Below are 93,015 nucleotides of genomic sequence, written 5' to 3' on the forward strand. Positions count from 1 at the left end.
AACAACAAAAAATACCGTATTTATGCGGTGTTTGGCGTTTCGCAAACGCCTATAGAGTTGAGGTTAAAGGAAAGGAGATGTTTTACATAGAAGCTGTAGTAAAGGATATGGATGTTGTAGAAGATAGAACAGCAATGGAAACATTATTTTCTTATCTCGATAAAGGAATTGATGATATGGAAGCAGGGCGGCTTCATACCGTTGATGATGCATTTCAGATTATCAGAGATAGGATGAAAAATGAATTATAGAGTACTAATCACAGATGAAGCAACGGATGATGTATTCAATTTGGTTAAGTATATTCAGGTTGATTTATGTAATCCAGATGCTGCAAATAAGTTATATACGAATTTAAATAGGGAAGTCAATAACATGGGTGACTTCCCTTTAAAATTTGCTGATTCAGGGATAAAGTATAGAGGATATATAATACATAAAAAGATATATCAGTCATATTTATTGTTTTATATCATAAGCGACGAGAATCAGACAGTATATGTTCTTCGTATTTTGAAGGATATTATGAATTGGCGCAATATATTGCAAAAAAAAATATCTATCATTTTTCAAATTATAGATGATAAAAGTAAGTGGTCGGAATCAAGCCTCCAAGTCTTCCAAAGATTTGGAGGTTTTCTTCTGCCCATTTTCAGAGGAGAATAATTTTCGAAACAAACAATCTGTGATACAATGTCCTTGAAGGTATTCAGAATAGAATTGGAGCGACCGTTGATACAACGGACCAGGAATCCTCACGCTTGTCATCAAATACAGCAGAAGCATTGTCGAGGAATTCTTTTTTCCAGTTGCGGAGCAGATTCGGCCGATTTGGAAGAAAGGCGGCGGATGTACTCAGTTCTTTACAGCTTATGGTGCAGATAATGCAAAAAATTGATTGTATAAAAGAAATGGGTAAGTTATAATATAGGCGTGGTCAGATGCCTTTTTGGGGATGACGATATCTGTTACAAAAAGGAGAAAGACCAGTGAATACAGAATTGAAAAATGAAGTGAAAGCGATTATTGCAGGAAAAGAACCTGCACTTGCATAAAGTTATGTAAGAAAAAGAGCCTTTGAGTTAAAATGACTTGGAGGCTCCTGTTATTTTTCAGTAAGGAGTTAGGAGTAGTAAATGGATATTAATAGACAGCAGAAAGCTCCAATTTATGAGGCACTTGAGGAATTTAAAAAAAGAAGAGTGGTTCCATTTGACGTGCCTGGGCACAAAAGAGGCAGGGGAAACCCGGAACTGGTACAGCTGCTTGGACAAAAGTGCGTGGAACTGGACGTAAATTCCATGAAACCACTGGATAATTTGTGCCATCCGGTTTCTGTTATCCGCGAAGCAGAAGAACTGACGGCAGATGCATTTGGCGCAGAAAATGCATTCCTCATGGTTGGGGGAACGACATCGGCAGTGCAGGCAATGATATTGTCAATCTGTAAGGCGGGCGATAAAATTATATTACCGAGAAATGTCCATAAAAGTGCACTTAATGCACTGGTGCTCTGTGGGGCAGTTCCGGTTTATGTGAATCCGGAGATGAATGCGAAACTTGGGATTTCTCTCGGAATGGAAATAGACCAGGTTGCCAGGGCGATTGAGGACAACCCGGATGCAAAAGCGGTTCTGGTAAACAATCCGACGTATTACGGGATATGTTCAGACCTCCGGGCAATCGTAAAACTTGCTCATTCCAGAGGAATCAAGGTGCTTACAGATGAAGCACATGGGACGCATCTGTATTTTGGGGAAAACCTTCCGGTATGTGGTATGGCAGCAGGCGCAGACATGTCTGCCATCTCCATGCACAAATCCGGGGGAAGCCTTACACAAAGCTCCATCCTTCTTACCGGGAAAGCGGTAAAAGCAGATCATGTCAGGCAGATTATCAATCTGACACAGACAACCAGTGCATCGTATCTCCTTTTATCGAGTCTTGATATTTCAAGAAGAAATCTTGCGTTGCGGGGAAGAGAATCTTTTGCCAGAGTTGCAAAAATGGCAGAATATGCCAGAAATGAAATCAATTCTATTGGCGGGTACTATGCCTATGGGCGTGATCTGGTAAATGGAACCAGCATTTACGATTACGATGTCACCAAGCTGTCCGTTTATACACTGGATATCGGGCTTGCCGGAATAGAAGTATATGACCTGCTCCGGGATGAATATGACATACAGATCGAATTCGGTGATATCTGTAATATCCTTGCGTATATTTCCATTGGTGACAGAATTCAGGATATTGAGAGACTCGTAGGGGCATTGCAGGATATCAAGAGGTTATACAGCAGGGACAGGACAGGGCTTTTGTCCGGGGAATATATCAATCCGGAGGTGGCGGTATCTCCGCAGAAAGCTTTTTATGCAGAAAAAAAATCGCTAAGCATAAAAGATTCCGTGGGATGCATCAGTGGAGAGTTTGTCATGTGCTACCCACCGGGGATTCCGATTCTTGCCCCGGGGGAACGGATTACAAAAGAGATTGCGGAATATATTCTGTATGCAAAAGAAAAAGGATGCTCCATGCAGGGAACCGAAGATCCGGCAGTGGAATATCTTCAGGTACTGGCATGAGTGGCAACAGGAGGTAAAGATATGCAAATGTGGTTTTCGGAATATCATACAGTTAATGTAAAACTGGATGTCCGGATAGAGGAGCAGCTTTTTTCGGGGAAAAGTGAATATCAGAAGATAGATGTATTTAAATCCTATGAATTTGGAAAAATGGCAGCATTGGATGGTGAAATTGTTTTTTCCGATGCAGATGAATTTATATATGATGAAATGGTGACCCATGTGCCGATGGCAGTCCATCCCAATGCAAAAAAAATTCTGATTATCGGTGGCGGGGATGGGGGTGTGGCGAAAGAACTCATAAAATACCCGTTTGTTGAAAAGATTGACGTGGTAGAAACCGATAAAATGTTTGTGGATGTATGCAGAAAATTTTTCCCGGAGGTGGCATGTGGGTTAGAGGATCCCAGAATTTCAATGTACTATGATGATGGGCTTAGATTCCTGCGTGGGAAAAATGATGAATACGATCTGATCATCAACGATTCAACAGATCCATTGGGGCATACGGAAGGTCTTTTTACAAAAGAATTTTACGGAAGCTGTTATAAAGCTCTCCGGGAGGACGGAATCATGGTGTATCAGCATGGAAGCCCGTTTTATGACGAGGATGAGGCTGAATGCCGGAAAATGCACAGAAAAGTCTACAAGTCATTCCCGATCAGCCGGGTATACCAGGCACATATCCCGACCTGTCCTTCCGGATACTGGTTATTCGGATTCGCTTCTAAAAAGTATCATCCGCTGAATGATCTTGATGCAGAAAGATGGGATGCACTTGGAATGAAAACATGGTACTATACTACAAATTTACACCGGGGGGCATTTATGCTTCCAAAATATGTAGAGGACTTACTCGAAGAGGAAGAAACCCGGTAAAATAAATGATACAGGAGGAATAAAAATGAGCAGATTACTTATTATTGGATGTGGCGGTGTTGCACAGGTGGCAATCAGAAAATGCTGTCAGAACAGTGAAGTTTTCACGGACATCATGATTGCAAGCCGTACCCTGTCAAAATGTGACGATTTAAAGGCAAAACTTGAAGGGAAAACAGCTTCCAGAATTGAGACGGCAAGGGTTGACGCGGACAACGTGGAAGAATTAAAAACACTGATCCGTTCGTACCGGCCGGATGCAGTGCTCAATGTGGCACTCCCTTATCAGGATCTTACGATTATGGATGCATGTCTTGCTTGTGGAGTTGACTATATTGATACCGCAAACTACGAGTGCGAGGATACGCAAGATCCACAGTGGAGGGAAATTTATGAGAAGCGGTGCAAAAAACTGGGATTTACCGCTTACTTTGATTATTCCTGGCAGTGGGCTTATCAGGAAAAATTCAAGGAGGCAGGACTTACCGCAATTCTTGGAAGCGGGTTTGACCCTGGTGTCACATCGGTATTTACGGCATATGCGCAGAAACATTATTTTGATGAAATCCACACCATTGATATACTTGACTGTAATGGCGGAGATCATGGATATCCGTTTGCCACAAACTTTAATCCGGAGATAAATCTTCGGGAGGTATCCGCTAACGGTTCCTACTGGACGGATGGGCACTGGGTAGAAACCGAGCCAATGGAGTGGCGGGCACAGTATAATTTTGACCAGGTCGGAGAAAAAGATATGTATCTTCTCCACCATGAGGAAATAGAATCCCTTGCCAAAAATATTCCGGGTGTGAAAAGAATCCGGTTTTTCATGACGTTTGGACAGAGTTATCTTACACACATGAAATGCCTTGAGGATGTGGGAATGCTCCGGACAGATCCGATTATGGTAGACGGAAAAGAAGTGGTGCCGTTACAGGTGTTAAAAGAACTGCTTCCGGATCCGGCATCACTTGGACCACGGACAGTAGGGAAGACAAATATCGGATGTATTTTTAATGGGATAAAGGACGGAAAAAAGAAATCTATTTATATTTATAATGTATGTGACCATCAGGAATGCTACAAAGAAGTGGAATCACAGGCAGTTTCCTACACAACAGGAGTACCGGCAATGATAGGTTCCATGATGGTTGTGACAGGACTCTGGAAAAAGCCCGGGGTATTCAATCTTGAGGAGATGGATCCGGATCCGTATATGGAGGCACTGAATAAATTTGGTCTTCCATGGAAGGTAGTTGAAAATCCGGTATCCGTGGATTGTTACAAGACAGCAGACCCTTCTGTTCATATGGATTGAGCCGGAGGGAAGGATGAAGATTAGTGAACTGAAAACTCCCTGCTACGTGATAGATGAGGGAAAACTGACAGAAAACCTGAAGATTTTGCATCATGTAATGCAGAGAACGGGCGCAAAGATCCTTCTTGCACAGAAAGCATTCAGCGCATTTTGTGAATATCCCCTGATTGGAAAATATTTAAGCGGGACGACGGCAAGCGGGCTGTATGAAGCACGGCTGGCACAGGAAGAGATGGGAAAAGAAAACCATGTCTTCTGTCCGGCATATCTGCCGGAAGAAATGGACGAACTGGTAAAAATATGTGACCATATTGTTTTTAATTCCGTTTCCCAGTTTCTGGTTCATAAGGAAAAAATCAAAGAAGCAGCCGCAGAGGTAAGTACAGGACTTAGAATTAACCCGGAGTGTTCTACACAGGAAGGGCATGAGATTTATGATCCGTGCGGTACAGGTTCAAGGCTTGGTATAACGAGGGCAGAGCTTGACAAAGCCATACAAAACGATTTTGACCTGTCGCAGATAGATGGGTTTCACTTCCATACGCTCTGTGAACAGAATTCGGATGCCCTGGAAACGACACTTGATGCCGTGGAAAAAAAGTTCGGAGATCTGCTGTACGGACGGAAATGGCTTAATATGGGTGGCGGACATCATATCACAAAAGCCGGTTACGACATGGAAAAACTGGAGGACTGCATCCGGCGCATGCAGGAAACATATGACCTTGAAATTTATCTTGAGCCGGGGGAGGCAGTAGCCCTGAATGCAGGCTATCTTGAGACAACCGTACTCGATATTGTCGAAAACAATGGGATAAAGATACTGGTTCTGGACACTTCGGCGGCATGCCATATGCCGGATGTACTCGAAATGCCGTACCGTCCGCCGCTTAAGGACAGTGGAAAAGCAGGGGAGAAAGCATATACATACCGGCTTTCTTCCTGTACCTGTCTGGCAGGTGATGTGATCGGTGATTACTCATTTGATAAAGCGATAAAAGTGGGTGACAGGCTTACATTCTGTGACATGGCAATTTATTCCATGGTCAAAAATAATACGTTTAACGGTATGCCGCTTCCGGATATCGCGGTTATGGGGGCGGATAAAGAATGCAGGGTAATCAGGAGATTTGGATATGAAGATTTTAAAGGAAGGCTGTCCTAGCCAGGATGGATTTCATATGCCAGCGGAGTATGAACCGCATAAAGGGACAATACTTATATGGCCGAAACGGCCGGGTTCCTGGATATATGGTGCAAAAAAGGCAAGAGAGGCTTTTGCGGATGTCATATGTGCCACTGCGGAATCCGAGACGGTATATCTGCTGGTGGAAGCAGGGGAGCTGGATCATGCACAAATGATCATTGAAGCTGTCCGGAAAGAAAAAAACTATCAGAAAAATTATCCGGTCCATTATATGGAAATTGCATCGGATGATGCATGGGCGAGGGATGTCGGACCGACCTTTGTTGTCAATGGGCAGGGGCAGGTACGGGGAATTGACTGGTGTTTTAATGCATGGGGTGGAATCTGTGACGGATTGTATGCAGACTGGGAAAAGGATGATAAAGTAGCGTCCTCTTTTTGCCGGAAGACAGAATATGATCTGTATGATGCGCATCCGTTTGTGTTAGAAGGCGGGGCAATCCATACCGATGGAGAGGGAACCATCCTTGTGACAGAAAGCTGTCTGCTCAGCAAAGGCAGGAATCCGGAACTTTCAAAAGAAAAGATCGGACAGAAGTTAAAGGATTATCTTGGGGCAGAAAAAATCATCTGGATTCCATATGGAATCTACAACGATGAGACAAACGGACACATAGACAATGTCTGTGCATTTACCGCTCCCGGACATGTGGTGCTTGCGTGGACGGAGGATCCCAAAGATCCGCAGTATCCCTTGTCATCTGCAGATCTTGCAATATTGGAAAAAGAGACAGATGCCAGGGGGCGGAAGCTCATAGTCCACAAAGTCCCGGTTCCGGGGAAGCCGGTTTGTATAACGGAATATGAACTTGCTGGTTTTTCCTTTGAAGAGGGGGAGGAGCAGCGAAAAGCAGGGGAGCGGCTTGCCGCAAGCTATGTTAATTTTTATATTACAAATGGAGGAGTCCTGATTCCCCAGTTTGGTGATGAGATGGATGCAGAGGCTGTGAACATCATAGGGGGGCTTTTTCCCGGAAGGAAGGTATACCCGGTTTACGCACGTGATATTATTGTCGGTGGTGGGAACATTCATTGTATTACACAGCAGATACCGGCTGATTCCGGGAGGATGGGAGGAGCATGATATGAGAAAAACCACAGTGGCTGCCATACAGATGGGCTGCGGCAGCGATGTAAAAGAAAATATAGAAAAAGCATCGGAACTGATCAGGGAGGCCGCTGCACAGGGGGCGCAGGTCATTCTTCCTCCTGAACTTTTCGAAAGACCGTATTTCTGTCAGGAGAGAAGGTATGAATATTATGGATATGCAAGAACGCTGGAGGAAGATGATGCTGTCATCCATATGAAAAAACTGGCAAAAGAGCTGGAAACGGTGATTCCGGTGAGCTTTTATGAAGCCGGGGATCACAGACAGATGTTCAATTCCGTGGCAGTCATTGATGCCGATGGAAGTGTGCGCGGCATTTACAGGAAAACACATATTCCGGACGACCATTATTATCAGGAAAAATTTTATTTTACGCCCGGTGATACAGGGTTTCGGGCATTTAAAACCAGATATGGGACGATTGGGGTTGGAATCTGCTGGGATCAGTGGTTTCCGGAGACGGCAAGAGGCATGGCACTAAAAGGGGCGGAACTCCTTTTTTATCCAACTGCAATCGGAAGCGAGCCGATACTTGGCTGCGACAGCATGCCGCACTGGAGACGGTGCATGATGGGGCATGCGGCATGTAATCTTATGCCGGTCATTGCTGCAAACAGGATCGGGACAGAAACCGTGGAACCGTGCGCGGAAAATGGACAGCAGAGCTCAGCCCTCACGTTTTACGGTTCCTCTTTTATCACAGACGCAACAGGGGAAGTGACAGAAGAGATGGACAGGGTATCAGAAGGCTTTATCCTGCATACGTTTGATCTGGATGAAATAGAAGAAGAAAGAAGAAGCTGGGGGCTGTTCCGGGACAGAAGACCGGAAATATATTTGAAAGAATAATGACGGCGCGGCTGCACATATGGAAAATTTTTGTCATATGATAAAGCATACCTGAATAAAATGAAAGGATGCAAAAAAATGGCAATATTTACCATCAGGCACAGCTCCGCTATGGAAACGCTGTAGCCAATTCCAACGTTGCAGTGGGAGAAATCCTTGAGGTACTTGCCGCAACCAAAACTGCGGTACGCAAAACATACGGGCAGAATGACCGTGTCACCTATGTTGTGAGCATAGTGAATTCCGGAAATACAGCCATGACAGGACTGACGGTTGCAGATGATCTGGGGGCATATGCATTTGGCACAGACACACTGGTGCCACTGACGTATGTGGCAGATACCGTGCGTTATTACAGCAATGGAATCTTACAGACCACACCGGCAGTCACGGCAGGACCACCCCTTTCCGTTTCCGGGATCAGTGTACCGGCGGGGGGAAACGTGACCATTGTATATGAGGCAGAAACCAATGCGTTTGCACCTCTTTTGGCGGAATCGGAGATTACCAACACGGTGACCGTTTCCGGAGGGGGAATTACACCGGTTACCGCAAAGGAAACCGTTATCGCGGAAAGTGGCCCGAAGCTGACAATCACCAAATCCGTCAGTCCGGTTCCGGTTACGGAAAATGGAACACTGACCTATACGTTCCTTATCCAGAATACCGGAAATACTGCGGCACTGGCGGCAACCGGCGCAGTGGTGACAGACACATTCGATCCGGTACTTTCGAATCTTGCGGTATCGTATAATGGAACGGCATGGTCGGATCCGGCAAATTATTCCTACAATGCCACGACCGGTACGTTTGCGACGCAGGAAGGGCAGATTACCGTACCGGCAGCAACCTTTACGCAGGATGCCACAACCGGCGAGTGGACAGTGACACCGGGCGCAGGCACACTTACCGTAACCGGAACAATCTGAGTTTTCTTTTCAGGGGATTACCACGAAATGGGTGGTAATCCCTTTTTTGCGTGACATGGCGCAGTGCTGAGTGAACAGGAACGTGGTGCTTGCATTTCCGGTATAGTTATGGAATAATTAAAAAAACATATGAATGCAAAATATAAAGTATAAAGGACAGGGTGAGAAACTGAAAGATGAAAAAGTATATGGGGAATAAAAAGGAAGTACTTTTATTTTATCTTCTGATGATTGCGGTGATTGGCTGGTTTGTGGTAGCGGAGACGGTGTATCCGTCAGAACGGATCAAAGTATCCAGACCGGAGAATCTTACATACAGGGGGACATTTACCTGGGAAAGAGATCAATGATGACCATTATGGACAGAAGCGTATTATATCAGATTAACAGTCTGGAGAAACCACAGAAAATCAGTGGATTCTTAAAAGAAAAAGGGTATTCCCGGCAGAATCTTGTGGATCTGCGCAAAGATGAACAGGCAATTTGCCTGAACGGGACGTATGTACATATGAACCACATGCTTGCAGAAGGAGATGTTCTGACCGTATGGATTCGGGAAACGGATAATTCCGGACAGATCCGTCCGGTAAAACTGCCGTTTGTCATCGTTTATGAGGATGAGGATCTGCTTGTGATCAACAAACCGGCAGGAATGCCGGTTCATCCATCCCGTGGAAATCCGGAGAATTCTCTCGGCAATGCACTGGCATGGTATTTCAAAGAGCAGGGGGTTCCCTTTGTGTTCCGCTGTATCAACCGGCTGGACCGGGATACCTCCGGGCTTACTATTGTGGCAAAACATGCGGTTTCTGCGGCGATCCTCGGGCAGATGGTGCGGGCAAAAGCCGAGCAGGGACTAAAAGCACCCGGGATTCACCGGACGTATTTTGCGATTGTGGAGGGAAAGGTTATGCCGGTTTCCGGTGTCATTGATGCACCGATTGCCAGACAGGAGGACCGCTGCCTGCGCCGTGTGGTTGATTTTAAGCGGGGAGACCGGGCGGTGACGCATTACCAGATTTTGACCGGATGGCAGACCGGAAATGCACAGAAGTTCCGAAGTCTGGTGAAACTTCAGCTGGAGACCGGGAGAACCCACCAGATCCGCGTGCATATGGCATATCTGGGACATCCGCTGGTGGGGGATTTCCTGTACAATCCGGCATACGGGGAAAATCAGATTGACCGTCGGGACGATGAAAATTCCGGGGAGAAACAGATTTTTCAGGGAAAGACTTTTTCCTGTGGAAAAGAGCAATATGATATTGGCCGTCAGGCACTGCATGCATGGAAACTTTCATTTCCCCATCCCATGACAGGGGAGCCGATGGAGTTTACGGCTCCGCTGCCACCGGATATGCAAAAGCTGATACCAGAAGAAGCATTGCCTTCTGTGTAATCATAACAGGGAAACATGCACAGATGTGGATTATATACGCTGTGCGCAGATATCATGTAGGCAGCAGTGCTCACAGTGCGGAGTCGTGCGTGCGCTGCAGATGTCACGCCCGTGCAGCACAAAGCGGTGGCATAAATCATTCCCTTCTTCCGGCGGAATGATTTTCCACAATTCCATTTCTACTTTCTTTGGATCTTTGATGTGATCCACCAATCCGATCCGGTTACAAAGGCGGATGCAGTGCGTGTCCGTCACGATCGCCGGTTTTCCAAATACATCTCCCATAATCAGGTTGGCACTTTTACGCCCGACACCCGGCAGCTTTAACAGGGCATTAAAATCGTTTGGAACATTTCCACCATACACATCCCGCAGCATCCGCATGCAGGCACTGATATCCCTTGCCTTGCTTTTTCCCAGTCCACAGGGACGCACAATTTCTTCGATTTCTTCCACAGGAGCATCTGCTAAAGCATTGACATCCGGGAATTTTTCATATAGTTTGGGTACGATCATATTCACGCGGGCATCCGTACACTGTGCCGCCAGCCGCACACTGACGAGCAACTTCCAAGCCTCATTGTAATCTAAGCTGCAGGCCGCATCCGGGTATGCCTGCTTCAGTCGCGCAATTACTTCCAGTGCCAGTTTCTTTTTTTCATCTATATTCATCATCCTATATTCTCCGTAACTTTCTGTTATGTGTAAGCAAATTTATTATACCACGTGCCAAAACAGAAGCAAATGGATTTGTGATCCTTATCCTGGTACTTATCTTTTTTCCAACACACAGGAAGAAGGGAATCATTTCTTTTGAAAGAACAAATTTGCAACTGCTCCGGAGTTCCATCAAATAACGCAAATAGCGTAATCCTGCAAACCCGCAAATACGTACGTGAAATCAGGACCGGAGCTGACTTGCAAATTTTTCTGGAAAAAGAGAATGACTCCCTTCTTCCGTCGTTTTGAAAAAAACTTATGTTTAAACCAATTCCCCTCCCGAAAAAAATATGCTATATTGAAGTAAATTTCTGGAAAACACAATGGAGGAAAACATGGAGAGAATCAATGCAGTCACCTTTGCACCATTTTGCGCAAGAGGTACATTTGAAAAAGAAGAAACCAGACAGAGCTTAAAGCTCATGAAAGAAAAGACGGGGGCAAATTATGTCATTTTTGCACCGAACGGTATGCAAAAGACCGCATTTTCCGAGGAGATTGATTATCGGACAGACCGGAATGTGACCGATGAAGAACTGATCGCCATGATCGGCTATGCCAAAGAACTGGGGCTTAACGTTGCCTTGAAACCGACCGCAAACTGCGCGGATGGAACCTGGCGGGCACATATCAATTTTTTTGATGAAGATGTCGTGTGTGAACCGAAGTGGAGCAATTGGTTCGCCTCTTACCGGGCATTTCAGGAACACTATGCCGGACTTGCGCAGCAGTGCGGAGTGGATCTGTTTATTGCAGGCTGCGAGATGGTGCAGACCGAGCGCCGCGAAGCGGAATGGCGGGAAGTGATTGCGGCAATCCGCCGGAAGTATGATGGACTGGTTTCCTACAATACGGATAAGTACCAGGAACACAATGTGAAATGGTGGGATGCGGTAGATGTGATTTCGTCCAGCGGGTATTATCCGATCAACGACTGGGACAATCAGCTGGATCGTATTGAACAGGTCGTAAAGAAGTTTGACAAGCCGTTTTTCTTTGCCGAGGCAGGCTGCATGTCTGTGGAAGGCTCGAATCAGGTGCCAAACGACTGGGGCGTGCAGGGCGCGTATGACGAAAAAGGACAGGCAGACTGGTTCCGGACAATGTTTGCCGCCTGCCAAAAGAGAGAATGGGTAGGCGGATTTGGAATCTGGGAGTGGGCGGCCTGGCATGGAAACGGCACAAAACCAGTCAAAAGAAACGATTATGAAGTGTATGGAAAAGAAGCACTCGAAGTGATTTGTCGGAAATATTCACAAGTTTTGGAATGAAAATTTAGCTTAATTCCGATTAAAAATATATTTACACAAACTTAAATTATGGTATACTAAAATAAAAAAGCCGAATAGAAGGGGGACCTGAAATGAGTTATATGGATACATACAAAAAATGGTGCACAGACAGTTATTTTGATGAAGAAACCAGAAAAGAACTGCTGGCACTACAAGGAAATGATGCAGAGATCGAGGATCGTTTTTACCGTCAGCTGGAGTTTGGTACTGGTGGTCTGCGCGGGGTAATCGGCGCAGGAACAAACCGTATGAATATTTATACGGTTCGTCAGGCAACCCAGGGACTGGCAAACTACATCATTTCCCAGAACGGACAGGACAAGGGAGTTGCGATCGCATACGATTCCCGTATCATGTCCCCGGAGTTTTCCGATGAGGCAGCGCTCTGCCTGAATGCAAATGGTATCAAAACCTACCGTTTTGAATCCCTGCGTCCGACACCGGAGCTGTCCTTTTCTGTTCGGGAACTTGGATGTATTGCAGGTATTGTAATTACGGCAAGCCATAATCCACGCGAGTATAACGGATACAAAGTATACTGGGAGGATGGCGCACAGATCACACCTCCACACGATAAAAATATTCTTGCAGAAGTGGCAAAAGTCACTGATTTTTCACAGGTAAAGACTATAATGAAATCTGAGGCCGAAGCTGCAGGACTTTATCATACCATCGGAAAAGAAATGGATGACCGCTATATGGAAGAACTCAAAAAACAGTCGATCCACCCGGAAATCATCAAAGCGATGGCAAAAGATATCAAGATCGTTTACACTCCGTTACATGGAACAGGAAATCTCCCGGTACGCCGTGTATTAAAAGAACTAGGATTTGAAAATGTCTATGTAGTAAAAGAGCAGGAACTTCCGGATGGAAATTTCCCGACCGTTTCCTATCCGAATCCAGAGTCGCCAAAGGCATTTGAGCTTGCGCTGAAACTGGCAAAAGAAGTAGATGCGGATATCGTTCTGGCAACCGATCCGGATGCCGATCGTCTGGGTGTTTATGCAAAGGATACCAAGACAGGAGAGTATGTAAGTTTTACTGGAAATATGTCCGGTATGCTGATTGCAGAGTACATTCTGCGTGAGAAAAAAGCAAACGGAACACTCCCGGCAAACGGTGCACTGGTAGAGACCATCGTAACCACCGACATGGCAAAGGCAATCGCAAAAGCTTACGGAGTAAAACTGATCGAGGTACTGACCGGATTTAAGTATATCGGTGAGCAGATCAAATTTTTTGAGCAGCAGAACAGTTATGAGTACGTCTTTGGCCTGGAAGAAAGCTACGGATGTCTGGCAGGTACTTATGCAAGAGATAAGGATGCCTGTGTGGCAGTCATGATGCTCTGCGAAGTGGCAGCATGGTGCAAATCCAACGGAATCACCCTCTGGGATGCCATGGTTTCCCTGTATGAGACTTACGGTTATTACAAAGAAGGTCTTGAGACTATGACCTTAAAGGGTATGGACGGAGCAGAAAAGATTCAGAGCATGATGAACGAGATGCGCAGCAACCCGCCGAAAAAGATCGGTGCATGGGATGTTTTAGCACTTCGTGATTACAAGAAAGATACAAGAACAGATATGACAAGCGGAGAAGTTACACCAACCGGACTTCCGGAAAGTAACGTTCTTTACTATGAACTGAGCAACAATGCATGGTGTTGTGTACGTCCATCCGGAACAGAGCCAAAGATCAAATTCTATTTTGGTGTTGTCGGAACGGATATCAAAGATTCCGAAAAGAAATTGGATGAGCTGCGCACCGCGATGCTTACATACGCAGGAGAATAAACTTTATGGATGATCAGAAGAATATAAAACCGGATTTTTCCAAAGCAGGAGAAGACAGCATCCTCTATAAAAAAGAGGAGCCGAAGACAGAAAGAGAAAAGTTAAAGGAGCTGCATGGAAAAGATAAAATATGGTATCTGGTTCATTACTATGGATTGCAGACCATTGTCGCACTTGCCATTATAGGAATCATCAGCTTTCTGATCATCCATTATGTTACGCAAAAAGATACCGCACTGGAAATTATGGCGGTAAATGCCATGCAGTCTGAGGACAATCCGGCTGGGAATTCCGGTTATTATAATGATTTCCTAAAAGAAAACGGACTGGATCCGGATAAAAGCGAAGTGCTTGTCAGCAGTAATCTGGGAGCCTCGGCAAATGAAAACGACGGGGCATCTGCAGAGAGCATTCAGATGATTCAGAGCCGTTTTATGACACAGTCGGTAGATGTCTTTTTTGCGGATTATGATTTCTTTTATTCACTGGGAGAGTTTGACTATCTGGCAGACATCCGGGAATATTTGCCAGAAGAATTGCTGGAAAAATATAAGGACGATCTGGTGTATGTAAAAAGTACCGAAACAGGGAAAAAATATCCGATTGGCATAAAGTTAGAAAAAAATGCCTGGGTGAAGGAAACCGGCTGGTATCCGGATACCTGTGTGGTAGGCCTGGCAGATGGCTTAAAAAACAAAGACCTGGCCGTGAAGTTTATAGAAGAAAAAATACTGGAGGAGTAACATGAGTATTGTATTTGATGAAAATCTGGATCTGTTCCGTCTGGAGACGGCCAATACCAGCTATATCATAGGTCTTGCAGACCACCGGACCTTTGTAGGTCATGTATATTATGGCAGGCGTGTGCGCGGGCAGGATCTGCGCTACCTGCTTCGTACCGGAGAGGCACCGTTTGTTCCATCGGAGAATGAAAGAGAGCGCTGCTCTTTTTATGATACATTTCCATCGGAGTATTCTGGAAACGGAGTGGGAGATTATCGGGAAAGCAGCATTGCTGTGCGCACACAGGCTGGACAGCATGCGGTTATGCCGACCTATGTCTCTTATGAAATTACAGATCAGAAACCAGAACTTCCGGGACTGCCGTCTGCTTTTGACCGGGAGAATACCGCACAGACACTGATTCTTCACTGCAGGGATGAAGTGTTACAGCTGGATGTGGATCTGTATTATACCGTGTTTGAAGAAAATGATATGATTACAAGAAGCGTGCGTATCTGTAATCACAGCAAAGAGGCTGTTTATCTTACGAAAGCATACTCCGCATGCCTTGATATGGATGACGATGGATACGAGATGCTGACACTTCACGGTTCCTGGGGGAGAGAGCGCCAGATGGACCGCCGTCCGATCGGTTATGGAAAGACCAGCGTGGGAAGTATCCGCGGGGAGTCTTCCCATCAGGAGCACCCGTTTATGGCATGGATGAAATCATCCAGTACACAGACCGCCGGCGAAGTATATGCCATGCATTTTATTTATTCCGGCAATTTTATTGCGCAGCTGGAAAAGAGCCAGTTTGACAGCATCCGTGCAGTCATGGGGATTCATCCGGCAGATTTTTCCTGGAAACTGGAAAGCGAAGAAGTCTTTTATACACCGGAAGTGGCACTTACCTTCTCCGCAGAGGGACTTGGAAAAATGACGAGAAATTTCCATGATTTCTATCGCCAGCATCTGATCCGCAGCAAATACCGCAACCAGAAGCGCCCGATTCTGATTAACAACTGGGAAGCAACCTACTTTGATTTCAATACTGAAAAACTTTTGGATATTGCAAAACTTGCCTCTCAGTACGGAATTGAAATGCTGGTTATGGATGATGGCTGGTTTGGACACCGCAACGATGACAGTACAAGTCTTGGAGACTGGTTTGTGAATGAAAAGAAACTGCCGGGCGGATTGAACTATCTGGTAGATGAAGTGAATAAACTTGGCATGAAATTCGGTATCTGGATGGAGCCGGAAATGATTTCCCCGGATTCGGAATTGTACAAAGAGCATCCGGACTGGGCAATTGCTGTGAAAGGACGCACCGGAACGCTTTCGAGAAATCAGTATGTCCTTGATTTCAGCAGAAAAGATGTGAGGGACTGCATCTATGAAAAGATCCGTGCAATTTTAAGCAGTGCCAATATCGAATATGTGAAGTGGGATATGAACCGTCAGCTTACCGATCTGGGAAGCCTTGCGCTTCCGGCAGACCGTCAGGGGGAGTTAAGCCACCGTTATGTGCTTGGTGTGTATGAGATGCAGGAACGCCTGACCCATGATTTCCCGGATCTTCTTCTGGAGAACTGTTCCGGTGGTGGAGCACGTTTTGATCCGGGTATGCTTTATTACAGCCCACAGATCTGGTGCTCGGATGATACGGATGCAATCGAAAGACTTGGCATTCAGGAAGGTACGGCACTGATTTATCCACTGTCCGCAATGGGAGCACACGTTTCGGACTGCCCGAACCATACCGTGGGCAGAAATACCCCGTTTAAGACAAGAGGGGAAGTTGCCCTGGCAGGAACCTTTGGTTATGAGCTGGATATCACAAAGATTGCAAAGGAAGAGCAGGAACAGATTCCACAGCAGACAGCTATGTATCACAAGTATAACGATCTGGTAAGGGAGGGGGATTATTATCGTATCGCGTCGTACCGTGAAAATCATTTCTATGATTGCTATATGGTAGTATCCAAAGATAAAAAAGAGGCATTGGTTACTTTCGTGACTGTACACGCACGCCCGAATTACCACAGTTTAAAAGTACGTCTGCAGGGACTGAATCCGAATCTGGATTATCGTCTGGAAGGTGAGATGGAGAACGAATGCGTATATGGTGGAGATCTGCTTATGAATGCCGGTATGCTGGTTCCTTCTGAGCAGGGGGATTACCGAAGTTATCTGTACCATTTTGTGGCAGATTAATTGACAGAAGAAAAAAAAGAATGTAAAATTAACTTAAATTAGCCGGTTTATGTGGCTGCATAAATGAATGAGTATGAAAATATCGAGGGAATTATGGCAAAAGCAGTAAAACTTGCAGATATTGCGGAACAGGTTGGTGTCAGCACGGTAACTGTTTCAAAAGCTTTGTCCGGACAAAAAGGTGTCAGCGAGGAAATGCGGGAGAAAATAAAGAATCTTGCAGAAGAACTTGGATACCGCAGTCCTTCAGAGACGAAACGGCAGTCTGCGGAAAAACAATATAATATCGGAGTCCTGATACAGGAAGTATATCTGGACAAATACGATTCCTTTTACTGGAAAATGTATCAGGAAGTAAACAAGAGGGCAGTTTCCCGTGGGTGTTTTACGCTGCTCGAAAGTATTTCAAGGGAGAGTGTGCTGGAAAACCAGATGCCGCTTCTGCTTCAGGAAAAAAAGGTGGATGGTCTGATTATTCTCGGAGATATGACAAAGCCGTACATTGAACAGATTGAAAAAGAGGGCGGCGTGCCAGTGGTCTGTCTGGATTTTTATAACGATGCCGTTGGTCTTGACACCGTGATTTCCAACAGTTTTTATGGAACCTATGCGCTGACCAATTATCTGTTTTCCATGGGGCATAAAAAAATTGCCTATGTGGGAACCGTTGGTATGACGAACAGTATTACAGACCGTTACCTTGGTTATCTGAAATCAATGATGGAACACGGCATGGATGTGCCAAAAGATTATGTAATGGATGACCGGGATACCAAAACCGGGCGGATGGATCTGGAAAAATATTATAAATTTCCGAAAGATATGCCGACGGCATTTGTCTGTAACTGCGATCTTGCAGCTTCGTATCTGATCCGGAAACTTGAAAATGAAGGCTACCGGATTCCGGAAGATGTTTCCGTCGTGGGATTTGATAATTTTCTTTATCCGGGGCTGTGCGATATCGGAATTACAACATATGAGGTGGATATATCGGAGATGGCACGCAGAGCCATTCATAAGATTGTCCGCAAAATTGCAAATGAAAACTATACAGCCGGTGTGTTCATTGTAGATGGACATGTGGTATTTAAAGATAGTGTAGCTCGGATATAGAAACCGGGGCATCCTGCTTAAATGCAAGTGGGGTTGCCCCGGTTTCCCGTTTAAACAGATTGATAAAATGATTGGTATTATGAATTCCTACCTTGCTTCCGATTTCGTGGATGGTGTCGTTGGTAGTCAGAAGCAGTTTTTTAGCCTCTTCAATCCGCTTATGGTTTAAGTACTGGACAGGAGAAGCCCCATAGTATTTAGAAAACTCGCGGCAGATCCGGTATTTGCTGACGGAATACGTATTTTCCAGTTCGTCCAGTGAATAATTTTCTCCGTATTGTGTGTCAAATAAATGATGAATTTCCCGCAGATAATCCGGGATCGTATCCCGGTGTGTGGCAGGATGGCAGGAATAGACTGCCATTTCCGTAAGAATATTGGTAATCCACATGGAGATCCGGCAGACGGACAGAGGATCATTAAAAGTGTCTTTCTGCAGATTCTGTAAATGCTCCATCGTATGGAACAGCGTAAACATAGAAGAACTCTCTGCCGGATAGGCAAGAGGTGATGGGAGCAGTGTGTGAAACTGCAAGAGGGCAAGACCGGAAATATACATATGGAAATAGTGGCAGCGGCCTTTTAAAATTTCGATCGTGAGGGCACCGGAAATCGGAAGAAGTGCTGCGTGCCGGTCTGCCAGCCGACACGTATGATGTTCATCCGTTACAGAAAGAGTGCCTTCATATACATAAAAAAAATGATAAGGCGCGTTGATACGGAATGTCATGGAACAATTGTTCGGAAAGGAACAGATGCCTTTTCCGAGCAGATGAATAAAGCCGTCATCCGCTGGTGCGGACAGCGGAAAAGCCGTAAAGTTTTTCATGTTGTCAGATAATACATGCTTTGGCACCGTTCCTGTAATCCCATGATGCTGTAATTGTTCCATAAAATCATCCTCTTTCAATCATAACCAGTTTTTAATTAAGTATAATTGGATGAAAGGTAAAAAGCAATAATTTAAAATAAAATATAACTTAAAATTACTTTTTGAACAAAAATATATAGGCATAATACACAAAAGTACAAGTATAAAATTGTGCATTATAGGGAATGTGTTTGAAAACACAATATGGTATGATTAAAAGCAATAAAGAGTGATGATTAAATTAACAAAAAATGTATACTTAAATTAACTTAATAATTCACATGTTTAAGGAGGAGAACAACATGAAATTTAAAAAGTTTATGGCACTTGGTCTTGTAGCTGCAATGACCGCAACATTATTCGCAGGATGTGGTTCTAAGGGAAATGATTCTGCTGATGCCACACAGAAATCAGACAGCGCTTCTGCAGATGGTCTTGTAAGCTATTCAGACATTGTATTGGGAGAAACAGGAAAAGATTTAAGCACAACAATTACAATGTTCAACCACAGAACAGATATGGACACCGATGATTACGGCGGAAAGAACTGGAAATCTTATCTGGAAGACTTCAACAAAGAGTATCCAAACATCAAGGTTGAAATCACAACAGATACGAACTATGCCGATGATGCACTGACACATTTACAGTCAGGACAGTATGAGACAATCACAATGATCCCGGCAGTAGATAAGGCAGACCTCAGTACATATTATATGTCATACGGTACACTTGATGAGATGAGCCAGCAGATCAACTACGCAAACACATGGCTCTATGGAGATGATGTATACGGTGTTCCTTCCACAGCAACGACACAGGGTATCGTTTACAACAAGAAAGTGTTTGAGGATGCCGGTGTGACCGATATTCCAAAGACTCCGGACGAGTTCATTGATGCATTAAAGAAGATCAAGGACAAGACGGATGCAATTCCGCTTTACACAAACTATGCAGCAGGCTGGACAATGGGTGCATGGGATGCTTATATCGGAAACAATGCAACTGGTGACAATACATATTTCAACCAGAAACTCCTTCATACAAAGGATCCATTCAAGGATTATGGCGATGGCACACATCCATATGCAGTATACAAGATCCTTTACGATGCAGTTGCTGGCGGACTTACCGAGGATGACTATTCTACAACTGACTGGGAAGGCTCTAAGAGCATGTTAAACAACGGACAGATCGGATGTATGGTACTTGGATCATGGGCTTACCCACAGATGGAAGCAGCCGGTGAGAACGCAGATGACATCGGATATATGCCATTCCCAATTTCTGTAAACGGTGAGCAGTATGCATCAGCCGGAGCAGATTACTCTTATGGTATCAACGTAAACGCTTCTGATGATGAGAAGCAGGCAGCTTTAATCTTTGTTAAGTGGATGACTGAAAAGTCTGGATTTTCTTACAACGAGGATGGACTTCCGGTTGCAAAGTCATCTTCTGATACAAAGCTTGATTTCTCTGGTGTAACATTCCTTGAGGATGAACCGGCTGTAGAAGGCGAAGAGGATCTTTTAAATGCATTAAATGCTGATTCAGAGTTAAATGTTAACAATGGCGGTAATGATAAGATTCAGGCAATCATTGAGCATGCCGCAAATGGCGATGAGAGCTTTGATGATATTATGAACGAGTGGAACCAGAAATGGACAGATGCTCAGGAATCTGAGGGCGTAGAAATTACAGAGTAGTTCCACGCTGCATAAAGGTATATCATCTAGTTGTCTGGGCCGGAAAGTTTATTTTCGGCCCAGCGGCATGATTGCCTGTTTCATATGGGAGGAACGTAGTATGAAATCAAAATCATTTAGTTTTAAGAAATGGGCAAGGAGCAGAGCCGGCCAGCAGGTATTTATCTGTATCGGTTTTATGATTATCCCGTTGCTCTTACTCTTTTTATTTACTTACTTTCCGTTTGCGGAAATGATCAAATTCAGTTTTTATAAGATGAAATATACAACGCCGATAGACAGGCGCGAATTTGTCGGATGGGACAACTATCTTGATGTATTCAGAAGAAACGATTGTTTCGGGGCGTTGAAACTTAGTTTATTCTATATGGTCGGTGCATTGATCCAGCTTGTGCTTGCACTGTATCTTGCAACAATTTTAAGTTTTAAGGTAAAGGGTGGAAATCTTTTCAAAGGGCTGATGTTTTTCCCTTACCTCATCAGTGGTATTGCCATTGGTTTTATCTTTAAATTCTTCTTCACCAGAGGATTCGTATTTGATACAATCCTGCAGTGGTGTGGGTTTCAATTAGAAAATCTTCCATACTGGTTAAAGGATCAGAGTGTAAACAACTGGTCCCTGACGGCGACTTCCGTATGGCGGTATACCGGACAGAATATGGTACTGTTTATTGGTGCCATGATGTCTGTGGATAGCGAACTCTACGAAGCAGCGTCCCTGGATGGTGCAAATAAATGGGAGCAGTTTAAACACATTATTCTCCCGAGTATCAAGACAATTATTACATTAAATGTTATCCTTTCCATCACCGGTTCCTTAAGTGCGTTTGAGGCGCCTTTCGTAATCACCACCGGTGCAAACGGAACAGGAACGTATTTCGTAATTATGAACAAGATCGCACATACCAGCCAGAAAGTAGGTCTGGCATCGGCAATGTCTGTTGTTCTGCTGATGATCATCTTTATCTGTACGATCTTACAGAATGTGTTCTTTAAATATGTGTTCAGGGATGCCGCGTCGGAGGATGAATCCTATAAGGCAAAGAAAGCCCGGCTGAAGGCAGAAAAACAGGTGATTAAGCAGATCAAAAAACAGGAGAAAATGAAGAAGGGGGCGGCGAAATAATGAGTAATACAGCAGTAGTAAAACGTAAAAAAATGAAACATTATTCCGTAGGAAGCATTATCTGGACGATAGTGGAATATGCATCGCTGATCTTTTTCGGATTCTGTGCAATCATTCCGATTGTTTCCTGTATCACAACGGCATTTAAGACAGATGCCGAGTACCAGAATACCAATGTTATGGCATTTCCGGGAAGCTGGCTGAATTTTGACAACTTTGTAAATGCATTTAAGACGGCAAATATGGGACGTGCATTTTTAAACTCCGTAATCGTCATGGTGGTTGTGCTTACCGTATCCGTTATTGTAGGTTCCCAGCTTGCTTATGTATTGAACCGTTTCAAGTTCCCGGGCAATGGGTTTATCCGTAACCTTTATACAATTGCAGCACTGCTTCCGGCAGTAGCAATGCAGGTTACCGTATACCAGATCATGTCAGATTTACACCTTGTAAACAGTCTGGCTGGATACATCATCATGAGCTGTGGTACAGATGTTATCTCTATGTACATCTTCATTCAGTTTATGGAGAATATTCCGATCTCTCTGGATGAGTCAGCTATCATTGATGGCGCAAATTACTGGCAGATTTACTGGAAGATTATGCTTCCACTGTTGAAACCGGCAATTGTTACATCCTGTATTTTAAAGGGTGTTGGTGTGTACAACGAATACTACGCAGCAAACCTTTACTTGATGAGAAAAGAGATCCGTACCATGGCACTTTCCCTCTACACGTTCGTAGGACCAATGGGAAGCAAGTACAATCTGATCTGTGCAGGTGTTATTATCTCCCTGCTTCCGGCGCTGATCGTATTTGTCTGCTGCCAGAAACAGATTTACAGTGGAATTACAGCAGGTGCGGTAAAGGGTTAATGATTTTGGAAAATAAGAGGTATCGGGATGAATAAGAGCATGATGAAAGAAGAAGTCACAAAGCATTTGACGGAAAATATCATTCCTTTCTGGAAAGCATTAAGGGACGATACTTACGGTGGATATTATGGATATATGGACTACGATTTAAACGTAGATAAGAAAGCAGAAAAGGGCTGTATCTTAAACAGCAGAATCACCTGGTTTTTTGCGAATGCCTACATACTGCTGAAAGATGAAACCTTGCTGGACGAGGCAAGACACGGTTATGAGTTCCTGCGTGATCACTGCATCGACAAAGAAAATGGTGGAATCTTCTGGTCCATGACTTATGACGGAAAGCCACTTGACACAACAAAGCATACCTACAATCAGGCATTCTGCATCTATGCTCTTTCTTCCTATTACGATGCATCCGGGGATGAAGAAGCATTAAAGCTTGCCAAAGAACTGCAGCTTCTTATTGAAAGCAAATGTACGGATGAGGTTGGATATCTGGAAGCATTTACCAAAGACTTCCAGCCGGAATCCAATGAGAAGCTATCGGAAAATGGTGTGCTTGCTGAAAAAACCATGAACACACTGCTTCATGTGTTTGAGGCTTACACGGAGTTTTACCGGGTTTCCCATGATGAAGAGGTGGGAGAGCGGTTAAAGTGGATTATGGATGTATTTGCGGATAAGGTATACAATCCGAAACTTAAGAGACAGGAAGTATTCTTTGATAAGAATTACAACACCATCATTGATCTGTATTCTTATGGTCATGACATTGAGACAGCATGGCTGATGGATCGTGGAGTAGAGGTACTTGGGGATGCACATTACAAAGAAAAGATGTCCCCGATTACCGAAACACTTGCGGAAAATGTATATAAGGTTGCTTTTGACGGTCATTCTCTGGCAAATGAATGCTGTAAAGGAGAAGTGAATGACCACCGGGTCTGGTGGGTACAGGCAGAGACGGTCATTGGATTTTTGAATGAATACCAGAAGCATCCGCAGAAAGAGAATTTCCTGGAAGCATCTGAGGCAGAATGGGAATTCATCAAAGAACATGTAATTGACAAGAGAACCGGTTCTGAATGGTTCTGGGAAGTAAATCCGGATGGAAGTCCGATTGCTGACCGTCCAATCGTAGAACCCTGGAAATGTCCGTATCATAACGGAAGAATGTGTATGGAAGTAATAAGGAGACTTTAAATAATGCATGAAAGATATTATGTAGAACTGGCAAAGCAGGAGAAGCTGCTTTCCCGAAAAAATGAAAAAAGCGATTTTTATAACGGTGTATTTGACCGCTATGTAAATCCCGTTCTTACAAGAGATATGATTCCGCTCACCTGGAGATATGACTTAAACGAAGAAACCAATCCATTCTTTATGGAGCGTCTTGGAATCAATGCAGTCATGAATTCCGGAGCAATTTATTTAAACGGAAAGTATTATCTGGTTGCCCGTATCGAGGGAAATGACAGAAAATCTTTCTTTGGCGTAGCAGAGAGTGACAACGGAATTGATAATTTCCGTTTCTGGGATTACCCGATCCTTCTGGATGATGTATGTCCGGAAGAAACAAATGTTTATGATATGCGTCTGACACAGCATGAGGATGGATACATTTACGGCGTATTCTGTTCCGAGAGCAAAGACACCAGCGTGAACGATTTGTCTGCAGCCGTTGCAGCAGCGGGAATTGTCCGCACAAAAGATTTAAAGCACTGGGAGCGTCTGGAAAACTTAAAGACCCTTCGTTCCCCGCAACAGAGAAATGTCGTGCTGCATCCGGAATTTGTGGATGGAAAGTATGCATTCTATACCCGTCCGATGGATGACTTCATTGATACCGGAAGCGGAAGCGGTATTGGATTCGGTCTTTGCGAGGACATCACACATGCAGTCATTGACGAAGAGAAGATGACCAGCATCCGTAAGTACCATACCATTACCGAGGCAAAGAACGGTGCAGGTGCGACTCCAATCAAAACAGACCGTGGCTGGATTCACATTGCACACGGTGTAAGAAATACTGCAGCAGGTCTGCGCTATGTTATTTACGCATTTGCAACAGACTTAAATGATCCGTCCAAGGTAATTGCAGAGCCATCCGGACTGTTAATCGGACCAAGAGGTGAGGAGCGTGTCGGAGATGTATCCAATGTTGTATTTACCAACGGTGCAATCGTAAACAATAAGAACGAAGTATTTATTTACTATGCTTCTTCTGATACAAGAATGCATGTGGCGACTACAACGATTGACCGTCTGATTGATTATGTATTTAATACACCACAGGATCCGGGAAGAAGTGTACTGTGTGTACAGCAGAGATGCGACCTGATTAAGAAGAACTTAGAGTATTTAAAAAATCATAAATAAGAGGAGAGTTGATTATGAGTGAAGTAAAGATGCTGACAGCTCCGGTACCAAATGTACCATGGCAGGAGAGACCACAAGGACCTCAGAACGGAGCCCCGATCTGGAGATACAGTGAAAACCCGATTATCGGAAGAAATCCGTTAAAGGGTGTTGCAAGAATTTTTAACAGTGCGGTTATGCCATATGGTGATGCATTCATCGGTGTGTTCCGTGGAGAGCAGACCAATGGTATTCCATATATTTATCTTGGACACAGCAAAGATGCCATCCACTGGGATTTTGAAGAAAACAAGATTCCATTCGTAGATGAAAACGGCGAGCCGTTTATGCCAATCTATGCATACGATCCAAGACTTGTAAAAGTAGAAGACACCTATTATATCATCTGGTGTCAGGATTTCTACGGAGCAGCAATCGGCATGGCAAAAACAACAGATTTCAAGACGTTTACACGGATTGAGAATCCGTTCCTCCCATTCAACCGTAATGCCGTGCTGTTCCCTAGAAAGATCAATGGAAACTTCATGATGCTTTCCCGTCCGTCAGACAGTGGTCATACACCGTTTGGAGACATCTTCTTAAGTGAGAGCCCGGATCTGGTATACTGGGGCAGACACAGACATGTCATGGGCAAAGGAAGCGAATGGTGGGAGTCCTTAAAGATTGGCGGCGGAGCTGCTCCGATCGAGACTTCCGAAGGATGGCTCTTATTCTATCATGGGGTATCCGGTACATGTAACGGATATGTTTACTCCATCGGTGGGGCAATCCTTGACATTGATAATCCTTCCATCGTGAAGTACCGCTGTGAGAATTTCCTTCTGACTCCGGAAGAGTGGTATGAGGAGAGAGGTTTCGTTCCGAACGTATGCTTCCCATGTGCAACCATTCATGACAGTGCATCCGGAAAGATCGCGATCTATTATGGTGCGGCAGACAGCTACGTTGGCCTGGCATTTACAAAACTGGATGAGATTGTAGATTACATAAAAACAAACAGTGTTGTAACACCTGCAGACACTGAAATCGGAAGGAGATAACTATGCATATTTCACCGGACGACAAGAGATTACAATATTGTGGAAGAATTGATTTTGATGATCCGAAAGCACCGGTGCTTGTCTATGCGGCAAGTTTTGTACAGATTCGTTTTACCGGAACAGAAATTTCCGTGACACTGGCAAACAAGCGTGCTTACTGGTCGAGCCGGATGGGATATATATTAGACGGAAAGCAGGGACAGTTCTTACTCACCTCAGATTCCGATGCAAAAACGTATGTGATTGCAGAAGGTCTTGAGCCTACAGAGCATACCCTCACTCTTTTTAAAAGAATGGATTCCTGCCATATCGTCACATTACTGGGATTTGAATTGGGAAGCGATGCCGAGGTACTTACTCCGGCACCGCTTCCGTCCCGTAAAATCGAAGTTTTCGGGGACAGCGTTTCCTGCGGTGAGGTATCAGAAGCTGTGGATTATGTAGGAAAACCGGATCCGGAGCACGATGGGGAATATTCAAACAGCTGGTATTCTTATGCGTGGATGACCGCGCGAAATCTGCATGCACAGCTGCATGACAGTTCACAGGGTGGTATCGCCCTTCTTGACAAAACCGGCTGGTTTATGGCGCCGGATTATCTGGGAATAGAATCCTGTTATGATAAAATTGAATATCAACCGGAACTCAGTGAAGTAAAACCATGGGATTTTTCCCGCTATACACCGAATGTTGTCATTTTGGCATTTGGACAAAACGACAATCACCCGGACGATTATATGGCGGAGGATTATAACAGTGCACGTTCTGAGAATTGGCGGCAGCATTACCGCAGATTTTTGGAGCATCTCATGGAAGTATATCCGAAGGCAACCTTTATATTAACTACTACAATATTGGAACATAACGAAAACTGGGACATTTCCATTGAGGAAGTGTGCAAAACAATAAATAGTCCACGGGTACACCATTTCCTGTATTCACAAAATGGAAAAGGTACACCGGGACATATCCGGATTCCAGAGGCAGAGCAGATGAGTAAGGAACTTACCGCATTCATCGAAAGCCTCGGAGAGGAGATTTGGGATATGTAATCAATTTTTAAAAAAATTGATTACATGATATAAGGAGTATAACAATGCAGATTGAATATGAAAGAGGTATTTCCAATCCGGGCAATCTGTACCGGATGAAAAAATTAATGGCAAGGGCAGAGGCCGGGGAAACATTAAACATTGGTTTCCTTGGTGGTTCGATCACGCAGGGATGTCTTGCATCCGCACCGGAGCTGTGTTATGCTTACCGCGTATTTCAGTGGTGGGAAAAAACATTTCCGCAGGCAGAGTTTCATTATATCAATGCCGGAATCGGTGGAACGACATCGCATTTTGGAACCGCCCGTGCAGAGTCCGATCTGCTTTCTCATGAGCCGGATTTTGTCATTATAGAATTTTCTGTCAATGATGATTCTACAGAATTTTTCCGCGAGACCTATGAGGGACTGGTGCGCCGCGTATGGCAGGATAAAAAAGAGCCGGCCGTGATGCTGGTGCACAATGTCTATTATAACAACGGTGGTAATGCACAGATTATGCATGCACAGATAGCCAGACACTACAATCTTCCGGCGGTCAGCATGCAGAGCAGTATTTATCCGGAAGTCGTTGCGGGAAGAATTCCAAACCGCAAGATAACAGAGGATGATCTGCATCCAAATGACAAAGGACATGAACTGGTGGCATCCGTGATCACTTATGCCTTAGAGAAAATCCATATAACACAGACAAAGGATGCAAAACCAGAATTCCCAGAACCACTGACAGACAATTGCTATGAAAAAGCAGTGCGTCTGGATAATCGTAATTATGAACCTGAAAACCAGGGATTTGTCAAAGATACCAGAGTACAGGAAGAAGTCAAAGATTGCTTCAAAAATGGATGGTCCGCAAAAGAAAAAGGAGCATCGTTAACGTTTGCTGTAAATGGAAGTGAGATTGCAGCACAGTATAAGCGTTGTGTAACGAAACCGGCACCGGTGGCACTGGCCATTGTGGATGGGGATGAAGCACATGCGGTGACACTGGATGCAAACTTTGATGAGGATTGGGGGGATTCCCTGACGCTGACTCCGGTTCTGGTGCATGGAAAAGAAGGGGCACATACGGTGGAAATACGGCTGATTTCCGGAGATTCTACCATGCCGAGTGCATTTGAACTGATCTCTGTAATTGTTTCTGAAAAATAGAGAGAGGAAGAAAAATATGTTTCCAAAAGATTTTGTCTGGGGAGTGGCAAGCAGTGCTTATCAGGTGGAAGGAACCGATCCTGACGATGGCCGTGGAAAGAATGTGTGGGATGAGTTTGTGCGTTCCGGCAGGGTGTATGAACAACAGACTGCAGATGTTTCCTGCGATCATATGCACCGTTATAAAGAAGATTTTGCTTTGATGCGGTTACTTGGAATCAAAAATTATCGTTTTTCACTCAGCTGGTCAAGAATCCTTCCGGCGGGAACCGGGAAGGTGAATGGGAAAGCTGTACAGATGTATCGCGATATGATTCTTTGCATGAAAGAAAACGGAATTCGTCCGTTTATCACCATGTTTCATTGGGAGTTTCCATATGAGCTGTTTAAAAAAGGCGGCTGGCTGAACGATGAGGTGGTACAGTGGTTTGGTGAATATGCAAAAGTTGTTGCTGAAAATTTCTCCGATCTGTGCAGTGATTTTATCACGATCAATGAGCCGCAGTGTGCGATTGGACTGGGACACTTAAATGGGGTACATGCACCGGGAATGAAATATTCCATTCCGGAGACTTTTCAGATGGCACACAATCTGATGAAAGCACATGGTCAGGCAGTGATCAATCTGCGTAAATATGCAAAGCAGAAGATACGTGTCGGCTATGCACCGACCTGTGGTGTGGCATATCCGGCATCGGAGGGTACAAAGGATATAGAGGCTGCAAAAAAGGTATATTTTGGTTTTGACAACCCAATGGATAACTGGACCTGGAATGTGGCATGGTTTTCCGATCCTGTCTTTTTAGGAGAGTATCCAAAAGAAGGACTGGAAAAATTTGCACCATATCTTCCGGAGATTACGAAAGAAGATATGGAACTCATTCATCAGCCGCTCGATTTTATGGGACAAAATATATATAACGGTTATATGATCCGTTGTGGAAAAGATGGAAAACCGGAATATGTAGACCGCGCCCCTGGGGCAGCTAAGACAGGCACAGGCTGGCCAGTGACACCGGAGGCATTGTATTACGGAATCCGTTTCTTGACGGAGCGTTACCATCTGCCGCTTTATATTACAGAAAACGGAATGTCCGATCTTGACAATATTTCCGCGGACGGACAGGTGCATGACAGCGAAAGAATCACATTTTTGGATGCATATCTGGGTGCTGTGCAGCGTGCGGCCAATGAGGGAATGCCGGTGATCGGATATTTCCTCTGGACATTTCTGGATAACTTTGAGTGGGCAGAAGGTTACAAAGAGCGTTTTGGACTTGTTTATGTAGACTACACAACCCAACGTAGAATTGCAAAAGATTCTGCCTACTGGTACAGAGAGGTAATGAAAATGAATGGAGAAAATTTAAGCTGTAACCAGCCATGTAAAGAAATTTTGTTTATGAATCCGGTATTTACCCACAACATCTGGGGCGGCACCAAGCTGCGTGAGGAGTTTGGCTATGCGATCGAGGGCGATGACATTGGAGAATGCTGGGGTATCGCAGCACATCCAAACGGAACCTGTACGATTGCAGACGGTGCGTATAAGGGAAAGAAATTATCCGATCTGTGGGAGGAACACAGAGAACTCTTTGGAAATACACAGGGGAAGGTATTCCCGCTGCTGATCAAGATTATTGATGCAAAGGCGGATTTAAGTATTCAGGTACATCCGGATGATACCTATGCTGCAGAGCATGAAAACGGTTCTCTTGGCAAGATGGAGTGCTGGTATATCCTTGACTGTGAGCCGGATTCCAAGCTTGTTATCGGACACAATGCAAAGACACACAAAGAACTTGAGGATATGGTGCATAACGGAAGATGGAGTGAGCTGATCCGTGAAGTCCCGGTAAAGAAAGGTGATTTCATCCAGATTGATCCGGGTACCGTGCATGCAATCAAGGGTGGAATTACAATTCTTGAGACACAGCAGAACAGTGATATTACCTATCGTGTCTATGATTATGACCGTCTTTCCAACGGCAAACCGCGTCAGCTTCATGTACAGCAGAGTCTCGATGTCATCAAAGTTCCGGCAGCACCGATGTCCGAGTGCATGATCGAGACTGGGGAAGCGGAGACCAACAAACTGCAGAAACTTATCGAGTGTAAGTATTATCAGGTATTCCACATGAAAGTGGTTGGGAAGGCAGAGTTTGAGCAGTCTTATCCGTTCCTGATCGTCAGCGTAGTCGAGGGCAATGGTCTTTTGAATCATACCAGTGTCAAGAAGGGAGATCATTTTATTCTTCCTTGTGGATACGGTAATGTCGAGATAGAAGGAAATCTGGAGCTGGTAGCTTCTACGGTTTCTACGAAATAAGACTGGGTAACGGTTTGTAAAGGCATACATGATCCTTTGAGGAATGTATGCCTTTTTTATGTGCAAAACTTTGTTTGACAAAGTAAAATATTTATGTAAAATAATTATAACAGAATTTATCAATAAAGAAATCCATGAAAACATTGGAGGAATCGTATGGCAACAATTAAAGAAATTGCAGAAATCGTAGGGGTTTCGAACTCAGCAGTTTCACGGGTACTCAATTATGATGAGGGAATCTCTGTTAGTGATGAGACAAGAGAGGCGATCTTTGCCACAGCAGAGAAAATCGGATACAAAAAGAGAGTAATCTATCCCAAGATCGAAAATGTGGCATTGCTGTATTTTGTTGACCACGAGGATGAACTCGAAGATGTCTTTTACCACGGGGTAAAGGATGAGATAATAAAGCAGGCGAAAAAGATGAATATTCAGCTCAGCATCTATGACCGAAAAGACGGCATGGATCATGTTCCGAAAGATTTAAGTGCCTTTATTGCGATTGGATGGCTCACCAGAAAAGAAATCAATGCTTTGTATAAACGGTGCAAAAGGGGCGTGTTTATCGGCACATCCCCGGATGAAAAACTTTTTGATGCCGTGAAGCCCAATATGGATTCGTTTGTGACACAGATGGTTGATTACTTTGTGGAAAAAGGACATAAACGGATTGGATTTATCGGGGGCAGTGATAGAAATATTGACACCGGAAAACCTTCCATGGATATCCGGGAGTGGTCATTTCGACAGAGCGCTGCATACTATGGGTATCTCAATGAGGAGTACATTTTCATTTCCGAGAGATTTACGGTGGATGATGGCTACCGCATGGGAAAAGAACTGCTTAAAAAAGAGATACTGCCAACAGCACTTTGTGTGGCAAGTGACACACTGGCGGTGGGTGTGCTACAGGCTTTAAATGAAGGCAATATACAGATTCCGGAGCAGGTGGCGGTTTTTAGCATCAACGATGTGAATATTGCAAAGTATTTATCACCACCCCTTACTACTATTCATATTGATATTCCATGTATCTGTGAAACCGCGCTTGATCTGTTGCGAAACAGGGTACTATATGGCGGACGCGTAACCAAGCTGGTGTTTGTAAATGGAATTCCAGTTTTCCGGAAGAGTTGTTGAAAAAAGATGTTCGATTGCGAACATCTTTTTTTGTGCCTTTTTTGTATATATTGCATAAAATACAAAAATAAAAATTGGCAATATAGTGAAAAGTGTATTTGTGAGTATTGACATTATTAGGCTTAGATGATACATTCTTAATAAGTAAATAATTTACTTGAATATTAGTAAAGATTTAATTTTGGAAAAGGGGGAACATTTATGAAAAGGAAGTTATTACATGCAGTCCTTGTAGCGAGCATGGCAGTAGCATTGTCAGGATGTGGAAACACATCTGGTATTAATGCTGATGCGGAGAAAACACAAAAAGCTACAGAAACAGAGAACATTGAAGAGGAGAGAGGCACAGAAGTTGCTGCCGCAGAACAGAAGGAAAATACAACAGGTACGCCAGATGAAAACGGAAATTATCTGATCAACGGAAGTTTTGAAGAACCAGATTTTTCCGGATGGACGGTGACAAACAACAATGATGTTACAGAGGAGTTAGATGTTTATGATCGTGAGACAGACTGTTTTGCAGGTGCACAGTCACTGCATTTTTATTCAGGAAACAATCCGGTGGATTTTTCCATGAAACAGACAGTGAGTGGACTTGAGGATGGCACCTACAAACTAACCGCTCATATTCAGGGTGATGCAGCCGGGGATGAAAATCCGACCGTATATTTTTATGCGCTCGTGGATGGCGAAGAGGTAAAAGCAGATGGCAAATTGCAGGGGTATGTTAACTGGTATACGGTGGAAATCCCGGGCATTACACCAACGGACGGAGCAATCACAGTAGGAGCACACGTGGCAACAGCACCGGGCGGCTGGGGAACCATTGATGATATTACACTTGTGAAGGAGTAGTTATGAAATTTATTAAGGGTATGGATATTTCCATGGTGAAAGAACTGGAACAATATGGTGCGTCCTATCGGCTGAACGGGAAAAAAGAAGATCTGTTTGCAATTTTAAAGACATGCGGAACCAATAACGTAAGGATTCGGATTTGGCCGGATCCCTACGATGAAAACGGAAATTCTTACGGGGGAGGTGGAAATGATCTGGAGACCACCATTGAGATCGCAGAAAGAACTGTACAAAGCGGTATGGATTTTATGCTTGATTTCCATTATAGTGATTTCTGGGCAGACCCGGCCAAACAGGTAAAACCGAAAGCCTGGAAAGAATTAAGCGGAGAGGCACTGGAAACGGCGGTGTATCTGCATACTGTAGATACGTTAAAGGCATTGAAAAACCACAAGCTTGTGCCGACTATGGTGCAGGTTGGAAATGAGATTACAAAAGGGCTGTTGTGGCCGGATGGTTACATCGAACAGACCGAAAATATGGCACATCTTCTGAAGGCAGGGATTAAGGGGGTGCGCGAGGAGTGTCCGGATGCAAGGATCGTATTGCATCTGGATTTCGGAACGGATAATAAAATGTATCGACAGTGGTTTGATCAGGTTTCATCGTATGCGCTGGATTTTGATATTATTGGAATGTCGTATTATCCGCACTGGAACGGAAGTCTTTCACTTCTTCTGGATAATATGAATGATATCAGCAGCCGGTATGACAAAGATGTGCTTGTTGCAGAGACTTCAATTGGTTATACCACGGAAACATTTGGCTGTAACGGAATCGTTTATTCGAAGGAGCATGAAAAAATCACTGGATACCCGGCAACACAGCAGGGACAGGAAGCATTCTTGCGGGATTTGTTTGCAACGGTAAGAAGTGTAAACAATAAAAGAGGCATCGGTGTGTTTTACTGGGAACCGGCATGGCTGCCAATACCGGACTGTACGTGGGCAAGTAAGAGTGGCAGCAAGTACATGAAAGACAAGATGACAGCAGGAAATGCCATGGCAAATATGGCATTGTTTGACGAAAATGGAAACGCAAACAGCGCGCTGATAAACATGAAAACAATGTAAAAGGAGGATAATCATATGAAAAAAATAATAACAGCTGTGCTGGCTGTAACAATGGCAGTGGGAATGTTGACTGGCTGTGGAAGTGGAAGTGGAACCGGAAAAAAGGAAGCTTCCGGGGAAAAACTCGTGATTTGGACGAACATGAACGTGGAAGTGGATACCATTCAGAAATATGCAGATGAATGGGGAGAAAAGAACGGACGAAAGGTAGAAGTCATTCACCAGTCTCCATCTGTCCAGCAGTTTGCACAGGCAGTAAAAAGTGCTTCCGGACCGGATGCTGTGGTGGGTATTCCCAATGACCAGCTTGCAGATTATGTAAACGCAGATCTTACTGCAGAAGTGCCACAGGATCTGTATGCGGATCAGGATTTTTCCGATGCAGCCATCCAGGCATGTTATGTAGATGGAAAACGATATGCAGCACCACTTTCCGTAGAGACTACTGCACTGTTTTACAACACAGATCTTGTATCGGAAGTCCCAAAAACATGGGAAGAACTGGTCGATCAGGCAGCCGCAGACGGAGGTGTACAGTTTGATGCAACAAGCATATACTACGATCTTGGTTTTGTGAGAGCCTGCGGAGGTTATATTTTTAAATATCAGGATGGGGCATATGACACGGCAGACATCGGTCTTGATAATGAGGGCAGTGTGGATGCCTATGCCTTTATCAATGACCTGTGCAATAAATATAAACTGATCACGGCAGATGTGACAGCCGATATCGCAAGAAGTAATTTCCAAAACGGAAAATGTGCTTATTATATTGGTGGACCATGGGACATTGACGGTTTTACCTCTGCAGGAACTAAATTTGCTGTAGCAAAAATGCCAACTTTCCACGGACAGCCGTTTGTGACCCCGGTGGGTACACAGGTAAGTTTTGTGAGCAACAGCAGTAAAAATCAGGATGCAGCATGGGATTTTATTTCCTATCTGCTGGAAAACGGTGCACTTGGCATGTATGAGGCGGGTGACCGTATACCAGCAAAATTGGCAGATCAGGAACTTGATGAGATCCAGAGTAATGCATACACACAGGCATTTGTCGAGCAGATCAATGATGGAGAGCCGATGCCGACCGTATCAGAAATGGGACAGCTCTGGAGTATCCACACAAACAATATCCGTTCGATGTGGTCTGGGGAGCAAACACCAGAGGAAGCTGCCAAAAATATGGTTACGCAGTTGAAAGAAGCGATTGAATTGATGAATTCAGGAAAGTAGTGATGGCATGAGAAAGAAAAAGAATGCGCTTGGGTATACTTATCTGGCACCGGCACTGATCTCGATTCTGTTGGTGACATGTCTGCCAATTATTTATACGGTGATTTTATCTTTTACTAATTACAACATGTATCATCTGACAGATTACACGTTTGTGGGTCTGGAAAATTATCTGACCGTATTTTCCGGAAGCATTAAAAATGTGTTTTTCCCGGTACTTGGGTGGACGATTTGTTTTGCGCTGTTAAGTACGGCAGGTTCCTATGCAATGGGACTGATTCTTGCCATTTTGTTAAACAATCCGCATATGAAAGAATCAAAAATTTACCGTGCAGTGCTAATTGTTCCGTGGGCATTGCCATCTACGATTGCAATCCTCGCATGGCAGGGACTGCTAAATGAGCAGTATGGTGGAATCAATAATTTACTGCATACAATCGGTATTGCCTGGAATGTACCGTGGCTGACCAATCCATTCTGGGCAAGGGTTGGGTTGATTATCGTGAATGTGTGGCTGGGATTTCCCTATATGATGAATGTCTGTCTTGGTGGACTACAGGCGATTTCTGGTGAATACTATGAGGCGGCTAAAATGGATGGGGCATCAAAATTTCAGTGCTTTAAGAGCATTACATTGCCGATGGTGACAAAACTTTCCATTCCTCTTGTAATTTCCTCGTTTGCGGCTAATTTTAACAATTTTGGAAATATATATATGATTACACAAGGTGGACCAGCGAGAGTGGATAACCAGTTTGCGGGTTATACGGATATCCTTGCCAGTACCACCTATAAGATGACCACATGGTCGAACCGGTATGAACTGTCTGCAACGTTCAGTGTGCTGATCTTTATCATTGTCGGAACATTTACGCTGATTAATATGCGGCTGTCCGGCTCATTTAAGGAGGTTGATTAAATGAAAAATAAAAAGAAAATATCCGCCTCAGAACAACGGACACTGTGGGGAAGCAGAGTGGTCATATGGATCACAATGATCGTGGTGCTGTTTCCGGTCATATGGATTGTTATGTCCTCTTTTTCCGCGGGTGACAGCTTTTTCCTGTCTTCATTGTTCCCTGAAAAATTCAGCATTGAACATTATGTGGAACTGTTTCGGGAAACGGATTTTGGAATCTGGGTTTTTAATTCCCTAAAGTTTTGCTTTATTGTAGCAATCATACAACTTGTGCTTACTTCACTTGCAGCGTATGCGTTTGCAAGACTGCGGTTTGTGGGAAGAAAATATGGACTGATGGCACTTTTGATATTACAGGTGTTTCCAAACAGCATGGCAGTTGCCGGATACTATATTTTAATTTATAAGTTCGGGTTGGTGGACAACAGCTTTGCGCTCATTCTTGTGCTTGCAGGTGGAAGTGCTTACAATATCTGGTTACTTAAATCTTATATCGATGGACTTCCGGTGGAATTGGATGAAGCTGCAATGGTGGATGGAGCAAATGAATTCCAGGTTTTTTATAAGATCATCATCCCGCTTGCAATGCCACAGCTTGCCGTGATCTTCCTGTTTTCGTTTATTGCAACATACAGTGAATATGTGATTACCTCAATCTTTTTGCAGACACCGGGAAAAATGACGCTTGCACTCGGACTGCAGTCTTTTATCAGCGATCAGTTTGCTGCGCACTGGACTTTGTTTGCTGCAGCAGCAGTGATTTCATCCCTGCCGATCATGATCATCTTTATGTGCTTACAGCGATTTATTCAGAATGGATTGGTTGCCGGAGGGGTAAAAGGATAAAATGTAGCTAATTATTTATATAAAAAGGAGAATGTATTATGGTAAAAAAGAAAATTCTATCAGCAATGGCTGCAGCATTTGTAGCGGTACAGCTTTTGGGGACGACTGTAATCACAGCACAGGCATCCACCATCACAGGTGCGGTCAGCACAGATAATTTTATCAGGGGTGTTGACGTGTCGACATTGGATATGCTGGAAGATTTGGGAGCACATTATTATGAGAAAAATCAGGAGAGTGATGCAATGACTATTTTACATAATAATGGTGCAAATTATGTGAGATTAAAGTTATGGGTTGATCCATATGACGAAAACGGAAACCCATATGGTGGTGGAAACAACGATTATGATACGACATTAAAACTTGCTAAAAGAGCCAAAAAACTTGGCATGAAAATTTTGATTGATTTTCATTTGAGTGATTTTTGGGCTGATCCGGCAAATCAGATTAAACCCAAAGCATGGAAAAATTTATCTTATTCAGAATTAAAGCAAACACTGTATTCATATATGAAAACATCTTTAAATGATTTTGCAGCCGAAGGTATTGTTCCAGATATGGTTCAGGTTGGAAATGAAATATCATCGGGGATTCTTCATGAAGATGGCAAAATAGGGACGAATGAGGATTTTTCCGGATTAGCGGGCCTTTTAGAATCTGCAATTTCTGGAGTACGTGCTTCTGCTGCATCAAGTACCAAAATTATGCTTCATCTGGATCAGGGTGGAAAAAATCAGTTGTATACCTGGTATTTTGGTGGATTATTGAAAGAGTCACCAAACTTGGATTTTGATGTATTTGGATTATCTTATTATCCAATGTGGCATGGAACCATGGAGGGGCTTCAGTATAATTTGAATTACTTGGCGACCACCTATAATAAAGAAGTGTGTGTTGTAGAAACTGCGTATGCATGGACAACGGAAGATGGTGATGGTGAAGGAAATGTATTCATTAGTGGAGATGAAGAAGTTGGAGGATATCCTGCAACAGTAGAAGGACAATTTGAATTTATGAATGATCTGGAATCAATCATTTTAAATGTACCAGATGACAAAGGTATTGGATATTTTTATTGGGAACCAGAATGGATACCTGTAGAAGGCGGAACATATGCTACATCTGCAGGGGTTGCGTATAAAAATGATACCGTAACGCCAAGTAATACATGGGATAACATGACGTTGTTTAATTTTCAGGGAAATGCATTAGATTCTATTAAGGTGCTTAATAAACCGTGTGAAAATTTATTGACAAATATCAGTTTTGAACAGAATGGGATAACTACTTCACCGAGTGGATGGAATGTATGGACAAGTGATTCGTCAGATGAAAATACTGTAAGAACAGAATATGGTGATGCATATGATGGAGATTACAAATTAACATTTTGGGATGATAAAGAGTATTCGTGTTCTGTATATAAAACGTATACAAATATTCCGAATGGAACATATAAATTCTCAATTTGGGCAAAGACAAATGGGAAACAGGATGTTTTACAACTTTATGCAAAAAATTATGGAGGAAGTGAGCTTGATACCACGATTGAAACAAGTGACATTAATTGGAATATTTTTAGTATAGACAAGATTGTTGTTACAAATCATACGTTGGAGATCGGGGTTTATTCTGTAGCAGGAGCAAATGACTGGTGTAACCTTGACTTGGCAATGTTAAGAAAAATTGATTAATTATATTTAAAATTTTTAAGGGGATGGTTTTGATCGTCCCCTTAATTTTTGAATTGTTCTTTGACTGGTGGAATCTTATGAAAAAGAAAATATGGAATAGGTGCAGAAAAAATGGTAGACTATAAAAAAGAGTTTTTGTAGGGGTGTAATAAATGTTAACGGATATGATGAAAGACGAATTGGTAAAAGGGTTACTTAATCTGTTTCATGAAAATTTATCAATGATTATTTTGTATGGATCTGTTGCAAGAAATGAAGCTACATCAGAAAGTGATATAGATATAGCAATCATCACTAAAAATGATATGAATGAAGAAATAAGAAATAAATTTATTTGCTGGTCAGCAGAGATGGATATACGTTATGATAAGATTTTTTCTATCATTGATATTAAAGAAGAAAATATGAAAAAGTGGGGGGAAGTGCTTCCATTTTATAAGAATGTACAAAAAGAGGGGGTTATTCTTTGGAAGGCAGCTTAAAAGAACTAGCACGATATTAGCACCTGTAGAGCAGAACATAATCTGTTTTACAGGTGCTTTTTTCAATTAATAAGGAACTGGTACTTTCGCCTCTTGTGAAAATGTCTAATTAAAAGACTAAAAAAAGACTAAAAAACTTTAAATTAAGTAATACTTTACAAATGTTTAATTTTCTATTAACTAAATATTGACTTAAAATTACTTTATGATATACTGAATTTATCAAATAAATAAAGCAATTGCACACTGGTTCCCATATTTTTACTGCACTCCCCAAGTATGCAGTACCCTCTCCCTGAAATATGGGAAGCAGCGTGCAATTGCTTTTTTATTAAGTGAAACCGGATAGATGGAGGGCACTGGAAGGTTTTTACAAGAAATGGAGAAGAAAGGAAAGGTAGAGCAAAAACATGAGAAGGGTAGGAAAACAGATTGTTGCCATCACGCTGGCAGCGGCAATGATGGGGTCACTGACACCGGAGGCATGCACATTTTTACAAAATGAGGTGGTGTATGCGGCGGAAACAAATGAAGCGTCAGCACCAACAGTAACACGTACAGAACTGTACAAAAATGAGGGCGCAAAAACAACAAAAACCATTGATTTTTCAGAATTGAAAGAAGATGACTGGAATGGTGAAGGAAAAATTACTTTTGTATATGATGAATCCATCAATGGCTCGTCGGGAAATGTGAATGAAGAGTATGAATTAACTGCAAAGGTAACACTGGATGAAACATCCTATCAGTCGCTGGATGCAGATAAAGCGCATCTGAATATCCAGGGTGTAACAAAACTGGGATCAAAATGGGGATGGAACAACAGTACGGATTGCCAGTGGCTGCAGAAGGATTCTTTTATGAAAGTTGGGGAGAATTATTCAGCTGATCTGAAAGTAAAGTTTTCAGGAATAACACCGGATACATTGATGGATGTTGAATTCGTTCTTGTGGGAACCGGATTTAAGGGAACTGTGACATTTTCAAATGTAGTTCTCACAAATTTATCAAGCGATAAACAGGAACTGACCAAACAGGAGCCAACCGTTCTTTCTGATTTAAATGATGAATCCCAGGTAAATCTGTGGGCAGGCGAAACCGGATATCAGTATTTCCACGGTGGAGAAGAAAATGCTGCTCCGAAATGTTCCTATGATGCAAATGGCGGAGACGGAAGATTAAAAGTAAGCCTGGATTATACAGCCAACTCCGGCGAATCATGGAGTGAGGCAAAAGTGAAATTCACACCGGAGACACCGGCTGATATCAGCAATTATAATCAGGTGAGTGTGGATTTGATTTATCCGGAAAACAGTAATATTTCCAAGATAAAATTTTTCTCCAATAGCGGAATCAATAAAGATACCAGCATAGATTCGTCCGAGGCAGCAGATGCAGGAAACGGATATAAGAAAGTTACAGTTACTTTAGGATTTTCTCCATCTGCCACACCAATGGATGATCTGACAATCGGACTTATCGGAGCCAACAGTTCCTTTGCAGGGGATGTTTATCTGGATAATCTGATACTTTCCCAGAAGGATGCCAGTGGTGATTTTGTGACAATTACCGCAACACCGAATACAGACGGAACACAGGCAAAAACAGAAGCAACAGATAAAACCCTGACCATGACAGATCCGGATGCCAGCAATAGCGCAAAGGCATTGTATGCATATCTGCAGGGACTGACCGAAAGTGATCAGGTACTGTTTGGACATCAGAATGATGTGAGCCGTTCGGTTGGAACAAAGGATGAGTTAGGAGATGTCCATGATGTGACCGGTTCTGTCAGCGGTATTTTTGGAATCGATTCCCTTGCACTGTTTGGAAGCGAGGCTGGTGGTACGGATGCGGCATCTGCACTGCAGAATTCCATTGACTACAGCAAAAAGGCGGCCCAAAACGGTGCAATCGTTACCTTATCCACCCATATGCCGAATTTCACCAACGCAAAGATTAAAAAGAATGCAGATGGAACCTACGATTTCTATAACTGTGATTTTAATGAAGCAAAAGATTTATCCGGTGATTCGTTAAAGAAGATTTTGCCTGGTGGAGAGAAGAATGAGGTATTTAAGGCATATCTTGATACGATTGCATTCTATGCCAATGCATTGGAACAAGAGAATATCCCGGTCATCTTCCGTCCACTGCATGAGAATACCGGCGGATGGTTCTGGTGGGGAACTGGAAACACGGCGGAAAGTTATAAGAGTCTGTATGCATATACCAGAGAGTATCTGGAATCCAAAGGGGTACATAATATGCTTTATGTGTATTCACCAAACGGACCGCTGGAGACCGAGGCAGAGTATATGTCGCGTTATCCGGGAGATGCCTATGTAGATATTCTGGCATTTGACTATTACAACGATTTTAATACCTATCCGGCTGAAGCAGATACGTCGTTCTTTGATCATCTGGATCAGACCTGTCAGGTTGTATCATCACTTGCAAAACAGCATAACAAGCTGGCTGCAATTTCGGAGACCGGTGTACGTGTGATGAAGAAGGATGGAAGTGATAACGAAGGGCTTCTTGTAAAAAATAATCCGGTCAGTGAGGCAAAGTCGGGTGTGAACTGGTATCAGAAAGTGAATGATATCGCAAAGAAAAACGACATGCCATATTATATGGTATGGGCAAATTTCAGCGATACCAATTTCTATGTGCCGTATAAATACAGTGATACCATGGGTCAGGAAATGATCAATGAGTTTATTGATTACTACAACAATGAGGATTCAGTATTTGGAAACGGTACGAATTTCTATGGAAATATCGATAAGTACGCAGGAGTAAAGACGGATAATTACAAAGATGTCAGCGGATACATGGTAGCACCGTTTGATATGGATACGATTTTAAAGCCAACTGCATTAAAAGCAAGTGTTTCCAATGCCGGTGAGGTATCGTTTGTTGTAAAGGATACGGCAAAGGGCAAACAGTTGACATTGCCGGCTGCGAAAGGCTCCGATGGATGCTATACGGCACAGCTGACACAAGAGGAAATGGATCAGATCGGAAAAACAGATGTTGCATCCATTACGCTCGTTGCAGATGGAAAAGAACTGTCCACGATCACAAATCTGAGTATCGGAAAAGAAAAGGACAAAGCTCCGGCAGGTGTGCTGGAAAATTTTGACTATTATGTCGGGAGTAATGGACTTCTGGATGCAGCTTACGGTGGAAATTCTGCCGCTGGATGCAGTTCGTCCTTTACGCTGGATCAGGAGCATAAGGCAGATGGTACATATGGTGCTGCATTTAATTACAAATTAAAAACAACTGGTTCGGAAGTCTGGACGGGTCTGGTAAATGCAACTCTGAGCAATACAGATTTTTCAGCCTATAATGCATTGAAATTCTGGACAAAACTTGATGGAAAAGGGCAGAAGGTTGTTGTACAGATCAAGGCAGGAGGAGAAGAGTATGAAGTATATCTGACCAATCTTGCGAAGACAGAAGATGCCTATGAAGTAACCGTTCCATTCTCCGCTTTTAAAGGGAAGATGGGTGGAAAACTTAGTGGGGATGCTTTAAAAGATGTGCAGGCATTCGGACTCTGGTGTAATTCCAACCCGGCAGGTTCCGCGGTAGATGTGGAATCGGTACTTTACTTTGATGCATTCAAAGGAACAACGATCAGTGACGCGGAAGCTGCAAAAGCAGATGCCGATGGCCTGATTGCAGTAAAACAGACCAGCCAGAGTGGAAATAATGGCGGAAATTCTTCCTCCGGCAGCAGCACCTCTGGTGGAAATTCCGGCAGCACAACAACACCGGATACAAAACCATCGGAAACCCAGAAAACGGACAAAACATTTGAGAATATTGCAAAAGATACAAATGCGACACTTACCGTTGAAAAGAACGATAAGGGAGAAGTGACAGATGCCCGGGCACAGCTGGAAAAAACAGTAAAGAACGCTTCCGAGACAAAGAAGACTACAATTTCAGCAGATGTGGTTGCAAAATTAGTCAAAGAGGCAGGAACCAGCGACATCACGATTACCCAGACAACGAAGAACGCTTCCGGCAAAGTGATGAACAGCGTATCTGTCAATGCGAAGGATCTGCAGGCAGGCAAAAAGCTGACACTTGTAAAAGTTGATAAAAAGACAGGAGAAAAAGTCCTGATCAGCAGCAGGACTTATAAGGTTTCCAAAGACGGAACGGTGACAGTGGATACCAAAGATGCCGGTGATTATGTACTGCTGAATGAGAAGGATGCAAAGGCTCTGAGCAGTAAAATCTTAAAGAGTGTTGCATTAAAGGATATCAAGAAAACGGTTGCAAACGGAAAGAAGGCAAAAGTTACTTTTGATAAGGGTCTGAACATGGAAAATGTAAAGAAGATCACTTATACATCTTCCAAAAAGTCGGTTGTAACAGTGAATAAAAATGGTACAATTGTCGCAAAGAAAGCTGGCAAAGCAGTGGTGAAAGTAAAAGTCACTTTAAAGAACGGAAAGACAAAGACTGTAAAGATGACGATCAAAGTGACAAAGTAAATTTACAGGAGTTTCGTCAGAATTTTAATAAGAAAAAGACGGTTTCGCAGGAAATCGTCTTTTTTCTTACCCATAATTGTAAAGAGAAGCGTGTGCGTTTTTTCGGGGGAATTGATTGTAATTTCAGGAACCTTTGTTTATACTAAAATCAATAGAAAAGAGAATGAGAAGGAGAACATTTATTATGGCAGGAAAACACATTTCCATTCCGGCACTTTTAAAGATCGGTGCGGGTGCATTGGACAATCTGGGGATTTACTTAAAAGAGTTACAGTTACAGAAAGTAGTTGTATTGTTTGGAAACGGTCTTGTAGAAATGTTTGGTTCTACCGTTATGGAAGCATTGCAGCAGGAGGACATTGATATTTTAGAATATCAGGAACTTGATACCGTGCGGTTGGAAGATCTGACCAGCCTTGCATTTTCCATGCCGGCGAAGACGCAGGCAGTCATCGGCATCGGTGGCGGAAAAGTGATTGATGGTGCGAAATATTGTGGATTTCTGCGAAATCTGCCGTTTATCAGCATCCCGACATCGGCATCGAGCGATGGTTTTTCGAGTGCCAGTGCATCCCTTCTGGTGGAGGGGCGGCGCAAGTCCGTTCCGGCAAAACTTGCATATGGGATTGTGGTGGATACAAAGATTATCCGCAGTGCACCGGAGAAATTTTTATATTCTGGCATCGGCGATATGGTATCAAAAATTACGGCACTGTATGACTGGATTTTTGAGGAAGAACATGGGTACGGAAAAGTCAATGATTTTGCTGTCATGATTGCTAAGAAAGCAGTCAACAGTTTTGTGCGCACACCGTTTACTTCGATACAGGATGATCTGTTTTTAAAGGAACTTCTGGATTCTCTTGCGATGAGCGGAATTGCAAATGAGATTGCGGGCAGCAGTGCGCCAACGAGCGGCAGCGAACATCTGATTTCTCATGCGCTGGACAAGATGCTTGAGCATCCGCAGCTTCATGGGATTCAGGTCGGCATTGCAACCTATCTGATGAGTGTTGTGCAGGATCATCGTTACCGGAGGGTAGACACGATCTTTACGCAGACGGGGTTCTGGGATTATGTAAAAGCACTGGATCTTCGGCGGGAGGATTTTGAGAAAGCAGTTGATCTGGCACCATCGATCAAACCGTTCCGCTATACGTATCTGCATGAGCAGCAATATAGGGATCGCGCGAAGGAACTCCTGCATACAGATGCGCGGCTGCAGGAAATCCTGAAATAGAGAGGAAAATAAATTACAGGATATACAATGATAAAAGTAGCAATATGTGATGATGATATACAATTTATTTATAAATTGGAACAAAGTATTTTTCGGTTTGCAGAAATGAAAAGAATAAAAGTGGATGTTGACGGTTATACAAGTGGAGCAGAATTTATTCAAAAACTGCAGCAAAGCGAAAGGTATGATTTGTTATTTTTGGATATTGAATTAGGGGACAGCTCGGGGATTATCGTTGGAAACTGGATTCGATCCCAGATCCAATATGAATCCATGCAGATTGTTTTTGTATCGGCAAAAGAAATGTATGCCATGCAGCTTTTTGATCTGCGTCCAATGAATTTCCTCGTGAAACCCATACAACAGGAACGAGTAGATTATATATTAGATGAATATGAAAGGCTGTATCAGTTTCAGCCACATATTATAGAAATTGGGAAAGGAAGAAATGCGATACGGATAGAAGAACATTCTGTTTTTTATTTGCAGAGCCTTGCCAGAAAAATTCAAGTGGTAACAGCAAATGATATATTATGTGTTTATGGAAAACTTTCGGAGGTTATTCCTGCGTTGAATCCGCATTTATTCTGCGTGGTACATAAATCTTATGTCATTAATCTGCGGTATGCAGAATCTTTTCAGAAAGACAGCGTACACATGATCAATGGGGATGACATTCCGGTCAGTCGGTCTATGAAAAATAACCTTGATCATGCAATTGTGGAAAAGATGAGGTGTGGTGGGTGAATAACATAGAAAGAATATTTGAAGCGGTATGTAACATATTAAGTGTGTATGTAAGTTTTAAAGTGACGGATGTTTTTCTGGAAAAGAAAAGAAAACTGCCACGGATGGCAAATATTGTTTATGTGATCGTATGGCTTATTAATACAGTTGTTGCATTTGGTTTTCGAAATGCCATGGGAACTACGGTGAGTATGGTACTGCTTCTCTGGGCGGCAGAAGGTATATTGTATGAAGGAAGTATACTACAGAAAATAATGGCAGGTTGTTTTACAGTATTGCTGGGGCTTACCATTGAATTTATCCTGTATTATTATCTGGGAGATTTTTCTTTGTTTTCCGAAGGGCGGGCAATGGGAACCATCACAGGGGCAATGGTCAATCTGCTCATAGCAATGGGAATAAGACAGGTGATATGTCGGCGAAGGGTTATGGAAACACAGAACTATTACTTTATGATTCTTGTATTAGCCGGAAATATTGTCTGGATATATGCTCTTGAGAGTGTATCCGGCGAAAATTCGCCAAAAACAGTATTATCACTGGCTATTATGATCGTTGTAGATCTTGGAATGTTCTATTTGTATGACCGTTTGGGAGAAGCTTATCAGGATAAAATGCAGCAACGGCTTTTAAAGGAACATATGATGGCCTATAAGGAGCAGATGCATATCATGCAGCAGAATCAGAAAAAGCTGGATTCTTTGCGGCATGACATGAAAAACCATATGTATCTTCTGCAGACATATCTTAATGAAGGAAGGTATGATAAGGCACAGGAATATGTAAATAAAATGAGTGAGCATTTGCAGACGGAGCATAAGTATGTGAATACGGGGAATCTGGAACTGGATATGATTTTGAATCATAAACTGGCAAAAGCGGAGGCAATGTCCTGTCAGATTCAGTCGCAGATCGTGATTCCGTGCCAGTTGCCAGTGGATGGATATGACTGGAATGTTTTGTTTGGAAATCTGTTGGACAATGCAATTGAGGCAATGGAGCAGATAAAAGATCGTTTTTTGGAGATTCGGATACAATACGACAGGGGAATTCTGGGTATACAGGTGAAAAATACGTTTGATGGAAAAGTCAATAAACAGGGAGAACGTTTATTGACAAGGAAGAAACAACAGGCATTGCATGGAATCGGTATGCAGAATATTTCAGATGTTGTAGACAAATACGGGGGATGGAAATCTATAAATATCGATGAAAATATATTTGAGGTTCAGATTGTGTTATATCTTTGAAAAAATCCCATGGTGTATGCTATGGGATTTTTAATGCAGATTTTGACGAAAATCAAACCAATTTTAACATGCAGAAAGAATAATGGGAAAAATGAAGTATAGTATACACAAGAGAGGGGGGATGGCTATGAAAAATATTTTAAAAATAATGCTTATGATGATTACAATTTTTACGATAGCAGGTTCTGCTGTCTATGCCGCGGAAATACCGGTTTCAGATCAGGATCAGTTAATAACGAGCCGTGATTGGACAGAAATCAGTAATTTACAGGATGAAATGAAAAAAGAAGAGCCGGATGCAACCATCGATTATGACAAGGCTTTAAAAGTATATGTGGATTGTAATCTTATAAAATTGCAGACGGCAGATACGAAAAAACTCACAAGTGCTCTGGAAAGTGCAAATTATGTATGGGTCATTCCTTTTAAAATGGAAAAGACATATGGAATGTTTACCGTAGCCAAAGGACTTCCATTGCGTGAAGAAGCAAAGTCTGTATTGACAAAAGCAGAACAGGAAGAAGTAAAAAATCATGTCGGAAAATGGATGATTACAGAGATAGCAGAACATACAGTGGAACCTTACTATGATATACTTCTGGAAAAACGAGAGGCATTATCGGACTGTACGAGAGTAGTACTGGTGGGAAGTCAACCGGGAATGAGACAGCCGGTTGCACTTGGGATGGATGATGAAACAGCACGTGTCTGGATTTCCTTAGGGTATCAGTATCCGGTTATGGAGAAAATTCCGGAAACTCAAAATGTGGAAAGCGGTGTCTATTCATTTGATTCTGTAGCGGAGATTTCAGATACTTATATTGAAGATTCTGAGGTAAGTACAGGAGTTGGAGTACAGAGCAGAAGTTCGATGAAATATGTGGCTGGCATTGGAATTATAGTGATAGGAAGCATATTAATCCTTAGTGTTTTAAAGAAAAAGAAATTGGAGGATTATGAATGAAGAAAATCAGTCTGTACTTATTAATTTTTACAATGCTATATTGTCTGTGTGCGTGTGGAAAAAATTCTGATGCAAAATCAAACAGTAGAGAAGATGATGGCAGAAAAGAACAAAAGATATTTGTCCCGTCAATGACTGGAGAGAAAAAGGGTGTTTTTATCATGTAGTTGCAACAACAAAAGACGGAAAGCAATATTCCATAGGAGAGTTACCTCTTACCGATGACAGAAAAGGAACTGAAAAAAAGAAACATCCTTTCATGGATGGTACAGATCTTGAAGAGCTTGGAGATGGCTATGCATCTGCAAGTGAAATGAAATATTGTGGGGCTCGTTATATTTTCAATCAGAAGATTGATATCACACAGATAGAACAGATAGAAATAATAAAATATAAAATCAGCAGATGATATAGGTATAAAAACAGGTCATAAATTTGTTGACGCTGACAGGAAACCATGTTAGGATGATGGCAGAGACTATCAATGAAGTGACAGGGGAATGAGTTTTTGACTCATCCCCCTGTTCTGATTATCAGGAGAAATGGATGAAAAAGAACAAGCAGATGAAACCAGACAATGTAGCAAAACGTCTATGGGCATTTTTTATCGTGCTCACCATGTGTATTACCGTGCAGCCTGTCGTGCCGGTAAAGGCGCAGGAGGCTGTGCAGACAGCGGCAAGAACGATCTATACGGAATTTAAAGATGGAAATTCTACCCATTCTGGAGATGGAAGCTATGGAAATCCCTACAATTTATTTGAGGATGCCTATGCGGCTGCCGGCAATGGGGATGAAATCTCAATTTTGGGAAGTGGTGCTTTTTTAAATGCCGAGGCTGCGGAACCGTTTATTTTTGATAAAAGCGTGACCGTCAATGGAAATGGAAATACTTTTTCCAACCGTAAGGGGGGATTTATCCTGAATACGGATGTGACATTTAAAAACATTACGCTGCGGTTTTCCAATCGTCTGCACGATGCAATTTTTGCAAATGGGCATAAACTTGTTCTTGAGAATGTTACGTGCGACAGCGGATTCCGCTATGTAGATATCTTTGGCGGTTCTCTTTATGAGAATGGAAAGAATATGGGGGATCATCCGGGATCAGAGGCACAGATTCTGATTACGGGTGGTGGTACCAATCTGGGGAATATTTATGCCGGTTCCATGAACGGAACATATGACGGTAAGACACAGATCGTGCTTGCGCACGTTTCCGGTACGCAAAATGGGGAAATCTATGCATCCGGTGCCATTGAACCATATGTAAATCAGGATGACTGGTTTTCCACGCAGGAGCCGGATCCACCGGCAGCGGATGGACAATATACGGTTTCCGGCGATGTGGAAATTTCACTTACCGGTTCCGATACGAAACAGGTGTACGGAGTATCCGAAAATCACGCAGGGAAGACATTTCTGACCATAGATACCGACCAGTCCTATACCGGAATTCCAGGTATAAGCAAAGTAGGAAACCTCACAGTAAAGGGCGGTGGAACATTTGCACCGGCAGCTTTGGACAGCTGTACGGTCAGGCTGGAAGGGGCAAGTGCGATTGATCTTTCCCAGATGGAAACTCCACAGGTACATTCGATTGTGAGTGCGGATTCAGCAGGAAACCGACTGATCTTAGGAAAAGAACAGAAGCTGAATGTTACAGATACCATTACGGGTGCACTTACATTTGAAACCCTGAATGGAAGAAATGGAAAATCCGGAATTGCGGAGTATGGTCACACCTATCTGGAACTTGGAAGGGCTGCGGATACGGTGGTTTCTTTTACACCGACAGACGGACAGGCGGGAATGACACTGGAACGGACATCGTCTGGAAACGGAGAAATCTGGAAAACCAGTGAGTTGTCAGGGGATGAACCGGTTGCGGTAAAAAATGTTACAGTAAAAAATCCTGTACTTTTGGCGAATGTTTCAAATATTATGAGTAGTGATAAATCGTATTATCTGGATGTGGAATGGCAGGAAGGGACACCCGAAAATGGGAAAACTTTATATCAGGTTCCACTTACATACGAAGTAGAGTTCAATAATCATATATATTATTCAACGGTTGGTGATGATGGAAATGCCAATGTTTCGGATCTTAGACTGGCATTTCATCCGGAGACAAATCAGGACGGGGTACATACAATTACACCGGAATTTTATGAAGATGCTACTAGTGGCGAACTGAAACTGCCAGAACCGGGAACCTACTACATCACAATCCGTCCATTTTCAGCAGATGAACAAATTGAGCAGAAGGTAGTTTTGATTGTAAACAAAGATCCGGATACATCCGGTTCGACGGCTACTTCAAAGGAAACAACCACTACGATAAATGGATTACCAACGGCCGTGTCCATGCAGGATGAACTGAATTTTACCGTGCAGACGGTCTATACAGATAGCAGCTTACAGGGACAGAACGTGCCGTCTGCTGGTTTTTCGGTATACATTAACCAGACCCCTTATGAAGTATCCGGCATCACGCTTCAAAACGGAGAGGCAGCCATAAAGATTCCGGTTTCAGAGACAAACGGATTTCATATGGGAGAAAATGCAATTACAGTTTCTTATGCAGGTGCAGGAGCAGCCAATGAAAACTACAGGGCACTTCCTTCCCAGGCAAACGAAACCGTGACGGTAAATCCAATTGCCGTAAAGATGCAGTATGATACCATCCAGCAGACAGCTGCGTACACAGGGCTGAAACAGAGCTGCCTTGTTTCCACGGTAAATGTAGTCCGAACGGACAACGGACAGACGGTAGATTCGCAGGTAAAGCCTGAAGTTTTCTATCGGCAGGATGGGAAAAATGTTGTTCCGGTGCAGCCGGGTAGTTATGATGTCTGGTTTAAAGTGGATGGAAACCAGTACGATGTGATAGTGGAAAAAGTCGGAACCTTTACCATTACAGCGGCGAAACCATCGATTCGTCTTACGGCAGAGACAGAAAACGGTAATTCCGTACATCTGTATGCAAAGGTAGATGGAGTCCGAAATGGCAGTATTCCGCTTGGTTCGATTTCTTTTTATCAGGACGGAACCATAATAAAGGCACAGGAAAAACTCGTATATGGGGAAGCCGATACGGTTGTATCAGGCTTAAAACGTGGCGGTTCTTATCAGTTTAAGGCAGTATATGAGCCGGATGATAAGGATGGACAGACTTATTACGAAACAGTGACAAGTGAAGCCGCGACCGTTACAATCAAAGAGGACAGTTCCACCGGAGGCGGTGGAACAGCCGGAGGCGGCTCATCTTCCGGAGGCGGTGGAGCAACCGGAGGCGGCTCATCTTCCGGAGGTGGTGGAGCAACTGGAGGCGGCTCATCTTCCGGAGGAAGTTCTGGTGGTGGAAATACTTCGGGTGGTAACACAGCCGGAGGGGGAACACCGTCCAACGGAAACAAAACCGATGTAGAAACTCCGTCTGACGGAAATACAGCTGGTACACAAACACCGTCCGATGGAAACGCGGCCGGACAAAAAACACCAACCGTAACCGTTACCGGAACCCGGAAAAATAAAGCCATCAAAACAACGGTGACCGCTGATCTGATAAATCAGATACTGGAAGAAAACGATGGAAAACACACAGATGTGACGATCCAGGTTACCGATCCGGCTGGCGACGTAAGCTATACACTGACCGTAAATACAGCAGACATACAGACCGGAAACAAGCTGTATGTGTGTGCAAAAGATCAAAAGACAGGTGCCTATGTCCTTGTAAACGATAAGAGTTATACGGTTACAAAAGCCGGAAATGTGAATTTTTCAGCAGATTCCAAAAAGGATTATGTCCTTATGGATCAGAAAGATATGGATCAGGTTACAGCGAACATATTAAAAACGGTTACATTGAAGAATAAAATCGTTCAGGTGAAGAAGGGAAAACAAAAGAAGGTTTCTCTGGCAGCCACCTTAAATATGGACAATGTAAAAAGCATTTCTTATCAGAGCAATAACAAAAAAATTGCATCTGTAAACAAGAAGGGTACCATAAAATCGAACAAAAAAGGAACTGCGTCCATTCGCGTGACAGTAACCTTAAACAATGGAAAGACCAAAGTTTTAAAATTAAAAGTCAAAGTCAAGTAGCAGATGCAGGAAAAGACAAAACCCCGGAAATAAATATCCGGGGTTTTTGTTTTACCTAGAGAGAAAGTGCACACTGATCAATTTTTTTCAGTTCCTCCTCCGTAAACGGAGCAGAGTTTAACACTTTCAGATTTTCAAGAATCTGTGCCGGGCGGGAAGCTCCGATCAGAACGGAAGTAACCACACCGTCCCGGATCACCCATTTGAGTGCCATCTGTGCGAGGCTTTCACCACGGGCAGCCGCAATCTCATTCAGGCTCCGGATACTTGCCATCCGCTTTTCATCAAACTGATCCGCATGCAGGAAACGTCCGTCCGTGTTGACACGGCTGTCTTTTGGGATGCCGTTTAGATAGCGGTCGGTCAGCATACCCTGCGCGAGAGGGCTGAAAGAAATAATTCCTTTCTTACCATCTGCAGCAGCTTGTTTTAAACCGTTTTCCTCAATGGTACGGTTAAAGATATTGTAGGAATTCTGGTTGATAATAAATGGACAGTGCAGATCTTCCAGAATGGCAGCCGCGCGTTTCATCGTTTCCCCGTCATAGTTGGACAGACCGACATACAATGCTTTTCCGCTGCGCACGATCTGGTCGAGTGCACCCATGGTTTCCTCCAGCGGTGTATCCGGATCCATGCGGTGGTGATAGAAAATATCTACATAGTCCAGACCGAGCCGTTTTAAGCTCTGGTCAAGGCTGGCGATCAGGTACTTGCGGCTGCCCCAGTTTCCATAAGGCCCCGGCCACATGTCAAAACCGGCTTTGGAACTGATGATCAGTTCATCGCGGTAGGAAGAAAGCTCTTCCCGAAGGATCTTCCCGAGATTTTCCTCCGCACTGCCCGGCTGCGGTCCATAGTTGTTTGCCAGATCAAAATGTGTGATCCCGTGGTCAAATGCCGTAAAGCACATCTGTCTCATATTTTCATAAACACCGGTATCTCCGAAATTGTGCCAGAAGCCCAAAGATACTTCCGGCAGCATCAGTCCGCTGTCGCCGCAGCGGTGGTATTTCATGGTTTCGTAACGTGATTCATTTGCGTGATACATAAGAAATCCTCCTTAGTTTGTAAAAAATTTATCATAAATGCCAAATCCAAAGATAAAAAGCACAATCAGCGGCAGAATATAGGTAATGTAGCCGCGCATCCAGTTTTTAATTTTTAATCCTTTTCCGGTATTGGCTTCGGTTGTGTAGTTTTTCCAGCCCCAGCCGTAGCGGCTTGTGCAAAACAGCAGATATACCAGGGAACCGAGAGGCAGGAACAGGTTGCTTACCAGAAAATCTTCCAGGTCAAGCACAGACCCGCCAAAGATCGAAAAACCTTTCCAGTTCCATACATTGTATCCGAGTACACATGGCAGGGAGAGTACAATGATCAGTACCAGATTAACGGCACAGGATTTCTGGCGGCTGCATCCGGTCAGTTCCATACCGCAGGAGATGATGTTCTCAAATACTGCCAGGATTGTGGAAAACGCTGCAAAAAACATAAACAAAAAGAACAGGCTTCCCCAGAGTCTGCCAAGCGGAATATGGTTAAAAATATTCGGCAGGGTGATAAAAATCAGGCTTGGTCCGGAAGTCTGGTCAACATGGAACGTAAAGCATGCCGGAAAAATGATAAGTCCGGAGGTGATAGCAACAAACGTATCCAGAATGGCAATATTTACCGATTCACCAAGCAGAGAGCGTTCCTTTCCGATATAACTTCCCAAAATTGCCATCGCGCCGATTCCAAGGCTTAACGTGAAAAATGCCTGGTTCATGGCACCCGTAATGGTTTTTGCAATACCGATCTGTTTCATCCGTTCAAAGTCCGGGATCAGATAAAAGGCAAGGCCTTCTTTTGCACCATCCATAAAAAAGCTGTTGATTGCCAGAATGATCATGATGATAAGCAAAGAAGTCATCATGACCTTTGTTACTTTTTCCAGACCGTTCTGCAGTCCACGGGAGCAGACAAATACGCCGGCGCAAACAACTACCACCATCCAGAAGCCCATGGTCAGAGGTTTGCTCAGCATTGTGGTAAACTGTCCGGAGACACCGTCGGCATCCAGTCCCTGAAACTGTCCGGTGACCGTCATATAAAAATAATGAAGCATCCAGCCGGTGACCGTTGTATAAAACATCATAAGAAGATAGCAGCCGATCAATGTGATAATCCCGTGGATATGCCATTTCTGTCCGGGTTTTTCCAGTGCATGGTAGGCTTTGACCGGACTTTTCTGGCTGGCACGCCCAACCGCAAATTCCATCGTCATGATCGGGAGTCCGAGAATAATCAGAAACAACAGATAAAACAGCACAAAGGCACCGCCTCCGCCCTGTCCGGCAGTGTATGGAAATTTCCATACGTTTCCGATTCCGATCGCACATCCGGCTGACAGGAGAATGAATCCCAGACGGGATTTTAATTTTTCTCGTTCTTCCATAAAATAATCCACCTTTTTGTAAACATTGTATAAAATACAAACGAAATTATACAATCTGTTGTGAGAAGTTTCAACCCTTTTTGACGAAATTTTACCAGGTATGTGTTGTATTTTTTTACAGATACTAGAGGAGAAGGTTGCGGAGTGTTCATGTTCTGCAATCAACAAGATTATCTTATGGAAAGAAAGAGGGTTAAACCATGGTTTTAACAGAAAAAGAGATGGCTACAATTGAGGATCTGCACACACAGGAACTTTCCTGCGTGGAGAAGTACAAACGTTACGGACAGGAAGCAAAGGACCCGGTGCTTCGGGATTTGTTTGCCGATCTGGAAAAAAAGGAGCAAAAGCATGTGGAGTCTCTGGAACAGGTCATGAAAGGCAGTGTCCCGTCCTGCAACGTCAATGACAGAGAGGGAAAAGAATATGCGCCGAAGGCAACCTATGATTCCATGACCAATCCAGAAGACAAGAAAAACGACAATTTCCTTGCCACGGACAGTATCGGTTCCGAAAAAATGGTGTCCGGGACCTATAATACCGATGTTTTTGCGTTTGGAGATTCCGATGTGCGCAAACTTCTGGCAGATATCCAGGTGGAAGAACAAAACCACGCGGAGATGCTCTATAAATATAAAACCGTAAACGGCATGGCATAGCCGTCATGTGGAGTGGATGTCCCAAAGCATCCACTCTTTTTGTTTTTACAAAAAGATTACAGAAACCGGATAGTATATCTTACATAACCCGTTTATTATAAGTCCTGTAATAAATCTTACAGATTTCACAAGGAGAACAAAAGAATTATGAGAAAAAATGTGATGAAACTTACAGCAGGAGTTCTCTCCACCGCTGTATTGGCAGGAATGTTTGCCACTGGTATCCCGACAAAGATTGCAGCAGCAACGGAACACTGGAATGATGCTTCCCGGGAGTCTACAGACTGGAGCAACTGGAAAAAGAACTGGGCTGCTTACAGCAGTGAGTATGAACATGTATCGCTGACTCCGGGTGCGGACGAGACAAAATTAAATTATGCATGGTACAGCAAAACGGCTGAGACTCCAAAGGTGAGAATTTCTACCAGACAGAATATGGATGGTGCGACAGAGTTCACCGGAGCGCAGACCGAAGCTGTGACCATAGATACCACAAAATATTTTTCCAATAAAGTAACCGTAAGCGGGCTCAAAGAAAATACCAGCTATTATTATCAGGTATTTCAGGATGGAAAGTGGCAGGATACACAAAACTATACCACACAGGCATTTGATGAATTTTCTTTCCTGTATGTCGGGGATCCGCAGATCGGGGCTTCCAAAGGCCAGACCAGCAGTGAGAGTGAAAAGATGGAAAATGCAGGAAATGTTGTAACTTCTGCACCGGAAAAAAATCTTGCTGCAAGAAATGACAGCTATAACTGGAACAACGTATTAAATGAAGCACTCGAAGATCATTCCGATGTAAGTTTTCTTGTGTCAGCAGGAGATCAGGTGAACTACGGAAGCAACGAGCGGGAATATGCAGGATATCTTGGGGCAGAGGCACTGACTTTCCTTCCGGTAGCAACGACCATTGGTAACCACGACAGTGTTTCGAATCAGTACAGCCTGCATTTTAATAATCCAAATGCTTTTTCCGATACCGATACCAATTATGTACAGGGAAAGACAAAGGCAGGAACCGATTACTATTATCGTTATGGAAATGTCCTGTTCATTGTTCTTGACACAAACAACTATAACTGTGCAACGCATGAGAATGTCATGAAAAAAGCAATCAATGAGAATAAAGATGCCAAATGGCGTATTGTGGTATTTCATCAGGATATTTACGGCAGTGGTTACGACCATTCCGATTCCGATGGTATGGTGCTTCGTACACAGCTTACTCCACTGATGGATAAGTATAAGATTGATGTGGTGATGCAGGGACATGATCATACCTATTCCAGAACCTTCCAGCTTGAGGGGGATGGAAAGGATCATACTTCTTACAGCACTTATGGATACAAATCTGTAGAGGAAGCTGAAAAAGACAGTGATTATCAGGCACAGAATAACTGCTATGAAATCGTAAACAAGACCGTTGGCGGAACCGTTACCAATCCGGAAGGAACCGTATATTTAGAAGCAAACTCTGCAACAGGTTCAAAATTCTATAACCTGATTGCTTCCAAACAGGATTATATTTCCGAGAGAAGCCAGACATGGACACCAACCTATTCGGTAGTAAAGGTAACTGACAAGAAGTTTTCTGTTACAACTTATGATGCAACAACCAGACAGAAGTTACAGGGATCAACAACCTATACGATTGTAAAAGATGCCGTAAAACAGACGGTACAGGCGAAGAACTCTTACAAGAAAAACGTAGGAGAAAAAGCCTTTTCCTTAAATGCAAAAGCCAAAACGGCGCTTACTTATACATCTTCCGACAAAAAGGTTGCAACTGTTGATAAAAACGGAAAAGTTACCGTAAAAAAGGCCGGAAAGGTTACAATTACGGTGAAGGCAGCAGCAACCAGCCAGTATCAGGCAGCAAGTAAAATAATTACAATTACTGTTACAAAGAAAGCAGTAAAGAAAGCAGCTAAATAACAATGAAGAAAAACTGGAAGAAATTTTTAGTAGGAACCCTGTGCCTTTTGGGGTTCCTGCTCTTGTTGGGAAAAGTAAATCAATTCGAAAAAGTACCTTTGATTTCCACGGAAGGCCAAAGTTACGAAAAAGCCATCGTGACAAAAATTACAAAGGATAATCTGGCGGAAGACGGGCAGCGTTATGGAACACAGGAAGTGCGTGTGCAGATAAAATCCGGAGCGCATACCGGAGAAGAACTGGATGCAGTGAATCCGAGTGGTTCTCTGTTTGGAATGGAAAACTGCCAGATTGGTTCGCACGTGATCGTAATCGTCAGTACGACAGGAGATAATAATGTAGTGACTGTCTACAGTAAGGATCGGACCGCAGCAATTTATCTGTTTGGTTTGTTTTTCTGTCTGATTGTCTGTGTCATTGGCGGAAAGAAAGGAATCAAAGCCATCGCGAGTCTGGTATTTACCGGCGTTTGTATCATCTATCTGATGTTTCCACTGATGTATCAGGGAGTATCACCAATTGGAATTACCATTGTAGTTGTTTTGTTATCAACACTATTAACGCTGTGGCTTTTAGGTAGGGTTTCCAAAAAAACAGCGTCTGCTGTAATCGGTACGGTCAGCGGCGTTATCATAGCAGCGATTGCGGCCATTCTGTTCGGTAAAGCTGCAGGCATCACTGGTTACAATGTGTCAGATATTGAAACCTTGAACTATGTTGCACAGAATACACATATAAAGATCGGGCAGCTTCTGTTTGCCGGAATTATCATAGCAGCACTTGGAGCAACGATGGATGTTGGAATGTCGATTGCCTCTACCATTCAGGAGCTGTATGACCGAAATCCCAAGCTGGGTGGGAAAGATCTGTTTGTATCCGGTATCCGTGTGGGGCGCGATATGATGGGAACGATGGCAAATACTCTGATTTTTGCTTATGTTGGGGGTGCATTATCTACCCTTGTGGTCAATTATGCATATAATTTAAGTTATAATCAGCTGATCAATTCCTATGTGATTGTCACGGAGATCATGCAGGGGCTTTCCGGAACGCTCGGTGTAGTTTTGACTGTACCGATTACAGCAGCAGCGGCAGCCTGGCTTGTCGGAAATAAAAAGATGACAAAAAAATCATTGGTGCAGCCGATCTATGATGATTCGGATCTGGAGAATGAGAAATATCTTTATGAAGGTACGGAATCGGACGAGGGATTGGATGAGGAATTTTAAATAATACATATTTGCAATTGGCAATGTCTGACAACGGGGACATATGCAGAAAAAAATGTAAGAAATGTCCCGACAGAATCGGAAAGTGGGACATATGCGGAGCAAATATAAGAAATGTCCCGTAGATTAGATCTGTTGGGACATATAGAGAAAAAAATTACAGTATGTCCCATATAATGTTGTTGAGGGGACATAACAATAAAGGAATCTTCTATAAGTCCCGCTGGGAAAGAGTGGCGGGACATAATCTGCAAGAAATGTTCTATAAGTCCCAAGAGGAAAGAAAAGTGGGACATAATCGATAAGTTAAATTCTATAAGTCTCAGAAGAAAAAAGGAGGGACATAATCTGTAAGAAATTTTCTATATGTCTCAACATAGGAAAATGCAAGGTCTAATCAGCAACCTGTCTTTTATATCGAAATAAAAATCATAAAATCATAAAATTTTCATAATCATGAAAGCTCCTATTGACATTTATTGAATTTACGCTATAATAAAATCAAACATATGAACAAGTGCTCATATGAAAGAGTAATAAAATGTAAAATGAAAAGTATGGAGGAAACCGGCTATGAAGAAGACTTACAAAATTGATGTGGATTGTGCAAACTGTGCAAATAAAATGGAGGAAGCAACAAAAGCAACTGCAGGAGTAAAGGATGCAACTGTAAACTTCATGACACTGAAGATGAACGTAGAATTTGAAGACGGTGCAGACGCAAAGTCTGTTATGCAGGACGTATTAAAGAACTGCAAAAAAGTAGAAGACGATTGTGAAATTTTCCTTTAATCCAAACATAAAGATGATGTCTAAGGCAGAAAGTCAGAAATCATTCCGGCAGACAGGAAAGGATTTCTGGCTTTTCCCATAGATATCAGACAGGAGGCTGCTATGAATAAAAAACAGAAAAAAGTATTAAAACGGATTATTTTATCTGCTATTTTAATAATTGCATTTGCGGTAGCAGGGAACTTTGTTTCCATTCCGAAGGTACTTGAATTTGTCCTTTATCTGATTCCATACCTTGTGATCGGTTATGATATTTTAAAAAAAGCCTGGAAAGGCATCTGCAACAAGCAGGTCTTTGACGAAAATTTTCTGATGGCAGTCGCAACCGTAGGTGCGATCGCGCTGGGAGATTATAAAGAGGGCGTTGCAGTTATGTTGTTCTACCAGATCGGAGAATTGTTCCAAAGCTATGCCGTTGGCAAAAGCCGCCGGAACATCAGCGATCTGATGGATATCCGTCCGGATTATGCAAATATCGAAAAAGACGGACAGATGGAAAAAGTTGATCCGGATGAGGTGGAGATCGGTACCGTGATTATCGTTCAGCCAGGAGAAAAAGTGCCGATTGATGGCGTGGTAGTAGAAGGACATTCTTCTTTAAATACCAGTGCCTTGACCGGAGAAAGTGTACCGCGTGAAGTGGCTGTTGGAGAAGAAATCGTCAGCGGATGTATTAACCTGTCCGGCTTGTTAAAGATCCGTACCACCCGTGAATTCGGGGAATCTACAGTGTCAAAAATCCTTGATCTGGTTGAAAATGCAAGCTCTAAAAAATCACGCTCCGAGAATTTTATTTCAAGATTTGCACACTATTATACCCCGGCAGTCTGCTACGGTGCACTGGCGCTTGCATTTCTGCCACCAATTGTAAGAATGCTTTTTATGGGACTTCCGGCAGAGTGGGGAACCTGGATTTACCGTGCCCTGACATTCCTTGTTATCAGTTGTCCGTGTGCGCTTGTCATTAGTATTCCACTGAGTTTCTTTGCCGGAATCGGAGGAGCCAGTGCCGCAGGTGTTCTTGTCAAAGGCTCCAACTATCTGGAGGCACTTGCAGCCACCAAAACCGTTGTATTTGATAAAACAGGCACGATCACACAGGGCGTATTTGAAGTCTGTGGAATCCACAGTGATACCTGTGACGCTGAGAGCTGCCCGGTAAAATCCGGACATCCGGTTTATACAAAAAAGGAAGAAGAATTGTTAGAATATGCGGCACTTGCCGAGTGTCACAGCACACACCCGATCAGTATCAGTTTGCAGAAAGCATATGGAAAGAAACTGGACATGGAGCGTGTGAGCGATGTGCAGGAAATTGGCGGACACGGAGTGATTGCCATAGTCGATGGGCATAAGGTTGCCGCCGGAAATAACAAGCTGATGAAAAAAGAAGGCATTGCTTACCGCGAGTGCAGTTGCACCGGAACGATCGTCCATCTTGCCATTGACGGAAACTATGCGGGGCATATTCTGATCGCAGATGTGATCAAACCACATGCCGCAGAGGCAATGCAGTCGCTTAAGCATTCCGGTGTGCAGCGTCTTGTGATGCTGACAGGAGACGATGACCGTGTGGCACAGCAGGTAGCAAAAGAAGTTGGTATTACGGAAGTTCATTCCCAGCTGCTTCCGGCAGATAAAGTGGCACGGGTGGAACAATTATTACAGAATAAGCCGGAGAAATCCACGGTTGCCTTTGTCGGGGATGGAATTAACGATGCACCGGTACTTTCCCGCGTGGATGTAGGTATCGCGATGGGGGCACTTGGATCGGATGCAGCGATTGAGGCTGCGGATATTGTCCTGATGGATGATGATCCGATCAAGATTTCCAAAGCAATAAGGATTGCCCGGAAATGTATGCGCATTGTATATGAAAATATTTACTTTGCAATCGGAATCAAACTGATCTGCCTGTTCCTCGGAACGATTGGTATTGCAAATATGTGGATGGCAATTTTTGCAGATGTCGGAGTTATGGTGATTGCAGTATTAAATGCGATCCGCGCATTGTTTGTAAAGAAGTTATAATGTTGCGGTTATCCATTTTCCGGCGGAGAGGAGAAACTCATGGAAAGAGAAAAGATAGAATGTTGCAGTGAGAACAAAGTACATCCGGATCTGTTGAAGATCGTCCATGATACGATGCCAGAAGAAACAGAATTGTATGATCTGGCAGAATTGTTCAAGGTATTTGGAGATTCTACCCGTATCCGGATTTTGTTTGTGTTGTTTGAAGCCGAAGTATGTGTCTGTGATCTGGCGGCAGTATTGTCGATGACGCAGTCTGCCATTTCCCATCAGCTTCGGATTTTAAAACAGAACAAACTGGTAAAAAGCCGCAGAGAGGGAAAATCTGTATTTTATTCGCTGGCGGATGAGCATGTAAGAAGAATCATTGCGCAGGGACGGGAACATATAGAAGAAGATATTATGTAAAAATTATCAGGCACGACAGGGACTTTCAAAAGGAAGTCCCTGTTTTTGGGTATCTTAATATTTGTTTAAATTTCTTTAAAGATTCGTATTTTTCGCTTTTTTATTGCTATAATTAGGAAGCACAGAAAAATAATTCTGTTGATAGCATAAAGAAAAAGGAAGAAAGGCGAATAAATTATGGAAACCTATGAAAGTGTAAAAAGTAATTCCGTACAGCCGGAAGAACCAAAGAAGAAAAAGAACGGGGCGTGGAAAGGAGTCGTTGCGGTGGTACTGGCAGCCGGTGTTGTAGGAAGTACCACGATTTCCGCATTTAATCTGGTAACTCTAAAATCCTACATAGCCGAGCAGAAGAAGGAAGAAAATCCGGAGACAACCGAAGATTATGTAAAAATTGCGGAAAATTATGAAATTAAACCAACAACAAATATTTCGGATGCTTACAAATCCGGAGACACTTCTAAGCTGACGGATAAAGAAAAAGAAACCCTTGATATGGCAAAAAAAGCGATCAAGGATATGAAGATCAAGGACAGCATGTCTGATTTTGAAAAAGAAAAGGCCGTGTATGACTGGATGACCAAAAAACTGCAGCAGGATTCCGGTGCCCTGACCGTTATTCCGAGTACACAGGAAGACTGTGATAATCCATATGGGGTGTTAAAATACCACAATGCCGTATGTGTCGGTTACGCGACGACATTCCGCATGTTCATGCAGATGATGGGAATTGAATGTAAAGTGGAACATAATACAGAAAAATTCCATAGCTGGGATGTGGTAAAAATTGACGGAGACTGGTACATTACCGATATTTATTCCGATGCAGGAAATGGAAATTATGCGAACTTTAATGTGACGGATGCCATGTATGGACAGTCCCAGAGCTGGGATCGCGATTACTTCCCGGCAGCCAGCTCATTAAAGTACAATATGGCATACCAGAACAAGAAAACAGTGGACAGTATATATGATCTGCCGAAAGCCTTGCGTGCTGCCATGGACAAAAAGCTTGGTGGGGTCATGGTTGCGTTTAAAGAGGATATTACAGAGGAAAAAGCGCAGGTGGCAAATGCCATAGCTTCTGCCATTGACAATTTCCTGATGTCCGGAAGCTATAAGGATATGCCATACAGTCTGGGAACTTACAACTGGATTCAGGATCCGGATGGAAAAGGATATTTATTTAATGTTACCATGCCGGGATATAACACGGACAATACAAGTCAGAATATCAGCGAGAAGGAGCAGCAGAAGATAGACAAGGCAGTTCAGAAAGCATTTGAAGGGCTGACTCCGATGAACAACGGTGATATGGGAGTGTCAACAGAAGAACAGATCATCGGTGGCGCAGATATGACGATGAATGAAGCCGCAGCAAACGGCGCAACATTCAGTACCGAGGAAGCAGTGGAGGAAAATTAATCGAATGGAAAAAATAAAAAAAGGCATTTGTCTGGTGTCTGTACTTACATTACTGATTGCGTGTGCCGGGTGCGGTTCTGGGAAAAACGCGCAAAATACGGTCAGTATGTATGACTTGCGTACAGCGATGGAGGCTGCAGATCCGGATCTTCCGGAGATGCTTAATGCAAGCAGTACAGAAAAAGATGCAGAGGACAATTTTTCCCATATTTCTGATATGGAATATAAAAAGGTAGACAGTTATTTTGTAAGTTATTCCTCGGATGGACACAAAGCAGATGAAATTGTTGTAATCGCGGTGAAAGATAAAGCAGATGTGGACGAGGCAAAAGAAAGTCTGACAAAGCATCAGCAGGATCGATATAATCTGCTGCAGTCCTATGAGCCAAAGCAGGTCAGCAGGATTCAGGACGGCTTGATCTTTACAGAAGGGCAGTATGCGGTGCTTATCATTACCAATCATAATGATGATGTGCGTAAAGCCTTTGAGGATGCTATCAAAAAATAATAACAAAAAGAACGGTTTCTGACGGTAAGTTGGGAACCGTTCTTTTTTATAAATGTATAAAATGGGCGGCACTGGTGTACAATTAATAAAAAATGCAACATTCTTTTATAGAATGTTGCATTTTATGTCACAAAAGCATTTTATTTTTGGCTTGAAAGGAGTAATTTTTATGGGAACAACACAACCGATCCGAAACCGACAGGAACTGCAGAATTTCAGTTCATACTACAAGCAGGTAAAACCGCATCTGCGAAATTATACTTTAGTTGTATTGGGATTAAACACTGCACTGAGAATCAGCGATCTATTAAATCTTCGCTGGAGAAGTGTCTATGATTTTAAAAAGAACTGTTTTCGGGATCACCTTTTGATATGGGAACATAAAACAGGAAAAAGAAATTATATTGCGATAAACCAGAACGCGAAAAATGCCCTGTATCTATATTTTATGGAAAAGAATCCTGATCCGGAAGAATATGTTTTCTCCAAACGGACAAACCCTTATAAACCGCTCAGCCGTTCACAGGCTTACCGCATCATAAAAGAAGACGCAGCACACACAACAAGTGACGAATCCATCAGCTGTCATTCTCTCCGGAAAACCTTTGGCTACTATGCGTGGCAGGAAGGCATCCAGCCAGCACTTTTAATGAATGTCTTTAACCATTCTTCGTTTCATATCACGAAACGTTACCTTGGAATTGAACAGGACGAAAAGGATCTTGTTTATCTGAATATTAATCTGTAAAACGTTCGGGGAATGCTTTGTTGCGATACCCTATACAAAGCGTTCTCTTTCATAAAATGTTTGACTTTTATCATAAAATGCGTTATTCTATTTTCAATAAATATCTATATTCCAAATCTGATGCCAGAGCATTGTTGCCAGAAAAGGCAGCACGCAGCAATCATGGGGAGCATTTCGCTCATAAATCACAATTGGAATTAAAATTTCATAAACGTGTCATAGCAGAGCTGTTTCTTATTTTTTCATATTGTAAAAACAGACGTTTATGATATATACTAAAGGAAAGGCAGGATACCACATGGAGAAATCTGACATTCTGACAGCTTCACTGCCAGATGCCAACGATGAAGCAACCGATCACAGCACCATTTTTGATGATGTTTTCCGAACAATTGCTCAGAAAATGCCACAGCTTCTGATTCCTCTGATCAATGAAGTATTCCACACTTCTTACAGTGAAGAAGAACATTTTGAACAGTTGCGGAACGAACATTATGAAAAATATGGCACTGTGATTACAGATTCTATTATCCAGATTGGCAATCACATTTATCATCTGGAATGCCAGTCCTCGAAAGACAAAACGATGGTTATACGAATGTTCGAGTATGATATTTCGATTGCGATCGAGCACGCTTCTTATGAAAATGACGAAATCTGGGAAATTGAATTTCCACAGTCCTGCGTTCTCTATATCCGTAACCACCGTGATCTCCCCGACTATCACGAAGCGGTCGTGAAGTTTGCGGATGGACAAAAAATGCGCTACCGTGTTCCAATTTTACAGGCAAAAAAGTATACCGTTGACCGCATTTTTGAGAAACGGCTGCTGATTTTGCTACCGTATCATATTTTACGGTATGAGCACTTTTTGAAGCACAACGGGATGGATACCAGAAAGTTACAACAATTGTTAGCTGATTTCCGTGAAATTAACCGAAGACTTGAAGAAACAGCAGAAAAAGAAAATAAATCACATCTTTATATGGATATGATTGTTCTGATTGAACAGATTGCAGATTATATCATTCCAAAAAACAATACCATTAGGAAAGGATTGGGTGATGTTATGGGTGGCAAGATTTTAAAATTACAGTCGGAGGAATTGCTGGAACTAGGGGAAGCTCGTGGAAAAGCAAAAGGCAGACTTGAAGGCAAACGCGAAGAAAGACTCGATGCAATTCAAAATATGATGGATCTTGGATTGACAAAAGAACAAATTTTAAGAAAATATTCTCTTGAGGAATATGAGGCAGCATTGCGTTCTATGCCAGCAAAAATATAACCGAAAAGAAAATTTTAAATATTTTCTTTTCAGGGGTTAAGGAATGCTTCCATCGTCCGATATATTAGGTGTAGATAAAAATGCAACATTCTATAAAACATTGTCGCATTTTTGAAATAAAAAGAAAAGAAGCATTTTATAAAAATGCAGATGCGTAAGAAAATGCGCAGGACATACCCGAGGAAACAGGGTATGGAATACATACATGGAGGTAACAAAATGCTGAAACTTTCATTGAAACAGGGGCAATATGTAAACATTGGTGATAACATCCGTGTGGTCTATGTAGGTGGTTCAGGAAATCACGCAAGGCTGCTCATTGATGCTCCGAGGGAACTTAATATTGCCAGAAGTACCACGGAAGAAAATCCGGCACGAAAGAGAGAAACCTATTATGCAGAGCCTGGTATTTCCAGAGAGGCACAGCAGGAGATTAAACGAATTCTGTGGAATGAGCGGATGAAAGCAGAAGCAAAAAAAGATGCAGAGAGTTTAAAAGATAAATTTAACGCTTAGCATCACACAAACATTTGGTAATAAGCGGGGCACACCCGGGACGCTTCGCTTATTGCGGTATATCGTAAGGTGTACGGCAGAATATACAAGGTTGCAAAGCATCTCAGATGCTTGTGACGCACCGCGGACGTGGTGCAATAAGAAACAACCTCAGGAAAAGGATTTCCAGAGGAAAAGACATAATACCCCGCAAAGCGGGAGTTCAAGGAGGATTCTATTATGAGTATGGTAGTACAACACAACATGCAGGCAGCAAACGCAAACAGAATGCTTGGTATCACATCCGGAGCACAGGCTAAGTCAACCGAGAAGTTATCTTCTGGTTACAAGATCAACCGTGCAGCAGATGATGCAGCAGGACTTACCATTTCCGAGAAGATGAGAAAGCAGATCCGCGGACTGGACAAGGCATCTTCTAATGCACAGGACGGTGTATCTTCTGTACAGACCGCTGAAGGTGCTTTAACAGAAGTTCACAGCATGTTACAGCGTATGAATGAGCTTGCAGTTCAGGCAGCAAACGGTACAAACTCTAAGGATACAGACCGTAAGGCTATCCAGGATGAGATTGACCAGTTAAATACAGAGATCGACCGTGTTGCTGAGACAACCAAATTCAATGAGATTTACCTGTTAAAGGGTGATGACGGTGAGAAGACTGTTAATATGAAGGCACATGATGCCGGATTAAAAGGAACTCTTACCGATAATGGTGATGGAACAGCTACATTTAAAATGGATACATTAAACGCTGGTGATACAGTAAGTATCGGTGGAAAGAATTATACCATTGGTGGTGTAGCGGCAGATGTAACTGATATGTTAACAAAAGCTGGAATTACAGATGCTGCTGGTAATAAAGTTACAATCAATGGAAAAGAGTATACTTATTGCGAAAATGCTTCTGATGGTAAGACAGCACTTACCAATAAAGGATATTATGAAACCGCACCGGATGCAGCAAATGTAGCAACAGCAAAACCAGCTTATGCGAATAGTGCAGCAATTGCCGCAGCTAAGAGTGCAACAATTTCTGTAGGAACCAAGTCCATTACTACAATTGATGATACTAAAGCAGATGGTATTGATGACAACGATACTTCTGTTATCACAAAGCAGAAAGCATATGAGCTTGCAGGAAAAGAATTACTTGCTGCAAACCAGATCGGTGATACCGAGGGAAATGCTGAAGTGAAAAATGGTGATAAATCTAATTTGGCATTTGATGCTGGTGATGGAACATTTAATATTAAAGTTGGTCAGGCAAAAGTTGCCAACACATTAAGCTTCAGTCTCCATGTAGGTGCAGATGCTGACATGACAAACAAGATCACAGTCGACATTGAGACTATGAACTCTGCAAACCTTGGAATCAAGGGCTTAAACGTAACGGACAAGAACGGTTCCGCAGCAACCTACGCAATCGATGCTATTTCCGATGCAATTTCTAAGGTTTCTTCCCAGAGATCTGCACTCGGTGCTGTACAGAACAGATTAGAGCATACCATCGACAACCTGGATAATATTTCCGAGAATACATCTTCTGCTGAGTCTCGTATCCGTGATACAGATATGGCAAAAGAGATGGTAAACTACAGCAAGAACAACATTCTTGCACAGGCTGGACAGTCTATGCTTGCACAGGCTAATCAGTCTAATCAGGGTGTACTTTCTCTGTTACAGTAATTTCATAATGAACCATTGACTAATAGGGAACTCTTTTGGGGTTCCCTATTCTTTTAAGGAAAAAAGGGAGTATGAAGGGTGATGGTTATAAATCAAAAGTTTTTTGGTGCAGATAGTATTTTTTCTATTATTACTACGGTAGTAATGGTGTTTGTTAGCATATTTACCGCAGGAAGTGCAATTTGTATTGCCTGGACGCAAAGAAAAAATGGAAAAAGAAATCATTTAAATAATTTATCTGTAGAATTTGTTACGGATTTTATCCAACCTCTGGAAGAGTATGAGGTATCTATAAAAAATAAATTTGAAGTATTACATGATCTGGACACGGATAAAGAAAGAGTAAAAGTTATGATAGGTGCATTAGGAAATATCAATGTTCATACGGAGTTTCTCTATTGGGAACAGCATAAAGGAGATATTGAAAATGCATTGAAGAAAAAAGAAAATGATAAAAATGTTGGAGAGGAATTCTCAAATATTTATGAGTTTGTAAAAGCTGCAAGAAAGTTTAAATCGGATATTAATAATATGCAAAAAGAAATGAGTCATTTTCTTGAAGGTGACGAGACACCAAAAGGACATAAATTTGATGAGGATGATATAAAAAATACTGGTGGTACATTGATTGATAATATGTTGAAAATAACAAAAAAATTACCCCGGGAGTTAAAAATTAATGAAGTACTTAATGAGATGAAAAATAATAGAGGAATGTAATACATATGAGAGGAAAAACTAAGGAAAGCCATTATCTTATTACAAAATTATTTGCAACGGATTACTTTTATTTTTATTGTAAGCCATTGCTTTTTTTTACATATTTTTTCCCATATCAAATTTCAAAGAATGGACAATTTTCTACTTATGAAGAGTTTGAATATGAAAAGAAAATGAATGATATTCGGGAAGAAAAATTTGGAAAGTACGGAAACTATGCATCACAGGGGTTTGGAAATATAGCTTTTTATAAACCATGTGTTACATTTCAATATTTTTATAATAAATTGTGTTTGTATCAAAAAGAAAAAAATAAATTTTTTTGTATTCGGGAAGATGGAATTCAGGATATAGAAGATAATATTATGAAGGAAGATTTGAAATATATTCTTAAAGATAAAAAACTTTTGCTGAAAAAGAACATGTTTATTCCGAATGGAGTTAAAGAAATATTATTGTTGCAATTAGAAAAATATGAGAATAAATATGTATTGTCAGAATTATTGTATTATATTGTATCGGAAAATCATATGCTTCCAGATATTGATGCAGAACGATTAAAGCAGCATCAGAAACAATTTTCAGATAAAAAAGATGAATTTAGGCTTAATATTTGCATGAATTTACGGGAAAAGATGGATGAAGACAGAAAAAATCTTGTGGAAAAACTGGTACATGCGAAGGCAATTCAAATGGTTTGCATAAATGGAAACAGTTTATTGAAAAAAAACGAACAAAATATAACACTATTGGAGGAGATTATTGAACAAAAGAAAAAGAATAACGAAAAGAATTTAAATTTAGAAATTATTATTGAAAAACCAGAGAGCAAAGCAGAATTGGATGCATGTAAATTTAAGGAAAATTTTGAGCATAGATATATAGTAAAAAAACAGTTGATTCAGCGTACAATTACGTTTCTTGAGCAAATATCAAAGAAAGTTGCAAAAAGACATATACATGTAAAAATGACAGAAGTTGTATTACCATATGCAATTATGATTGTAAAATTTGAAGAAAAAGAAATGGACTATATGAAAATTGACTTATATTCTCCTTATATAATAGAAAAAAAAGAAAGACCAAGTTTTTATATATTTCGCAATATGCAAGAGAATTTGTATCAGCATTTCCAAAATGTTTTTTATAATATATGGAATGATGATGTTAATTCTGTATTTTTAATTGGAGAAGAAAATGATTAGTGAAAAAAAATATTATGACTTTTTGTATGAAAATTTTTTAGTAAAAAATAAGGAGCAATGGGAAAAAGCTAATTTATGGTGTGAGAATCATACTTTTTGTAAAATGGATGAAGAGACAGAAAAGCTTCTTGAGTTATTGAACGGAATAGAAAAAAAATATGAGTTTAATTTGCAAAGAATGTGCAGAAATAATTTTGAACTTTTATCATTGTATCAAATAGAGTTTCTTGGCCAAATAAAAAAGAGGCAAAGAAGTATCGGATTGAAATTTTTGATAGTTTGTTGTTTAGCGGATAAAATATTGGATTCTAAGCGTTTTTGCACAGAGGAGCAGCAAAAAATTATAAATTTGTTAACAATGGAAAGAAGGAGGCAGGAAGCTTCTTTTTTTGAATTGGGTGAATTATTAGAGGAGATTGATCATTATATAGAGGAATATGAAAATACAGAATTAAAGGAAAAAATTTTAAAATTAATATCAGATGCTTTTACATCCGAACAATATATGTGGAGACATTTGTTACTGGAAAAGGAAGCTTTTAATCAAAAAGTGATAGGGCTATTGACAGATAAATCTGTTAAATTTGAAAAGGCTGTTTTACTACTTTCGTTAAAAGAAGAAATGTCGAAAGCAGCGATTGAGGCAGCAGATCTTATCGGAAAAATTAGCTGGCTTACAGATGATTTGTGTGACTTTATATCAGACATTCGGGAACAACGAAAAAATTCACTCTTATATTTTGAAATGCCGGATGAAGAGATGGATCTTGAATATAGAGCGGAAATGGCATTGGAACATATGAGTAATCATATAAGAAGACTTGAAGATTATTTAAAAAAATTAGAAATAATAGCACCGGGTGATTTGTATTTTTATATTATAAATATGGTAAAAAGGTGGTTTGCGGACATTGAGGATTATGAAAAAGAAAATAAATAGATTTTTCAAGTAAAATTCATGAGCAAACAGATTTTTTACTGGTAGGAAGATAGGGAGGATTATTATATGATTTATTTGTAAATATCTGAAGCAAAGGAGGAAAGTGCTATGCAGGAAAAAAAGATTTATTCAGAAAAGTTGGGAAAAGATATATCAATTTCACAGTGTGTAAATGAAAATGAGAGTCGTATTATCATGGAAGATGTGGACTGTTCCATGGTAGGGTGGACACATAATGGTTGGAACAATGATAATGGTGGGGCAAGTAGTTGGTAAAAATATGAGTCGACGGTCAGAAATAAATTTCTGACCGTTATGGCTTTATGGAGGAAAGATGAAAAACGGTGTATATGTTGCAATTTGTTATATATGCAATGAAAAATGTAGTTTTTGTCCTTGTACAAAAAGGGAAAAATTAGAACAGAAAATTGTAAATGTCAATTCTCTGTTTTTTTTATTTAAACAATTACAGGAACAACATTGTATGCAGATAACAATTTCAGGTGGGGAACCAACACTTCATCCAAATTTTATTGAAATTATATCTTTTGCACAAAAATGCGGAATGTATGTTACGGTTTTAAGTAATGGAGAAAATTTTGCAAATAATGCTTTTGTAAATGAAATAAAAAAATGTATAGATATAACAAAATTACGTATAATTACAACTTTACATAGTTCGATTCCAGAGAAACATGAATTGGTAAATAAAAGCAAAGGAAGTTTTCATAAAAGTGTTGCTGGTCTGAAAAATATGTATGAACTGGGGGCAAAGATTGAAATTAAGCATTGTATTACAAAAGAAAATATAAGACAACTGGAACAATTTTATTTGTATTGTGACAATGAATTTCCTGAAAATGTAAATATACAATTTTGTGGAATTGATTATGTTGGTATAGAGAAAAAACAATTGGAAAAAGCTTTTTTATCATCCGAAGATATAAAAGAACAATTGGAAAATACATTTGATCTATATTTAAATAAAAGGAAACATGGAAGTAAAAGGCATCTGTATGCAATTAATATTCCTTTGTGTGCCTGTGATGTGTATTATTGGAAATTAATGTCTTTAAAAAAAGATATAGTGTATGAGGGATATGCAGATCCATATAGTAATAACCTGATGGAGGCAGAAAGAAATGTTGCTGTCAGTGAAAAATATTGTCGGGAATGCAAAGCATATGAAATCTGTAATGGAACCTACAAGACAGCATTTGATTATTTTGGAGAACGGCTTGTGAAGCCATATTTATAAGATGAAAAAAACACAAATTTTATGGAATGAAAGTAAAAAAAATATGTTGAGTATATCTCCTTACGCGAATATATTTGTTGATCGTCAAGGAAGAATTTTTTGTTATCGTGAGACTTTGGAAAAAAATATTATGATATCAGGTATGGATTATAAGTGTGCAAATGAACTGGTAGAATATTTATCAGTTCCAATCACAGAAGATGAATTGAGAATAAAAATAATAAAATTACTGGGTAAGGATGCAGATGAAATACTTGAATTAATGATATCACAGGAGTTAATTGAAAAATGCGGATAGAGTATATACAATCATTTCAAATAGATAAAAATGTTACATTTACAGGAGCTATGGTTGCCATTGAAGGTACGAAAGCATTTATGATTCAAAAGTGTGGATATATTCTTTTAACAGATATCACTGTCATAAATGTTTTACAATGTAAAACTGTTCCGGAATATTTATACAGAATATTAAAAAGTCGAAAATTTCTTATAGGTTCAAATATTAAAGAAAGTAAAGAAAAAGAGATAGAAGTTCGACCAGAGTTTTTTATGATTGATATGACAAATAAATGTAATTTAAGATGTAATTATTGCTTGAGAAATTTGGAACAAGAAGAAAATTGTATTTCAACAGAAAAATTACGGGATATTGGAAAATTTATTACAACGTATTGTGACGAATATAAAATTGCAAATATCAGCGTACAGGCATGGGGAGGAGAACCTTTGTTAGAAAAGAATAAAATAATTGCACTAACAAAGTTTATAACTCCCCAAAAAACCAAAGTACATTATTCAATTGAAACAAATGCAACATTATTAACTAATGATGTTATAGAGGAACTTTATAAAAATCATATAGGTATTGGAATTAGTATTGATGGGGATAGAAAATGTCATGATTTACAGAGAACATTTGTCTCAGGTAAAGGCAGCTATGATACTGTAAAAAAAAATCTTTTGCAAGCACAAAGGTACTATAAAAATAAAATAGGTACAATTACTACTATAACAAAACAAACTGCTGTACATATCGAAAAAATAATTGAACATTTGGTTTTGGACTTACACATAAGTAATATAAAATTAAATTTTGTGCATGCAAGTACATACACACATGGACAAAATCAATGTTTGAATACGCAGGAAATTGCGGATACAGAACTTCGTATTTTATATAAAATTATTGAATTGCAGGAGCGTGGTTATGATGTAATGGAACACAATATATTTATTAAGTTGAAAAACCTGTTGTTTCGCGAATATGCGGATATATGTCTTTCTTGTGGTTGTTGTGGTGGGAAAAAAATGATTGTATTTGATATGGATGGAAATATTTATCCATGTGAATTAACGGATGATGCAAGTTTTGTGATTGGAAGCATATATAAGAAAGAGTCATTAATAGAACAAATTAAAATGACAATTGATAAAGATAAGGCTTTTTTTAAGATGAAAAAAGCAGTCGAGTGTGAAAAGTGTTACTGGAAATTTTTTTGCAGAGGTGGATGTACAGTTCGGGCATTGAGTGAAAAAAGACAAATGGAAGTTATAGATATTGATCATATTGAATGTGCTATTAATCAGGTGTTATATCCAGCACTTATGGAATTAGTTTTAAGAAAACCACATATTGTTAATCAAATGCTGGGAGAGGATTTGTTAGTAGATGAATAAGAATAAGGACATTTTGCTGGATATTTTAGAAAAGAACTGGGAACCAGAACAGATATATAATATGTTTCCCAACCCTTCTCCTTGGAAAAATGAAATAGAGCAGGAAAAAACAGGATACTGTTGGCTTATTACTGAATTACATGCATTAATGTATTTTATGAGTAAAAAGTATGGGACGAAAGATATATATTTTTCATTAACAGATTTGATAGTTTTTGATAAAGTGGAAAAAGCAAATTGTTTTTTTGAAAAAGTATATAAGACAAGAAGATTGCCTACAACAAATGAGGAAGTAACATACATTTTGACAAATGCTATGTCCGATAGAGGACATTGGGAAATGTCCGTAAACTTAATAAAAAAATATGGACTTGTTCCGATAGAAAAAAAAGAGTGTGAAAAAAATAATTTGCGTACAGGTGAAATTAATGCTGTTTTAGCCTTCTTAATGAGATATTATGCTTCCATTATTCGAGATAGGGAAAAGGTAAAAAAAATAAATGATTTTTTACAAATAAAAGAAATTGCAATGAAAAAAATAAAAGAGATTCTTTATACATATATTAAAAAACCAAAGGGAAAAATTCAAATTCCGGCTTATATAAAAAAGAAAGAAAAAAGTTGGATATCGCCGAAAGAATTTTATGATCGATATGTTTGTTTTCCATTTGATGATTATGCATGTTTTTTTGTGGGAGCAAATGAACAAGATAGCGTTATTAAAGTTTCTTTGAAATCGTTGGGAAATATATACGAAAATGGTTCATTAACTTTTTGGAAAATATCCTCCGATGTAATGTATAATGGAATATATAAACAGCTACAACAAGGAGATACTTGTTGGATAGGATTGGATGGAGGTAAATTTTTATTTAGAGATAGTGGAATTTATGATGATAGTGTTTTTAATATAAAAGAAATATTAGGATATGATGTACAATTGAATTCTGAAATGATTTCCTTGTATAGAATGGCGAAAACGACACATTCTATGTTACTATTCGATATGGCTTCTGGAGAATGTGGAAAATGGTGGAGAGCACAAAATAATATTGAAAATTATGAAACACATAATGAAAATTTTTTCATATCCGATAGTTGGTTGAAAAAATATGTATTTATAGCTGTTTTAAATAAAAAAAATATTAATATGGATGTATTTAAACATGTGTTTTTAGAACCATGGAAAATTTTATAACATGTAAATATATTTCATTGGTTATGTTATTTGAAAAGGTAAAAATGTCAGTTGAGGTGGAAATGTTTACCTTGATTATTTTCCATAAGATTAAAGAAAATATCAGATCTGATAACAAAGAATGGATTCAGGCACATACAACAGCTGATAAGACTTTGTATGCGCCTGTTTTTGATTCTGCCCGTTGGTAAAAAAAGCAATTCTGTGAATACTTTTGTGATATAATTTATGCTTTTACAGACATAGACCGCAATGCCTCGTCATATTCCTCTGGAGAATATTTTCTTAAAATCTGTTCTCTGGTTAAACCAAGATCAATCATATTTTGAATTGCATCAATTTTGGCTTCATGTAGTCCGGTAAGCCGGCCTCTGGCTTCCCCCCTGGCTTCCCCTCGAGCTTCTCCAAGCTCTAACAACTCTTCAGAGCGTAATTTCAAAATCTTACCACCCATAATCTCACCCAATCCTTTCCTGATCTCATTATTTTCCGGAATAATATAATCCGCAATCTCCTCAATCAAAACAATCATATCCATATAAAGATGTGACTTTTGTTCCTTCTCAGATGTTTCCTCCAGCTTTCGGTTGATCTCCCGGAAATCATCAAGCAGATGCTGCACTTTCTTTAAATCCGTTCCGTTATGCTTCAAAAAATGCTCATACCGTAAGATATGATATGGAAGCAGAATCAGCAGCCGTTTTTCAAAGATCCGATTCACGGTGTACTTTTTTGCCTGTAAAATCGGAACGCGGTAGAGCACTTTCTGTCCGTCCGAAAATTTCACAATCGCTTCGTGAAAATCCGGAAGTGAACGGTGATTGCGGATGTAAAGCACGCACGACTGCGGAAATTCAATTTCCCAGACCGCATGCTCAGCAAAAGAAGCATGCTCAAGCGCAATGGAAATGTCGTACTCAAACATCCGGATGACCATCGTTTCATCTTTGGTGGACTGGCACTCCAGATGATAAATGTGGCTGCCGATCCGGATAATGGAGTCCGTGACCACGGTTCCGAATTTTTCATAGTGTTCATTCCGTAGCTGTTCAAAGGGTTCCTTCTCACTGTAGGAAGTGTGGAAAACTTCATTGATCAGCGGAATAAGAAGCTGTGGCATCTTTTGTGCAATTGTCCGGAACACATCATCAAAAATAGTGCTGTGTTCTGTCGTGTTTTCTGTGTTGGCATCTGGTAACGTGTTTACCGAAATGTCAGTGTTCCCCATGTAATGTCCTGCCTTTCCTTTAGTATATATCATAAGCATCTGTTTTTACAATATGGAAAGTGTAAGAAACAGAAGCGGTTATGATCAAACGTATGAAATTGTAATTATAATGGTAATTTGAACGAATGTTCTTTCATGAATGCTATGAGATATAATTAAAATACATCTCATAGCATAGAAATAAGAAAAATACAGTTATAGACGGATTAAGTCATGCTTTTACCGACATAGAATTTATCGCCTCTTCATATTCCTCAGGAGAATATTTTCTTAAAATCTGTTCTCTGGTTAAACCAAGATCAATCATATTTTGAATTGCATCAATTTTGGCTTCATGTAGTCCGGTAAGCCTGCCTCTGGCTTCCCCTCGAGCTTCCCCTCTGGCTTCCCCTCGAGCTTCTCCAAGCTCCAACAACTCTTCAGAGCGTAATTTCAAAATCTTACCACCCATAATCTCACCCAATCCTTTCCTGATCTGATTATCCTCTGGAATAATATAATCCGCAATCTCCTCGATTAAAACAATCATATCCATATAAAGATGTGACTTTTGTTCCTTCTCAGATGTTTCCTCTAACTTTCGGTTGACCTTCCGGAAATCGTCGAGCAGATGCTGCACTCTCTTTAAATCCGTTCCGTTGTGCTTCAAAAAGTGTTCATACCGTAAGATATGATATGGAAGTAAAATCAGCAGCCGTTTTTCAAAAATCCGATCGACTGTGTATTTCTTTGCCTGTATGATCGGAACGCGGTAACGAATTTTCTGACCGTCCGCAAACTTCACAATCGCTTCGTGAAAATCCGGAAGTGAACGGTGATTGCGGATATAAAGTACACATGACTGCGGAAATTCAATTTCCCAGATATCATTTGATTCAAAAGAAGCGTGCTCAATAGCAATTGAAATATCATATTCAAACATGCGTATGACCATCGTTTTGTCTTTTGAGGACTGGCACTCCAGATGATAAATATGGTTGCCGATCCGGATAATGGAATCCGTGACCACAGTTCCAAATTTTTCATAATGTTCGTTCCGCAACTGTTCAAAATGATCCTTATCGCTGTAGGAAGTGTGGAAAACTTCGTTAATCAGCGGAATAAGAAGCTGCGGCATTTTCTGTGCGATTGTCCGGAATACATCATCAAAAATAGTGCTGTGTTCTGTAGTGTTTTTCTCGTTGGCATCTGACAGCGGAGCTGTCACAATGTCAGTGTTCCCCATGTAGTATCCTGCCTTTCCTTTAGTATATATCAAAACAACATAGTTTTACAACCGAAAAAAACGGGAAAACAGAGTCGTTTTTGATCCTGTATTCAATTAAAATTCCAGTGGATAAACGGGCGAACAACCCATCAGATTTGGAATTATATGTGTTTATTGAAATTAGAATAACGTATTTCCATATAGAAGTCAAATGTTTTATAAAATAGAATGCTTGACAGGTGAAGTGTAATATGATTTTTCCTGATTCCCGATAAAAAATGGAAAAGACGCATCAGTGGGTGAAAGAAGAATATTTATACTTTGGGGATATGAAGTATGAGAAATGGGACATATGAGAAAAAAGTAGTATATTATGTCCTGTTTTTTCTTCTATATGTCCCATTTGATTCCGTGGACAGATTTTTACACGGAACAAGAACGTTAGATCTTCATTGTAAGCTGAATCCGTTGCTTTTTCACATCCACACTCAGAACTTTCACTTCCACGATATCCCCGACGCTGACGACTTCCAGCGGATGCTTGATAAAGCGGTCACACATCTGCGAGATATGTACCAGACCATCCTGATGGACTCCGATATCCACAAAGGCACCGAAATCAATGACATTTCGCACGGTTCCCTTCAATACCATGCCTGGAGTCAGATCTTTGATCTCGAGCACGTCACTGCGCAGGATTGGTTTTGGCATATCCTCACGCGGATCACGGGCAGGTGTTTCCAATTCCTTTACGATATCCCGGAGAGTCAGTTCGCCGATTTCCAGATCCTGTGCAAGCTTTTTGTAATCCCGGACTTTTTTCGAGATCCCGGCAACATTGCGGTCTGTCACATCCGAAAGCGTATAGCCGAGTGTTTCCAGCAGCTGTTTCGTGGCTGCGTAGGATTCCGGGTGTACACCGGTGGTATCCAGAGGGTTTTTTCCGTCACTGATGCGCATGAAGCCGGCACACTGTTCATAGGCTTTTGGTCCAAGCTTGGCTACTTTCAGAAGCTGGGAACGGGAGGCAAATTTTCCGTTTTCTTCGCGGTAGACCACAATATTTTTGGCAATGGCTTTGCTCACACCGGAGACATATTCCAGCAGGGAAGCAGAAGCGGTATTTAAGTCCACACCGACACGGTTTACGCAGTCTTCCACGACATGATCCAGCGCTTCGGTCAGTTTCTTCTGGTTCATGTCATGCTGGTACTGTCCGACACCAATGGATTTCGGGTCGATTTTTACCAGCTCTGCGAGTGGGTCCTGCAGGCGGCGCGCCATGGATGCCGCACTTCGCTGTCCGACATCAAACTGCGGAAACTCTTCGGTCGCCAGCTTGCTGGCAGAGTATACGGAGGCACCGGCTTCGTTTACAATGATGTACTGTACGGTTTCCGGAATCTCTTTGAGAAGCTGTACGATGATCTGTTCGGATTCGCGGGAAGCAGTACCGTTTCCCAGAGAGATTAATGTAATATGGTATTTGGAAATCAGTTTTTTCAGTACCGCTTTGGCTTCGTCCACGCGGTTTTGCGGGGCAGTCGGATAGATCACGGTAGTATCAAGTACTTTTCCGGTCGGATCCACCACAGCGAGCTTGCATCCGGTACGGAATGCCGGATCCCAGCCGAGTACAACCTGACCGGCGATTGGAGGTTGCATCAGAAGCTGTTCTAAGTTTTTGCCGAATACACGGATGGCACCGTCTTCGGCTTTTTCGAACAGATCGTTTCGGATTTCGCGCTCAATGGCAGGTGCAATCAGCCGGTTGTAAGCATCCTCTGTAACTTCATGCAGTACAGCTGCTGTGGGAGCAGAAGGTGCGGTGATGAGTTTACGGTCGAGATAGGAAAGAATCCGGTCCACGGGTGCATCAATTTTTACTGTGAGGAATTTCTCTTTTTCTCCGCGGCTGATGGCAAGAATCCGGTGTCCGGCAAGCTTTGAAAGACTTTCGCTGAATTCATAATACATCTCATAGACGGATTCGGCTTCGGGATCTTTTGCAGCGGATAAAAGCTGTCCGTGCTTCATAGTCAGTTCCCGGATATGGGTACGGAAATCGGCATTGTCGGAGACCGACTCTGCAAGGATATCTTTTGCACCGTTTAAGGCATCTTCTGCGGTGTTGACTTCTTTTTCCGGATTGATATATTTTTTGGCTTCTTCTAGAGGAGTCTCTGTCATTTTCTGTAAAAGGATCAGGTTGGCCAGTGGCTCTAATCCTTTTTCCTTTGCGATCGTTGCACGGGTACGGCGCTTCGGACGGTACGGGCGGTATAGATCATCCACGGCTACCTGTGTTTCGGCCGCGAGAATCTGTGCACGCAGTTCCTCCGTCAGTTTTCCCTGTTCTTCAATGGAGGCCAGTACGGTCTGTTTTTTGTCCTCCAGATTTCGCAGATACACCAGACGGTCATAAAGGTTTCGCAAGATTTCATCACTCAGTGCACCGGTAGCTTCTTTCCGGTAACGTGCGATAAAGGGAATCGTGCATCCTTCATCAATGAGTTTCACAGCAGCGGCTGCCTGTTCCCTGCGTATGCCGAGTTCTTCCGCAATTTTTGTATTAATATCCATAAATTTTCCCCTTAATAGTCCTTTCCTGTCAAATAATACTTTCCCTATTATATATGAAATGTTACAATAAAAGCAATCCTAAAAAGAAAGGAAAACGTATTATGGATATGTATGGATCATCTTATCAACCAAATCCGAATCAGCCGTATCGCAGCCGGAGATCTGCACGCATGGAGGCAGCTTCCCTGATACTTGGATCAATTGCATTACTAAGCTGCACCTGTCTGTATCTTGCTGTGCCGTGTGGGGCGCTGGCGGTTATTTTTGCAACACTTTCCCGCGGAGGCATGATGTCCTATACTTCGAAAGCACAGATCGGAATGATCCTGGGGATCATTGCATTAATTGCAACAATTGTACTGTATGCATCCGTTCTGGGGTATGCCATCCATCAGTATGGAAGTATCGATGGATTTTTAAAGGCCTATTCTGATATGCAGGGCATGGATTATAATGAACTGATGAAGCAGTTTATGGCAAAATAAAAAGATTGTTGCATCTGCATAGCCATGCTATAATGAGAAAAGCAATCAGTTACAGAAACGGAGTATAAACAAATGAACCTACCTTGCAAAGAATTAAAACGAATCGCAAGAGACAATTTAAATGGAAATTATAAAATACCAATGGGAGCATTTCTTGCCGCCACACTGATTCCTTTGGCGGTAGAACTCCCATTTTCCATGTTGCAGAAAGATGCACAGCCGCTTCCGGTGACGATCATGTTTTATGTGGCGGAATTTCTGATCACACTTTTAAGCATGGTATTGTCTGTCGGAATCCTTCAGCTTCATCTGTCACTTGCACGGAAAAAAGAAATGACACTTGGCATGGTATTTTATGGGTTTAAAAATCACCCGGACCGTTATATCATTGCAGGACTGCTTTTGATTATTGCAACGCTGATCAGCTGTATTCCTGTGATCACAGGTGCTGTGTTATTTTTTGTCCTGGACAAGTCGCCTGCGGCGATTGCAGTACTGGTGATACTTGGTATTGTAAGCACGATTCTGGCAGTTTTCGTGCAGATGTGGTATGCACTGGCATTGTATCTGCTTTTGGATCATCCGCAGATGAAGGCACGCGAATCATTAAAGATCAGCCGTCAGATCATGAAGGGAAATAAAGGAAGATTATTTTATATTTATCTGAGCTTTATCGGATTGCAGATACTGTGTCTGCTGTCTTTAGGCATCGGGTCACTCTGGGTATATCCATACCAGTCACAGACACTGGTTATTTTTTATCTGGATGTGGTCGGGGAGATCCCATCAAACATAAGCTAATGCTCCGGCTGATTGCCGGATATTAGAATATACTATTATTAGGAGGAGTTTTTCATAATGAACCAACAAAAAGACATTATAAGAGATGCCAGGGTTTTGGGTACGCCGAAAATGCTGCTGCTTGGTCTGCAGCATATGTTCGCTATGTTCGGAGCGACAATTCTTGTACCGATTCTGGTAAACAGCTATTTTCAGAGTACCTCACAGGTATTGTCCGTACAGGTGACATTGTTCTGTGCAGGATTCGGTACCTTGTTTTTCCATCTGTGTACCAAATTTAAGGTTCCTGCTTTTCTGGGATCTTCATTTGCTTTTCTGGGAGGCTTTTCCAGCGTTGCGGCACTGGATACCGGGATATTTGCCAATATGGCAGATAAAGAAAAACTGCAGTATGCGTGTGGCGGAATTGTTGTGGCAGGATTGTTGTATCTGATCCTTGCACTGATCATCCGGTGCGTTGGTGTAAAACGTGTGATGCGTTTCCTTCCACCGGTGGTGACCGGCCCGATCATTATCTGTATCGGACTGAGCCTTGCACCGTCTGCGGTCAGCAATGCATCCACAAACTGGCTCATTGCAATTGTGGCACTGGCAGTTATCATTATTTTCAATATCTGGGGAAAAGGAATGTTTAAGATTATTCCGATTCTTCTCGGAGTTGTGATTTCGTATGTGTTCGCACTGGTTCTGCAGGGACTTGGTTTTACGAATCCGGACGGATCTGTTATTTTAAATTTTTCCGGCGTTTCCTCGGCGGCTGTTGTCGGACTTCCACCGTTTATCCTGCCGAAATTTAATCTTACAGCGATTCTTATCATGGCACCGATTGCCATTGCGACCATGATGGAGCATATCGGAGATATTTCCGCGATTTCTGCAACGGTAGGACAGAACTTTATTGAGGACCCGGGATTGCATCGTACCCTGATCGGTGATGGAATTGCAACTTCCATTTCTGCAATGATCGGAGGACCCGCAAATACAACCTATGGAGAGAACACAGGCGTTCTGGAGTTGTCCCGTGTACATGATCCGAAGGTTGTCCGTCTTGCGGCATGTTATGCGATCGTTTTAAGTTTTATCCCGAAAGTAGCAGAGATTATTGCTTCGATGCCGGCATCCATTATTGGCGGTGTCAGCTTTATTCTTTACGGTATGATTTCTGCTATCGGTGTAAGAAATGTGGTTGAAAACCATGTGGATTTCACCAAGTCCAGAAACCTCATTATTGCAGGTGTGATCTTAGTTTCCGGTCTCGGATTCTCAGATGGACTGACCTTTACGATCGGAAGCACTTCCATTACCCTGACATCCCTTGCCATCGCAGCGATTGCCGGAATCGTGCTCAATGCGATTCTGCCGGGAAATGATTATGCATTTGGAAAAGACCCGGAAGGAGATGCATCTCGCGGTGTGGATCTGCGTCCGCATGAGCTGGAACAGGAACTGAAAAATCAGAAATAGAATGTTTATCCAAGAAGTGCAATGCCAAAGACGGCGAGAAACAGATTTTTGACCAGCCAGTTGAGCAGTACAATGGCAAGCGCGATCCACAGATAAATATCACGATAATGCATCCCGATGGCAAAACGTCCGCGGGATGCTTTTTCTATGGTCTGGGACAGCATAAACCAGCCGAAAAAGACAGCGGTATACACAACAATCGGATGGTAAAAGAAAGAGCGCACAATATGTCCGTGCAGCAGGGCATGAATTGCGCGTGTGCCGCCGCATCCGGGACAGTAGTACCCGGTCAGATTGTGCAGGACACAGCCATCCGGAGGAAATATCCACAGGAAATAACCGCTTTTCCATGCAAGTCCGAGCACGAGTGCGAGAATAAGACATACCCAGCCGATGATATAAAAAGAAAAATCTAAAGTTTTGTCCGTGCGTAATATATTTGAAATCTTCATGGAAATTATGTTAGCAAATGAATGGGAAAAAGTCCAGCCGGTGTTGACATTTTCGGACAATGTGAATATAATAACGATGAAAAATAAAGAAGGAATTCTTCGGGGCAGGGTGCTGCGGATGACGCATATTCCCGACCGACGGTATAGTCCGTGAACTGCTTTTTGCAGCCGAACCGGTGAGATTCCGGTACCGACAGTATAGTCTGGATGAGAGAAGAAAAAGTGCAAATTAATGTTTGCACTGTTGACTGTATGCTAGAAAAAGAACCCCGATAGAGAAATCTATCGGTTTTTTATTTTCTGATCATATATGCAGGCAACACTCCTCTGGAATTCCATTGATTCTGAAAGGAGAGTTCGTATGAGTGAACAGACAAAGACAGCAGTAAAACAGGGAGGCATGAATACAAAAGTACGCTATATTACGGTTACGGCGATGCTTTCTGCCGTAGCGTTCGTGCTTATGTATCTGGAGATTGCCATTCCGATCATGCCATCATTTATCAAATTTGATTTTTCGGATCTGCCGGCACTACTTGGAAGCTTTGCGCTCGGACCAGTGTGTGGGGTATTGATCTGTCTGATCAAGAACGTTCTCCATCTGGCATTTTCAAACAGTATGTTTGTTGGAGAACTTTCCAATTTTATTCTCGGAGCCGTGTTTGTGGCAATTGCAGGTAATATCTACAAACATAAAAAGACCAAAAAGAGTGCAGTAGTCAGTGGTCTGGTTGCAGCATTAGTCATGGGAATAGTCAGTGTGTTTTCCAATTATTTTGTGGTTTACCCGGTTTATTACAAGGCTGGTATGGCAGAGGAAGCCATCCTGCAGATGTATCAGGCAATTGCACCATCCATGAAAAGCGTATTGCAGTGCCTGATCTGCTTTAATCTTCCATTTACAATTGTAAAAGGACTGATTGCAGTTGTCATCTGTATGCTGATTTACAAACCGTTATCTCCAGTTTTAAAGGGACGTTTAAGTGAATGACATCGCCTCTGGTGAGTCTTCATGGTGGCTGTGCTTATTAGCATGGCCACTTTTAATGTTAAGGAGAGTTAAAAGAGAACATGATAAAACTCCTCATTGCCATAACACCCAATATACAGTAAAATAATAACAAATCCGTAAGACACAAGGAGTAACAGTTATCATGCAGTTTAAGAGAACACTGGAAATTAAGGCAGGTCATAAGCGTAGGGTAATCGATGTCACAGATATCCTATATATTAAGGCATCGGTGAATGACTGTTACATTCATGTGACAAGCGGAAGCGTATATAAGACCAGAAGCACCTTAGAGGCAATGGAGGCACAGGTCGGGGAATATTTTCTGAAAGTACACCGTACCTATCTGGTGTGTATCATGGCAATCCATGCATTGGAAGATACGCTGACACTTATCAACGGAGAAGAGTTAAACTACGCAACCCGCAGGAAAAAAGAAATCCTTGCCCAGCTGCAGGAAAAGCAGAAAAAACTGATTGAGGGCTTTGCCATGCCGAATACACCAAAGACACCGGAAGAGTATCATGCGTTTTATCGGAGCTTTGATCAGATGCCATTTGCCTTTACGGATATCGAGATGGTATTCAATGAGGACAGGCATGCAGTGGACTGGATCTTCCGCTATGGCAATGAGAAGCTGGCAGAGGTGGAGCATGTACCATTGACCGGACTGATCGGGAATACCTTCGGCAGTATCTTCTCCAATATGGACGATAAATGGCTGTGTACCTACGAACGGGTAACGCTGTATGGAGAACATCTTGAGATTATGGCTTACAGTCCGGAGATAGGCACCGAACTTAAGATTATCTGTTTCCCGACATTTCCGGGACACTGCGGATGCATGTTATTCCCACTGGATGAGATACACTGTGCACAAAAACAAGATGAGCTGTCACAGATATGGAAGGATTACCTGTTAACGCAGGAATAAATGCTGTGACGAACTGAATAAATGGACTAAAAATGCCGTTTCATCACGAAAAAAGTGGTGGGATGGCATTTTTTAGAGAAAGATAATAATATTTTCACTGAATATTTTAGCCTTTTTAGGCTATAATTTTCAATGACAACTTGAAAGTCTGATAGATAACATATATAATATTGAATGAAAAAGCCTGAATAGGCAGAAATTTTCAGTGAAATGGAGTGGGCTTTATGGAAATTAAGCGTGATAGTTACCTTGAGCAGTTGATTTCATATCGTTTTGATGGATTAGTGAAAGTAATTACCGGTATCAGGAGATGCGGAAAATCCTATCTTCTTAAAAATATATACCGGGATTACTTAATTGAAAATGGTGTAAAAGAAGAACAGATTATTACGATTGAGCTTGACCTTGCGAAAGACATTAAATATCGTAATCCGCTTATTCTTTCATCTTATGTAAGAGAGAAAGTGGAAAAGAGCAAAGACGAGTATTATCTTTTCGTTGATGAAATTCAAATGTCTGATGAGGTGGCTAATCCATATAATCCGGACGGTAAGAAAATTACTTTTTACGATGCTCTTAATGATTTGAGAGGTTTATCGAATTTAGATGTTTATGTGACAGGGAGCAATTCAAAAATGCTTTCCAGTGACATCCTTACTGAGTTTAGAGGACGAAGTGATGAAATAAGAGTACATCCACTTAGTTTTGCGGAATATTACTCTGCTGTTGGTGGGGATAAAAATGAAGCATTTGATGAATACGCATTTTATGGTGGTATGCCACTTATCCTGTCAAGACCTAATGATACGGCTAAGATGAATTATTTGAAATCGCTTTTCTCAGAAGTGTATATTAAGGACATTGTTGAACGAAAGAGAATCGAAAGGCAGGATGTTCTGGAGCAGGTTTTAGATTTGCTCTGTTCATCAGTAGGTTCATTAACAAACCCGACTAAAATTGCGAATACTCTGAAATCTAAACAAGGGGGCGGTGTGTCTGCCAATACGATTCGGGCATACATCGGGCATTTGGAGGATGCGTTCCTTTTTTCAGAAAGTAAGCGATATGATGTAAAAGGGAAATCCTATTTTGATTCGCCAAATAAATATTACTGCGAGGATATTGGACTTAGAAATGCAAGAATAGGTTTTCGTCAGCAGGAAATGACGCATATAATGGAGAACATCCTATATAATGAGTTAAATATCAGACAGTTTTCTGTTGATGTTGGTGTTGTTTATGCAAGGACACTCAGTGAAAAAGGCAATTCAATTCGCACTCCAAGGGAAATTGATTTTGTCGTAAGTTCAGGAGGAAAACGAACTTATATTCAGTCCGCATATGCGATGCCTACGGATGAAAAAGCAGAAGTAGAACTCAGACCATTTACGCTTACAGGAGATTCTTTCCCTAAAATTGTTGTAAGGAAAGATATTGGAAAGCGTTGGTATGATGATAATGGTATTTTAAATATCAATGTGATTGATTTCCTTTTGGATAAGGAACTTATATAAAAAGAGCATATAGCGATTGTTGGAGGAGATACACTGTGCACAAAAACAAGATGAGCTGTCGCAGATATGGAAGAATTACCTGTTAAAGCAGGAAGAAATACTGTGACGAACTGCATAAAATGACTAAAAAATGTCATTTCATCACAAAAAAGTGGTGAGATGGCATTTTTTATGAGAAATTTTATGCGAAAAATAAACAAATTGTCACATAAACCTTGAATAAAATAAGGGGGGGTATGGTAAAATATTTCCAAATATATGATAGAGAATTTTCTATCAATGACATATAAGATAGACGCAGATGATAGGATACACGAACTGCCATACGGCTGTGAGCCAAAAGCAGTTTAATCCACAGCTATAAGAGAGGAGGCAGTTTATGAGAAAAAAGATAAGCCGTCTGTACCGAAAAAAGGTACGAAGATAAAGGACAACGATGGTTCGACTTACATAGTTACAAGTGGCAAGGGCAAAACACCGACAGTACAGTATACTGATCCAAAGAGTACTGCAAAAGGAACGGTTACTATTCCGGCAATGGTTAAGGTTGATGGAGTATCTTATAGAGTAACATCCATTGCGGACAATGCCTTTAAGAACAATAAGAAAATTACCAGGGTAGTGATTGGCTCAAACATTGTTACGATTGGAAAGAATGCGTTTGCCAAGTGTACAAATATAACAAGTATTGTAGTAGGAAAGAATGTTACAAAGATAGAAAAAAATGCTTTTTATGGTTGCGGGAAGTTAGAGAAGATTACGATTCAATCAGAGAAACTGACTTCAAAATCCATACCCAAATATGCATGGAATAATACGGTTATCATGATTTGGGAAATGAAAGGTATTCTGCGAAAGATTCCTTATAACCCTGTAACTTAACTAAATGACATTGCTGGACAGCAAATGGTTTTGGGAGCACCCGTGGGGTGCTCCTGTTTTTTCTCTTTTCTTTTGTTTGGAAAATTGTTATAATATGATACAACGTAATGGTTTTCTGTGTGATACGCAGAAAGCCTTATCATTTATTTTGGACGAGGAGAAGAAGGCATGAAAGCGTCATTTGATGTTACATTATCACCCAAAGACCTGTATCGGTTTAATATGTACCAGACGTATACCGGGTTTCAGGGATGGAGTTCCATTGCACTTGGAATTCTTGGATTTGTTATGGCTGGAATCAGTTTTCAGAATGGAAAAACATCTTACACCCTGCTCTATATTGCAGTAGGATTTTTGTTTCTTCTTTATATCCCGGTTGCACTGTGGTTTCGTGCGAAGGAGACCCTGAAGACAAACAAGGTGCTTGCCGGCACACTGCATTATGAAATTACAGAGAAAAATATTCATGTATCCCAGGGAAAAGAAACTGGGGATATGGAGTGGCAGGCAATTTATAAGATTGTAGCGAATGCAAAGCAGATTTTAATCTACAGCAATCGGAAAAGCGCATATATTATTCCTATGGAGCAGATTGGAGATCAGTATGCAGCGTTCCGGACACTTGCAGAACAGAAACTGGAAAAATATAAACTCAGAATGAAGGCGTAGAGGCAGTATGCAGGATAAAAAAGTTATGGAATTTGAAACTTTTTCCCCGGAGGAAACTTTAGAGCTCGGAAGAAAATTCGGAAGAGAGGCACAGCCTGGGGAGGTATATACACTTGTCGGGGATCTGGGAGTCGGCAAGACGGTTTTTACACAGGGAATCGCACAGGGACTTGGAATTGAAGAACCGATCTGCAGCCCGACATTTACCATTGTCCAGGTATATGAAGAGGGGCGGATGCCGTTCTATCATTTTGACGTCTATCGTATCGGGGATATCGAGGAGATGGATGAGATCGGATATGAGGACTATTTTTACGGTGAGGGTCTGACGATGATTGAGTGGGCCAATCTGATTGAAGAGATATTGCCGGATCATTACCGGGAGATCACTATTGAAAAAGACCTGGAAAAAGGTTTCGACTACAGAAAAATAACAATTTTAGACAGATAGAGGACAGAATATGAAAATACTAGCGTTGGACAGCTCAGGACTGGTGGCAGGGGTTGCAGTCACAGAAGACGACAATCTGCTGGGAGAATATACAATTAACTATAAAAAAACACATTCACAGACACTTCTTCCAATGTTGGATGAAGTAGCAAAAATGATAGAACTTGATCTGAATACGATTGATGTGATTGCAGTGTCCGCAGGACCTGGATCTTTTACGGGACTCAGGATCGGCTCTGCAACGGCCAAGGGACTCGCTCTTGCCCTGAACAAACAGATTGTTTCCGTGCCGACGGTGGATGCCCTGGCATATAATCTGTGGGGATGTGAGGATCAGGTATGTCCGCTTATGGATGCGCGCCGGCAGCAGGCCTATACCGGACTGTATACTTTTTCCGATGGGCAGATGCAGACACTTCTTCCACAGTGTGCGGTAGGAATCGATGAAATTACCGCAAAGATCAATGAAAGTGGAAAGAAAACCGTATTTTTGGGCGATGGTGTGCCGGTTTTTGCCGATTACCTGAAAGAAAATTTACAGGTACCATACCTGTTTGCACCTGCACATTGCAATAAGCAGCGCGCGGCATGTGTTGCGGTACTTGGCGGCATTTTATACCGTCAGGGAAAGGCTGAGGATGCAGCTGCACACAAGCCGGATTATCTGCGCCTGTCGCAGGCGGAAAGAGAGCGCCAGGAAAAGGCAAGGGATTTTCGCATATGAGAATACGGCAGATGATCGCGGAAGACATTCCGGCTGTTGCACAAATTGAAAAAGAATGTTTTTCCCAGCCGTGGAGTGAACAGGGATTTCTGGATGGAATGAAAGATGCCATATTTTTCGTGGCGGAAGATCCTCAGATCGTAGGTTATATTGGGATGTACCGGATGCCACCGGAAGGAGAGATTACCAATGTGGCAGTGACACCGAAAATGCGTAAAAAAGGCTGTGGAAGAGAGCTTCTTCTGAGAATGCAGCAATGGGCAGATGAACATGGAATTGACCGGATCGTACTTGAAGTACGTTCCGGAAATGAGCCGGCGATACACTTATACCGGACATGTGGATTTGAAAAAATTGGAGTGCGAAAAAATTTTTATCAGTTTCCCAGAGAGGATGCAGATATTATGGAGTGGAAACGATTATGTTAGATGTATGTTTGTTAGGAACTGCAGGAATGATGCCGCTGCCGTACCGGTGGCTGACATCACTTATGCTCAGATATAATGGGAGCAGTTTGCTGATCGATTGCGGTGAGGGAACCCAGATTGCAATCAAAGAGGCGGGACTTAGCTTTAAACCGATCGATATTCTCTGCGTGACACATTTTCACGCGGATCATATCAGCGGACTGCCGGGACTTCTTCTGACGATGGGAAATGCGGAGCGGACAGAACCGCTTACGATCATCGGACCCAAAGGACTCACACGTGTCGTGACGGCACTGCGGACAATTGCACCGGAACTTCCGTTTGAGATCAATTGTATAGAACTGACACAGCCGGAAGAATCTTTTTCTGTTCAGGGATATGACATTCATGCATTTCGTGTGAAACACAATGTCATATGTTACGGATATTCGGTTGAGATTCATCGCGCGGGACGTTTTTCAGTGGAGCGTGCCAGAGAACAGAATGTCCCGATGAAATTATGGAGCCGCCTGCAGAAAGGGGAGACCATTGAGCAGGATGGTGTGATCTATGAGCCGCAGATGGTACTTGGACCGGCAAGAAAAGGCCTGAAAGTGACGTATTGTACAGACAGCCGCCCACTGGATAGCATTGTAAATGCTGCAAAAGAATCGGATTTGTTTATCTGTGAAGGCATGTATGCAGAAAAAGAAAAGTTAAACAAGGCAAAACAGTACAAGCATATGACATTTTATGAAGCCGCAGATATGGCAAAGCGTGCAGAAGTAAAAGAACTGTGGCTGACCCATTTTTCTCCGTCTCTGGTAAGGGCGGAGGATTACATGCCACAGGTGCGGGATATTTTCGCAAATGCATACCTTGGCAAAGATGGAAAGAGTGTGGAATTAACATTTGAGGAGGAATAGGCGTATGAAGAAAGTTGGGATTACCGTTGCAGCAGCAGTATGTGTTGTTTTATTGTGCGTGGGATTTTATTTCATGAAAAACAGCGATGGTTCACAGGCATCGAAAGAAAATCTGACGGTGGTTCAGAGAATCAATGAAAAAAATCTGGCAGATGATTATCCAAAAACCCCGCGTGCAGTGATTAAACTGTATAACCAGATCATTACCAGCTATTATTCTGGAAATTACACGGATGATGAGTTCGACAAGCTGATTGATCAGGCGCGTATGCTTTTTGATCAGGATCTTGCCGATAACAATTCCAAGGATGATTACAAGAAGTCGGTGGAGACGAGCATTGCGGATTACAAGAACCGTTCCTTTAAGATCCGTCAGACCAATGTATGTGACAGCGATGATGTAAAATACCTGACGGATGACAGCAACGGGGATAAACTGGCATATGTCACAGCTTCTTATTTTACGGAAGAAAATAAAAAGTTTGATAAAACCTACCAGATGTATGTGCTTAGAAAAGACGATAACGGAGACTGGAAAATCCGTACATTTTATAAAATCAAGGGGAATTCGACAGAGGAAGAATAAAAATGAGTGACACAGAACAGACTATAAAAATACTTGCAATTGAAAGCTCTTGTGATGAAACCGCTGCGGCAGTTGTGGTGAATGGCCGGGATATGCGTTCGAATGTAATTTCTTCACAGATTGCTCTCCATACATTATATGGAGGGGTTGTACCGGAGATCGCATCGAGAAAGCATATTGAAAAGATCAATCAGGTAATCGCACAGGCACTTTCGGATGCAGATATGACATTACAGGATATGGATGCGATTGGTGTGACTTACGGGCCGGGGCTGGTTGGTGCACTGCTGGTTGGCGTGGCAGAGGCCAAGGCGATCAGCTATGCTGCGAACATTCCGCTGGTAGGGGTACATCATATAGAAGGACATATCAGCGCAAATTATATTGAAAATCCTGATCTGAAGCCACCGTTTTTATGTCTTGTGGTCTCCGGAGGGCATACGCACCTTGTGAAAGTAACGGATTACGGAACGTATGAAATCCTCGGACGGACCAGGGATGATGCGGCAGGAGAAGCATTTGATAAAGTGGCACGCGCAATCGGGCTGGGATATCCGGGAGGACCAAAAATTGAAAAAGTTTCCCATGAAGGAGATCCGAAGGCAATTTCCTTTCCGCGGGCAAAGATTGCAGATGGGGTATATGATTTCAGTTTCAGTGGATTAAAGTCTGCGGTGCTGAATTATCTGAACGGATGCAGGATGAAAAATCTTCCAATTAATCAGGCGGATGTTGCAGCATCATTCCAACAGTCGGTGACGGATGTGCTGGTGGATCATGCGCGGCATGCAATCCGCGAATATCATATGGACAGTTTTGCAATTGCCGGCGGAGTTGCATCCAACGGAGTAATCCGTGCGGCCATGGAACAGATGTGCCGTGAAGAAGGGGTGAAATTTTATCATCCTTCGCCGATTTTGTGCACCGATAACGCGGCGATGATAGGTGCTGCGGCATATTATGACTTTATTGCGGGAAAACGTGCAGGGCTGAATCTGAACGCTGTTCCGAATCTGAAATTGGGAGAATGACCAGATGGAAAACAGGAAACGCTATACAGCGATCGTACTTGCGGCAGGCAGTGGAAGAAGAATGCAAAGTGATACACCCAAACAGTTTATGGAACTGTGTGGACATCCGCTGGTCTATTACAGTCTGTATGCATTTGAAAAGAGTCCGGTAGATGATATTATACTGGTAACAGGAAAAGATGATGTTTCCTATTGCAGAAAAGAAATTGTAGAGGCTTGTGATTTCAGAAAAGTCCGCGCGGTGATTCCGGGCGGCAAAGAACGTTATCTGTCAGTATATGAAGGATTAAAAGCAGCTGCGGACACCGACTATGTTCTGATCCATGATGGGGCACGTCCGATGATTGATGAAACGGAAATCCGGTTGTCCATGCGTGCTGTAGAAGAGGAGCATGCATGTGTGATTGGAGTACCGGTAAAAGATACGATCAAAGTGGGAAATGCAAAACATTATGCTGTGGATACACCGGACAGAAGCTGTCTGTGGGCGGTACAGACACCACAGAGCTTTTCTTATGAACTTTTAATGGAAGCATATGGGGAAATGTGGCAGGCAGCAGAATCCGGCGAAAGGATCACGGATGATGCAATGATTGTGGAACGGTTTACCGGTCATAAAGTCAAGCTTGTTCAGGGAAAATACGAGAATATCAAGGTCACAACACCGGAAGATTTGTTAATTGCAGAAGTTTTTTTAAAAAAAGCAAAAAAAATGAAAAATTGTTATTGACATAAAGAGCCGGGGATGGTAATATATGTCTTGCGCTGATTCAGATGAACAGCGAAAACAGAATACGGAGAGGTATCGAAGTGGTCATAACGAGGCGGTCTTGAAAACCGTTTGTCCGCAAGGGCACATGGGTTCGAATCCCATCCTCTCCGCTAGGCGGTTAAGCCGTTTGAAAAAGAATTCGAAAGAATTCTTTTTCTGTGTCAATATCATAACTTCTCGGGAGAGAAAATGATTTGAGCAGTTATATGGAGAAGTACCCAAGCTGGCCGAAGGGACACCCCTGGAAAGGGTGCAGGTCGTTAATAGCGGCGCGAGGGTTCAAATCCCTCCTTCTCCGCTTTGAATCAAATAAAAAGATTCAAAAAGTTGTTGACAAAAAGCGACAGACATGATAAGATATCAGAGTTGCCGCGAAAGAGCAACAACAAAGAAAAAATAAAAAAGTTGTTGACAACGACTTGAAGATATGATAAAATATACAAGCTGTTGAAAATAACAACAACGAACATT

85 protein-coding genes, 2 tRNA genes and 1 riboswitch are annotated in these 93,015 nt (G+C 41.9%); of the genes, 79 read left to right on the top strand and 8 right to left on the bottom strand.

Annotated features, from left to right (window positions below):
- The 11 genes from DXD06_RS17105 to DXD06_RS10390 form a co-directional block, all read left to right on the top strand.
- Positions 1 to 251, top strand: a 251-nt coding sequence (locus DXD06_RS17105) for a hypothetical protein (RefSeq protein WP_207661913.1), incomplete at its 5' end; no start/stop codon positions are given.
- Positions 241 to 666, top strand: coding sequence for a type II toxin-antitoxin system RelE/ParE family toxin (locus tag DXD06_RS10350; protein ID WP_243001014.1), 426 nt, complete (start codon positions 241 to 243; stop codon positions 664 to 666). The genes DXD06_RS17105 and DXD06_RS10350, both read left to right, overlap by 11 nt.
- A gap of 470 nt (positions 667 to 1,136) precedes the next feature.
- Complete coding sequence (locus DXD06_RS10355; RefSeq protein WP_117831580.1) at positions 1,137 to 2,585, top strand: aminotransferase class I/II-fold pyridoxal phosphate-dependent enzyme; 1,449 nt, start codon at positions 1,137 to 1,139, stop codon at positions 2,583 to 2,585.
- A 21-nt stretch (positions 2,586 to 2,606) separates the two neighbouring features.
- The gene (gene speE, locus DXD06_RS10360; RefSeq protein ID WP_022046124.1) at positions 2,607 to 3,464 is read left to right on the top strand and encodes a polyamine aminopropyltransferase; all 858 of its coding nucleotides are present in this window, start codon (positions 2,607 to 2,609) and stop codon (positions 3,462 to 3,464) included.
- A 25-nt stretch (positions 3,465 to 3,489) separates the two neighbouring features.
- Positions 3,490 to 4,785 carry a saccharopine dehydrogenase family protein gene (locus DXD06_RS10365; protein WP_055263982.1) on the top strand — a complete coding sequence of 432 codons (1,296 nt, stop codon included), beginning with the start codon at positions 3,490 to 3,492 and terminating at the stop codon, positions 4,783 to 4,785.
- 13 nt (positions 4,786 to 4,798) lie between these two features.
- Entirely contained in the window at positions 4,799 to 5,950 is a 1,152-nt protein-coding gene (gene nspC / locus DXD06_RS10370; RefSeq protein WP_117831581.1) for a carboxynorspermidine decarboxylase, read from the top strand.
- A complete protein-coding gene (gene aguA, locus DXD06_RS10375) occupies positions 5,922 to 7,076 on the top strand; it encodes an agmatine deiminase (RefSeq protein ID WP_117831582.1) in 1,155 nt (384 codons plus the stop codon). Before nspC ends, aguA begins: the two co-directional genes overlap by 29 nt.
- A gap of 1 nt (position 7,077) precedes the next feature.
- Complete coding sequence (gene aguB, locus DXD06_RS10380; protein ID WP_117831583.1) at positions 7,078 to 7,950, top strand: N-carbamoylputrescine amidase; 873 nt, start codon at positions 7,078 to 7,080, stop codon at positions 7,948 to 7,950.
- 68 nt (positions 7,951 to 8,018) lie between these two features.
- On the top strand, positions 8,019 to 8,879 hold the full coding sequence (locus tag DXD06_RS10385) for a hypothetical protein (protein WP_117831584.1): 861 nt from the start codon (positions 8,019 to 8,021) through the stop codon (positions 8,877 to 8,879).
- A 176-nt stretch (positions 8,880 to 9,055) separates the two neighbouring features.
- Positions 9,056 to 9,229, top strand: a complete 174-nt coding sequence (locus DXD06_RS17110) for a hypothetical protein (protein ID WP_158569520.1) — start codon at positions 9,056 to 9,058, stop codon at positions 9,227 to 9,229.
- Positions 9,226 to 10,278, top strand: a complete 1,053-nt coding sequence (locus tag DXD06_RS10390) for an RluA family pseudouridine synthase (RefSeq protein WP_117831586.1) — start codon at positions 9,226 to 9,228, stop codon at positions 10,276 to 10,278. Before DXD06_RS17110 ends, DXD06_RS10390 begins: the two co-directional genes overlap by 4 nt.
- Before the next feature lie 30 nt (positions 10,279 to 10,308).
- Here DXD06_RS10390 and DXD06_RS10395 read toward each other — a convergent pair whose 3' ends face one another.
- On the bottom strand, positions 10,309 to 10,953 hold the full coding sequence (locus tag DXD06_RS10395) for an endonuclease III domain-containing protein (RefSeq protein ID WP_243001016.1): 645 nt from the start codon (positions 10,951 to 10,953) through the stop codon (positions 10,309 to 10,311).
- Between the two features lie 380 nt (positions 10,954 to 11,333).
- On the opposite strand from DXD06_RS10395, the gene DXD06_RS10400 reads away from it, so the two are divergent.
- From DXD06_RS10400 to DXD06_RS10420, 5 genes are all read left to right on the top strand, one after another.
- The gene (locus tag DXD06_RS10400) at positions 11,334 to 12,269 is read left to right on the top strand and encodes a glycoside hydrolase family 113 (RefSeq protein ID WP_117831588.1); all 936 of its coding nucleotides are present in this window, start codon (positions 11,334 to 11,336) and stop codon (positions 12,267 to 12,269) included.
- 92 nt (positions 12,270 to 12,361) lie between these two features.
- On the top strand, positions 12,362 to 14,089 hold the full coding sequence (locus tag DXD06_RS10405; RefSeq protein ID WP_117831590.1) for a phospho-sugar mutase: 1,728 nt from the start codon (positions 12,362 to 12,364) through the stop codon (positions 14,087 to 14,089).
- Positions 14,090 to 14,094: 5 nt separating this feature from the next.
- A complete protein-coding gene (locus tag DXD06_RS10410) occupies positions 14,095 to 14,832 on the top strand; it encodes a hypothetical protein (RefSeq protein ID WP_117831592.1) in 738 nt (245 codons plus the stop codon).
- 1 nt (position 14,833) lies between these two features.
- A complete protein-coding gene (locus DXD06_RS10415; RefSeq protein ID WP_117831595.1) occupies positions 14,834 to 17,032 on the top strand; it encodes an alpha-galactosidase in 2,199 nt (732 codons plus the stop codon).
- A 63-nt stretch (positions 17,033 to 17,095) separates the two neighbouring features.
- Positions 17,096 to 18,145, top strand: a complete 1,050-nt coding sequence (locus DXD06_RS10420) for a LacI family DNA-binding transcriptional regulator (RefSeq protein ID WP_330418194.1) — start codon at positions 17,096 to 17,098, stop codon at positions 18,143 to 18,145.
- Here DXD06_RS10420 and DXD06_RS10425 read toward each other — a convergent pair.
- Positions 18,120 to 19,037: a helix-turn-helix transcriptional regulator gene (locus tag DXD06_RS10425; protein ID WP_117831597.1), complete on the bottom strand. Its 918-nt coding sequence runs from the start codon at positions 19,035 to 19,037 to the stop codon at positions 18,120 to 18,122. The genes DXD06_RS10420 and DXD06_RS10425 overlap by 26 nt on opposite strands.
- A gap of 281 nt (positions 19,038 to 19,318) precedes the next feature.
- On the opposite strand from DXD06_RS10425, the gene DXD06_RS10430 reads away from it, so the two are divergent.
- From DXD06_RS10430 to DXD06_RS10540, 25 genes are all read left to right on the top strand, one after another.
- Positions 19,319 to 20,722, top strand: a complete 1,404-nt coding sequence (locus DXD06_RS10430; RefSeq protein ID WP_117831599.1) for an ABC transporter substrate-binding protein — start codon at positions 19,319 to 19,321, stop codon at positions 20,720 to 20,722.
- Positions 20,723 to 20,822: 100 nt separating this feature from the next.
- On the top strand, positions 20,823 to 21,848 hold the full coding sequence (locus tag DXD06_RS10435; RefSeq protein ID WP_117831601.1) for a carbohydrate ABC transporter permease: 1,026 nt from the start codon (positions 20,823 to 20,825) through the stop codon (positions 21,846 to 21,848).
- Positions 21,848 to 22,723, top strand: coding sequence for a carbohydrate ABC transporter permease (locus DXD06_RS10440; RefSeq protein ID WP_117831603.1), 876 nt, complete (start codon positions 21,848 to 21,850; stop codon positions 22,721 to 22,723). Before DXD06_RS10435 ends, DXD06_RS10440 begins: the two co-directional genes overlap by 1 nt.
- 27 nt (positions 22,724 to 22,750) lie before the next feature.
- Complete coding sequence (locus tag DXD06_RS10445) at positions 22,751 to 23,926, top strand: AGE family epimerase/isomerase (protein ID WP_117831605.1); 1,176 nt, start codon at positions 22,751 to 22,753, stop codon at positions 23,924 to 23,926.
- Between the two features lie 3 nt (positions 23,927 to 23,929).
- Positions 23,930 to 25,102, top strand: a complete 1,173-nt coding sequence (locus DXD06_RS10450) for a glycoside hydrolase family 130 protein (RefSeq protein WP_117831607.1) — start codon at positions 23,930 to 23,932, stop codon at positions 25,100 to 25,102.
- Between the two features lie 14 nt (positions 25,103 to 25,116).
- Entirely contained in the window at positions 25,117 to 26,142 is a 1,026-nt protein-coding gene (locus DXD06_RS10455; protein ID WP_117831609.1) for a glycoside hydrolase family 130 protein, read from the top strand.
- Between the two features lie 2 nt (positions 26,143 to 26,144).
- On the top strand, positions 26,145 to 27,194 hold the full coding sequence (locus DXD06_RS10460) for an electron transporter RnfD (RefSeq protein ID WP_117831611.1): 1,050 nt from the start codon (positions 26,145 to 26,147) through the stop codon (positions 27,192 to 27,194).
- A 44-nt stretch (positions 27,195 to 27,238) separates the two neighbouring features.
- Positions 27,239 to 28,345: an SGNH/GDSL hydrolase family protein gene (locus tag DXD06_RS10465; RefSeq protein ID WP_243001018.1), complete on the top strand. Its 1,107-nt coding sequence runs from the start codon at positions 27,239 to 27,241 to the stop codon at positions 28,343 to 28,345.
- A gap of 16 nt (positions 28,346 to 28,361) precedes the next feature.
- Entirely contained in the window at positions 28,362 to 30,674 is a 2,313-nt protein-coding gene (locus DXD06_RS10470; RefSeq protein ID WP_117831615.1) for a GH1 family beta-glucosidase, read from the top strand.
- 156 nt (positions 30,675 to 30,830) lie between these two features.
- Entirely contained in the window at positions 30,831 to 31,814 is a 984-nt protein-coding gene (locus DXD06_RS10475; RefSeq protein ID WP_117831617.1) for a LacI family DNA-binding transcriptional regulator, read from the top strand.
- A gap of 201 nt (positions 31,815 to 32,015) precedes the next feature.
- Positions 32,016 to 32,669: a hypothetical protein gene (locus tag DXD06_RS10480; protein ID WP_022046098.1), complete on the top strand. Its 654-nt coding sequence runs from the start codon at positions 32,016 to 32,018 to the stop codon at positions 32,667 to 32,669.
- 2 nt (positions 32,670 to 32,671) lie between these two features.
- A complete protein-coding gene (locus tag DXD06_RS10485) occupies positions 32,672 to 33,745 on the top strand; it encodes a glycoside hydrolase family 53 protein (protein ID WP_117831620.1) in 1,074 nt (357 codons plus the stop codon).
- 15 nt (positions 33,746 to 33,760) lie between these two features.
- A complete protein-coding gene (locus DXD06_RS10490; protein ID WP_117831623.1) occupies positions 33,761 to 34,978 on the top strand; it encodes a sugar ABC transporter substrate-binding protein in 1,218 nt (405 codons plus the stop codon).
- A 7-nt stretch (positions 34,979 to 34,985) separates the two neighbouring features.
- Entirely contained in the window at positions 34,986 to 35,897 is a 912-nt protein-coding gene (locus DXD06_RS10495; protein ID WP_022046095.1) for a carbohydrate ABC transporter permease, read from the top strand.
- Positions 35,898 to 36,743 carry a sugar ABC transporter permease gene (locus tag DXD06_RS10500; RefSeq protein ID WP_022046094.1) on the top strand — a complete coding sequence of 282 codons (846 nt, stop codon included), beginning with the start codon at positions 35,898 to 35,900 and terminating at the stop codon, positions 36,741 to 36,743. It begins immediately after the preceding gene.
- 38 nt (positions 36,744 to 36,781) lie between these two features.
- Positions 36,782 to 38,440 (top strand): glycoside hydrolase family 53 protein, encoded by a 1,659-nt coding sequence (locus tag DXD06_RS10505; RefSeq protein ID WP_117831625.1) that lies wholly within the window; start codon positions 36,782 to 36,784, stop codon positions 38,438 to 38,440.
- 152 nt (positions 38,441 to 38,592) lie between these two features.
- Positions 38,593 to 38,922, top strand: a complete 330-nt coding sequence (locus tag DXD06_RS10510) for a nucleotidyltransferase domain-containing protein (RefSeq protein ID WP_022046092.1) — start codon at positions 38,593 to 38,595, stop codon at positions 38,920 to 38,922.
- 410 nt (positions 38,923 to 39,332) lie between these two features.
- Positions 39,333 to 43,439 carry a glycosyl hydrolase gene (locus DXD06_RS10515; protein WP_117831628.1) on the top strand — a complete coding sequence of 1,369 codons (4,107 nt, stop codon included), beginning with the start codon at positions 39,333 to 39,335 and terminating at the stop codon, positions 43,437 to 43,439.
- A 181-nt stretch (positions 43,440 to 43,620) separates the two neighbouring features.
- Positions 43,621 to 44,679: an iron-containing alcohol dehydrogenase family protein gene (locus DXD06_RS10520; protein WP_117831709.1), complete on the top strand. Its 1,059-nt coding sequence runs from the start codon at positions 43,621 to 43,623 to the stop codon at positions 44,677 to 44,679.
- A 27-nt stretch (positions 44,680 to 44,706) separates the two neighbouring features.
- Positions 44,707 to 45,426, top strand: a complete 720-nt coding sequence (locus DXD06_RS10525) for a LytR/AlgR family response regulator transcription factor (RefSeq protein ID WP_117831631.1) — start codon at positions 44,707 to 44,709, stop codon at positions 45,424 to 45,426.
- Entirely contained in the window at positions 45,423 to 46,676 is a 1,254-nt protein-coding gene (locus DXD06_RS10530; protein WP_117831634.1) for a sensor histidine kinase, read from the top strand. The genes DXD06_RS10525 and DXD06_RS10530 overlap by 4 nt, the downstream gene beginning before the upstream one ends.
- A 127-nt stretch (positions 46,677 to 46,803) precedes the next feature.
- Positions 46,804 to 47,640, top strand: a complete 837-nt coding sequence (locus DXD06_RS10535; protein ID WP_117831636.1) for a hypothetical protein — start codon at positions 46,804 to 46,806, stop codon at positions 47,638 to 47,640.
- Positions 47,637 to 47,807, top strand: a complete 171-nt coding sequence (locus DXD06_RS17115; RefSeq protein WP_158569521.1) for a hypothetical protein — start codon at positions 47,637 to 47,639, stop codon at positions 47,805 to 47,807. The genes DXD06_RS10535 and DXD06_RS17115 overlap by 4 nt, the downstream gene beginning before the upstream one ends.
- A gap of 92 nt (positions 47,808 to 47,899) precedes the next feature.
- A complete protein-coding gene (locus DXD06_RS17120) occupies positions 47,900 to 48,049 on the top strand; it encodes a hypothetical protein (RefSeq protein WP_158569522.1) in 150 nt (49 codons plus the stop codon).
- A 137-nt stretch (positions 48,050 to 48,186) separates the two neighbouring features.
- Positions 48,187 to 51,750, top strand: a complete 3,564-nt coding sequence (locus DXD06_RS10540) for an Ig-like domain-containing protein (protein ID WP_117831639.1) — start codon at positions 48,187 to 48,189, stop codon at positions 51,748 to 51,750.
- Between the two features lie 55 nt (positions 51,751 to 51,805).
- Here the strand turns inward: DXD06_RS10540 and DXD06_RS10545 are convergent, their stop codons facing one another.
- Together DXD06_RS10545 and DXD06_RS10550 are read right to left on the bottom strand one after the other, a co-directional pair.
- Entirely contained in the window at positions 51,806 to 52,801 is a 996-nt protein-coding gene (locus tag DXD06_RS10545; protein ID WP_022045054.1) for an aldo/keto reductase, read from the bottom strand.
- A gap of 12 nt (positions 52,802 to 52,813) precedes the next feature.
- Positions 52,814 to 54,190: a sodium-dependent transporter gene (locus tag DXD06_RS10550; protein WP_117831641.1), complete on the bottom strand. Its 1,377-nt coding sequence runs from the start codon at positions 54,188 to 54,190 to the stop codon at positions 52,814 to 52,816.
- Between the two features lie 200 nt (positions 54,191 to 54,390).
- On the opposite strand from DXD06_RS10550, the gene DXD06_RS10555 reads away from it, so the two are divergent.
- The 21 genes from DXD06_RS10555 to DXD06_RS17130 all read left to right on the top strand — a co-directional run bounded on the left by DXD06_RS10555 (position 54,391) and on the right by DXD06_RS17130 (position 74,610).
- Complete coding sequence (locus tag DXD06_RS10555; protein WP_117831643.1) at positions 54,391 to 54,849, top strand: ferritin-like domain-containing protein; 459 nt, start codon at positions 54,391 to 54,393, stop codon at positions 54,847 to 54,849.
- Positions 54,850 to 54,996: 147 nt separating this feature from the next.
- Positions 54,997 to 56,790 carry a metallophosphoesterase gene (locus DXD06_RS10560; RefSeq protein WP_117831645.1) on the top strand — a complete coding sequence of 598 codons (1,794 nt, stop codon included), beginning with the start codon at positions 54,997 to 54,999 and terminating at the stop codon, positions 56,788 to 56,790.
- A 2-nt stretch (positions 56,791 to 56,792) separates the two neighbouring features.
- Entirely contained in the window at positions 56,793 to 58,019 is a 1,227-nt protein-coding gene (locus tag DXD06_RS10565) for a YibE/F family protein (RefSeq protein WP_117831647.1), read from the top strand.
- Between the two features lie 573 nt (positions 58,020 to 58,592).
- Entirely contained in the window at positions 58,593 to 58,811 is a 219-nt protein-coding gene (locus DXD06_RS10570; protein ID WP_117831649.1) for a cation transporter, read from the top strand.
- 102 nt (positions 58,812 to 58,913) lie between these two features.
- Entirely contained in the window at positions 58,914 to 60,842 is a 1,929-nt protein-coding gene (locus DXD06_RS10575) for a heavy metal translocating P-type ATPase (RefSeq protein ID WP_117831651.1), read from the top strand.
- Between the two features lie 39 nt (positions 60,843 to 60,881).
- Positions 60,882 to 61,250: an ArsR/SmtB family transcription factor gene (locus DXD06_RS10580; RefSeq protein ID WP_117831654.1), complete on the top strand. Its 369-nt coding sequence runs from the start codon at positions 60,882 to 60,884 to the stop codon at positions 61,248 to 61,250.
- 177 nt (positions 61,251 to 61,427) lie between these two features.
- Positions 61,428 to 62,675 carry a transglutaminase domain-containing protein gene (locus DXD06_RS10585; RefSeq protein ID WP_117831656.1) on the top strand — a complete coding sequence of 416 codons (1,248 nt, stop codon included), beginning with the start codon at positions 61,428 to 61,430 and terminating at the stop codon, positions 62,673 to 62,675.
- Positions 62,676 to 62,679: 4 nt separating this feature from the next.
- Positions 62,680 to 63,183, top strand: coding sequence for a DUF4358 domain-containing protein (locus DXD06_RS10590; RefSeq protein ID WP_158569523.1), 504 nt, complete (start codon positions 62,680 to 62,682; stop codon positions 63,181 to 63,183).
- 169 nt (positions 63,184 to 63,352) lie between these two features.
- Entirely contained in the window at positions 63,353 to 63,931 is a 579-nt protein-coding gene (locus DXD06_RS10595; protein ID WP_117831660.1) for a tyrosine-type recombinase/integrase, read from the top strand.
- 298 nt (positions 63,932 to 64,229) lie between these two features.
- Positions 64,230 to 65,216: a hypothetical protein gene (locus DXD06_RS10600; protein WP_147343624.1), complete on the top strand. Its 987-nt coding sequence runs from the start codon at positions 64,230 to 64,232 to the stop codon at positions 65,214 to 65,216.
- Between the two features lie 219 nt (positions 65,217 to 65,435).
- Positions 65,436 to 65,732 (top strand): carbon storage regulator, encoded by a 297-nt coding sequence (locus DXD06_RS10605; protein ID WP_022045067.1) that lies wholly within the window; start codon positions 65,436 to 65,438, stop codon positions 65,730 to 65,732.
- A 225-nt stretch (positions 65,733 to 65,957) separates the two neighbouring features.
- On the top strand, positions 65,958 to 67,418 hold the full coding sequence (locus tag DXD06_RS10610; protein ID WP_117831711.1) for a flagellin N-terminal helical domain-containing protein: 1,461 nt from the start codon (positions 65,958 to 65,960) through the stop codon (positions 67,416 to 67,418).
- A gap of 78 nt (positions 67,419 to 67,496) precedes the next feature.
- On the top strand, positions 67,497 to 68,138 hold the full coding sequence (locus tag DXD06_RS10615; protein WP_158569524.1) for a hypothetical protein: 642 nt from the start codon (positions 67,497 to 67,499) through the stop codon (positions 68,136 to 68,138).
- A gap of 5 nt (positions 68,139 to 68,143) precedes the next feature.
- Positions 68,144 to 69,343: a hypothetical protein gene (locus DXD06_RS10620; RefSeq protein WP_117831666.1), complete on the top strand. Its 1,200-nt coding sequence runs from the start codon at positions 68,144 to 68,146 to the stop codon at positions 69,341 to 69,343.
- The gene (locus DXD06_RS10625; RefSeq protein WP_117831668.1) at positions 69,336 to 70,283 is read left to right on the top strand and encodes a hypothetical protein; all 948 of its coding nucleotides are present in this window, start codon (positions 69,336 to 69,338) and stop codon (positions 70,281 to 70,283) included. Before DXD06_RS10620 ends, DXD06_RS10625 begins: the two co-directional genes overlap by 8 nt.
- A gap of 108 nt (positions 70,284 to 70,391) precedes the next feature.
- On the top strand, positions 70,392 to 70,559 hold the full coding sequence (locus DXD06_RS17125; protein WP_158569525.1) for a hypothetical protein: 168 nt from the start codon (positions 70,392 to 70,394) through the stop codon (positions 70,557 to 70,559).
- A gap of 58 nt (positions 70,560 to 70,617) precedes the next feature.
- Entirely contained in the window at positions 70,618 to 71,541 is a 924-nt protein-coding gene (locus DXD06_RS10630; protein ID WP_117831670.1) for a radical SAM protein, read from the top strand.
- A gap of 1 nt (position 71,542) precedes the next feature.
- Positions 71,543 to 71,839, top strand: a complete 297-nt coding sequence (locus DXD06_RS10635; RefSeq protein ID WP_117831672.1) for a hypothetical protein — start codon at positions 71,543 to 71,545, stop codon at positions 71,837 to 71,839.
- Positions 71,830 to 73,221 (top strand): radical SAM/SPASM domain-containing protein, encoded by a 1,392-nt coding sequence (locus tag DXD06_RS10640; RefSeq protein ID WP_117831674.1) that lies wholly within the window; start codon positions 71,830 to 71,832, stop codon positions 73,219 to 73,221. Before DXD06_RS10635 ends, DXD06_RS10640 begins: the two co-directional genes overlap by 10 nt.
- Positions 73,214 to 74,419 (top strand): C1 family peptidase, encoded by a 1,206-nt coding sequence (locus DXD06_RS10645; RefSeq protein WP_117831676.1) that lies wholly within the window; start codon positions 73,214 to 73,216, stop codon positions 74,417 to 74,419. Before DXD06_RS10640 ends, DXD06_RS10645 begins: the two co-directional genes overlap by 8 nt.
- 44 nt (positions 74,420 to 74,463) lie before the next feature.
- Entirely contained in the window at positions 74,464 to 74,610 is a 147-nt protein-coding gene (locus tag DXD06_RS17130; RefSeq protein ID WP_156337565.1) for a hypothetical protein, read from the top strand.
- A gap of 35 nt (positions 74,611 to 74,645) precedes the next feature.
- Here DXD06_RS17130 and DXD06_RS10655 read toward each other — a convergent pair whose 3' ends face one another.
- The 3 genes from DXD06_RS10655 to DXD06_RS10665 all read right to left on the bottom strand — a co-directional run bounded on the left by DXD06_RS10655 (position 74,646) and on the right by DXD06_RS10665 (position 79,437).
- Complete coding sequence (locus DXD06_RS10655) at positions 74,646 to 75,647, bottom strand: hypothetical protein (RefSeq protein WP_147343625.1); 1,002 nt, start codon at positions 75,645 to 75,647, stop codon at positions 74,646 to 74,648.
- Positions 75,648 to 75,858: 211 nt separating this feature from the next.
- Positions 75,859 to 76,872 (bottom strand): hypothetical protein, encoded by a 1,014-nt coding sequence (locus tag DXD06_RS10660; RefSeq protein WP_117831680.1) that lies wholly within the window; start codon positions 76,870 to 76,872, stop codon positions 75,859 to 75,861.
- A 423-nt stretch (positions 76,873 to 77,295) separates the two neighbouring features.
- Positions 77,296 to 79,437, bottom strand: coding sequence for a Tex family protein (locus DXD06_RS10665; RefSeq protein WP_117831682.1), 2,142 nt, complete (start codon positions 79,435 to 79,437; stop codon positions 77,296 to 77,298).
- A 101-nt stretch (positions 79,438 to 79,538) separates the two neighbouring features.
- Here DXD06_RS10665 and DXD06_RS10670 point away from each other — a divergent pair, with 101 nt between their 5' ends.
- The 3 genes from DXD06_RS10670 (at position 79,539) to DXD06_RS10680 (ending at position 82,187) form a co-directional block, all read left to right on the top strand.
- Positions 79,539 to 79,922, top strand: coding sequence for a hypothetical protein (locus tag DXD06_RS10670; protein WP_022044889.1), 384 nt, complete (start codon positions 79,539 to 79,541; stop codon positions 79,920 to 79,922).
- Between the two features lie 72 nt (positions 79,923 to 79,994).
- Positions 79,995 to 80,723 (top strand): DUF975 family protein, encoded by a 729-nt coding sequence (locus tag DXD06_RS10675; RefSeq protein ID WP_022044888.1) that lies wholly within the window; start codon positions 79,995 to 79,997, stop codon positions 80,721 to 80,723.
- Positions 80,724 to 80,780: 57 nt separating this feature from the next.
- Positions 80,781 to 82,187, top strand: coding sequence for a uracil-xanthine permease family protein (locus DXD06_RS10680; protein ID WP_022044887.1), 1,407 nt, complete (start codon positions 80,781 to 80,783; stop codon positions 82,185 to 82,187).
- 5 nt (positions 82,188 to 82,192) lie between these two features.
- On the opposite strand, the gene DXD06_RS10685 is transcribed toward DXD06_RS10680, so the two are convergent.
- Positions 82,193 to 82,639, bottom strand: a complete 447-nt coding sequence (locus tag DXD06_RS10685; protein WP_117831714.1) for a DUF2752 domain-containing protein — start codon at positions 82,637 to 82,639, stop codon at positions 82,193 to 82,195.
- Between the two features lie 91 nt (positions 82,640 to 82,730).
- Positions 82,731 to 82,862, top strand: a riboswitch (FMN riboswitch).
- A 138-nt stretch (positions 82,863 to 83,000) separates the two neighbouring features.
- Here DXD06_RS10685 and DXD06_RS10690 point away from each other — a divergent pair.
- From DXD06_RS10690 to DXD06_RS10755, 14 genes are all read left to right on the top strand, one after another.
- Positions 83,001 to 83,630, top strand: a complete 630-nt coding sequence (locus DXD06_RS10690) for an ECF transporter S component (RefSeq protein WP_226947878.1) — start codon at positions 83,001 to 83,003, stop codon at positions 83,628 to 83,630.
- Between the two features lie 163 nt (positions 83,631 to 83,793).
- Entirely contained in the window at positions 83,794 to 84,582 is a 789-nt protein-coding gene (locus DXD06_RS10695) for a LytR/AlgR family response regulator transcription factor (protein WP_117831684.1), read from the top strand.
- Positions 84,583 to 84,806: 224 nt separating this feature from the next.
- The gene (locus DXD06_RS10700; RefSeq protein ID WP_117831687.1) at positions 84,807 to 86,096 is read left to right on the top strand and encodes an ATP-binding protein; all 1,290 of its coding nucleotides are present in this window, start codon (positions 84,807 to 84,809) and stop codon (positions 86,094 to 86,096) included.
- A 537-nt stretch (positions 86,097 to 86,633) separates the two neighbouring features.
- The gene (locus tag DXD06_RS10705) at positions 86,634 to 86,978 is read left to right on the top strand and encodes a leucine-rich repeat domain-containing protein (protein ID WP_117831689.1); all 345 of its coding nucleotides are present in this window, start codon (positions 86,634 to 86,636) and stop codon (positions 86,976 to 86,978) included.
- A gap of 168 nt (positions 86,979 to 87,146) precedes the next feature.
- Positions 87,147 to 87,647 carry a YcxB family protein gene (locus DXD06_RS10710; protein WP_022044816.1) on the top strand — a complete coding sequence of 167 codons (501 nt, stop codon included), beginning with the start codon at positions 87,147 to 87,149 and terminating at the stop codon, positions 87,645 to 87,647.
- A 25-nt stretch (positions 87,648 to 87,672) separates the two neighbouring features.
- Complete coding sequence (gene tsaE / locus DXD06_RS10715; protein ID WP_117831719.1) at positions 87,673 to 88,098, top strand: tRNA (adenosine(37)-N6)-threonylcarbamoyltransferase complex ATPase subunit type 1 TsaE; 426 nt, start codon at positions 87,673 to 87,675, stop codon at positions 88,096 to 88,098.
- A 10-nt stretch (positions 88,099 to 88,108) separates the two neighbouring features.
- On the top strand, positions 88,109 to 88,822 hold the full coding sequence (gene tsaB, locus DXD06_RS10720) for a tRNA (adenosine(37)-N6)-threonylcarbamoyltransferase complex dimerization subunit type 1 TsaB (protein ID WP_117831691.1): 714 nt from the start codon (positions 88,109 to 88,111) through the stop codon (positions 88,820 to 88,822).
- A complete protein-coding gene (gene rimI / locus DXD06_RS10725) occupies positions 88,819 to 89,250 on the top strand; it encodes a ribosomal protein S18-alanine N-acetyltransferase (RefSeq protein ID WP_117831693.1) in 432 nt (143 codons plus the stop codon). Before tsaB ends, rimI begins: the two co-directional genes overlap by 4 nt.
- The gene (locus DXD06_RS10730) at positions 89,244 to 90,155 is read left to right on the top strand and encodes a ribonuclease Z (protein ID WP_117831695.1); all 912 of its coding nucleotides are present in this window, start codon (positions 89,244 to 89,246) and stop codon (positions 90,153 to 90,155) included. Before rimI ends, DXD06_RS10730 begins: the two co-directional genes overlap by 7 nt.
- 4 nt (positions 90,156 to 90,159) lie before the next feature.
- A complete protein-coding gene (locus tag DXD06_RS10735) occupies positions 90,160 to 90,741 on the top strand; it encodes a DUF6715 family protein (protein WP_117831697.1) in 582 nt (193 codons plus the stop codon).
- Between the two features lie 2 nt (positions 90,742 to 90,743).
- Positions 90,744 to 91,772 (top strand): tRNA (adenosine(37)-N6)-threonylcarbamoyltransferase complex transferase subunit TsaD, encoded by a 1,029-nt coding sequence (tsaD, locus tag DXD06_RS10740; protein ID WP_117831699.1) that lies wholly within the window; start codon positions 90,744 to 90,746, stop codon positions 91,770 to 91,772.
- 4 nt (positions 91,773 to 91,776) lie between these two features.
- On the top strand, positions 91,777 to 92,502 hold the full coding sequence (gene ispD, locus DXD06_RS10745) for a 2-C-methyl-D-erythritol 4-phosphate cytidylyltransferase (protein WP_117831701.1): 726 nt from the start codon (positions 91,777 to 91,779) through the stop codon (positions 92,500 to 92,502).
- Positions 92,503 to 92,568: 66 nt separating this feature from the next.
- Positions 92,569 to 92,654 (top strand) — tRNA-Ser (locus DXD06_RS10750).
- Between the two features lie 98 nt (positions 92,655 to 92,752).
- Positions 92,753 to 92,842 (top strand) — tRNA-Ser (locus tag DXD06_RS10755).
- The last annotated feature ends 173 nt before the right edge of the window (positions 92,843 to 93,015 follow it).

The sequence above is a fragment of the Roseburia sp. TF10-5 genome, from assembly GCF_003462365.1.
Lineage (GTDB): Bacteria > Bacillota > Clostridia > Lachnospirales > Lachnospiraceae > Roseburia > Roseburia faecis.

What these genes read in the sequence shown, in the direction of transcription:
- DXD06_RS10490 (WP_117831623.1), top strand. Translation starts at nt 33,761, where the DNA reads ATGAAAAAAATAATAACAGCTGTGCTGGCTGTAACAATGGCAGTGGGA.
- DXD06_RS10435 (WP_117831601.1), top strand. Translation starts at nt 20,823, where the DNA reads ATGAAATCAAAATCATTTAGTTTTAAGAAATGGGCAAGGAGCAGAGCC.
- DXD06_RS10710 (WP_022044816.1), top strand. Translation starts at nt 87,147, where the DNA reads ATGAAAGCGTCATTTGATGTTACATTATCACCCAAAGACCTGTATCGG.
- DXD06_RS10735 (WP_117831697.1), top strand. Translation starts at nt 90,160, where the DNA reads ATGAAGAAAGTTGGGATTACCGTTGCAGCAGCAGTATGTGTTGTTTTA.
- DXD06_RS10675 (WP_022044888.1), top strand. Translation starts at nt 79,995, where the DNA reads ATGAACCTACCTTGCAAAGAATTAAAACGAATCGCAAGAGACAATTTA.
- DXD06_RS10420 (WP_330418194.1), top strand. Translation starts at nt 17,096, where the DNA reads ATGAATGAGTATGAAAATATCGAGGGAATTATGGCAAAAGCAGTAAAA.
- DXD06_RS10415 (WP_117831595.1), top strand. Translation starts at nt 14,834, where the DNA reads ATGAGTATTGTATTTGATGAAAATCTGGATCTGTTCCGTCTGGAGACG.
- DXD06_RS10570 (WP_117831649.1), top strand. Translation starts at nt 58,593, where the DNA reads ATGAAGAAGACTTACAAAATTGATGTGGATTGTGCAAACTGTGCAAAT.
- aguB (WP_117831583.1), top strand. Translation starts at nt 7,078, where the DNA reads ATGAGAAAAACCACAGTGGCTGCCATACAGATGGGCTGCGGCAGCGAT.
- tsaE (WP_117831719.1), top strand. Translation starts at nt 87,673, where the DNA reads ATGGAATTTGAAACTTTTTCCCCGGAGGAAACTTTAGAGCTCGGAAGA.
- ispD (WP_117831701.1), top strand. Translation starts at nt 91,777, where the DNA reads ATGGAAAACAGGAAACGCTATACAGCGATCGTACTTGCGGCAGGCAGT.
- DXD06_RS10365 (WP_055263982.1), top strand. Translation starts at nt 3,490, where the DNA reads ATGAGCAGATTACTTATTATTGGATGTGGCGGTGTTGCACAGGTGGCA.
- DXD06_RS10590 (WP_158569523.1), top strand. Translation starts at nt 62,680, where the DNA reads ATGGAAAAAATAAAAAAAGGCATTTGTCTGGTGTCTGTACTTACATTA.
- DXD06_RS10620 (WP_117831666.1), top strand. Translation starts at nt 68,144, where the DNA reads ATGAGAGGAAAAACTAAGGAAAGCCATTATCTTATTACAAAATTATTT.
- DXD06_RS10695 (WP_117831684.1), top strand. Translation starts at nt 83,794, where the DNA reads ATGCAGTTTAAGAGAACACTGGAAATTAAGGCAGGTCATAAGCGTAGG.
- DXD06_RS17115 (WP_158569521.1), top strand. Translation starts at nt 47,637, where the DNA reads ATGAAGAAAATCAGTCTGTACTTATTAATTTTTACAATGCTATATTGT.
- DXD06_RS10700 (WP_117831687.1), top strand. Translation starts at nt 84,807, where the DNA reads ATGGAAATTAAGCGTGATAGTTACCTTGAGCAGTTGATTTCATATCGT.
- DXD06_RS10485 (WP_117831620.1), top strand. Translation starts at nt 32,672, where the DNA reads ATGAAATTTATTAAGGGTATGGATATTTCCATGGTGAAAGAACTGGAA.
- DXD06_RS10605 (WP_022045067.1), top strand. Translation starts at nt 65,436, where the DNA reads ATGCTGAAACTTTCATTGAAACAGGGGCAATATGTAAACATTGGTGAT.
- DXD06_RS10350 (WP_243001014.1), top strand. Translation starts at nt 241, where the DNA reads ATGAATTATAGAGTACTAATCACAGATGAAGCAACGGATGATGTATTC.
- DXD06_RS10705 (WP_117831689.1), top strand. Translation starts at nt 86,634, where the DNA reads ATGGTTAAGGTTGATGGAGTATCTTATAGAGTAACATCCATTGCGGAC.
- DXD06_RS10535 (WP_117831636.1), top strand. Translation starts at nt 46,804, where the DNA reads ATGAAAAATATTTTAAAAATAATGCTTATGATGATTACAATTTTTACG.
- DXD06_RS10560 (WP_117831645.1), top strand. Translation starts at nt 54,997, where the DNA reads ATGAGAAAAAATGTGATGAAACTTACAGCAGGAGTTCTCTCCACCGCT.
- nspC (WP_117831581.1), top strand. Translation starts at nt 4,799, where the DNA reads ATGAAGATTAGTGAACTGAAAACTCCCTGCTACGTGATAGATGAGGGA.
- DXD06_RS10495 (WP_022046095.1), top strand. Translation starts at nt 34,986, where the DNA reads ATGAGAAAGAAAAAGAATGCGCTTGGGTATACTTATCTGGCACCGGCA.
- DXD06_RS10445 (WP_117831605.1), top strand. Translation starts at nt 22,751, where the DNA reads ATGAATAAGAGCATGATGAAAGAAGAAGTCACAAAGCATTTGACGGAA.
- DXD06_RS10575 (WP_117831651.1), top strand. Translation starts at nt 58,914, where the DNA reads ATGAATAAAAAACAGAAAAAAGTATTAAAACGGATTATTTTATCTGCT.
- DXD06_RS10665 (WP_117831682.1), bottom strand. Translation starts at nt 79,437, where the DNA reads ATGGATATTAATACAAAAATTGCGGAAGAACTCGGCATACGCAGGGAA.
- rimI (WP_117831693.1), top strand. Translation starts at nt 88,819, where the DNA reads ATGAGAATACGGCAGATGATCGCGGAAGACATTCCGGCTGTTGCACAA.
- DXD06_RS10355 (WP_117831580.1), top strand. Translation starts at nt 1,137, where the DNA reads ATGGATATTAATAGACAGCAGAAAGCTCCAATTTATGAGGCACTTGAG.
- DXD06_RS10395 (WP_243001016.1), bottom strand. Translation starts at nt 10,953, where the DNA reads ATGATGAATATAGATGAAAAAAAGAAACTGGCACTGGAAGTAATTGCG.
- DXD06_RS10690 (WP_226947878.1), top strand. Translation starts at nt 83,001, where the DNA reads ATGAGTGAACAGACAAAGACAGCAGTAAAACAGGGAGGCATGAATACA.
- DXD06_RS10515 (WP_117831628.1), top strand. Translation starts at nt 39,333, where the DNA reads ATGAGAAGGGTAGGAAAACAGATTGTTGCCATCACGCTGGCAGCGGCA.
- DXD06_RS10465 (WP_243001018.1), top strand. Translation starts at nt 27,239, where the DNA reads ATGCAGATTGAATATGAAAGAGGTATTTCCAATCCGGGCAATCTGTAC.
- DXD06_RS10670 (WP_022044889.1), top strand. Translation starts at nt 79,539, where the DNA reads ATGGATATGTATGGATCATCTTATCAACCAAATCCGAATCAGCCGTAT.
- DXD06_RS10540 (WP_117831639.1), top strand. Translation starts at nt 48,187, where the DNA reads ATGAAAAAGAACAAGCAGATGAAACCAGACAATGTAGCAAAACGTCTA.
- DXD06_RS10525 (WP_117831631.1), top strand. Translation starts at nt 44,707, where the DNA reads ATGATAAAAGTAGCAATATGTGATGATGATATACAATTTATTTATAAA.
- DXD06_RS10660 (WP_117831680.1), bottom strand. Translation starts at nt 76,872, where the DNA reads ATGGGGAACACTGACATTGTGACAGCTCCGCTGTCAGATGCCAACGAG.
- speE (WP_022046124.1), top strand. Translation starts at nt 2,607, where the DNA reads ATGCAAATGTGGTTTTCGGAATATCATACAGTTAATGTAAAACTGGAT.
- DXD06_RS10430 (WP_117831599.1), top strand. Translation starts at nt 19,319, where the DNA reads ATGAAATTTAAAAAGTTTATGGCACTTGGTCTTGTAGCTGCAATGACC.
- DXD06_RS10600 (WP_147343624.1), top strand. Translation starts at nt 64,230, where the DNA reads ATGGAGAAATCTGACATTCTGACAGCTTCACTGCCAGATGCCAACGAT.
- DXD06_RS17130 (WP_156337565.1), top strand. Translation starts at nt 74,464, where the DNA reads ATGTCAGTTGAGGTGGAAATGTTTACCTTGATTATTTTCCATAAGATT.
- tsaB (WP_117831691.1), top strand. Translation starts at nt 88,109, where the DNA reads ATGAAAATACTAGCGTTGGACAGCTCAGGACTGGTGGCAGGGGTTGCA.
- DXD06_RS17125 (WP_158569525.1), top strand. Translation starts at nt 70,392, where the DNA reads ATGCAGGAAAAAAAGATTTATTCAGAAAAGTTGGGAAAAGATATATCA.
- DXD06_RS17110 (WP_158569520.1), top strand. Translation starts at nt 9,056, where the DNA reads ATGAAAAAGTATATGGGGAATAAAAAGGAAGTACTTTTATTTTATCTT.
- DXD06_RS10630 (WP_117831670.1), top strand. Translation starts at nt 70,618, where the DNA reads ATGAAAAACGGTGTATATGTTGCAATTTGTTATATATGCAATGAAAAA.
- DXD06_RS10685 (WP_117831714.1), bottom strand. Translation starts at nt 82,639, where the DNA reads ATGAAGATTTCAAATATATTACGCACGGACAAAACTTTAGATTTTTCT.
- DXD06_RS10505 (WP_117831625.1), top strand. Translation starts at nt 36,782, where the DNA reads ATGGTAAAAAAGAAAATTCTATCAGCAATGGCTGCAGCATTTGTAGCG.
- DXD06_RS10450 (WP_117831607.1), top strand. Translation starts at nt 23,930, where the DNA reads ATGCATGAAAGATATTATGTAGAACTGGCAAAGCAGGAGAAGCTGCTT.
- DXD06_RS10580 (WP_117831654.1), top strand. Translation starts at nt 60,882, where the DNA reads ATGGAAAGAGAAAAGATAGAATGTTGCAGTGAGAACAAAGTACATCCG.
- DXD06_RS10475 (WP_117831617.1), top strand. Translation starts at nt 30,831, where the DNA reads ATGGCAACAATTAAAGAAATTGCAGAAATCGTAGGGGTTTCGAACTCA.
- DXD06_RS10565 (WP_117831647.1), top strand. Translation starts at nt 56,793, where the DNA reads ATGAAGAAAAACTGGAAGAAATTTTTAGTAGGAACCCTGTGCCTTTTG.
- DXD06_RS10610 (WP_117831711.1), top strand. Translation starts at nt 65,958, where the DNA reads ATGGTAGTACAACACAACATGCAGGCAGCAAACGCAAACAGAATGCTT.
- DXD06_RS10425 (WP_117831597.1), bottom strand. Translation starts at nt 19,037, where the DNA reads ATGGAACAATTACAGCATCATGGGATTACAGGAACGGTGCCAAAGCAT.
- DXD06_RS10595 (WP_117831660.1), top strand. Translation starts at nt 63,353, where the DNA reads ATGGGAACAACACAACCGATCCGAAACCGACAGGAACTGCAGAATTTC.
- DXD06_RS10440 (WP_117831603.1), top strand. Translation starts at nt 21,848, where the DNA reads ATGAGTAATACAGCAGTAGTAAAACGTAAAAAAATGAAACATTATTCC.
- DXD06_RS10585 (WP_117831656.1), top strand. Translation starts at nt 61,428, where the DNA reads ATGGAAACCTATGAAAGTGTAAAAAGTAATTCCGTACAGCCGGAAGAA.
- DXD06_RS10655 (WP_147343625.1), bottom strand. Translation starts at nt 75,647, where the DNA reads ATGGGGAACACTGACATTTCGGTAAACACGTTACCAGATGCCAACACA.
- DXD06_RS10470 (WP_117831615.1), top strand. Translation starts at nt 28,362, where the DNA reads ATGTTTCCAAAAGATTTTGTCTGGGGAGTGGCAAGCAGTGCTTATCAG.
- DXD06_RS10680 (WP_022044887.1), top strand. Translation starts at nt 80,781, where the DNA reads ATGAACCAACAAAAAGACATTATAAGAGATGCCAGGGTTTTGGGTACG.
- DXD06_RS10390 (WP_117831586.1), top strand. Translation starts at nt 9,226, where the DNA reads ATGATGACCATTATGGACAGAAGCGTATTATATCAGATTAACAGTCTG.
- DXD06_RS10455 (WP_117831609.1), top strand. Translation starts at nt 25,117, where the DNA reads ATGAGTGAAGTAAAGATGCTGACAGCTCCGGTACCAAATGTACCATGG.
- DXD06_RS10555 (WP_117831643.1), top strand. Translation starts at nt 54,391, where the DNA reads ATGGTTTTAACAGAAAAAGAGATGGCTACAATTGAGGATCTGCACACA.
- DXD06_RS10635 (WP_117831672.1), top strand. Translation starts at nt 71,543, where the DNA reads ATGAAAAAAACACAAATTTTATGGAATGAAAGTAAAAAAAATATGTTG.
- DXD06_RS10550 (WP_117831641.1), bottom strand. Translation starts at nt 54,190, where the DNA reads ATGGAAGAACGAGAAAAATTAAAATCCCGTCTGGGATTCATTCTCCTG.
- DXD06_RS10480 (WP_022046098.1), top strand. Translation starts at nt 32,016, where the DNA reads ATGAAAAGGAAGTTATTACATGCAGTCCTTGTAGCGAGCATGGCAGTA.
- DXD06_RS10405 (WP_117831590.1), top strand. Translation starts at nt 12,362, where the DNA reads ATGAGTTATATGGATACATACAAAAAATGGTGCACAGACAGTTATTTT.
- aguA (WP_117831582.1), top strand. Translation starts at nt 5,922, where the DNA reads ATGAAGATTTTAAAGGAAGGCTGTCCTAGCCAGGATGGATTTCATATG.
- tsaD (WP_117831699.1), top strand. Translation starts at nt 90,744, where the DNA reads ATGAGTGACACAGAACAGACTATAAAAATACTTGCAATTGAAAGCTCT.
- DXD06_RS10545 (WP_022045054.1), bottom strand. Translation starts at nt 52,801, where the DNA reads ATGTATCACGCAAATGAATCACGTTACGAAACCATGAAATACCACCGC.
- DXD06_RS10460 (WP_117831611.1), top strand. Translation starts at nt 26,145, where the DNA reads ATGCATATTTCACCGGACGACAAGAGATTACAATATTGTGGAAGAATT.
- DXD06_RS10645 (WP_117831676.1), top strand. Translation starts at nt 73,214, where the DNA reads ATGAATAAGAATAAGGACATTTTGCTGGATATTTTAGAAAAGAACTGG.
- DXD06_RS10400 (WP_117831588.1), top strand. Translation starts at nt 11,334, where the DNA reads ATGGAGAGAATCAATGCAGTCACCTTTGCACCATTTTGCGCAAGAGGT.
- DXD06_RS10730 (WP_117831695.1), top strand. Translation starts at nt 89,244, where the DNA reads ATGTTAGATGTATGTTTGTTAGGAACTGCAGGAATGATGCCGCTGCCG.
- DXD06_RS10510 (WP_022046092.1), top strand. Translation starts at nt 38,593, where the DNA reads ATGTTAACGGATATGATGAAAGACGAATTGGTAAAAGGGTTACTTAAT.
- DXD06_RS10500 (WP_022046094.1), top strand. Translation starts at nt 35,898, where the DNA reads ATGAAAAATAAAAAGAAAATATCCGCCTCAGAACAACGGACACTGTGG.
- DXD06_RS17120 (WP_158569522.1), top strand. Translation starts at nt 47,900, where the DNA reads ATGGATGGTACAGATCTTGAAGAGCTTGGAGATGGCTATGCATCTGCA.
- DXD06_RS10625 (WP_117831668.1), top strand. Translation starts at nt 69,336, where the DNA reads ATGATTAGTGAAAAAAAATATTATGACTTTTTGTATGAAAATTTTTTA.
- DXD06_RS10410 (WP_117831592.1), top strand. Translation starts at nt 14,095, where the DNA reads ATGGATGATCAGAAGAATATAAAACCGGATTTTTCCAAAGCAGGAGAA.
- DXD06_RS10640 (WP_117831674.1), top strand. Translation starts at nt 71,830, where the DNA reads ATGCGGATAGAGTATATACAATCATTTCAAATAGATAAAAATGTTACA.
- DXD06_RS10385 (WP_117831584.1), top strand. Translation starts at nt 8,019, where the DNA reads ATGCAAAAAAATGGCAATATTTACCATCAGGCACAGCTCCGCTATGGA.